The following is a 113523-nucleotide window of genomic DNA, read 5'->3' on the forward strand; positions in this document are numbered from 1 at the left end:
AGTTACGCTTCGTCCACCCCCTTTGTATTGGTGGATCCTTACGGCATGAGTGGCACCTGTCCTGCATCACCTTCGTACAAACCTAGCTTTTGGAATGACGGTGGGCACATACAGGGTACAAACAACTGCTACAGCTATGCTGCGGATAGACCTGAAAACCCGGCTAGCCAATTGCCACGACCTTTTCCCTACCTTCCTCAACCAGGAGAGTGGAGTGGACGACCATTCGAGAGCCTAACTTGCCGTTCAATAATTCGAGCAGCGGTTAGCGACGGCATGACGAAGCCAGACTCCAAGGGCAATTGTCCATCGTGCACACACAAGGTGTACCTTGTCGTTGCTCCTGAAGTTGACTACCACTGGTACAGACAAGATGGAGACGGGACATGGTCACACAAGCCTGGCCTAATGCCGGTGAGCAACCTTGACGCCTCGGGAAAAGTAATCACCAATCCTGCTGCTGCGAACAGCAATTACGCCCCGAATGGCCCCAACTATTCCAAAAAGTGTGGTGTGCTATGCGCTTTGAATCGGTGATTTTCGCCCTGGCGATGGGTGCCTCTATGAATGCATGCGCTGGACAAGGAGCTATCAACTCAAATCTTACTCAGTCAGACATTGATAGCCTGGAGACGCCTACTTTCACAAAGCAAGAACTTTCGTCGGGAAGTGACGAATTCCTTGTTGTCACAAGAAACTACGGGTCTGGCTTAGAGCTTCGAGATGCATATGTTTACCGACGTGGGGCAGGCGGGCAGTGGGACATGATTGCTTTCCGGAGGACGAACTCATCGCGCGTAGAAGGTAGTCTTTCGGCCAATCGATTGACGCTCACGGCGAAATCGGGAAAGGTCGTCCTGGAAGTTCCAATCGAACCTTCCGGATTCAAGTTTGATCCAATGGAACGGTAGTTGGGTTTGAATCATTTCGTCGCCCTTGTGTTGTTTGTTCTGTTGAGCGTCGATATGCCGGATTGGGAGATTGGGCAGTGTGTTCAAAAGCAGCATCTCCAGTCCCAGAAACAATGGGATGTTGCAAGCTCATCGATGCACAGGACTCGCATTCCGTGGCATTGCTTCGGGCCTGGCTGACTTCACAAGCTCATCCCTTCATCCTCACCGGCGCCGGCATCAGCACCGCCTCCGGCATCCCCGACTACCGCGACACTGACGGCCAGTGGAAGCGTACGCCGCCAGTCACGTATCAGGCCTTTGTCGGTGACCCACTGACCAACGCCCGCTACTGGGCGCGCAGTTTCATCGGCTATCCGCGGATGGCGCAGTCGCAGCCCAATGCCGCGCACCATGCGCTCGCGCGCTGGCAGCGGGAGGGCAGGTTATCCACCTTGCTGACGCAGAACGTGGATGGCTTGCACGAGCGTGCCGGCAGTCGCGATGTCATCGACTTGCATGGGCGTATTGATCAGGTGACCTGTCTGCACTGCCAAACCCTGTCTGCCCGAAGCGAGTTGCAGGTCCGCCTGCACGAAGCCAATCCGGAGTGGCATGACCTTGAGGCGGCCACGGCGCCGGATGGTGATGCGGATTTGGAAGGGCAGGACTTCAGTCGCTTCCAGGTGCCGGTGTGCTTGGACTGCGGCGGGATGCTGAAGCCTGATGTGGTGTTCTTTGGGGAGAACGTGCCGCGGGCGCGTTATGAAGCGGCGCGGGAGGCTTTGCTGGCTTCGGACGCGCTGTTGGTGGTTGGGTCTTCGCTGATGGTGTATTCCGGGTATCGGTTTGCGCGGATGGCGCATGAGGCGGGGTTGCCGATTGCGATACTTAATCGGGGGCGGACGCGTGCAGACGAATTGGCAAGCCTGAAAGTGGTAGCTGATTGTGTGGAGGTTTTGGCGGGGATCTGATGGAACTGGGCTTCGTCTGCCCCCATCCCAACCTTCCCCCGCAAGCGGGAGAAGGGGCAGATTGCGGACTTCTTTGCGTTTCGCGCGAGGTATCAGCGCTTCGCCTTGCCCTTGGCTTTCTCCATCCACGGCGGCGACTTCTTCGCCGCCTTCGCATACGCCGGACAACTCTCGCGGTGCGCGCCGGGCAGATAGCCCAGGCTCATCAGGAACTCGCCGGTGATCTCGCCGCCGGTAAACCGGAACGTCTGCTTGAACAGCTTCACCCAGCCGGCCTTGTCGCGCGGATGGTTCGCCTGCAGCCATTCGTGGAATCCACCATGGCTCTTGCGCAGCCCCTGGATCACCTGCGCATTGTGGATGGCGGCATCCACTTTCAGCCGGTTGCGGATGATCCCCTCGTCGGCCAGCAGCCGTGCGCGGTCGTTGTCGCCGTAGGCGGCCACCTGGTCCACGTCGAAGCCGCTGTAGGCGCGGCGGAAGTCCTCGCGCTTGCGCAGCACGGTCTCCCAGCTCAGGCCGGCCTGGTTGATTTCCAGCAGCAGGCGCTCGAACAGCACGGCTTCCTCGCGCTGCGGGAAACCGTATTCGCGGTCATGGTAGGGCCCATGCAAAGGGTGACCGGGGGCAAAGTCGCAATATCCACTCATGTAATCAGGTTAACGCGAGCGGGCTATGATGTGGCCATGTCCCCCGACTCGTTCCTCGCCAACCAGCTGCTGATTGCCGCACCGGCACTGGATGACCCCAACTTCTCCCGCGCCGTGACCCTGGTCTGCCAGCACGACGGTGAGGGCGCGATGGGCGTGGTCATCAACCGCCGCTCCGAATACACGCTGGGCGAGGTGCTGGAGCAGATGCAGCTGAAGACCGGCGACGCCGGCCTGCGCGAACAGATCGTGCTCAGCGGCGGGCCAGTGCATCCGGAACGCGGCTTCGTGCTGCATGACGACGCGCGCGAGTGGGAATCCACCCTGCGCGTGGCCGACGGCCTGTACCTGACCACCTCGCGCGACATCCTGGAAGCCATGGCCGCCGGCATCGGTCCCGAACACGCCATCGTCACCCTGGGCTGTGCAGGCTGGGGCGCGGGACAGCTGGAATACGAACTGGGTGAGAACACCTGGCTGACCGCGCCGTCCGATGCGACGGTGCTGTTTGAATTGCCGCTGGAGCAACGTTGGCAGGCGGCGGCAGGGTTGATTGGGGTCGATATGACGCGCTTGACGGACTACAGCGGACACGCATGAAACGCGGATTCCCCCGTTCCGGCGCCAGGGCGGTTGCCTGGTTCCGGCCGCGTTTCGGGAGCAGAGCATGAAACTGGATGGCACGGTACTGGGCTTCGATGTCGGCGCGCGGCGCATTGGCGTGGCGGTAGGCAGCGCCTTCGGCAGTGGCGCGCGGGCCTTGGCGGTGGTGGATGTGCATGCGCACGGGCCGGACTGGCCGGCCATCGACAAGCTGCATGCGGAATGGAAACCGGACGGCCTGGTGGTCGGGGATCCCATGACCCTGGATGGCGGTGATCAACCCATCCGCAAACGCGCGCAGGCCTTCGCCCGCGAGCTGCATGCGCGCTACCAGCTGCCGGTGGTGCTGATTGACGAGCGCGCCAGTTCCATCGAGGCCGCCCAGCGCTTTGCCCTGGACCGTGCCGAAGGGCGCAAGCGCAAGCGCGATGCGGTCGCGCTGGACGCGGTAGCCGCGGCGGTCATCATCGAGCGCTGGCTGGCCGCGCCGCAGGACGCCACCCAGGTCACCCTCTAGGAGGGGCTTGCGCCCCGACCCTCGGCAAACTGTCCGAAAGCGGGCTCAGGATTTATCCTGTGCAGGCCCAACCCGCCTGTGACGCCATGACCCTGCAAATCGATTCCGACGGACGCCTGCGCCATCTGCTGACTCTCGAGGGCCTGCCCCGCGAAACGATTTGCCGCTTGCTGGACCGGGCCGGGCATATCCGCGATGCCGCGCTGGGGCGCACCACCCAGCGGCGCAGCTCGCTGGTGGGCACCACCGTGTGCACGCTGTTCTTCGAACCCTCCACCCGCACCCGCAGCTCCTTCCAGATTGCGGCGCAGCGCCTCGGCGCAGACGTGCTGAACTTCGATGCCTCCACCTCGTCCACCCGCAAGGGCGAGACCGCGCGCGACACACTCAAGAACCTGGAAGCCATGGGCGTGCGCGGCTTCGTGGTGCGGCATGCCGAAGACGGGGCGGTGGAAGCGCTGGCCGCGGCGGCAGGCGAGGGCACCACTCTGGTCAACGCCGGCGACGGCCGCAGCGCCCATCCCACCCAAGGCCTGCTGGATGCGCTGACCCTGCGCCAGGCCAAGGGTCCGGACTTCTCCAGGTTGAAGGTGTTGATCGTCGGCGACGTCAAGCACTCGCGGGTGGCGCGTTCGGATCTGCATGCACTACGCACGCTGGGCACCGGCGAAATCCGCGTCTGCGGGCCGGCCTCGCTGTTGCCGGATGCGGACACGCTGGCCGGCTGCGAAGTGGGCCAGGATTTCGACGCCATGCTCGAAGGCGTGGACGCGGTGATGATGTTGCGCCTGCAACGCGAGCGGATGGAAGAAGGCTTGATCGCCTCCATCGACGAATACCACAACGACTACGGCCTGACCGCGCAGCGCCTGACCCGCGCCGCGAAGGAAGCGGTGGTGCTGCATCCGGGCCCGATCAACCGCGGCGTGGAAATCACCGACGAAGTGGCCGACGGCCCGCAGTCACTGGTGCTGCGCCAGGTCAGCAACGGCGTGGCCATCCGCATGGCCGTGCTGGAAATGCTGCTGGGCTGAGGCCTTACTCGGCCAGCATCACCCGGCGTTTGCCGGCTTCCTTGGCCTGGTACATCGCGCGGTCCGCACGTTCCAGCAGCGTGTCCAGCGGTTCGCCCGGCAACCAGCGGGCGATGCCGGCGCTGAAGCTCACCGACACGCGCGCGTCGTCGTACATGAAGGGGCGCTGTGCCAGCCGCTGCTGCAGGCGCTCCACCGTGTGCATGGCTTCGTCCAATGGCACTTCCGGCAGCAGCAATACAAATTCTTCGCCGCCAAAGCGCGCGATGGCATCGCTGCCATGTAATCCACCCTTGATGACCGCCACCACATGGCATAACGCGGCGTCGCCACCGAGGTGGCCGTGGCGGGCGTTGATGGTGCGGAAATCGTCCAGGTCCAGCAGCGCCACGCACAGCGGCAGTTGGCCGCGATGGGCGCGGCCGGATTCGCGCTTGAACAGTTCGTCGAAGCCGCGCCGGTTCAGTGCTTCGGTGAGTTGATCCACGCGCACCAGGTTGGAGACCGTGCGCAGTTCGTCTTCCAGGCTCGCCACCCGCTGTTCGGCGGCATGCGCTTCTTCGCGCGCGGTCAGCAGGTCGTCGCGCGCCCGCAGGGTCTGCGCCTGCAGGCGGGCGGTGTCATCGAGGATGTCTTCCAGCCGCTTGCCCAGATCGGCAATGGTGCGGCTCTCGCGGATCGCCTGTGAGTGGTAGCTGATGCGGTCGTGCAGTTCGCCGGTGCTGCTGGCCATGCCGTCCAGGCGATCGACGAAGGTCACCATCATCTCGCGCATCGCGGTCTTGGATTCGTGGATGCCCTGCTTGAGCAGGCCCTGCTTGTAGATCACTTCGCGCAGACCAGTGCGGGTCTGCTCCAGCGCATCGCGATCCAGTGGGCCGGCCAGCAGGTTGCGGGCGGCGGCAATCTGATCCTGCAGCCAGCTGCCGTCTTCCAGCAGCTCACCGACATTTTCCAGCAGCAGATCGAACAGGCTGCGCAGCAGCACCTGTGCGTCGTTGACCTCGTGCGCGCGCAGGCTCACTGCGTGGCAGAGATCCTTGAGCTGGGTATCGAGCGGCTCCAGGGTCTGGCCGCTTTGCCACAGGCGCAGATGATCGGCGATGCGGTGCGACTTCAGCGCCAGCGCGTGGTCTTCGTGCAGCAGCACTTCCAGCCCGGAGACCAGCGCGTGATGCAACAGGTCGCGCAGGCGCTCGGCTTCGCTCAGGCTGCGGCCGCCGTTGAGCAGCGGTTCGTCCTGGATGGTGCGGATGTACTTGTCGATCAGATGGCGCAGGGCGCGGCCGTAGTCCTGCCAGTCGGCGCTGCGCTGGGCAGACTGCAGGCGCTGGCCCATGCCGCGCAGTTCGCCGGTCAGGCCGGCCACGCCATCGGCAAACGCGCCGAGCAGGGCAGGCGGATCTTCGGCGCGGGCAAACAAGGCCTGCAGCTCGGCGGCGCTGATGCTGGCGCCCTGGGCGGCGGCGGCCACGGTGGTGGCCATGGCGGTGCCGGTGGCAGCGGTGGGCGCGCCGGACTTCGGACGCGACCACAGGCGGCGGAAACCGCTGCCTGGACGGGCGGATGCGTCGGAAGTGTCGGCCATGGAGTTCCTTTGCCGCGGCAAAAAAAGTGGGGAGGCGGCTGGGTTATCGGCCGCGGATGGCCGCGGTTGAGGCCGCTCGTCGCCTGCTCAGTCGGAACTCTGACCGAGGTGGCTGCGGGCCTCGTCCAGCAGGGCCAGTTGCTGCCGGGCCTCCGGATGGCCGGCAGCAGCGGCGCTCTGCACCTGCTCCAGAGTGGGGTGGCTGACGATCAGCACCAGGCTGCCGCAGCTGGGGCAGCTGTAGTCGGTGACCTCGGCGTGCAGTTCCATGGCCATGGCGCGGCTGTCGCCCTGCCAGCCACAGGCGCAAGCGAGCACGCGCTCGCGCCAGTTCTCGGTGAAGTAGTCGTGCAGCAGTTCGGCCATGGTCGGGTTCAGAGGTGTTGTTGGAACAGCCAGGTCCACAGTTCGGGCGTGGCGTAGGCCGGGTCCCAGGAAAAGTGGTTGACGTCCGGGAATTCGGTGTAGTGCACGTCGGGTGCGTGCGCGGCTTGCAGGGCGGCGTACATGCGCCGCGACTGCGCCGGCGGCACGGCATCATCCAGTGCGCCGTGGAAAATCCAGGTCGGGATGTCCTTGAGCTTCGCGGCCGCGGCGGCAAATGGATCCGCCGCGCCGGCCACGCTGTGCGCTTGCATGGTGGGTCGCTGATCGGTCCAGTCCACGGTCAGTCCGCCGCAGACCGGCACCAGCGCGGCAAAGCGGGTGGGTTGTTGCAGCGCCAGTTCCCAGGCGCCATAGCCACCCATCGACAGGCCGGTGAGATAGGTGCGCTTGGGGTCACCGTTGAACTCCTTGCTGGCGGCATCCAGCGCGGCCAGCGCGACCGGGCCGGACTCGCCGGTCCACTCGGTGTTTTCCGGCGCCTGCGGAATCACCACGATCGCCGGGAAGTCATCCAGATGCTGGCGCAGATACTTGGGCAGACCCACGGTCGCCTGCACTTCGTTGTCGCGGCCGCGCTCGCCCGAGCCATGCAGGAACAGGATGATCGGCGTGGGCTGCTGATCCTGTCCGGCTTTGCGCGCCGGCACGAACACCTGGTAGCCGTACGACTGGCCCGCCACCACCACCGTGCGCTTGACGAACTCGCCCTGCGAACTTGCGTTCGCCACCGGCGCCGGCGTCGGCGACGTGCTGCAACCACTGGCCGTCATCAAGGCGGCGGCGGGCAGGGCCAGGCAAAGCAGGCGACGCAGGGCATTGGGCATGGCGGCGTTCCAGCGTGGACGTGGACGCGCAGGGTAGCGCGACTCAGCCGCGCCGGAACACCCACCACGTCACGACCGCCGCATGCAGCAGCGTCATCACCCAGAAGGTGACCCGATAGGGCATCTTGCGCGACTTGTGGCGCAGGAACTGTTGCGCTGCGATGGCGCCGGGCCAACCGCCGAGCAACTCCAGCACATGCAGCACCGATTCCTGCGTGCGCCAGCGCCCGGTCCGGGCCGCCTCCTTGTCGAGCGCATAGGCCACCCAGGTCACGGCCGACAACAAGGCAGGGACCGCGACGAATTCCAGCGGCAGCCGCCCCCGGTCGATGGACCATGCGAGCAATGCCGCGTAGCCCGCCACCAGCAGCCACTGCAACGGGGCGGGAACGGAGAACCGTGACGTGCGCGCGGCGCGGGGATGCTTGAGGACGGTCGCGCGCAAAGCAGGTGCCACCGCGCGACGCACCTCGATGGCCTGCCAGCGGCCATCCTGCGCACGATGCGGTCGATACTTCACCCACTCGCCGACTTCAGGGCGCCGCCCGTCCTGCCGGTAAGCGCGCACGTGGAAAAAAACACGCTCATCCGACTCCCGCGGTTGGATGAAGCCGAAGCCGCGATCATCCCGCCATTCGGCGACCTTGCCGAGTTGTTCGTCCATGCGCTGCTCTCGTTCAGTGCAACAGGATGATCGTCGCCAATCCCAGGAAACTCAGGAAGCCCATCACGTCGGTGACGGTGGTGAGGATTACGCCGCCGGCCAGTGCCGGATCAAAGCCCAGCCGCTTGAGGGTGAGCGGCACCAGCACGCCGGCGGTGGCGGCGGTGAGCAGGTTGATGGTCAGCGCGCTGCCGATCACCAGCGACAAACCGACCTGGCGGAACCACAGAAACACGATCACGCCCAGACCCAGGCCCAGCACCAGGCCGTTGATTAGCGCGACCGACAATTCCTTCTTCAACAGGGTCATGGCGTTGGACGCGCCAATCTGGCCCAGCGCCAGACCACGCACCATCAGCGCCAGCACCTGGGTGCCGGCGTTGCCGCCCATGCCGGCGACGATCGGCATCAGCGCGGCCAGCGCCACCAGCTTGGCGATGCTGCCTTCGAACTGGCCGACCACGCTGGCGGCCAGGAAGGCCGTGCACAGGTTGATGCCCAGCCAGATCAAACGGCGACGGAACGCGCGCCGCACCGGCGAGAACAGATCCTCGTCCTCGTCCAGGCCGGCCGCGCTCATGGCCTGGTGTTCGGCCTGGTCGCGGATGATGTCGACCACGTCATCGATGGTGATGCGGCCGAGCAGGATGTTGTTGTCATCCACCACCGGCGCCGACACCCAGTCGTGATCCGAGAAGCCGCGCGCCACGTCCACGGCGCTGTCGCCGACATCGATGGCCGGTTGCTCGTCGTCAATCAGGCGGTTGATCGGCGTGCTGTCTTCGTGGGTGACCAGCGAAGCCAGCGAAACCCGACCGAGGTATTGGTGGCGGCGGCTGACCACGAACAGGTGATCGGTGTGGTCCGGCAGTTCGCCGCGCAGGCGCAGGTAGCGCAGCACCACGTCGACGTTGACGTCGGCACGCACGGTGACCACGTCGGGATTCATCAAGCGGCCGGCGGTGTCCTCCGGATAGGACAGCACCTGCTCCAGTCGTTCGCGGTTCTCGCGGTCCATCGACTTGAGCACTTCATCGATGACCGTGTCTGGCAGGTCTTCGACCAGGTCGGCCAAATCGTCGATGTCCAGATCTTCGACCGCGGCGATGATTTCGTCCGGGTCCATCTCCGCCAGCAGGCTCTCGCGGACTTCGTCGCCGACGTGCACCAGCACTTCACCGTCGTCCTCGGCATCGACCAGGCCCCAGACCACCTCGCGCTTGCCTGGCGGCAACGACTCCAGCAGGTTGCCGATCTCGGCAGGCGCCAAGGTGTTGACCAGGCGACGCACAGGGCCAAGCCGCCCGCTATCCAGGGCATCGGAAAGCAGGCGCAGTTGGCGCGCGGTTTTGTCGTGGCGGACGGCTTCGGCCATTCGGTGCTCCGAAACGGGGCCGATCCGCAGGACGGATGCGACCGTGGCATCAGATGTTCATGGCCAACATTATCGCGTGTCTATGCTGCGCATAGCCACCCCAAAGTTTGCTGCGCAAACTTCGGGCCCCGCTACGTGCTGCCACACCCCTTCGCGCCTGGACGGCGCTCGCCCCCTGACTCAGGGGGCTGGAAAAGCAGGTGCGCGACTACTTGTTTTTTTCGAGCCAGCGTTCGATGCCGGCGCGGTCGCGGGCTTGCAGGAGTTTGCTGCCTTGCGCCTGCAAGGCACTCCAGTCGCTGCCGCGGATGGCTTTGCGCAGTTCGAGCAGGGTGGCGGGGTGCAGGCTGAACTCGCGCAGGCCCAGGGCCAGCAGGAGCTTGGCCAGACGCGGGTCGCCGGCGGCTTCACCGCACATCGCCACCGGCTTGCCGGCGTCGGCGCCGATGGTGATCACGTGGCGCAGCAAGCGCAACACGCCCGGATGCAGCGGTGAGTAGAGCTCGCCCAGTGCCTCGTGGTTGCGGTCGGCAGCCAGCAGGTACTGGACCAGATCGTTGGTGCCGATGGAGACGAAGTCCACTGCGTCGATGAAGCCGGCCATGGCAATGGCCGCGGCGGGCACTTCGATCATCGCGCCCAGCGCCACCTGATCGGCTATTTCATGGCCCTCCGCGCGCAAACGCGTGGCGACTTTCTTGATCCGGCGCTTGACCTGCAGCACTTCCTCGCGGCTGCTGATCATGGGCACCAGGATGCGCACCTTGCCGTAAGCCGAAGCGCGCAGAATGGCGCGCAGCTGGGTGTCGAACACGCCGGTATTGGCCAGCGACAGGCGCACGCCGCGCAGGCCGAGCGCGGGATTGTCCTCATCATCCATCACCAGGCCGGTGCGATCGGCCTTGTCCGCGCCCAAATCCAGGGTGCGGATGGTGACCGGCCGGCCACTCATGCCCAGCACCACGTCGCGATAGGTGCGGAACTGTTCGTCTTCGTCCGGCAACTCGTTGCGCTGCAGGAACAGGAACTCGGTGCGGTACAGGCCCAGGCCTGCCGCGCCCAGTGCGTGCGCGCGGGCGACATCGTCCAGCGATTCGGCATTGGCGAACAGCGAAATGTCCACGCCGTCGCGGGTGCGGCTGGGCTTGGAGCGCAGCTTGCCCAGCTCGCGCTCTTCGCGCGCCAGCTCGCGCAGCCGGGCGCGGTACTCGCGCAGGTCGGCGGCATTGGGCTCGACGACGATCTCGCCGCTGCCGCCGTCCACGATGACCGCATCGCCGTCGTTGATCCGCTGCAGCGCCTGCGCCGCGCCGACCACCAGCGGCAGGTGCAGGCTGCGCGCCAGGATCGCGCTGTGCGAGAGGGCACTGCCGGACAGGGTGATGATGCCGACCACGCCCTGCGATTGCAGTTGCGCCAGTTCGGAAGGGGCGATGTTGTCGCAGACCAAAATGTCGCCGGCCACGCCCTCGGCATCCACGGCGCGCTTCTGCAGGTGCGCATGGATACGCCCAATCACATGGTCCAGATCATCCATGCGGCTCTTGAGGTAGGCGTCGTCCATCTGGTCGAACACCGCCGCCAGCTTGTCGCGTTGCAGGCGCAGGGCATAGTCGGCGCCGTAGCGGCCGACGCGGATCAGCTCATCCAGGCCTTGCAGCAGTTCGGGGTCGTCCAGCAGCAGGGCATGCAGATCGAGGAATTCGCCCACTTCTTTGGCCAGCGCGCCATGCAGGCGCGCGCGCAGGCGCTGCATTTCTTCGCGGGTGGCGTCCACGGCCTGATGCAGGCGGCGCAGTTCCGGCTCGACCTCGCGCGCGCCGATGCGTTGCTCGGCGACTTCCAGCGCATGCGGCAGGCGGACCCGGGCGCGTCCCAGCGCGCTGCCGCGCGATGCGCCATGGCCCGCCAGCGCGTTGCGCATCAGGCGTCCTCGTCGAATCGTCGCTCAAACAGATCGGCGACAGCCTCGAGCGCGGCGGCTTCGTCTTCGCCATCGGCGCGGACGATGACGGGGGTGCCCTGGCCGGCGGCCAGCAGCATCACCCCCATGATGCTCTTGGCATTCACCTCGCGACCCTTGGCGGCCAGCGTCACATTGCACCGGTAACCGGCAAGCGCCTGGACCAGTTTGGCGGTGGCCCGGGCATGCAGGCCCAGGCGGTTGGAAACGGTGAGTTCGCGTTCAAGCATCGTCGTGAAGTACTCCATTGCGTGCACCGGCGGCGGCGGTTGCCGGTAGTTCGTCCAGTCCCTGTTCCGAATAGTTCATCACCCGCAACAGCATCGGCAGGCTCAAGCCGGAAACCCGGCGCACCGGGGTACCCAGGCGCGCCAGTCGCGCGGCGAGATTGCTCGGGCTGGCGCCGTAGAGATCGGTCAGCACCAGCACGCCTTGCCCGCCATCGACCCGTCGCAGCGCGGCCGAAGCCTGCGGCAACAAGGTGTCCAGTTCGGCATCGAAAGGCACTTCGAACGCTTCCGCCTTCAGCGGCAGCTGTCGCAACAGGGTGGTGGCGACCGCCAGGAACGACGCGCCAATGCCGGGGTGGGTGATCAGGAGAATGCCACAAGCCATGTTCGAACGTTAGCAGACCGTAATGACGGCCCGAAAGCAGGATCGATGGGACAACGTGTTCGTCCGGTGGGCAAACCGGCCGGACGGTGACGGCCGGCGCAGAAATCGGTGACCGGTCAGTCCAGCTCGCGGTGGAAGGTGGCCACTTCTTCCCAGCCCTGGTTGCGGGAATGCTGGGCCAGGGTCTCAGCCAGGTACACGGAGCGGTGCTTGCCGCCGGTGCAGCCAAAGGCAATGGTGACGTAGCTGCGGGTCTCGCCGCGCAGGCGCGGCAGCCAGGTGTCCAGGAACTGGCTGACCTGGCCGACGTACTCGTTGACCTCGGCCTGCTGGCGCAGGTACTCGCGTACTTTCGGATCGCGGCCGGAGTAGGGACGCAGTTCCGGATTCCAGTGCGGATTGGGCAGCACGCGCGCATCGAAGACGAAATCGGCGTCGGCCGGCACGCCGCGCTTGTAGGCGAAGGATTCGAACAGCAGCGACAACGCCGCGCCGCGGTTGAGCGCGAACTCGGCGATGATGCGCCGGCGCAGCTGGTGGACATTGAGCTGGGTGGTGTCGATGACCACGTCGGCGGCTTCGCGCAGCGGCGCGACGATTTCGCGCTCGCGGCGGATGCTCTCCTGCAGCGACAGGCCGGTATTGCCCAGCGGATGCCGGCGACGCGTATCCGAATAGCGCCGCAGCAACACATCGTCGTGGGCGTCGAAGAAGATCAGCGTGCCTTCCAGCCCCAGCTGGGCCAGCGCCGCGCGCCATTGCGCCAGCTTGGCCAGGTCGTTGTTGCGGCTGCGCACGTCGATGCCCACCGCGATCTTCTGCGGCAGGGTGTCGTCGCGCATCAGGCTGCGCACGAACGGCGGCAGCAGTTCCACCGGCAGGTTGTCGACGCAGTAGTAGTCCAGGTCTTCAAAGGTCTTCAGCGCCACCGACTTGCCCGAGCCGGAGAGGCCGCTGACGATCACCACGGTGGGCGGCGACGCGCGCACGGCCAGCGGAATTTCCTCCTCCACTCCTGGCGGCTGGCTCATGGCGTGCTGCGTTCCAGCAGGTTGCTGTGGCGGGCGATGAACATGGCGGCCGGGTCGATGCCCTTGGTGCGCAGGATATGCAGGCGGGTGGCGGCCTCGGTCAGCACGGCCAGGTTGCGGCCGGGCATCACCGGCAGGGTGATCAGCGGCACGTCCAGGTCCAGCACGTGGCGGCTGCCAGAGTCACCGGTCAGGCGCTCATAGCCATGCGGATTGGGCTCGGTCATGGGCCGGGTCAGGTGCACGATCAGGCGCAGGTACTTGTTCTTCTTGACCGCGGTGTCGCCAAACATCTCGCGCACGTTGAGCACGCCCAGGCCGCGTACTTCGAGCAGGTCCTGCAGCAGTTCCGGGCAGGTGCCGTCGAGCACGTCGGGGGCAATCTGGGTGAACTCCGGCGCGTCATCGGCGACCAGGCGATGGCCGCGGCTGAGCAGCTCCAGCGCCAGCTCGCTCTTGCCCGAACCCGCCTCGCCGGTGATCAGCACGCCGATAGAGTAGATCTCCATGAACACGCCATGCAGCGTCACCCGCGGCGCCAGCGTGCGGGCCAGGTGGTAAGACAGGTGGTTGAGCAGTTCGTGGCCGCGCTTGGGCGAAATCCACAGCGGGGTGTCGCTTTCATTCGCGGCTTCGCGCAGATCCTCCGGGCAGGACTGGTTCTTGCTGATGACCAGGGCCAGCGGGCGGAAGTGGATGATCTTCTCGATGATTTCCCAGCGCTGGCGCGAATCCAGCGAGTCCAGCCAGGCCAGTTCCTCGCTGCCCAGGATTTGCACCTTGTTCGGGTAAACCGCATTGAGGTAGCCCGCAAGCGAGGGGCGACGGGCGATGGTGTCGCCGGCCTCCAGCACACGGTTCTCGCCTTTCTGCCCGGCGACCCAGCGCAGGGCCAGCCGTTCTTTCTGCTGCTCGAAGAGTTCGCGGGCGGTGATACTGGTATTCATCATGCCCACGAGTGTAATGCGGGTGGGCGACAACCGCGACCGGGCGGGCCATGGGCCGGGCCGGGCATGAAAAAGGCGGGGCATGGCCCCGCCTTTTTTCCTCGCTGGCGGCGGCGCCCTGGCGCGGCCGCGGGTGGCTCAGGTGAATGCTTCGCTGCGAACGCTCACGCGTTGCACGTCGGTGCGCTTTTCCTTGTGCTTGACCAGCAGGCGATCGAGCTTGTCAGCCAGCATGTCGATGGCGGCGTACATGGTCTGCGCGCCGGCATCGGCGTGCAGCGGCTTGCGGCCAGCAACAGAGAGAGTCGCTTCGGCGACGTAGTCGGGTTTGCGGGTACAGAGTTGGGTACGGACCTCGAAGGGTTGGTCGAAATGGCGCTCCAGCCGCTTCAACTTGGTTTCGACGTACTCACGCAGGGCGGGAGTGACTTCGATTTCATGGCCGTAGGTCTCGATACGCATCGCTTGCCTCCTTATGTCGTGGAAATGCAGCGTGAAGGCGCTGCATGGAACGTGTTGCCAGTGTCTGGCAACGGAATCAGCTCTGGGGTTCCGGCGGTCTCCGCGGCACGACGATTTGTCGTGATCCAAACATGGACCCGATTGGCGCAGGGATCAAGCGCGACGGTGCGTATTCAGTCCAGGCGGACGCGTTCGTGCGACGAAAGAATGTGCAGCGCTTCACGGTACTTGGCGACCGTGCGCCGCGCCACGGGAACGCCCGAGGCCTTGAGCAAATCGGCCAGCTTGGCGTCGGACAAGGGTTTGCGTGGATTTTCCTGATCCACCAGGCGTTTGATCATGGCCTGGATGGCCGTGCTGGACGCTTCACCACCACCGTCAGTATCGATGCCGGAGGCGAAAAAGGCCCGCAACGGCAGAGTTCCACGCGGTGTTCGCACGTATTTACGGGCGATGGCGCGTGAAACCGTGGATTCGTGCAGACCCACCTCGGCCGCCACCTCGCGCAGGGTGAGGGGGCGCAGGGCCTGTTCACCGAATTCCAGGAAGGCCGATTGCTGCCGAATCAGGCAACGCGTGACCTTGAGCAGGGTTTCGCCGCGGGCTTCCAGGCTCTTGAGCAGCCAGCGCGCTTCCTGCAGATGGCCCTTCAGATAGCCAGCATCGCTCTCGCCGCATTGCCGGATCATCTGCTCGTAGCCGCGATGGATATTGATGCGCGGCAAGGTGTTGCCGGCCAGCGCCGCGCGCCAGACACCGCGTTGGCGCCAGACCACGCAATCCGGCACCACGTAGGTGTCGCCGCTCAGTTCGCCGATCTGCGCACCGGGTTTGGGATCCAGCGTGCGCAACAGTTGCACCGCGGTTTCCACCTCGGCCAGGGGGCGTTTCAGCTCCGCCGCCACGCCGGCCACACCACTGCGCGGCAACCGGTCCAGCGGACCATCGGCAATGCGGATGGCCAACGCCTTGCCAGGGGTGTCGTCGCTGAGCACCGACAGTTGCAGATGCAAGCACTCGCCCAGCGTGCGCGCGCCGATGCCCACCGGGTCAAAGCGCTGCAACTGGTGCAGCACCACCAGGATTTCGTCTTCGTCGGCCTCGACGTCCGGGCGCAGGGTTTCGGCAATGCCGGCCAGCGTCTCGCGGAGGTAGCCGTCTTCCTCCAGGGCATCGATCAGGGCCGTGCCTATCCGACGGTCACGCGCGGACAGATGCGACAAATGCAATTGCCACAGCAGGTGATCGCGCAGGGTGTCGGCTTCGGCCATGCGCTCGGCGGCGCTGCCGGTGTCGTCGTCATCGTCAAAGGAGCCGCCGCCGCCGGTGCTGGTCCAGGGGCCCTCGTCGGGAGACCAGTCATCATCGGCGCCATCACGTTCGCGTTCGCGCTCGCCATCGGCGCTTTCGCCGGGCGGAGCGTCATCCGCACCCTCACTGGCGCCGGGGCCATCGCCGGGGCCGTCTTCGGCCCAGTCCAGCAGGGGATTGGATTCGACCGCCTGGGTGATCTCCACTTCCAGTTCGGCGGTGGACATCTGCAAGAGACGGATGGCCTGACGCAACTGCGGCGTCATGACCAACTGCTGTCCCAGCGATGTCTGGAGGCGTGTCTTCATCCGTTGTCCGGGCAATGCTGCGGGAGCTGGCCAGGCCCGGACCGGGTGCCGTCCTTACAGACGGAAGGTTTCCCCCAGGTACACGCGGCGCACATCGGGATTGGCCAGCAACGCGTCCGGTGCCCCCTGCGCCAGTACGCTGCCTTCGTTGAGGATATACGCCCGGTCGCAGATTCCCAAGGTCTCGCGCACATTGTGATCGGTGATCAGCACGCCGATGCCGCGATCCTTGAGGTGTTTGACGATGCGCTGGATTTCGCCGACCGAGATGGGGTCGACGCCGGCAAAGGGTTCGTCCAGCAGCATCAGCCGCGGCCGCGCCGCCAGCGCGCGGGCGATCTCGCAGCGCCGGCGCTCGCCGCCGGACAGGCTGGCGCCCAGTTGTTCGGCGACGTGGCTGATCTGCAGCTCATCGAGCAGGGAGGCCAGCTCGCGCTCGATGCCTTGGCTGTCCAGGTCTTCCCGCAGTTCCAGCACCAGGCGGATGTTGTCGGCCACGGTCAGTTTGCGGAACACCGACGGTTCCTGCGGCAGGTAGCCCACGCCCAGCTTGGCGCGCTTGTACATCGGCTCGGCGGTGATATCCATGCCGTCCAGTTCGATCTTGCCGGCATCGGCGGACACCAGGCCGACGATCATGTAGAAGCAGGTGGTCTTGCCGGCGCCATTGGGTCCGAGCAGACCGACCACTTCGCCGGCCTCCAGGGTCAGGCCGAAATCACTGACGACCTTGCGCTGGCGATAGCTCTTGCGGAGTCCTTGGGCAATCAGCATTACTTCTTGCCTTGTGGCTGCGGCTGGGCCGGCGCGGCGTTCTTGGCCTTGATGACCGTGGTGACGCGGCTGCCGTCGCCGCCACTCTCGATGTTGCCGCTCTTGGTGTCGTAGACCATCTTCTGGCCGCGGTTGGAACCGCGTGCGGAGGTCACCGTGTAATTGCCGGTGAAGGTGATGATCTCGGTCTTCATGTCGTACTCGACGCGATCGGCGCTGGCGTCCATCCAGCTGCCATCGTCCATCTGCTGCTTCATCTTGACCTGCTTGCCGGTGAAGATGGCGCGCGTGATCTCGCCGCCGTCGACATAGATGTCAGCGGCCGAGGAGGTGATCTGCAAGGTGCCCTGGGTGACGTTGACGCCCCCTGACAACACTGTCTTGCCATCGCCCTGGAACGAGCCGGACTGCTTGCCCGCGTCGATGGACATGTCCTGGTTGCGATCGGAGGAGCGTGCCCATGCGCCGCCGGCAATCGCCACAAGCAACACGGAACACAGCAGGGCCTTAGCGGGTTTGCGGGGCATAGACGCTCTTTACCTGGGATTGGAATTCGTAGGCCTTGGTCTTCAGATCGGTCTGGAAGCCCACGCCTTTGAGTATAGAACCCGGTTGGGTGATGGTGACAGCAAGGTCGGTGCGCGCCAGATTGCGCGAGGGAAACACATCCAGGCGTTCCGTGCGGAACGTGGTGGCGGCGGTGGCCTGCGAGGGGCTGGTGCCGGTCACCTCGCCGAGCAGGCGCAGTTCGCTGTGATCCGGACTCATCCAGCCCGTCTTCGAACGCATCTGCCAATAGTGGCCTTCGCGATCCGGCAGCAGAAACAACGGGGTGGTGATGTGGAAACTCTCGTCGGCAGGAATGCGATGCATCTCCGGCGCGCGCAGGGTCACCGATTCCTTGCCCTGCTTGTCGAGCGCGACGACTTCGAAATCGTGCATCACGTAATCGGAGCGATCCGCCCCCACCGTTTCGGCCTTGGGCCGCGAACGGTTCTGCCAGGCGGCCCAGCCGCTGATGATGGCCGCAATCAGCAACGCCACGCCCAGACCCAGACGCCAGTTCATCGCGACGGCTCCAGCAGGGCGCTGTCATGGCCCTGCACGCCCAGCAGCAGATCGCAGACTTCGCGGGCCGCACCGGCGCCGGCGCGCGCCTGGGTGCGCCAGTGGGCGTGACGCGCGGTCCATGCGTGTGCGTCGGCCGGCGCGACCGCCAGGCCGACGGCGCGGAACGGCGGCAGGTCGGGCAGGTCATCGCCCATGAAAGACACTTCCTCGCGCTGCAGGCCGAGTTCGGCGCACAAGGCATCGACCTGGGCCAGCTTGTCCTTGACGCCGGTGTGGATGCGCACGCCCAGTTCGCGCGCGCGCCGCTCCGCCGCCGGGCTGTGGCGGGCGGTGATCAGCGCCACTTCCAGCCCCGCCTGGCGCAACAGCACCAGGCCCTGGCCGTCGTGGATGTGGAAGGCCTTGGATTCATGCCCCTGATCGTCGTAGATCAGGCGGCCGTCGGTCAGGGTGCCATCCACGTCGAAGCACGCCAGGCGCACGCGCAGGGCGCGGGCGCGCAGGTCATTGTCGACGTTGGTCAGGTGCGAAAGGGGCATAGGCAAGGGTTAGACCACGCGGGCGCGCAACAAGTCATGAATATTGAGGGCGCCGACCGGGCGCTGTTCGCCGTCGACCACGATGAGACCGCTGATCTTGTGGGTTTCCATCATCCGCGCCGCTTCCACCGCCAACTGGTCGGCGCCGATGGTCTTGGGTTGGCGGGTCATCACCTCGCCGATGCTGGCTTGGCGGATGTCCAGCGCCGGGTTGTCCAGCGTCCGGCGAAGATCGCCGTCGGTGAACAGTCCCACCAGGCGGCCTTGTGCATCGACCACGGCGGTCATGCCCAGCCGCTTGCGGCTCATCTCCACCAGCGCCTGACTCAGCGAGGCGTCCTGCGACACGCGCGGAACATCGTCGCCGCCATGCATGACATCGGTGATGTGCAGCAACAGGCGCCGGCCCAGGCTGCCAGCCGGGTGCGAGCGGGCGAAGTCATCGGCGGTGAAGCCGCGCGCCTCCAGCAGGGCCACGGCCAGCGCATCGCCCATCGCCAGGGTGGCGGTCGTGCTGCTGGTCGGCGCCAGGTCGAGCGGGCAGGCCTCGGCAGGCACCGAGATGTCCAGATGGATGTCGGCCTCACGCGCCAGGGTGGATCCGGGGCGGCCGGTCATGGAGATGAGCGGATTGCCCTGGCGCTTGAGCACCGGCAGCAGCATCAGCACTTCGTCCGATTCGCCGGAATAGGACATGGCCAGCACCACGTCGGCGTCGGTAATCATGCCCAGATCGCCGTGGCCCGCTTCGCCCGGATGGACATAGAAAGCCGGGGTGCCGGTGGAAGCCAGGGTCGCGGCGATCTTGCGCGCGACGTGTCCGGACTTGCCCATGCCGGTGGCCACCACCCGGCCCTGGCAGGCCAGAATCGTGCGGCAGGCGGCGGAGAAACTGCCATCGATGCGCTGGGCCAGGGCGGTCAGCGCCTGTGCCTCGATCTCGATGACACGACGCCCACTGGCGGCCAGCGCGGTGTCCTGTACGAGCGGCGGAGCGGAGAGCGACTGGGGCATGGGTGGGCCGGGCGGTAGAATAGGCGGCCATTTTAGGAGGAAACGCCCGTTGGACGCAGAAACCATCCGCCAGCTGATTCAGCAGGGCCTGCCCGACGCGCGGGTCGAGGTTCAAGGTGACGACGGCGTGCACTTCGAAGCCACCGTGGTTTCGCCGGCCTTTGCCGGCAAGATGCCGCTGGCCCGGCATCGCATGGTCTACGCCACGCTGGGGGATTTGATGGGGGGCGCGATTCACGCGCTGGCCCTGAAGACGGTAACGCCGGACGAGCTGCGCTGATCCCTGCACGTCGCGATCAGGCGATAATTCACAATCCCGCCCACATCCCTTCGCGCCCTTGGACGTCGCCGCCGCCGAGTCACCGCAACACCTTGGCAGCTGTCTGTGCGGCAGCGTGTCCTATTGCGTGCAGGGTCCGCTGGACGAACTGGTGTTGTGCCACTGCTCGCGCTGCCGCAAGGCCACCGGCTCGGCCTTCCAGGCGGTGGCGCCGATTGCCGAGTCTGCGTTCGAGCTGCTGACGGGCCAGGACCTCGTGCGCTCGTACGAGTCCTCGGCCGGCGTGCACCGGCATTTCTGCGGGGCGTGCGGCTCGCCGCTCTACAGCCGGCGCGATTTCATGCCCGGCCTGCTGCGCCTGCGGGTGGGCACGCTGGACACGCCCTTGCAGATCGCACCGACCATGCACATCTTTACGGATTCCAAGGCGCCGTGGTTCACCATCGGCGACGCCGCACCGCAATACCCCACCCGGCCGGGCGAATAAGCCCGCACCTTCCCCTTTTCCTCGGAACTTCCATGCAGAAAATCGTAGTCACCGGCGGCATTCCGCTCAATGGCGAAGTCAACATTTCCGGCGCCAAGAACGCGGTGCTGCCGATCCTTTGCGCGACCTTGCTGGCCGACGGTCCGGTGGAGATCACCAACGTGCCGCACCTGCATGACGTGGTAACCACGGTCAAACTGCTGGGTGAACTGGGCGCCGGCATCAGCATCGACGAAGGCACGCTGTCCCGGGGCAGCGCGATTACCGTCGACCCGCGCAGCGTCAACCAGCACGTGGCGCCGTACGAGCTGGTCAAGACCATGCGCGCTTCGATCCTGGTGCTGGGCCCGCTGCTGGCCAAGTACGGCGCGGCGGAAGTGTCGCTGCCGGGCGGCTGCGCGATTGGCTCGCGTCCGGTCGATCAGCACATCAAGGGGCTGCAGGCGCTGGGTGCGGAAATCAGCGTCGAGAACGGCTATATCAAGGCCAAGGCCAACCGTCTGAAGGGCGGCCGCTTCGTATTCGACATGGTCAGCGTCACCGGCACCGAGAACGTGCTGATGGCCGCGTGCCTGGCCGATGGCACCACCGTGCTCGAGAACGCCGCCGCCGAACCGGAAGTCACCGACCTGGCCGATTGCCTGATCGCCCTGGGTGCGGACATCGAGGGCGCAGGCACGCCACGGATCGTGGTGCGCGGCGTCGAGCGCCTCAATGGCGGTCGCCATGCGGTGCTGCCGGACCGCATCGAAACCGGCACCTTCCTGGTCGCCGCCGCCATGACCGGTGGCCGCGTCATCGCGCGTCGCGCGCGCGGTGACACCCTGGATGCGGTGCTCGACAAGCTCACCGAAGCCGGCGCGCACATCGAGACCACCGAAGACAGCATCACCCTGGACATGCAGGGCCGGCGCCCGCGCGCGATCAGCCTGACCACGGCGCCGTACCCGGCGTTCCCGACCGACATGCAGGCGCAGTTGATGGCGATGAACTGCGTGGCCGAAGGCGTGGGCGTGATCAACGAAACGATCTTCGAAAACCGCTTCATGCACGTCAACGAACTGCTGCGACTGGGCGCCGACATCCGCGTGGAGGGCCACACCGCCATTGTGCGTGGCGTGGAAAAACTCAGTGGTGCGCCGGTGATGGCCACCGATCTGCGTGCGTCTGCCTCGCTGATCCTGGCCGGCCTGGTGGCCGAAGGCGATACCATCATCGATCGCATCTACCACCTGGATCGCGGCTACGAGAACATCGAGGAAAAGCTCGGTGGCCTGGGCGCCAAGATTCGCCGCATCTCGTAAGGACGCATCGATGCCCGCTTTCCTGAGCAAGCGCACTGCTTTCACCCCCCGCCGCAAGGCCCTGCTGGTGTTCATCGCCCTGTTGCTGGCGGTGGTGGCCTGGCTGCATTTCACCGGCGCTGCCGGCACCAGCGGCATCCCCAGCAAGGACATGGACTGGAACGGCGACGGCACGGCCACCGAGGAGGAGATCTTCCAGGCGTTCTATGCCGTGGTGGTGGAGAAGAAAGTGGAAGGGCCGCGCGAGTGCCGCTCCTACTCCTGGCGCAGCGACGGCAAGCCGATACGCGTGGACTGCCGCACGACCATGTCGGCGCCGGCGGAAGCCAGCAAGGAATGAAAAAAAGGCCCGGCATGACCGGGCCTTTTTCATCCAGTGGCGGCCTGGCTCAACGCCAGGACTTGATGGTCAGGTCGATCGAGTCCTGGCCATTTTCTCGCTGCAGGATGCGCGCAGGCACCGGCATGTTGGGCACGATCCACACGATCATCTGCTTGTCGCCATCGGTGCGCGAGACCTTGGTGGCCTCCTGCGACTTGCCGGCCACGGTGATATTTTCCTTGCCCATCACCTGATAGACCATCGCCTTGGCGCGGCCGTTTTCCACCATGCGGTAGCGCAGCGGCTTGCCGGCCGCGACGTCGCGCACGATCGCCAGGTTGACGAGCAGCGCATCCATGTCACCGGCCTGCAACTTCAACGGACCGGCGCGCTCGGGCTTGATGTCGCCGGACCACGTGGCCTGCGACTTGCTCCAGTCGTAGACCGTGTCCACCGACTTCTTCTTGACCAGTACCCGCGAACTGTCACTGCTGGACAGCGGACGCAGGCGACCATTTTGTTCGTCGAACACGGTCTTCTGGCTCAGGTCGACCAGTTGATTGCGCACGGTCAGGCTGTACTGCCAGCGATTGTCGCTCTGCGGCGCGATCACCATCTGTCCTTCGCCCTGCATGCCGAGGGCGCTGGCCTGGTACTGCGCGGTGAAGGCGTCGATGGCCATGGCCGGCAGGCTGGCCAGGGCGAACATGCCCGCCGCCAGGGTGGCAGTGAGGCGATGCGGCTTGCGGTCGTGCAGGTTCATGGTCACGGTACTCCTTGGTATTCAATCAAGCGCAGATCCAGTTTGTCCTGGCCGTCTTCGCGTTGCAGGATGCGTATCGGCGTGGGCACGCCGCGCGCCACCCAGAAAATCATCTCGTCATTGCCGCCATTGGTGCGGCTGACCCGCATGGCGTCGTAACTGAGGTCATCGACCGCCACGATTTCGGTCTCCGCGGCCACCGAATACTCGTAATTGCGGACCTTGCCGAAGTCGACCACGCGGTAATGCAGCTGCTTTCCGGGTTCGGCATCGCGGATGACCGCCAGGTTGAGCAGCAGGGAACTCATGTCGCCCGCCTCCAGCGCAATCGGCGCGCGGCGGTTTTTCTTCAGATCGCCGTTCCATTGCGCCGACAACGCACGCCAATCGTAGAGACCCACCACCTTCTTGCCTGTGAACAGGGCGCTCTGGGTGGTGGCCTGGCTGAGTGGGCGGAACTGATCCCCCGGGGTGTCGAACAGGGTGCTCTGCTGGATATGGATGCCGGAAAGGCGTGCCAGTCCGTGTGTGCCGCGTACGCCCAGGTCCACCTGCCAGCGGTCCTGGTCGGCCAGCTGGGTCACCTTCATGGTGGCGCTGCCGGCCAGCTTGCCTTCGCGATAGGCATCGTAGCTGGCCACGAACGGCTCCAGCGTGGCGGCGCCGGCGACGGAAGACGCCAGCAGCAGCAAGGCAGCCAGGCGGGGCAGGGCGAAACGGGCGGAAATCGAAACCATGGGGACGGAGAACGGAGCTCAGGGCGTGGGGGTCAGTTGTCCGGCGGAATCTAGTGTCAGGGCTTTTAATACGGGCTGACCATCGCAGTAGACCACGTCATCGCGTTCAGCCAGCCGGCCGGCCGTGGCCAAGGCCACCACCGCCACCAGCAACGCGTGCTCACGCGGAATCAGTCGGGCCGCCAGGGTGTCGGGGGTGTCGCCCGCCAGCACCGGGATATGCACCTGCGCGACCACCGCGCCCGCATCCAGCTCGGGCACCACGAAATGCACGCTGGCCCCATGATCGCTGTCGCCCGCGGCCAACGCGCGCGCATGCGTCTTCAGCCCACGGTACTTGGGTAGCAGTGAAGGGTGGATGTTCAGCAGACGGCCACGGAAGCGCTCGATGAAGGCCTCACCCAGGATGCGCATGTAACCGGCGCAGATCACCCAGTCCGGATGGCAGGCCTGCACGGCATCGGCGAGGCGGGCGTCGAACTCCGCGCGATCCGGAAAGGCGCGCGCGTCCTCGCTCCAACGCATCGGCGCCCCCACCCGTTGCAGGGCGGCGGCATCCGGACGATCGGAAAACACGCCGACGACTTCCGCAGCCAACGCTCCGCTGGCCATGGCATCCAGCAGGGCCTGCAAGTTGCTGCCACGACCGGACACCAGCACCGCCAACCTAGGCTGGTTCATGCGCGCACCCGGCGGGTCGTGGTGGTGCGATGCAGCCAGGGCCAGGTGAGGGCCGCGCCGACGGTGGCCAGCAGCATGTCGGCATGCGCGTCCCACATGTCGCCCTGCTGGCCGTTGTAGGACTCGGCAGCTTCCGGCGAAAGACCCAGGGCGATCGCCCATTCCAGCCATTCGTACATCAGGCTGCTGCACATGATCAGCATCAGCATGAGGGCGAAGGCCTGTCGTGCATTCACTGGCCAGCGCAGGCGCAACCAGGCGAACACCGCCGGGGCGAAACACAGGCCGTAGAGAAAGTGGATCAAGCGATCAAAATGATTGCGCTGCCAACCAAACGCGGCGCCCGGCGACCAACCGAACACGGCTTGCGACCACTGCTCGTACGGCACGTTGGAATACAGCCAGCGCGCGCCCACGCAGTGCAGGGCGATGAAGCCACAGATCAAGGCAAAGTCGACACGTGAAATCGGCCAGCGTCGGTCATGCACAAGCAGCCAGATCAGACCGACGACGGTCAGGCTGCTGTGCAAGGCCTGTTCGAAGGGCCAGCGCGGCGCAATCCAACTGAGCGCAAACACCAGCAGTGTCAGCGCCAAGGCCACCCGCTTGCCCGCCTGCATGGCGATCAGGCAATCGCCACGCGTTCCGCGCCACTGGCGGCGAGCACTTCACCAATGCGCCAGTGGGGCAGGGACAAGCGCTGCAGGTCGGTTTCCACCGCCGCCGCGTCTTCCGGCGCCACGACCAGCACGAAGCCGATGCCGCAGTTGAAGGTGCGCCACATTTCTTCCTTCGCCACCGCGCCTTCGCGCTGCAGCCAATCGAACACCGGCGGCAACGTCCAGGCGCTGGCCTCGATGCGCAGGCCCAAGCCCTCGGGAATGACCCGGATGATGTTCTCGGTCAGGCCGCCGCCGGTGATGTGCGCCATCGCGTGCAGGTCGTGGGCCGTGAGCAGTTCCAGGATCGGCTTGACGTACAGGCGGGTCGGCGCCATCAGCGCGTCCACCAGCTTGACCCCGTCCAGGTCGAGGTCGGCCGGGCGACCTGCGCGGTCATAGATGCGCCGCACCAGCGAGTAGCCATTGGAATGCGGACCGCTGGAGGCGATGCCAATCAGCAGGTCACCCTTGCGCACCTTGGCGCCGTCAAGCAGCTTGGATTTCTCCACGGCCGCGACGCAGAAGCCGGCCAGATCGTATTCGCCTGGCGGATACATGTCGGGCATCTCGGCGGTCTCGCCGCCAATCAGCGCGCAGCCGGACAATTCGCAGCCCTTGGCGATGCCGCCCACCACGGCTGCCGCAGTGTCGATGTCGAGCTTGCCGGTGGCGAAGTAGTCCAGGAAGAACAGCGGCTCGGCGCCCTGCACCAGCACGTCGTTCACACACATGCCGACCAGATCGATGCCGATGGTGTCGTGGCGGTTCAACTGCTGGGCCAGCTTGAGCTTGGTGCCCACGCCGTCGGTGCCGGACACCAGCACCGGCTCCTTGTACTTGCCGGAGAGGTCGAACAGGGCGCCAAAGCCGCCCAGCCCGCCCATGACTTCGGGACGGAAGCTGCGCTTGACCAGCGGCTTGATGCGTTCAACCAGCTCGTTGCCCGCGTCGATGTCGACGCCGGCGTCGCGATAGGTCAACGGGGTGGAGGCGGGGGGCGTGGGCTGGGTCACGGGCGTCCAATCGCAAGGGCAAGACCGGTGATTTTAAAGGAAACGGCGGCCTGTTCGGTTCTTTCCGATGCACCGCGTTGGCGTTTCTGAATGGCCCGCGATGGCGCTCGCACGCCATTCGGGCAACAATTCCCGGCAACCGCGAAGTTTAGGGATGCTCGATGCGCTGGAAGAGGGCTTGGGTCACCATCATGGCCGCTGTGCTGGCCATTCCGTTTATCGCCAGCCCCGTGCTGGCGCAGAGCGGATTGCGCACCGAAGGCGATGTGGCCTCCGCGCACGGCACCTACGAGGCCGAAGTGCCGGTCAATGGCCAGGGCGAAACCGAGCGCAATGGCGCCTTCGCGCGCGCGCTGAGCGTGGTGCTGGGCAAGATGTCCGGCGACCGCAGCGTGACCAGCCGCCCCGGCGTGGGCCAGGAACTGCGCAACGCCCGGAATTTCGTCGACAGCTACGACTACCGGCAAGACCAGGGCACGTCGCCCAGCGGCGCACCCACCTTCCGCACCACCCTGGTCGTACGCTTCGATTCCGATGGCGTGGATGGGCTGGCGGCCGCACTGGGCCTGCCGGTCTGGCCGCAACCCCGGCCGAAGCCGGTGGTCTGGATCGCCATCAACGACGGCAGCGGCCCGCGCCTGGTCGGCCTGCAGCAAGCCAACGCCGTGCGACCGCTGCTCAACCGGGCGGTCGAGCGTGGCTACAGCCTGGGCCTGCCCGGCGGCAGTGCTTCCGAACAGGCGCTGGTCGGCGCCATCTGGCGCGGCGACACCGCCGCAGTGGCCCGGGCGTCCGCGCGCTACAGCCCGCCCATGCAATTGGTGGGCAAGCTCTACCGCACCGCCAACGGCTGGACCGCCGACTGGAATTTTGTCGACAGCGGCCGCGTACTCGCGACCTGGTCCAGCAGCGACACCGATGCGCGGCGCGCCATGGCGGCCGGCGCCGACGGTGCGGCCGATGCGCTGGTCAAGCGCTATGCCAAACGCGGCGCGGCTGGCCCCGCCGGTGTTTACCGGGTGGTGTTCAATGGCGTGCGCACCTCCGAAGACTACCTGCGCCTGATGGGGCAACTGCAGAAAATGTCGGTCGTGCGCCGCATTGCCCCGGTACGCGCCACTGGCGACACCCTGGAGCTTGATCTGGAACTGATTTCCGGCCTGTCCGGTTTCCGCCGCATGCTGGGAGATGACAGCGTGTTGATGGGCGGCGAAGGTGAGCCGCCGGTTTACCAGCTCAAGTAGTGTTCGATACATCCCGAAGGACAAGGACAGGCATGGATCTTTCTCCCACCCCGGTCGGCACACTGGCGCGTCGCTGGCAGTGGCTGCTGATCGCGGTCATCGTCGGCTGGCTGATCTATCTGCTGGCGCCGGTGCTGACGCCCTTCGTCTGCGCCGCCCTGCTGGGTTGGCTGGGAGATCCCTGGGTGGATCGCCTGGAACGCACCGGGCGCTCCCGCACCACCTCGGTGGTGCTGGTGTTCACGCTGATGATCCTGCTGCTGGTGCTGGCCCTGATCATCCTGCTGCCGATGCTGGAAGAGCAGGTGGTGGAACTGGCCGCGTCCTTGCCGTCATATCGCGATTGGTTCGTGCAGACGGCGCTGCCCTGGGTCGAACGGCACACCGGCCTGGAACTGGTGGCCTGGCTGGATCCGGATCGCATCACCGAGTGGCTGCGCGGCCATTGGCAGCAGGCAGGGGGGGTAGCCGCAACCTTCTTCGGTTACCTGTCGCGATCCGGCTTTGCCATGATGGCCTGGATCGCCAACCTGGTGCTGCTGCCGATCCTCACCTTCTACTTCCTGCGTGACTGGGACGTGTTGGTGGAACGCGTCGCCGCGCTGGTGCCGCGCGATCACATCGGCACGGTCAACCGTCTGGCCAGGGAATCCAACGATGTCCTGGGCGCATTCCTGCGCGGGCAATTCCTGGTGATGCTGGCGCTGGGCGCGATCTACGCCATTGGCCTGTCGGTGGTGGGGCTCAAGCTGGGCTTGCTGATCGGCATCATCGCCGGCCTGATCAGTTTCGTGCCCTACCTGGGTACGGCCACCGGCATCGTGCTGGGGGTGATTGCCGCGCTGGTGCAATCCGGCGGCGACTGGACGCTGGTGGCCCTGGTGCTGGTGGTGTTCGTGATTGGCCAGATGCTGGAAGGCTATGTGCTGACGCCGCGCATCGTGGGCGATCGCATCGGGTTGCATCCGGTGGCGGTGATTTTCGCGATCATGGCCGGTGGCCAGTTGTTCGGCTTCCTCGGCATGTTGCTGGCCTTGCCGGTGGCGGCCGTGGCCAACGTGCTGCTGCGCTACGCGCACGAACGCTATCGGCAGAGCACCCTGTACGCCGGCGACCATCCGACGATCCTGCTCGATTCCTATATCGACAAGGGCGCCTTGAACGACTCGCCCGGCGAGCGCCCGGAAGACAAGTGAGCCACGCCGCGCCGCCTGCCGGCGGGCTGACGCCGCAGTTGCCTTTGGCGCTGCGCTATTCGCCCGACCAGCGTTTCGACAGCTACATCGGCGCGCCTGCAGGCGCGCTGGAGCAGTTGCGCGCGTTGGCGTTGGGCCAGCAATCCGACTGGTTGTACCTGGCTGGTGGCGCACGCACTGGCAAGACCCATCTGGCCCTGGCGCTGTGCGCCGAGGCGGACCAGGCAGGTCGACGCGCCACCTACCTGCCGCTGGCGGCGGCGGCAGGCCGCATGCATGACGCACTGACGGCCTTGCACGGTCAGGACGTGGTCGCTTTGGATGGCCTGGACGTCATCGCCGGCCAGCGCGAGGACGAAGTGGCGCTGTTTGATTTCCACAATCGCGCGCGTGCGGCCGGGACCACCGTGTTGTACACGGCACGCGAGGTGCCCGCCGAACTAGGCCTGGGCTTGCCGGACCTGCGTTCGCGCCTGTCGCAATGCGCGCAGTTGCTGTTGTCGCCGCTGGATGACGCCGGCCGGCGCGATGTATTACGCGAGCGCGCGCAACGACGTGGCCTGGTGCTGGAGGAAGCTGCCATTGAATGGCTGTTGACCCGCACCGATCGCGATCTCGGAAGCCTGGTGACGCTGCTGGATCAACTGGATCGTGCGTCACTGGCTGCGCAACGGCGCATCACCGTGCCATTCCTGCGCAGCGTGCTGGAAACGCGCGGTTGAGCCGTTGAGGTTTTGGCGCCGCACCGATGGGCGCGCCGCTGCCTGGTCAAATTTTCGCCACACTCCTTGACAGCCCCGCTGCGCCAACGCGCGCGGCACTTATCCACATGCTTGTCACGATTCCATCCACATGACCTGTGGAGAAATCAAAGGCCGGCCTTCAACTCCGCATCCAGGCGCGCCAGACGCTCCGGCGTACCGACATCGGTCCAGCGCCCGGTGTGGAATTCGCCGCTGACCTGGCCGCGCGCCATCGCGGCGCGCAACAGTGGCGACAGCTTGAAGCGCGGCGGCGTCTGCTCCGTCCCTTCGACTGCGCCCACATGCTTGCGCCAGTCCTGCAGCAGGTTGGCGCGGTAGATACCGATGCCGGAATAGGTCTTGCGCTGGACCTCACCCGCAGGTCGCCCACCCTCGACGCCATCACCGAAATGCACCCGTCCACTGGCGGTATCCAGAACAAAGTCACCCTGTGGATGCTGCGGCGGGTTGTCGACCAGCACCAGATGGGCATCGCCTGGAATCATGCGCGGCAGTCGCGCGAACTCGTAGTCGGTCCACACATCGCCATTGACCAGCAGGAACGGCGCCTCGCCCAGCCAAGGCAGCGCCGCCAGCATGCCGCCACCTGTTTCCAGCGGCCGCTCACCTTCGTACGAATAGTGCAGATTCAGACCCCATTGACTGCCGTCGCCCAGGCGCTGCGGAAACTGATCGGCCAGCCAACTGGTGTTGATCACCACCTCGCTGACGCCCGATGCCGCGAGCTTTTCCAGGTGCCAGACAATCAACGGCTTGCCGCCTGCCGTCAGCAAGGGCTTGGGCGTGGCGTCGGTCAGCGGCCGCATGCGCTCGCCCAGGCCCGCGGCGAAAATCAGCGCCTTCATGCGATGTCCTGCGCGCGCATCGCGGGCTTGATGCGGTCATCCAGCAACTGTTGCAGCGCAGACAGTTCGGGATGACGGGGCAGCACTTCATCCAGGTACGCAATGAAACGTGGCGCGTCCGGCAGGTACTTGGTCTTCCCATCGCGATAGTGGAGCCGGGAGAAGATGCCCAGGATCTTGAGATGCCGCTGCACGCCCAGCCAATCGGCATCGCGCAGGAACTGCCGTGGTGAGGCCGGCACCGGAATCCCCGCGGCCAGTGCGCGCGCGTGGTATTGCAGCAGCCAGCCATCGACCCGGGCCAGCGGCCAACTGAGGTAGGCATCCTTGAACAGGCTGACGGCGTCATACGCCACCGGACCCCACACGCAATCCTGGAAATCCAGCACGGCGGGTTGGGGCAGCGTCGGCATCAGATTGCGCGGCATGAAGTCCCGATGGGTCAGCACGCGCGCCTGCGCCAGCGCATTGTCCATCAGGCGCCGTTGGACCAACTGCAAGGCCTCGGATTCGCCGCAGTCCAGGCTCAGGTCCAGATGACGCTGCAGGAACCACTCCTCGAACAGGCCGGCGTCACGCTGCAGCAGTGCCTCACCGAATTCACCGGTGCCGCCTGGTGGAGTGATGGCCTGCAGCTTGAGCAATTCGTCGATGGCCAGGGCGAACCAGTCGTCGGCCGTTTCCGCAGTGATGGTCTGCGCCAGCGTGGGACCGCCCAGGTCTTCCAGCAGCAGGAAGCCGAGATCCACATCGCGTGCCAGCACCTGCGGGACGCGTACACCACCGGTTTCGAGCAGATCGCGCATCTGCAGCCAAGGCCGGACATCCTCCAGCCCCGGCGGGGAATCCATGACGATGCAGCGGGTACCGCTGCCTTGGGTGCGCCAATAGCTACGGAATCCTGCATCCACCGAGGCCCGCTCCAACTCCACCCATGCGTCACCGGTTGCACCGCGCGCCCAATGCAGGCGCTGCTCGCTACGTACATCGCCATTGGCGGCTTGCGAATCAGGGGTAACGCTCATGAATGGGTAGGCAGTGTGGCGGGCTGCCACAGGGTACCCGCCACGCGTCCCGGGTGCGAGCCTGAAGCGGCTCGAAACGCTACTTCGAGAGGTAGAGCGAAATGTCGTCAGGCTCGACTTGTTGGACGGCAGGGATGCAGAAGGTGTTCGCGCCAAAGTCCAGCAGGACTTCATCGAACTTGCTCAGGAAACGCCGGCCCAGGCTGGAGCTGGACTGCACCTCAGTCAGCACCAGGCCGTCGAGGCGGGTGGGGCCAAGCATGATGTTCTGGATCTGGCTGACCTGGAGCGACGATTGCGATTTTCCCGCCAGATCGGTCTGGCTGTTGTTCATGCCGCCGGCGCGAATGGCGCCGAAGTAAGCGAGCGCTTCCCGGTCGTTGGGATGCAGGCCGCCGCTCGCCCCGAGATCGCCGGTATCGAGGGCGAATAGCGCGCGTTCGTCACCGACCTTGAGTGCAACGCCCGGAATGGCGTCCACATCGTAGAGGGGTTCGCAGTGCAAACGCGCGCGCACGGCAGCGACCGTGCTGGAAGCATGCTCATAGCCCAGCAACTTGCGGGAGCGATTGTCCCAATGCCAACTGAGCTTTGCCAGGTAGGGAACGCCCAGCAGACCATCGACCGCGTATTTTTCCGCGGCCTGATTCATGTCCAGCGCAAAAACGTTCTCGTCCGGCTCGAAGCGCCATTGACCCACGGACATGGATCCGGCCTTGAAGTGATGCAAGGCCAAATCGCCATAGATCCCCTTGGCTTGCGCCAGCATCGAGTCGTCCATGGGGACCGCGACGAGATCCCGCCGGGCTACGGGCAGGTGGAAAATCAAGTTGCCTGCGCCAGTATCGACAATCATGCGATAGCGGTGGCTGGACATCATCACCGTGGCGATCACGGGTGCGCCAGGGTCCGCAGGAATGTCGATGACGGTAACCGGCTCCTCAATCGCAGATGCTGCCAAGGCGGAGGAGCCGAGCGACAGTGCTGAGATTGCCAGCAGCGCGGAAACAGAGAGCTTAGTGTGCTGTGAACGAGTCATTTGATTGCAACCGAATGGCCACGAGATTGTGGCGCCAAGGTAAAGAGCAACACTGAAGTCAGGACTGGCCGCGTCGAACTGCTTTGTGGAGATGGACCAGGACCGTGGCCTCACTCCGCCAGGTAGCCGGACAAATCGTCGGGGGCCACCTCTGCCACCGACGGGAAGCAGATCTGGTTGCCGCCAAAATCCATCAGCACTTCGTTGAACTTCTCCAGCAAACCGCGGCCAAGGCGCGAGGTGGATTCGGTTTCGCCGAGGACCAGGCCGTCCAGGCGCGTCGGACCGAGCGAGACGTTCCGCAACTGAGCGAAATGGGTGGGTGATTGCGCCGGCCCTGCCGCGATTGCCGGTGGATTCCTGGTGCCAGTGGCGCGGATGGCGTCATGAGCAGACAGGGCCCTGCGAATCGTGGGATGGATGTTGCCACTGGCAATCACCTGGCTGGTGTCGATGGCGAACAGCGCCTGTTCTTTGCCAACCGTGAGCGCAATACCGGGAACCCCATCCACCTGCAGCAGCTGTTCGCAATGCAGATGCGACCGGAGGTCGGCGATTACCTTGGACTTATAGGGGTATCCGCGCAGCTGCCTGGAGCGGTTGTCCCAATGCCAGCTCAATTGCGCCAGGTAAGGGACACCCAACAGACCGTCAATGCCATATTCGTTCGCCATCGGGCCCAGATCCACGGCGTAAGCCGCGTGCTTCGGCCGTACGGTCCAGCCATCCACCGTGAACTTCTTGACCCTGAAGCTGCGAACACCAGGGTCCGCTTGCAGCTCCTTGGGAATCGCAGAGGAGGTGGTGTCCATGGGCACGGGCGCCAGATCGCGCTCGGCGATGGGAAGGTGGAAGAACAGGTTGCCCGCAGCGGTGTCCACCACCATGCGGTAATCATGACGGCCCACCGTCATCTTGGCGATTACGGGGATGGTGGGATCTGCCGGCAAGTCGATGACGGCCAATGGCTTCTCGTCAGCGCTTCCTGCATGTGCGGAAAAGGTGAGCGATAGCGCGATTGCCGAAACAACGGCGCATGCGAGAGACTTGCCTTGCTCTGAACGATTCATTTGGATGGCTTCCCGAAACTGGCGTCTTTGTGACTCGGAAAGTCTGATAAATCGTCACATTCCGTTGCATAGGAATCATCCGAAAATCTCTTGAGCGGGGTTGCCTCCGGTCCCATACTCATAAGTAAAGGCCCGTCCGCAACTGCGCTAGAACTGGCGTATCGCGGCCCACGGAGCTCGACCCACACCGCCGCAGGAATGTCATGTGACCAGCGATAGTGAGATGCGGCAATGCAGGTTGGATGACATTGATATCGACGTGCAGCGCCAGCGGGTCGAGCGCGACGGCAGAGACCTGGAAGTGACGGGACTGTCCTTCCAGCTCCTGCGCTATCTGCTGGCCCAAGGTAATCGCGTCGTCGGCTTCGACGAACTCATCGAGCACGTCTGGGCGCCGGCCGTCGTCAATGAGGAAACGGTCACCCAGCGCATCAAGTTGCTGCGCCAGGCCTTGGGCGATGACAGTCGCCGGCCGCGCTACATCCGCTCGGTGCGTGGGCAAGGCTACCAACTGTGCGCCGTGCCGCAATGGCATCCACCGTCGCAGGCGACGCGGGACGCATCGGCGGACGTCGAGCACGCGGGTTCGAAGCCGGGCGCAGCTGCAAACCAACGGCAAGGATCGCGTGCTCCTGTCGCGCTGGCGATGGTCCTGCTGCTGACCGCGGTCGTGGGGCTCCTCGCGTACTGGTGGGCCGGCGAGTCTTCCACGCAATCGGCTGATGCCAAGCGTCCTGCGCCCGAAGGGAATCCACTGCTGGAACGCGCGGCGTACTACGCCGGCATCGGACAGCGTGACGACAACGAACGCGCCATCGCGCTCTATCAGCAAGTCTTGAAGGACTCGCCGCACGATGCGCAGGCGCTGTTGGGGTTAAGCCGCGCCTACAGTGCCCGCGTGTGCCTGTTCAACTTCCCGCCTGAGTGGGCAGTACAGGCCGAGGAACTGGCCAGTACCGTCATCCGCGTCCAGCCCGACAACGGCCCCGCGCATGCCGCACGCGGGTATGCCTACGACTGCCGTGGCGGCATCGACCAGGCGCTGCAAGGCTACGAACGCGCGCTGCAACTGGATCCCGCCGACGACAAGAGCCGCGCCTCGGCCGGCTATCTCTACGAGCGCAAGGGCCGCCTGGCCGATGCCCTGAATGCCAACACCGGCCTCCACGGTGATCCGGCGCGCGTCAGGTTCCTGCAGCTGCAACTGGCGAGCAACCTGGACTTGCTGGGCTATCCCCAAGCGGCCGATGCGCGCTATCGACGCAGCTTCGAGCTGTATCCGGACAACGTGTTCTCCAACATCGCCTGGCCGCGCTTCCTGTTCCGGCAGGGGCGTCTGAGCGAGGCGCAAGCGGCGCTGGATGAAGCCATGCAACGCGGCACCGCGCATGTGGAGCTGTTCCTGTTGCAAGCCGAGTTGGCCTTGTCACGCGGCGATCGCCAGGCCGCGCAGGCCGCGTGCCGTGATGCAGTGCAATTGCGTCCGCAGGCCAGTCTTCCCGGCACCTTGCTGGGCCTGGCGGATGATTCGCTAGGCCCCATCCAAGCGCGCTCCAGGGCCGATGCCTTGGCAGTTGATCTGGCTGCCGGCGCAGGCTATCCCTCGGACTGGCTGGAAGTGGCCTTGCTGCACCAGGCCGCTAGCGAACCCGCGCAAGCCCTGGCCGATGTGCAACGGGCCATTGCCGGCGGCTACCGCGACGCCGCCTATCTGCAGGTGTCGCCCTGGTTTGCCGAACTGCGTCGGGATCCCGGCTATGCCGCGGTCATCGACGCCTTGCAACGCGCGCTCGTGGCCGAGCGCGCGCGCGTAGCGCCGGCCACTATTGCGAAGCTGACGGCAACGCCTTGAGCAGGTAGTCGGCAAACATCTGTTGCGACTGCGGATGGACATTGCGCTGGTTGTACGAGGAGCGCGTGATCACCGCCACCAGCCGCTGTTCCGGCACGATGAAGACATAGTTGCCGCCATTGCCCGACATCGCCCAGGCTGAAGTGGTGGTGCCGCCTTCGCCCGGCTTGCCTGTGCTCATCCGGAAGTTCCAGAACTGGTAGCCGTAGTTGGCATCCTCGCGCGCCTGCGCGTGCACGGTGAGCGCCTGATCAATCCAGCTCCTGGTGATGATCTGCTTGCCATTCCAACGTCCTCCATCGGCGACCAGTTGTCCCAGCTTCGCCAGATCACGGCTGCGATAGCGGGTGCCGCCGCCGCCCATGCCCACGCCTTCGGACGAGGTATTCCATTGCACCTGGGTGATGCCGAGCGGGCGCTCCAGCACTTCGGCGGAGAACGCGGCCAGCGGCTTGCCTGCAACTTTCTCCACCAGCGCGCCCAGCAGGAAGCTGCCGGCGGTGCAGTAGGAAAAAGCGCGGCCATGCGGGCTCTGTTCCGGCCGGGTCATCCAGGGGGCGAAGCCGCGCATGGGTAGATCCAAGGCGAAGCGGGTCCAGTCTTCACTGAGGTACATGCGTTCTTCGTTGCCGCTGGAAAACTGGTTTTCGTCATCGCATTCCCAGGCCGAGCTCATGGTCAGCAGATCCTCCACGGTCATGGCGGACTTGCGGGCGCTGGGGTTCTGCCACGGTGCGCGGTCGGCAAAGTAGTCGTAGACCTTGGCCTGGGCCGAAGGCAACAGGTGGCGATCAATCGCCGCCCCGACCAGCAGGCTGGTCACGCTCTTGGTGGCCGAGCGGGTGTCGTTGAGCCGGTCCGGTGCGCCTTCGCCGAAGTAGCGCTCGTAGGCGAGCTTGCCGTCCTTGGCCACCACGATGCTGGTGACGCCCGGAAACTCGTTGGCGGCGATCGCCTTTTCCAGATCCACCAGGCGGGTCAGGTTCCAGTGCAGCTGACGCGCGTCGGCCACGGCCCAGCCATCATGGCCTGCGGTGGGCGTGGAGTAGGGGATGACCTGGCCGGCATCCGCGGCCGGGGCATCGGCCGCGGATGCCGAGACCGGCAAGACCAGCAGGCACAGCAGGGTGGCAACAACAGGGCGCATGGTGGAGCTCCGTAATAAGGGAGTGCCATTGCTGCCGATGGCCGGATGAAGTGCCGGAAAGGCGAGTGAAGAATTCTGAAGGTCCCGCCCAGTGGGCGTCTTCCCAAAAAAAAGCCCCGCCGAAGCGGGGCTTTTCGATTGCACGAGTCAGATCAGGCGACCGCTCTCTTCTTCCGGACCAGGCCATAGAGGAAGAGCAGGACGATGGCGCCGACGACCGAAGCGATGAATCCAGCCGGCTCACCCGGCCCATACCAGCCCACCGCACCGCCGATATACCAGGCCAGCAATGCGCCGGCCACGCCCAGCACGATGGTCCAGAACCAGCTGAGCTTGTCATCGCCGGGCTTGAGCGCCCGGGCGAGCAGGCCCGCGATGAAGCCAATCAGCAAGGTCCACAGAATGCCGCCACCAAAGATCTCTTCCATCTGACCACTCCGGTTGGGATTGCGGGGGATGTGTCAGCCTAACTCAACAACAGCCGTGATCGCCGTGCTGGTCGCCGCCGGCCACGGCGCCCACGCCCTGGGTTTCCCCGCGGACACTGGCGGCATGGTGTTCGGCAATGACCCGCGCCACGCAGGCCGTGACCTTCTTGCCCATCGGGATATGCAGGAACTCGTTGGGGCCATGCGCATTGGAATGCGGGCCCAGCACGCCGGTGATCATAAATTGCGCGCCGGGAAACTTCTCGCCCAGCATGCCCATGAAGGGGATGGTCCCGCCTTCGCCCATGTACATGGCCGGGGCGCCGAAGAATTCCTGGCTGGAGGCGTTGATGGCGTTTTCCAGCCACGGTGACATCGCCGGCGCGTTCCAGCCGGTGCTGGCCTTTTCCAGATCCAGGCTGACCTGGGCGCCATTGGGCGGGTCCTTGACCAGCAGTTCCTTCAGCAGTTCACCGGCGCGCTTGCCATCCAGGGTCGGCGGCAGGCGCAGCGACAACTTGACCGAGGTGAAAGGGCGCAACACGTTGCCGGCCGAGGAAAGCGGCGGCATGCCGTCCATGCCAGTCACCGACAGGGCCGGGCGCCAGGTGCGGTTGAGCACCAGCTCGGCCAGGTCTTCGGCCATCGGGGTCATGCCGGGCAGGAACGGGAACTTGTCGAACACCGCGGTATCCAGCACCCGCGCCGCTTCCTTGGCCTGCGCCTGGCGCTCGGCGGGAATCTGCGCATGCAGGCCTTCGGGCAGGATGCGGCCGGTGTTCTCGTCTTCCAGCCGCGACAGCAGCTGGCGCAGCAGGCGGAAGCTGGACGGCACCACACCCGAGGCATCACCCGAATGCACGCCTTCGTCGAGCACCTTGACGGTGAAATTGCCGCCGGCCAGGCCGCGCAGCGAAGTGGTGCACCACAGCTGGTCGTAGTTGCCGCAACCGGAATCCAGGCACACCACCAGCGAAGGCTTGCCGATCCGCTCGGCCAGATGGTCCACGTAGGCGGGCAGGTCGTAGCTGCCGGATTCCTCGCAAGCCTCGATCAGGATCACGCAGCGCGCATGCGGCACGCCTTGTGCCTGCAGGGCCTGCACGGCGGCCAGCGAACCAAAGATGGCATAGCCATCATCCGCGCCGCCGCGGCCATACAGCTTGTCGCCCTTCAGCACCGGCTTCCACGGGCCCAGATCGGGATCCCAGCCGGTCATTTCCGGTTGCTTGTCCAGGTGGCCGTATAAAAGCACCGTGTCGGCGCCCGTCTCCGGGCCGGTGGCCGGGATTTCCAGGAAGATCAGCGGGGTGCGGCCTTCCAGTCGGATCACTTCCACCTGCAGGCCGGGAATGGCCTGCGCCCGGGCCCAGTTTTCCATGAGCTGCACCGCCGCCTCCATGTAGCCGTTGGCGACCCAATCGCGGTCGAACATCGGCGATTTGTTGGGAATGCGGATGTACTCGACCAGCTGCGGGACGATGTCTTCGTCCCATTTGTCACTCACGTAGCGGTCGACCTTGGCGGTATCCATGGAAACTCCAGTCATGCGTATGCGAGCGCCCATTCTACGCCCCCGGGCCTTGTAGGATTTTTCCTACACGACGATGCGGAGTTTCCCGGCATTTTTTTCAGCTCTCCGGCGATACCTTTGCTGCCAGTGGCGGACGAAACTGTCCGTGCCAGCCAGGGGACCACCCCGGCCGGCAGGGAGGAGGAGGCGGCTAGCGGACCGTTTCCGGCAGGGAATCGTCCATTAGCCACAAGGAGAGTCACCCATGAAATCGCTGGTCACTGTTTTCAAGTCGGTCGTGTTGTCGTTGCTTCTGGTCGCAAGCGCCCTGGCAGCTGACAAGGTCAACATCAACACGGCGGATGCGGCAACCCTGGAGTCGGTGCTGGTAGGAATCGGTCAGTCAAAGGCGGAAGCCATTGTCGAATACCGGAAAACCCACGGTCCCTTCAAGAGCGCCGAGGAGTTGGCGATGGTCAAGGGCATTGGCCTGAAAACCGTCGAGAAGAATCGCGATCGCATCGAGTTGCGAGCCACGGCGGCGGCCCCCGCCCGGCCCACGCAGGCGAGGCAGCAGTCGCCGGTCACCCGGCGCTAGTCGCGGCAGCAGAACCCAAGGCCGGCTCACGCAGGATGCCAGAGCACTGGTTGGAGGGGCAGGACGCCAAGGGGGGCAAGGCAGGGAGGCCGACAAGGAAGTACCTATGGCAGCACCTCCGCACACGCGTGCATGACGCACAAGAACAGGAGCAGGCAGGACGCCTGCGTACGGCACGGAGCCGACAAGGAAGTAACCATCGCCCAGTCGCACAGGAGTGCGTCTGGGCGATGTTGCTTTGGGCGATAGAATCGCCGCCTAACCCTGGCCATCCGTGAGCGCCGTGTCCGCCTACCTCATTCCCGCCAACGAATATCGCCGCGTCCGCTGGAAAAACGGGCTGGGATGGACGCGCGAGATCTTGCGCGAACCCGAACAGGATGACTGGCATTGGCGGCTGTCGATCGCCGAGATCGAACAGGACGCGGATTTTTCCACCTTTCCGGGCATCGAACGCGAACTGGTGCTGCTGCGCGGCAATGGATTGCGGCTGTGCTTTGACGACAGCACCGTCACTCTCGATCCGCCCCATGGCCGCTACCGTTTTGCCGGCGAGCAGCGGGTGCGCGGTGAGCTGGTCGATGGGCTGACCCACGATTTCAACCTGATGTGGCGGCGCGACACGATCACGGCCGAACTGCTGCACCGGCCGCTGGTGGGCTCGATGCTGTTCTTTGTCGACGCGCAGACGCAGTGGGCGATTCATCTGCTGGCCGGGCAGGCCCGGTTCGATTCGAGTGAAGATCTGCCGCCGTTGTTCGCCGGCGATACCGCCGTGCTTCCGGCGCAGCCCCAGCGTGGTCGCTACGCACTGCAAGGGGGCGGCGAACTGCTCGCCATCCGCATCCAGTCCCGCGACGCAGCTCAGTAGACGTCGCGCCGATAGCGTCCGGCCATCCGCAAGGCATCCAGCGCGGCGGCGCCCAACACCTCCTGCAGTGCCGCATCCACCCCGGGCGCCATGCCTTCCAGACTCCCGCAGACATAAATCGCCGCGCCGTCTTCGACCCACGCGCGCAGCTCGCCGGCCGCGGCACGCAAGGCATCCTGCACGTAATAGCGTTGTACTTGATCGCGGGAGAACGCCAGGTCTACCCGGGTCAGCACGCCGGCCTCTTGCCAGGCCTGGATCCCCTGTTCGAACAGGAAGTCGTGCGCGCGCTGCCGCTCGCCGAACAGCAGCCAGTTGCGCGCCTGTCCACGCAGCGCGCGCGCCTTCAGATGCGCACGCAGACCGGCGATGCCGGTGCCATTGCCAATCAGGATCAGGGGCAGGTCCTGATCGGGCAGATGGAATTGGGTGTTGCTGCGGATGCGCAGCGCAATTTCCGAATCCACCGGCGCATGCAGGCACAGCCAGCCGCTGCCCAGGCCCGGCCGTCCATCGGCGCGATGCATCTTGCGCACCACCAGGTCCAGCAGGCCGTCCTGCGCAATCGAGGCGATGGAATATTCGCGGTGTGGCAGCGGCGTCAGCTCGTCCACGCTGTCCACTGGCGCGCGGCCGCACAGGGTATCCAACGCCGGCAGATGCGCCTGCGCCAGTACCGAGGCCAGGGTGTGCGTCGTCGACTGCCATTCCACCTGCTGATCGCCGTCCCAGCCCAGCGTCGCCAACCAGGCCAACACGTCGGCGTCGGGATGGCGCGGCCCGATTTCGGCGATGTCGCCGCTTTGCCAGCTGACGTTGGCATCGGCAGGTGGGCGCAAGCGCAGGTGAAACGCCGCACCGCCGACACTGCCGGGATTCAGCAGGTGCCGTTCGACCAGCGTCCAGCGCTGGTATCGCGGCAGATCCCAATCCGGCAGCTCGGTAGCGCCCACCAGCTGACCGAGATGATGTTGCCAATGGCGCAACGCACTCTCGTCGGCGTTGTCCACTTCCACGCGATCAAACAACGCGCGCGCACCCTGCTGGCGCAGCCACTCGTCCAGTTGCCGACCAAAGTGGCAGAAGTGCTGGTATTCGCGATCACCCAGTGCCAGCACGGCGTACTGCAAGCGGGACAGATCCGGCGATTGCGCCATCACGTCACGGACAAAGCGCAGCGCCATGTCCGGCGGATCGCCTTCGCCGGTGGTGCTGACGACAAACAGCACGCGGCCTTGCTGCAAGTCCTGCAGGCGCAGGCTTTCGATCGGCTGCACGCTCACCGGAAAGCCAGCGGCGCGCAAGCTGTCGGCGCTGCGCGTCGCCAGCAGATCGGCAAAGCCGGTCTGGCTTGCGTGCACGATGCGCACGCCATTTTCGTTGGCCAGGGCGGCGGTGGCGCCAGGCGCATGCCGGCGCAGCATCCAGGCAAAGAAGCCCACATAGGCGAACAGTGAAGCGCCTGCCGTCAGCCAGGCCTCCTGGCGCGGCATGGCCAACCACCACGGGCTGCTCTGCCACGTCGCCATCGTCGCGCCCAGCAGCAACAACGCCAGCAGCACCGCGGCGTTGCCCAGCCAGGAACGCCAGGGCGAGCGTGAATCCGCGCCTGTGCTCACGTCGACCACATCGCCGACAGGGCGCTGCTGCTGCGTTCCTGTAGGCCCTGTGGCGTGCGATCCACGAAGCGCACCGCGAGCGACAGGCGTTCGGCCAGGATCAGGCCCTGTTCCGCACCCAGCACGGTCATCGCCGTGGCCCAGGCATCGGCTTCCATCGCGCTCGCCGCCAGCACCGTGACGCCGGCGCTGCTCTGCGCCACCGGCCGCGCGGAGCGCGGATCCAGCGTGTGCGAGATCCGTTCGCCCTGATGCTCGTACGCATGCCAGCGATCACCGGAAGTGGCCACGGCCTTGCCGTCCAGTTCGACCACGCGCGGCTCCAGCTGCGCGGCCTGTTCCTCTTCCGGCGTGGACTCCATCAACACGCGCCAGGGCGTGCCATCTGGTTTGCGGCCATAGCCGAACAACTCGCCGCCCACTTCGATCAGCGCCGCACCGATGCCGTCACGGCGCAAGGCTTCGGCAACCGCATCGACGGCGTAGCCCTTGGCGATCGCGGACAGATCCAGAATCAATCCGCCGGTCTGCAGGACCCGCGAACCGGGCACGTCCAACTGCACCCGGTCCCAGCCCGCGTTGGCGGCCAGACGACGTTGCTGCAGATCATCGGTGTTGCCGCGCGGCTGCGCCTGCGCACCGAAACCCCACAGGCCCACCAGACCGCCGATGGTCGGATCAAACGCACCGCCGCTGGCTTCGGCAATCCCCAGCGCGGTGCGCAGCACCTGCAGGAACTCGCCGGGAATGGCTTGCCAGTGTCCGGCCTCGGCGCGATTGAAGCGGCTGATGTCGCTGTCGGGTTCCCACGTGCTCATCTGCGCCACGACGCGATCCAGCACCGCTTGCACGCGGTGATGCAGCGCATGCAGATCGCGGTCGCGACCCGCGACCACCTGCACCGACCAGGTAGTGCCCATGGTGTCGCCACCGAGGGCATGGACGGTGTGGGCAGGAGGGAGCATTACGGTCTGGGGCATCGGCAGAGTGAAAGAGGACGCCGCCCGCGGACGGCGTCCGTTGCTGCTTACTGCGGCAGGACTTCCAGTGTGGCCACATAGCTCAAGCGGCGTTGCTTGGCCTGCGGCAAGGAGGTCTTGTCATCGGTGCTGGTGGTTTCCAGCCAGTACATGCCGGCTTCCGGCCAGGTGACGCTGAACTCGCCGTTGGCGTCGGTGGTCACCTTGATTTCGTCCTGCGCATTACGATAGCGTGTGCCGCCGCGGGTGATCTCGAATTCCAGGCCCGCGGCCGGCTTGCCGTCCTTGAGCATCTTGAACTTGGCGGCTTCGCCGGCGAACAGATCATTGGGATGGGTGACTGGCACCAGTTCCAGCCCTTCGCCGCTGGTCTTGAACGCGGTGGTGTTGGGCGAGCCATTGGTCACGAAGGTTTCCACGCGTCCGAGCGATTGCGACACCTGCAGATTCTTGGCGTCCTTGGGCACTTCGGTGGCAAACGTGGCCGGCGTTCCACGCCAGCGCTTGGGCTTGCCGTCCACGTCCCAGCTGCCGGACAGGCCGCTGTTGACCACGGCGATCCGGTACGTGCCCTGCTGCAGCAGTTCGACATCGAACACCGTGCGGAACTTGCCGGTGGCCAGGTTCTGCGGGTCCACCTTGTTGCCGTCCGGCGCGGTGATCACCAGCCCTTCGGTGCGCAGCGGCACGTGGTTGAAATAGAACAGGTCGTTGGAGACCGCCGCATCCACGGTGATCCACGGCTTCTCGCCGGCAATCACCGTCTGCGAGGGTTGCAGCCACGCCTTGTGCGCGAACGCGGAGAACGGCAGTGCGGTGGCCAAGGCCAGGGCGAGGGTGAGGGAACGCTTCATCGTGTGCTCCAGAACAGGGTAGGGGAGTAACGCGGAATCAGGGTTTGACGTTGACGTTCACGGCGCCCAGTTCGCTGCTGCCCTTGGCCGAGGCGGTCTGCGCGCTCGTGGCGGGCCAGGTGAAAGGCACCTTGACCAGTTCGCGGCCACCCACTTCACGCGCGGCTTCCACCACCAGGGTGTACTCGCCGGGCGGCAGCTGTGCCAACTGTGGTTGCTTGTCGGTGAACTTGAGCGCGTGCTGGCCAGCCGGACGGGTGGGGCTGGTCACGCCATCCACCGGCACCTTCAAGGTGCGGCCGGACTTGCGCCACCACTGGCGCAGATCGGGCAGCCACTTGGTGCCATGGCCTTCGCTCGTGCTTTTCTGCTGGTACCAGACCGACAGGTTGGCGGCGACTTTCTGATCCGCACCTTCCAGCCAGATGGCGACATACGGCCGGTGATATTCGGCCACGTTCAACTTCGGCACTTCCACGTTGACCGTCAACTCGGCAGCCATCGCCGGCACGGTCAACAATCCGCTCAGGGCGAAGGTCAGGCTCAGGGACACGGTTGTCTTTTTCATCATCGTGCTCGTTGGGAAATCAGTGGATGAAGATCAGCGCCAGCAGCAAGGGCACGATCAGGCCCAAGCCGACCATCGGCCAGGTCATGCGTCGTTGCCGCGCATGCAGCTGCAGCAGGAACAGGCCGGTGATGCAGAACACCAGGCAGGCCACGGCGAAGATATCGAGGAACCAGCTCCAGGCCGCGCCCGCATTGCGGCCCTTGTGCAGATCATTGAAATAGGAAACCCAGCCGCGGTCGGTGCTTTCGTACTCGACCGCGCCGCTGCCGCGATCGATGCTGATCCAGGCATCTGCGCCGGGGCGTGGCATGGAGACGTAGATCTCTTCCTCCGACCACTCGGCAGGTCGGCGACCGATGGATACATCCAATTGCCCGCTCAACCAGTCGGCCGTTGCGGCGGGCAACGGGGCATCGCCTTCTGCGCGATCACCCAGGCTCGGCAGCAGTGGCGCGGGCAATTGCAGATGACGGGTGACGACCTCCGGCCTGGCTTCAATCTTCGCCGCGTGATTGAGGGTGATGCCGGTGGCCGCAAACAGGATCATGCCGATCAGGCAGATTGCCGAACTGATCCAATGCCATTGATGCAGCGTACGCAGCCAATAGCCACGGCGCTGTTGCTGGCTGGAGACCGAAGGGGCGGGGGCTGGAGTCAAGGCGGCGACGGACCGGGAGAAGGAAAGGGATTAGGCCATGACCGGGCCGGTCACGTCTCGGCCCAGCGGCGCATCAGGTTGTGGTAGACGCCGGTCAGCTGGACGACCGCGTCGGCATCGGCGCCGGTGCGCCGCAGCGTTTCAATCGACGTATCCATTTCGAACAGCAGGCGACGCTGCGCGTCTTCGCGGATCATGCTCTGCACCCAGAAGAACGAGGCCACGCGTGCGCCCCGGATAACCGGACGCACCTGGTGCAGGCTGGACGAGGGGTAGACGATCATGTCGCCGGCCGGCAGCTTGACCTCGTGCTCGCCGTAGGTGTCGCTGATGATCAGCTCACCGCCTTCGTATTCGTCGGGTTCGCACAGGAACAGGGTGCAGGAGACGTCCGAACGCAGATGCTGGCGCACGCCTTCGGGCGTGCTGGTGATCATCACCGAACCGTCGATATGAAAGCCGTAGGTGCCGCCGCCCTGATAGCGGTTGAAGCGCGGCGGCAGGATGCGCAGCGGCAACGCCGCGGCGAAAAACAGGGGATTGCGTTCCAGCGCGGCCAGGATCTGCTGGCCCAGCGCCAGCTTGAGCGGCGAGGCGTCCGGCAGCTGCTCGTTGCGTTTGACCTGCGCGCCCTGCTTGCCGACGGTTTCGCGGCCATCGGCCCAGTCGGCGGCATCCAGTTCGCGGCGGATGCTCGCCACCTGCGCGGGATCAAGGACGGCGGGAATATGCAGCAGCATGTGGAACTCCTGGAAGAGCAAAGGGCGGGGAAGCTGGCTTCCCCGCCCGATTGTTGCTTAGAAACGCAGGTTCAGGCTCAACAGCACCGAGCGCGGTGCGCCGGGGGTGTAGCGATAGCCGCTTTTGTTGATGGCGGCCACGTACTCCTTGTCGAACAGGTTGTAGCCGTTGAGGCGCAGATCCACGTTCTTGTTGAAGGCGTAGCTGACCACGGCATCCCAGACGGTGTACGACTTGACGAAGGTGGGGGTGCCCACCGCGCCGTCCGTACCGCGCTTCATTTCGCCGCTATAGCGCACGCCGCCGCCGAAGGTCAGGCCGAACGGAAGCTCGTAGGTGGTCCAGGCAGTGAAGGCGCTGTCGGGGGTGTAGCCGAGATCCGTGGTGCGGTCCTGTGCCACGGCCGGTCCCTTGGTCACCTTGGCGTCCATGGTGGTGTAGCCGGCCGAGATCGACCACGCATCGGTGATCTTGCCTACCGCGGAAATCTCCACGCCCTTGACGCGCTTGTCGCCGGCTTGCGAGGTCACGCCATTTTCGGTGATGACCTCGTTGGACACGTCGGTCTGGTACAGCGCTACCGCCAGCAACAGGGCGTCGTCGAGCAGGCTGAACTTGCTGCCCACTTCCACCGTCTCGGTCTTCTGCGGGTCGTAGATGGGATTGTTGGCGCTGGTCGCCGTGAGCGCCAGTTCCAGCGATGAACCGCCCGGCGGCTGCTGCGAGATCGCGTAGTTGGCATAGAAGCTGGTGACATCGCCCAGCTTGTAGACCGCGCCCAGCTTCCAGTTGAACAGCGTGTCGGAATCCTTCAGTCGCTGATCCGTGATCGTCCCCACGGGAGCGCCCCGGCACGGTTGCGAGTTGTTCGCCGTGCACGGCAGATGCGAGAAGTAGTCGATCTTGTAGTGGTCAAAGCGAACGCCGCCAGTGAGCAGGAAGGACTCGCTCAAGTGCACCGTATCGAACGCATAGACCGAACTGGTGGTGGCTTCAGCGTGCGTGTAAGCACCAGTGCGAAACCAGTTCAGGCCGGTGGCGGTGGCCGGATCCGGGTTGTAGAGATTGGCGCGCGTCCACGCGCCCGAAGTGCCGTAGCGCCAGCCCTTCAACTCTTCCTTTGCGATCTCGACGCCGGTGCTGAGGTTGTGCTCGACACTACCGGTTTTGAAGTCCGCACGCAGGTTCAGCTGATCGGTGAGGATGGTGTATTCCTGGTCCTTGAACGTCGGCAGGCTGCGCGAGACGGTATACGTGGACAGGTCGGCCGGGTTGGTGAACTGGATCGTGGGCACCGCCGTGGGCGAGGTCTGGCCGGTGATCATGAAAGCGGTGAGCAGGTAGTCCTGCTCGTTCTTGCCCCAGCGCGCCACGTTGGTCAGCTTGAGCTGGTCGGAGAAGTCGTGCTCGAAGCGGAACGTCGCCATTTGCGCGGTGACGTCGTCGTGGTCGAACTTCGTGCCGTAGAAATTCTCGGGATTGACCGGATTGCCGGCCAGGTATTCAAGCGTGGGCTGCGGGCTCCAACCCGGCAGGCCAATGGTCGGCACGCCGCCATCCGGCACGTTGTCCTGTTCCACGTACATCAGGTTGAGGTAATAGCGAGTCTCGGTACCCAGGCCGAACGCCAGCGACGGCGCGATGCCCCAACGCTTGTTATTGACCTCATCGCGACCAATGACGTCGCTGTCCTGGGTCATCACGTTCAGGCGCAGCGCGCTGGTGGTGCCCAGAGTTTGGTTCCAGTCGGCGGTGACGCGGCGCTGGTTGTCGGTGCCGGCGGAAATCGTCGCGCTGGTGGCGTTGCGGGCGAATGCCTGCTTGCTCACCAGGTTGATGGCGCCGGTGGGCGCGCTGCGGCCGTTGTCGGTGCCCGCGGGGCCCTTCTCGACTTCGATCTGCTCGATGTTGAAGACATCACGCGAGACCGAACCCAGATCGCGCACGCCATCGACAAAGATGCTGCTGGAGCTGTCGAAGCCACGCATGTAGAGGGTGTCGCCGGTGGCGGTGTTGCCGTTTTCGCCAACAAAGAAGGTGCCCACGCCCGGGCTGTTGCGCAGGGCTTCGGTCAGGTTGGTGGCGCCCTGCTGGTTGAACAGGTCGCTGGTGATGATCTGGATGGTCTGCGGCGTGTCTTGCAGCGACTGGGTGAACTTCGGCGAGGCCACCTTGTCGGCCTTGTAGCCGTCCACGCGCACGCCTTCGACCTGCAGGCCGGGCAGAGTGGTTGCCGTGGACGAACCGGCTTGCGCGTCCGTGGACTGGGCGGCGGCAGGAACGGCGAATGTCAAACCGGTGAGCAGGGTGGCGGTGACCAGGCCCTGGGTGGAACGCGGATTCGGGGCAGCGTGCTTGCGCGACTTGATAGGGGTCATGGAGGGATGAACACAGTTGGATGAAGGCACTCCCACTGCGGCGGCGAAGGGAGACGATGGTCGAGCTGAAAGAAAGTCGATGCTTCGAAGCGAAGGGCGCGGCGTTCGACCGGCCTAGGGCGGTGAACGGCCTGGCGGCGCACCGGGCGCCAGCAGGCCCGGGCAGCTCGTCCACACGCGGCGCGCTTCCCTGCTGGCCGGCATCCGGGCAGAGGGCGTCACTACGCGCGCAAACAGCGGGGGCAACCGGGACATGCCAGGGATCCGAGCAAGAGTGTGAACTGGTGAATTCATAATTCTAAATGAGAATTGTTCGCTTCTGCAAGCAATACAGTCGCTTGGCCACGGTCGAGCCGAACGACTGTGCATTCGTTTGGTCACATTGCTGGGGGGCCCGGAAGCGGACCTGGCGGCGTGGGCTGGCGCACGAGCGGCGAGCTTCGGACACGCTAACGCCTGCGCCGGCCCGCATGTTCCGCTCGGGTACGCAGTGTGGCTCGTGTCACTTGTCGCGATGACTTATCGCAAGACGGCGGCAGGCGCCGCCGGTTTCAGCCGCGGTCGTCGCGGGTCCAGACGCCGCCGTGTTCGTGCTTGACCGGAAACTTGGGCACGGCCGAATACGCCGGCGCGCACAGCGCACGTCCGTCGCGGATATCGAATCGCGCGCCGTGCAGCACGCATTCGATGCTGGCCTCTTCGGCGTCGAAACTGCCCGAAGACAATTCGAAGTCTTCGTGGCTGCAACGATCTTCGAGCGCGTAGAAATCGCCATCGTAGTTGAGCACCAGGATGGGCGTGCCGGTCACTTCGTCAAAGACGGTGCGCATCTCGCCCGGCAGCATCTCGCCCAGGGCACAGACAAACGTCCAGGCCTCGCTCACAGTGCCTTCTCCAGCACTTCAAAACGCAGGTCGTCACGTTTGGGGATTCCGTAGCGGGCATCCCCGTAAGGGAAGGGCTTCTTGATGCCGGTGCGCTGATAGCCACGCCGCTCATAGAAGGCGATCAATTCATCACGGACATCGATGACGGTCATGCGCATCGCCGGCAGTTGCCATTCGTCGCGGGCGATGCGTTCGGCTTCGTTGATGACCAGCTTCCCCAAGCCGCCGCCCTGTTGATCCGGCTTGACCGAGAACATGCCGAAGTAGCCGGCGCCGTCTTCCACCGCCACGTGGGCGCAGGCCAGCACCGCGCCATCGCGTTCGGCCAGCAGGATGCGGCTGCGTTCGCGCGCGATGTCGCGATTCAGGCCTTCGGCATCGATGCGTTGGCCGTCCAGCAGGTCGGCTTCGGTGGTCCAGCCTTGCTTGCTCACTTCGCCGCGATAGGCGGAGGTCACCAGCTCAATCAGGGTGGGGATGTCGCTCGCGGTCGCGGCGCGGAAGGTCAATGAGTCCATGCGTGGATCCTAAGCAAGATTCGCCGCGCGCGGTACCGGGTCGCGCACCACCGGAACAGGCGTCAGCGGGACAGGCTTCAGCGGGACAGGCTTCAGTGGGGCAGGCCTCACGCCAGCAGGCGCCGCGCCTTGTCCAGGGCCACCACGAACTGCTCGATTTCCTGATGGGTGTTGTAGAAGGCCAGCGAGGCACGGCAGGTGGCCGTCACCCCGAAGTACTGCAGCAGCGGATGCGCACAATGCTGGCCCGAGCGCACCGCCACGCCTTCCAGATCCAGCAAGGTCGCCAGATCGTGCGAATGTGCGCCTTCGATCAGGAAGGAAAGCACGGCCGCCTTCTCCGGCGCCGTGCCGAACAGGCGCAGGCCGGGAATCCGCGACAGTTCTTCGGTGGCGTGTGCCAGCAACTCGGTTTCGCGTTGCTCGATGGCGGCCATGCCGACGCCTTGCAGATAATCCACCGCCGCGCCCAAACCGACGAAGCCGGCGATGTTGGGCGTGCCGGCTTCAAATTTGTGCGGCGCATCGTTGAAGACGGTGCCTTCGAAGCTCACTTCCTTGATCATTTCGCCGCCGCCGATGAAGGGCGGCATCGCCTGCAGGTGCTCGCGGCGCGCCCACAGCGCGCCGGTGCCGGTCGGACCACACATCTTGTGGCCGGTGATGGCGTAGAAGTCGCAGCCGATGGCGGTCACGTCGACCGGGCGATGCGGGGCGGCCTGGGAACCGTCCACGACGGTGATGACCCCGCGCTTGCGCGCTTCCCGACAAATCTCGCGCACCGGATTGACCGTGCCGAGCACGTTGGATACATGAGCGATTGCCAGCAGCTTGACCTCGCCGGTCATTGCCGCATACAGCGCAGGCAGATCGAGGCTGCCATCGGGCAGGATCTCTGCCACCCGCACGCTGGCGCCGGTGCGTTGGGCCACCAATTGCCACGGCACGATGTTGGCGTGGTGCTCCATGCGCGAGACCAGGATGACATCGCCGGCCTTAAGTTGCGGCAGGGCCCAGGAGTACGCCACCAGATTGAGGGCGAAGGTGGTGCCGCTGCACAGCACCAGATCATCGGCGCGCACATTGAGGAAGTTCGCCAGCTTGCGCCGCGAAGCCTCGTACGCATCCGTGGCTTCGGTGCCCAGCGTATGCACGGCGCGACTGACGTTGGCGTTGTGATGGCGGTAGAACGCATCCGTCGCCTCGATGACGCTGGCCGGCTTCTGACCGGTGTTGGCGCTGTCGAAATAGATCAGCGGCTTGCCATGCACCTGCCGCTGGAGCAGCGGGAAGTCGCCGCGAATGGCGGCCCAGTCGGCGTCGGACCCCTGCAATGGCTGCGGCGGCAGGCTGAGGGTCATGGCGTTGCCAGGCGAGCCAGGGCGGCGTCGATACGCGCGGTCAGGGCTTCGCGGATCTCCGCGCTGCCGATCACGGCCAGCGGCTCGCGGAAGAAGGCGGCGGTGAGCAGCAGCTGCGCTTCGGCTTCCGACAGTCCGCGTGAGCGCAGATAGAACAGGGCGTTGGCATCCAGCTTGCCGACGGTGGCGCCATGCGCCGCCTTCACTTCGTCGGCGTGGATTTCCAGCACCGGTTGGGTGTCGATCTCGGCGTGTTCGGACAACAGCAGGTTCTTGTTGGACAACGCGGCATCGGTGCCGTCAGCGCCTTCGCGAATCAGGATCCCGCCATGGAATACCGCGCGTCCACGACCGGCGCCGAGGCCGCGCCAACCCAGCTCGCAGGCGGTGTCGCGGCCGATATGGTCGATGCCCAGCCGGGTGTCGAGATGGCGGCGTCCATCGGCCAGCAGCACGCCGTTGGCCAGCAGGCGCGAGCCGTCGCCCTCGAGGCGGACATTGAGCTCATGCCGCGACAAGGCCGCGCCCAGTTCGAGATCCATGCGGCGGTATTCGGCATCGCGGGCCAGCACGGCTTCGGTACGCAGCAGGCTGCTGCCGCGATCGCCGTCGCGCTGCACGCGCGCATGGCGCAGTTGCGCATCGCGGGCCAGGTGGACGTGGGTCAGGCTGTTGGCCAGGTGGGCGTGATCGTCCACCGCAAAATGATGTTCCAGCACGGTCAGCGAAGCGCCGGCGCGCAGTTCAATCAAGTGACGCAGGTGCCAGGCGCGATCCGCGCCGTCGGCCGCGCCGATGAAGACCAGATGCAGGGGATGGGTGACTACCACCCCTTCATCCAGTCGCAGCAGCACGCCTTCGCTGGCCAGCGCGGCGTTGAGGCGGGCGAAGACTTCCTCGCTGCGCTCGAAGCGGCGACCGAGGAAGCGCACCGATTCCGGACCCTGTGCCAAGGCCTCCGACAGCAACTGCAGGCTCACGCCTTCGGGCAGATCGGTGGTCAGCGACAAGGCCACCGAATAGCGGCCATTGACGAACACCGCGCGCGGACCGGGGATATCGGCCAGCAGCAGCGGGTCGACCGCCGGGGCCTCCTGCACCGGCTGGAAGCTGCGACGCTCCAACTGCCGCAGCGAGGTGTACTTCCACGCTTCATTGCGCGGGCCGGGCAGCCCGGCACGCAGCGCTTCGTCGAGTTCGGCGCGACGACTGGCGTCGCCGGTGAATCCCTGCGCCAGGGAATCGAACAACGCGCTCATCCGGCGGCCTGCGCCGGCGCGACGCGATCCTTCAGCCAGGCATAGCCGTGCTGCTCCAGCTCCAGCGCCAGTTCCGGCCCGCCGGATTCGACGATGCGGCCATCGGCCAGTACATGCACCACGTCCGGCTTGATGTAATCGAGCAGGCGCTGGTAGTGGGTGATGACCAGGAACGCGCGATCCGGCGAACGCAGCGCGTTGACGCCGTCGGCGACGTGCTTGAGCGCGTCGATGTCCAGGCCGCTGTCGGTTTCATCGAGGATCGCCAGCTTGGGTTCGAGCACGGCCAGCTGGAAGATTTCGTTGCGCTTCTTCTCGCCGCCGGAGAATCCTTCGTTGACGCCACGGTGCAGCAGTTCGTCCTTCAGATGCAGCACGGCCAGCTTTTCGCGCACCAGCTTGAGGAACTGCATCGAGTCCAGTTCGGACTCGCCACGCGCCTTGCGCTGTGCGTTGAGCGCGGCACGCAGGAAGTAGGTGTTGTTGACGCCGGGAATCTCGACCGGGTACTGGAAGGCCAGGAACACGCCGGCGGCGGCGCGTTCTTCCGGCGCCAGTTCCAGCAGGGCCTGGTCGTCGAAGCTGACGCTGCCCTGGGTGACTTCGTAACCTTCGCGCCCGGCCAGGATGTTGCCCAGGGTGGACTTGCCGGCGCCGTTGGGACCCATGATGGCGTGCACCTGGCCCGGCTTCACTTCCAGCGAAAGGCCCTTGAGGATTTCCTTGCCGGCGACGCTGGCGTGGAGGTTTTCGATCTTCAGCATGTTCAGTTCCACTTGGTTCTTGGTAGCCCCTCTCCCATCGGCAGAAGGGAATATCGAATCAGCCGACGCTGCCTTCCAGCGAGACTTCCAGCAGTTTCTTGGCTTCCACCGCAAATTCCATGGGAAGTTCGCGGAACACCTGCTTGCAGAAGCCGTCGACGATCAGCGAGACCGCGTCTTCCTGGCTGATGCCGCGCGCGCGGCAATAGAACATCTGATCGTCGGAGATCTTGGAGGTGGTGGCCTCATGTTCCAGCGTCGCGGTCGGATTCTTGACCTCGATGTACGGGAAGGTGTGCGCACCGCACTTCTTGCCGATCAGCAGGCTGTCGCATTGGGTGTAGTTGCGCGCGTTGCTGGCGTTGCGATCGACCTTGACCAGGCCGCGATAGGTGTTCTGGCCACGCCCGGCGCTGATGCCCTTGCTGATGATCTTCGACTTGGTGTTCTTGCCGATGTGGATCATTTTGGTGCCGGTATCGGCCTGCTGGCGGTGATGGGTCAGGGCCACCGAGTGGAACTCGCCCACCGAGTCATCGCCCAGCAGCACGCAGCTGGGGTATTTCCAGGTGATCGCCGACCCGGTTTCCACCTGGGTCCAGGAAATCTTGCTGCGTGCGCCACGGCATTCGCCGCGCTTGGTCACGAAGTTGTAGATGCCGCCGCGACCTTCCTCGTCGCCGGGGTACCAGTTCTGCACGGTGCTGTACTTGATCTCGGCATCTTCCAGCGCCACCAGCTCGACCACCGCCGCATGCAGCTGGTTTTCATCGCGCATGGGCGCGGTGCAGCCTTCCAGGTACGAGACGTAGCTCTTGTCCTCGGCAATGATCAGGGTGCGTTCGAACTGGCCGGTGTGGCCGGCGTTGATGCGGAAGTAGGTGCTCAGTTCCATCGGGCAACGCACGCCCTTGGGAATGAAGACGAAGCTGCCGTCGGAGAACACCGCCGAGTTGAGCGCGGCAAAATAGTTGTCGCCGGTCGGAACCACCGTGCCCAGGTACTGGCGCACCAGATCCGGGTACTCGCGGATGGCCTCGCTCATCGAGCAGAAGATGATGCCCTTCTCGGCCAGTTCCTTGCGGAAGGTGGTGCCTACCGAGACCGAGTCGAACACCGCGTCCACCGCCACGCCGGCCAGCTTGGCGCGCTCATGCAGCGGCACGCCCAGCTTGTCGTAGGTGTCGAGCAGTTCCTGCGGCACTTCGTCCAGCGAGTTGTACTTGGCCTTGGGTGCGCTGTAGTAGCTGACGGCCTGGAAATCGATCGGCGCGATCTTCAGCTTGGCCCAGTGCGGCACCGGCATGGTCAGCCAGTGGCGGTAAGCCGCCAGGCGCCAGTCGGTCATCCACTCCGGCTCGTTCTTCTTGGCCGAGAGGGCGCGCACCACGTCCTCGTCCAGGCCGGGTGGCAGGGAATCGGATTCGATGTCGGTGATGAAGCCGGCGTCGTAGCGACGTCCCAGCTGTTCCAGGATTTCTGCGTTTTCGGTGGCCATCAGGGCTGCCTACGGATTCAACTGTTGGCGACGCGCAGGGCGATGGGGCGCCGCGGCGAGTCGTCGGAAGGGGAGGAGGTGGGCGGATGCAGCATCTGCGCCAGGGTGACGCCGCGCAGGGCGTCGCCGACCACGTCATTGATCAGGCGCCAGTTGGCGCGCGCGCTGCATTGATGGGCGATGCCGCAGTGGCTGTCAGCCGAACTGCACTCGGTCATCGCCAGCGGACCTTCCATGGCCTCGACAATCTCGATGAGGCTGATATCGGCAGCAGCCCGGCTCAGGCGATAGCCGCCGTGGACGCCGCGCAGGCCCTCCACCAGACCGGCCTGGGCCAGCGGCTTGAGGACCTTGCTGACCGTGGGCGATTCCAGGCCGGAGTGGTCGGCCAGGTCGGTCGCACTCAAGACCTCGCCCGGGCGGGCGGCGAGCACGGTGAGGACTACGGTGGCGTAGTCAGTGAGTTTGGTGACACGGAGCATGGCGGGGGAAGGCTCGAAAGCGTACCGAAATTGTACGCTTTGTGGCCTTCCCGTGCCAGTCGAGCCTGAATCAGGGCCCGGGAGCCGACGCCACGGCCTTTTCGGGGGGACTTGCCTCGGTCGGAGGAGGCGGCAGGATCAGGCCGAAGTAGGGCGCGGGCGGGGTCTGGCCGGGCGGCAGATAGGCAGGGGCCTGTTCACCTGCCGGTCCCAGCGACTGCACGAAACGGAAGATGGCGCGGCGATCTTCCTCGGTCATGGCGCGCACCGCGAAGTCCGGCATGATCGGCCGCGTGCGCAGGTTGGCGCTGAATTCCAGCCATTGCACTTCGGTCATCTCGTGCAGACGCAGGCGCAGGTTGGGCGCATACGTCGTACCCCAGGGACCGTTATAGCCAAGGGGCGAACCCTTGAGCCATTGATCCTTGGGCAGGGTGCCCTGGCTTTCGGCATAGCCGACAGTGTGGCAATCGTTGCAGCCGGTGGTGCGGATCAGGTATTCGCCGCGGGCCAGCAGATCGGAATGGCTGGTCGCGACGGCCGCCGCGGCGACTGCGGCAGCTGGTTTGCCGGACTCGGATTGGCAACCGGCCAGCGCGAGCAGGGCGAGCAGGAAAATACTGTAATTCAGCGTTCGGATTGGGCGTGACATGGTTGGGCTCGGCAAGGTGTTCGGGGGAAAACAGGGCTATCAACGCAGCGTTTTCCGGCAACCGGACACGGCTTGTCGCACAGGTTCAGGTGAACAGGCCCAGCCCTGACTTTTGGCCGAGTGCGGTCGGTTTTTTCGTCGCGCCCTTCACGCTGGCCCTCGCCGTGAGCGAGAATCGCGATTCCCGACCGCTTTACGGAATCCGCATGCCCCGCAAGATTGAAGCCCGCCAGTCCGACATCCATGGCAATGGCGTGTTCGCCATCGCCCCGCTCAAGAAGGGCGAACGTGTCGTCGAATACAAGGGCAAGCGGCGCTCGCACGATGACGTGGACGAGGATGACAGCGGCGACGTCGAGTCCGGCCATACCTTCCTGTTCACCCTCAACGATGAATACGTCATCGATGCCAACCACAAGGGCAACAAGGCGCGCTGGATCAACCACAGCTGCGATCCCAACTGCGAAGCCGTGATTGCCGAGCACGACGGCAACAACCGCAAGAAGGACAAGGTGTTCATCGAGGCGATCCGCAGCATCAAGCCCGGCGAAGAACTGACCTACAACTACGGCATCGTCCTGTCCGAGCCGCATACCGCACGACTGAAGAAGGTCTGGGCCTGCCGTTGCGGCAGCCCCAAATGCACGGGCACCATGCTGCAGCCGAAGAAGAAGTCATCGACCTGAAACCGGCCGGCCTCAAGCAGTGGATGCAGCAGCGGGGCAAATGGTTGCCATGACCAACGCCAGTGGGTGAAACCTGCGCAGATGGGTAATTTCGCTCCCCGACAAGGGCAGGAGCCCGGGGGGAAGTGACATGCGACTGGCTGTTCTGAGTGGTGCGGTTCTGTTGGCGCTGGCGGCGCCGGCGATGGCGGTGGATATCGACGGGCGCATTGATCCGGCCGAATGGCAGGGCGCCCGCCACATCACCGACTTCCGCCAGGTGCAGCCGCTGACCAAGGCGGCCGCTTCACAACCCACCGAAGCCTGGGTGCTGGCCACCCCCGATGGTCTTGCCGTGGCCTGGCGCAATGTGCAGCCGGCGTCGGTGCCGCGCACCCGCCAGCGCGTGCAGCGCGATTTCGAGGATCAGGTCGATCGGGTCAACCTGATGATCGACTTCGACGGTGACGGCCGCGCCGCCTACAACTTTACGGTGTCCTCCACCGACGGCGTCGCCGACGCCATCATCACCAACGAGTTCCAGTTCAACGATGACTGGGACGGCAACTGGAAGCACGCCGTCAGCGAGGATGCCGAGGGCTGGTCCGTCGAGGTGCTGATTCCCTGGTACATCGCGCCGATGCACAAAAGCGCCGGTGACACCCGGACCATGAAGCTCTACGTGGATCGCGTGATTGGTTCGACCGGCGAACGTTCGGCCTGGCCGGCCGCCAGCTTCGAACGTCCGCGCTTCGTCTCCGACTTCGCGCCGGTGGAAGTGCAGCAGTACAGCCAGTCGTTGCTGGCGATCACGCCCTATGTGTCAGGCCTGTACGACAACGTCGGCAAGTCCAGCGATTTCGACGGCGGCGTGGATCTGTTCTGGAAGCCCAATGGCCAGTTCCAGATGACGGCGACGATCAATCCGGATTTCGGGCAGGTGGAGAGCGACGACCTGGTGGTGAACTTCAGCGCCACCGAAACCTTCATCAGCGACAAGCGCCCGTTCTTCACCGAGAACCAGGGCTTGTTCGAGTACACCACGCCGTCGGACTACAGCCAGTTGCTGTACACCCGCCGCGTTGGTGGACCGGCGGACGACGGCAACGGCTCCGGCGACATTACCGCCGCGCTCAAGCTCAACGGCAGCTTTGGCCAGACCAAGTACGGCCTGTTCGCCGCCGACGAAGCCGACGAAGTGGGACGCAGCTTCTACGCCCTGCGGCTGGTGCGCGACTTCGAAACCCAGAACCTGGGCATGATGGTGACCAACGTCGAGCGGCCGTACCTGGATCGCGAGGCCACCGTGCTGGGCGTGGACCACAACTGGCGCCCGACCCAGCGCTGGAACATCCGCACGCGCGTGTTCGGCAGCCAGATCGATCAACAAGGGCAGACAACGCGCGACAACGGCGCCACCATCTGGGCTGACTACGAGATGGACAACAACTGGCGGCAGCAATGGATCGCCATGCACTTCGGCGACGAACTGCAGATCAACGATGCCGGTTACCTGTCGCGCAACAACATGAACTACCTGCACTGGGAGTTCAAGAAGCGCTTCCCCGATCAGCCGGCCGAATCCCGTTACTCGTCCAAGGAGTGGCGCTGGCGCGCCAGCACGGTCTACAACGACAACGGCGAACGCTTGAACAACCAGTTCCGCATGAGCCGGCAGAGCTCACTGCGCAACGGCAGTTCCGAGTATGCGCAGATCAACATCAACACCTCGGGCGTGGACGACATGCTCACGCGCGGCAATGGCGTCGTAAACGTGCCGGGTCGCTGGAACGCGCATTGGGAATTCGAGCGTCCGCGCAAGGGACACTGGGCGCACGAGGCCTTCGTCGACGCGTTTACCGGCGGTCTGGCCGGCAATGACAAGGTTGGCTACGCGGCCGAGTACCAGGCCACGTACTTCATCAGCGACGCTTTCAGTTTCTATGGCGGCGTGTATGCCGACATGACCCCGGACTGGTTGCTGTGGCAGTACGACAACCTGATTGGCAGCTACAAGGGCCGCGAATGGCATATCAACGCCGGCGTCAACTGGAACATCAGCGACAAGCAGGAACTGCGGGTCAAGCTGCAGTCCATCACCCTCGATGCCCAGGCCCTGCAGGCGTATCGGGTGGCGCCCAATGGCCAGTCGCTGGCCAGCAATGACGAGATTGACGATTTCAGCCTGAGCAACCTGGCCTTCCAGATCCGCTACCGCTATGAACTGGCGCCGCTGTCGTACCTGTACATCGTCTATGGCCGCGGTGGCCGCGATGACAACGACTATTCGGATACTGCCAGCTCACTGATCAGTGACAGCTTCGGTCTGCGCGATGACGAACAGTTGCTGGTGAAGCTCAGCTATCGGTTCGAGCTGTAACAGTCGGATGCGGGCGCGGTCGGCGCCCGCATCAGGTGGGTGTCACTGCCCCAGACGCAGATGGACCTGACCCTTTTCGATGCGGATCGCGTCTGCGGTCAGGGTGCCGGGAATCTGCGCGACGGTGGCGGCATCGAGCTGGTACACCGGCTGTTGCTTGGCGTAGTCCTGCAGCAGGGCGTTGATCAAGGCGCGGGTCTGCTCATCGACCTGGTTGCTGCCGTCGTTCGCACGCACGCTCTGCACTTCCGGATTGAGCAGATGCAGGCCATGGCTGCCGGGGTTGTAGCGCAGGCCACTGAGCACGCGTAGGCGCCCCTGCTGCTGGCTGCCATCGAGCCTGGACGCTAACTGGTAATCCATGTCCAGCTGGATGCGACTGCCCGGATTGGGAATGGCCACTGCCGGCTTGCTGAAGGTCAGATCGGCCAAGCCGCCGAGCAGCGATTCCGAATGCGGAAACTGCGAGGCCATCGCGGTCTGCAGTTGCTGCGCACCTACCGCGAAGCCTTCGGCGGTCTGCTGGAATGCCGGCTCCTGCGCGGTCACCGCCAGCGGAAAGGGCAGGGTGGCGACGCTGGCGGCCAGCGCCCAGGCAAGCGCGCGACGTGAGCGACGCAGGCGTTTGAGGGTGTACAGATCAGAAGTCATCCAGGCTCACTCGTTCATTTCGGGTGGATCGCACCATAGCCATTCCAAACTGTCCGCCGGCTTAGCGGAGTTCATCGCCCTGCAGCGTGCTGCGCTGCTTCAAGCCCTTGATGAACTCGGCAAGCGCCGGTTGCAGTGGTTCGAACAGATCGGCCTGATCCTTGCGATGGGCCAGCATCAATCCGCTCAGCAGCTTGGTGCCGATGACCAATGCGGCGCGCTCGTCGCCATTGAAGCCACGCAGGCGCTGCACGTTTTCGAGGATGCGCGTCCAGTCGTCGTGGCAGCTGTGCTCGAACTCCAGCGTGCAGCGGTTCTGGCAGGGCAGGCCGTCGGATTCGATCGGCGTGACGGTCAGGCGATAGCGATGGGAGGAATTGGCCATGGGGGAAGGCTCGCAGGGGACACTGCCAAGATAGGCATGCACGCCGTTGCAAACGAGGGCCCCCACCGCGATGGACTGTTCCGCGCTTCGGACATTCAGCGTGCCGGGCCGCGTTGGCCCACGGCTGCATGGACGCGCAACAGCGGCAGGGGGTCGTAGGCGCCTTCGCGCCCGTAGACGCCGAAGTGCAGGTGCGGTGGCGTGCCGCGCGCATTGCCGCTGGTGCCGACGCTGCCCAACGTCGTTCCGACGTCGACCACATCACCCACCGCCAGCGCCGGCGCCCAGTCCTGCAGGTGCGCGTAGTAGTAGCGTTCGCGCGCCGGTCCCAGCACCCATACCTGTCGCCCACCCAGACCGCCGTCGCGCACCGCGACCACCACACCGCGCGTGCTGCTGGTGATCGGCGTGCCGCGGGCGGCAAAAATATCCACGCCGGCATGCGTGCGATCGCGCCCGCGCGGCGCGCCGAAGGTATCGGCGATGGCGCGCGCCCGCACGCCCTCCACCGGCACCGGCAACGTGCTGGCGGGCGGCAGCCGCGACACTTCCCACAACGTGCGCCAGGTCAAGGCAAACGGCTGACGCCAGGCCCACGCCAGCAAGCCCGCCACCAGCACCAGCAGCAACAGGCCCGCCCAACCACGACGGCGAGGCCGTGCTGGCGTGGAGGAGGAAACGGCGCTTTCGCTCATGGCGCCTCAGGCGCCGTCGCGCGTGGCCACCTGGCGTTCGAGTTCGGCCTTCAGACCCGGCTCGATGCGCAATTGACGCGCCAGTTCGTCCAGGTAGCTGCGCTCCATGAAGTTCTGCTTGTCGGCCACCAGCACGCCGGCCAGGTACATCTCAGACGCAATCGCCGGGGTGCTGGCGGCACGCGCCACTTCGCCCGGGTCGAGCGGTTTTTCCAGTTCCGCCTTGAGCCAGCGATCCACTTCATCGCCCTGGCCCAGGCGACGGAATTCGCCTTCAATCAGCGCACGTTCGTTGGCGTCGATATGGCCATCGGCCTTGGCCGCACCAATTAGTGCACTGAAGATGGCCTGGCTGTGCGCTTCAGCCTGCGGCGGCGGCAGGCGATCCACGGTGGCCGGCTCGGGTGCCGCGGTGGCGGCGTTCTGCTGATGATCGCGCCATGCCTGGTAGGCCATCACCCCGATACTGGCCAGGCCGCCGTAAGTCGCCAGTTTGCGGGTCGTGCGGTTCTTGCCGAGCAACAGGCCCAGTGCACCACCGGCGACCGCACCCTTGCCGAAATCGGCATTCAGCAGACTGCCGCCGCTTTGCGACTTGAGCAGTTGATCGAGCAGGCCTTGCAGTTTCATCCGTTGTCCTTGTCGAGAGGGGATACCGGATCGACGTGGGGACGCCGCGACCCCACCGCAAGGCCGGCCTGCGGCGATTACGAAGGACCAAAACACATCGGGACGGCCATGGCCGTCCCGATATGCTGCTGCAAGGGTGTTGCCAGCCTTATCAGGCGGCAGCGTCCTTGAGCTTCTTCAGCGGACGCACCTTGACCTTGACCGAGGCCGGCTTGGCGGCGAACCACTGCTCTTCCTTGGTGAACGGGTTGATGCCCTTGCGCTTCGGCTTGGCCGGCACGTTGACGGCGGTGATCTTCAGCAGGCCAGGCAGGGTGAACGCGCCAGCGCCCTTCTTGCTGATGGAGGCGTGCACGGCGCTTTCCAGAGTAGCCAACACGGCGCGCACGTCCTTCGCGGCCACGGAGGTGGCTTCGGCGATGTGGGCGACCAGGCCGGACTTGCTCAGTGCTTCCTTGATCGGCTTCGGGGCTGCCGGCTTGGCGGCGGCCTTCGGTGCGGCTTTCTTGGCGGCCTTTTTCGGCGCTGCCTTCTTGGTGCTCTTTGCCATATGTGTCCTGTTGTGCAGTAGGTGGGTAATCGGGCCGATCGCATCGGCACGCGAAATGTAGGACAAAGAAATCGCGCCGCCAAGTAGCACGAGGCATAAAAAACGCTTTTTTTTCGGTGTTTCGTCGGAATGCGGTGGCTGCGCGCGGAAAAAACCCTGGAAACACCCTCTGGTCATGCCATGACGCCCTGTCCTGATGCGGACAGGGCATCAGCCCTGTCAGTCGTCTTCAGGCTTGGGACGATAGGCTTCGGCGAGTTTTTGCTGCACCTGCGCAGGCACCGGCTCGTAATGACTGAAATCCAGGTTATAGCGGCCTCGTCCCGCGGTCGCCGATTTCAGCTCCGCCGCATAGCCTTCCAGTTCCGACAACGGCACCTGCGCCTTGACGATGATTTCCCCACGCAGCGTGTCGGTGCCGTTGATGCGCGCCCGCTTGCTGGACAGCCCGCCGGTGATGTCGCCCACCTGGGCCTCGGGCGCCGCCACTTCCAGATCCACCACCGGTTCCAGTATTTGCGGGCGGGCCTTGCCGATGGCGTCCAGGAACGCTTTTTTGCCGGCGGCAACAAAGGCCACTTCCTTGCTGTCCACCGGATGATGCTTGCCGTCGTACACGCTCACACGCAAATCCTGCAAGGGATAACCGGCGACGGCGCCGCTGGCCAGCACCTGGCGCACGCCTTTCTCCACTGCGGGCATGAACTGGCCCGGGATGGTGCCGCCCTTGACCTCGTCGACAAACTCGAAGCCGCCGCCGCGCGGCAGCGGTTCCACCCGCAGGAACACTTCGCCGAATTGACCGGCGCCGCCGGTCTGCTTCTTGTGGCGATGGTGGCCTTCGGCCTTGGCGCCGATGGTTTCGCGATAGGCGATGCGTGGCGGGCGGGTCTTGACCTCCACCCCGTGCCGGTCCTTGAGCCGCTCCAGCATCACCCGCAGGTGCAGATCCGACAGGCCGCGGATCACCGTTTCATTGAGTTCGGCCAGATGTTCCACCACGAAGGCGGGATCTTCCTCGGCCAGTTTCTGCAGCGCCGTGGAAAGTTTCTGTTCCTGGCCCTTGCTGGCGGCTTCGATCGCCAGGCCGAACATCGGTTTGGGAAAGTCGATCGGGGCCAGGTGGATATGGTCTTCGTCATGGCTGTCGTGCAGGACCGCATCGAAATGCAGGTCTTCAATCTTGGGAATGGCGGCGATGTCGCCGGGCACCGCCTGCTCGATCTCGGCGTGGTCCTTGCCCTTGAGCTTGAACAGATGGGCGACCTTGAAGGATTTCTTGCCGTCATCGACAAACAGCGCGGCATCTTTCTTCACCGTGCCCTGGTAGACCCGGAAAATGCCGAGTTTGCCGACGAACGGATCGTTGATGATCTTGAAGACGTCGGCGATGACATGCGCCGAGGCGTCGGGCCGCGCCTGCACGGGTTCGCTGCCGGCGCCATTGCTGCGCTGGAACGGCGGCGCGTTGCCTTCGCCGGGATGCGGGAACAGTCGCTCGGCGACATCGAGCAGTTCCTTGACCCCGACGCCGGTACGCGCGGATGCGAAACACACCGGCACCAGGTGGCCTTCGCGCAGGCATTGCTCGAACGCGTCGTGCAGCTCCTGGCCGCCAAGGCCGGCTTCACCGACATCGAGGAAGTGCTCCATCACGGTCTCGTTGATTTCCACCACCTGATCGATGATGCGCTGATGCCAGTCGGCGACCGGCCCCAGGTCGGAGTCACCCGCCGATTGGCTGAAGCAATCGACCACGCGGCGGCCGCCGTCGGCGGGCAGGTTCAACGGCAGCAGTTCGGCGCCGAATGTCTCGCGCAACTCGTCGAGCACGCGTGCACAGTCGGCGCCTTCGTGGTCAATCTTGTTGATCACCACCGCCCGGCACAGGTTGCGCTGGCGTGCGCGCTCCATCAGCCGGCGCGTGCCGTGCGCCACGCCGGTGTCGGCGTCCACCACGATCAGCGCCGTTTCCACCGCCGACAGCGCCGACAGGGTGGGGCCGCGGAATTCGGGATATCCGGGTGTGTCGATCAGGTTCAGATGCACCCATTCGCCGCTGCTGGCCTGGTGATCGGTGCTGGCGATGGCCGTGTCGATCGAGTGGCCGCGGGTTTTCTCGATCGGATCGTGATCGGACACGGTGCTGCCGCGTTCGATGGTGCCTGCCGTCTGAAGGGCGCCGCCGGCATGCAGCAGGGCTTCGAATAGCGTGGTTTTGCCGGCGCCGGGGTGGCCTGCCAGGGCCACGTTGCGGATCTGCGGTGTGCTGTACGACATGAGGCCGTTCCTCCCGAGGATGGGGTCGAAGGGCCGTCATGGCTGTCCGGGCCGGCGCCTTCCGAATCTGCGCTCGGCGGGCGGTCATGGCGGGGGGCCAGCATCGGCGTGCCGGTGCGCGGGGTCAAGTCGCAACGCGCAACCGGACTGCCACGCCGACGGGTGTAAGCTGCGCTTCCCCCTGGACGAGGAGCGACACCATGGCTTTGAAGCGCTATGCGGATGCGGTGTGGAAGGGTGACCTGCAGGCCGGCAAGGGCAATCTGAGCACGCCGCAAAGCGGCCTGTTCGATGCGCAGAACTATTCGTTCAAGACCCGCTTCGGCGACGAGAAAGGCACCAATCCGGAAGAATTGCTGGCGGTGGCGCATGCCGGTTGCTTCAGCATGGCGCTGTCGGCGGTACTGGGAAAATCCGGCTATACCCCGGACATCATCCAGACCCGCGCCGAAGCCACCATGGAACCGGGCATGGATCCGGGACCCACCATCACCGGCGTCAAGCTGATTGTCTCGGCCAAGGTGCCGGGCATCAGCCCCGAACAATTCGACGAGATTGCGCACCAGGCCAAGGCCGGTTGCGTCATTTCGCGCGCGTTGTCGGTGCCGGTCTCGCTGGAAGCCACGCTGCTTGCCTGAAGAAGCGGCGGCGCTGTTCCTGCATGGTGGAGGTGGTGGCGGCTGGGAATGGCGGCGCTGGAGCGCAGTCTGGCGCGCGCACGGGATCACCGTGCACGCGCCGGATCTGCAGCCGCAGCCGGCCGGACTGGGGTCGACGCGCTGGGAAGACTACGCCGGGCAGGTTCGTGCACACCTGGCCTGCTTGCCGGCTCCGCGCACCGTGGTAGGTGCCAGCCTGGGTGGATTGCTCGCCGCGGAAGCAGCCGCGTCGGCCGATGCCCTCATCCTGATCAATCCCTTGCCGCCGGCGTCGCTGCATCGGCAACTGCCGGCCCGCGAGTGGCCCGAGGTGGTGCCATGGCGGCGACTGGCGCGCTTGCCAGGCACGCGCGCTGCCATGCCGGACGCGGATGCGGCCAGCGCGCTGGCTGCGTTTCGCCACTGGCGTGATGAATCCGGCGCCGTGCTGTGTCACGCGGCCGCAGGCGTGGAGGTCGCGCCACCGGCCTGCCCGACGCTGGTGATCGCCTCGCTGGATGACACCGATGTGCCCGCGGCCTTGTCGCGCTCGCTGGCGCAGGCCTGGCAGGCGGACTGGCTCGAAGTCGACGGCGGGCATGTCGATCCCTTGCTGGGTCGCCAGGCTGCTGCGTTGGCCAGCCAGGCTGTCGACTGGCTAAACCGTCGTCGGCGTCAAATCTGAGTTCAGGTCGGTTTCACCGCCGCGACTCGAGCATGGCCGCACGCCACTCCGGCGCGGGGAATCCAGGCCAGGCCACTGCCGTGAACAAGCTGACCCTTCCAGTGCTGATTGTGTGTCTGTCTGCGGCTGCCGGCGCTTCGGCGCAGAGCTATTCCTCGTATCCGCAGGATCGCTACGAGCAGGCGCAGTACGACTACGCGCGGGTGATCCGCGTCGATCCCATCATCGAGCCGGGCCGCTACGGCAGTCGCACGGTGAGCACCTCGCAACGCTGCTACACCCGCGATGCCGATGACGATTACGTCTACCAGGACGGTCGCTACCCGGATGATCGCCAGGACGACTACTACGGTGACGGTTACCGCGATGATCGCTATCAGCGCGACGATGGCTACGGCACGTCGGGCTACGGCACCGACGGTGGCCGCACGGTCGCCACGGTCATCGGCGGGATCGCCGGCGCCGTACTCGGCAGCAAGGTCGGCGATGGCAGCGGCCGCTATGTGGGCACCGCCGTCGGTTCCATGATCGGTGGCATGGCGGGACGATCGATCTATGACAGCCAGCAGCGCAGTCGGCAGGTGCAACGCAGCGTGCGGGTGTGCGATCCGGTACCGGTGTCCGATCGCTACGGCGACTACGACCGACAGGATGGCTATGACGATGGTCGCGTCAGCGGCTACGACGTCACCTACGAATATGCCGGCCGCACCTACCACACGCGTACTGATCGCCATCCGGGCGACCGCATCCGCGTGCGGGTGGATGTGCGCGCCGAGTAACCCCGTCCTTCGTCGCCTCCGGCCGACGCGCTTGCTTCGGCCCGCCTTCCCCACGCATAGTCAGCGCCGGCTTTTTTCCTGGGGAAGGGATCATGCGTAGCGGAGTGCTGGCCATTGGACTGGCCTTGATTGTGGGGCAGGCGGCGGCAGCGGAGGTCACCGTGCTGGTGGCGGACCGCATCCACACCTCCAACCCGGCCCAGCCGCTGGCGCAGGCGATGGCCTGGGACGAGCAGGGCAATTTGCTGTCGGTCGGTGCGCGCGAAAGCGTGATCGCCGCGCATCCGGGCGCGCGTCGCATCGACGCCGCCGGCAAGACCGTCATCCCCGGCCTGATAGATGCGCACGGGCATGTGATGGGCCTAGGCTTCGCCTTGATGACCGCCGATCTGACCGAGACCACCGACAAGGCGCAGATCCTGCAGCGCCTGCGCGACTACGAAAAACAACTGCCGGCCGGCGCCTGGCTGCTCGGCAGCGGCTGGGATCAGAATGACTGGCCGGAAAAGCAATTCCCCACCGCCGCGGATCTGGATGCGGCGTTTCCGGATCGACCGGTGTGGCTGGATCGCGTTGACGGTCATGCCGGCTGGGCCAACAGCGCTGCACTGCGCGCGGTCGCGGCCAAGTCGGACAAACCGCTGGATGGCGACTGGCAGCCCGAGGGTGGGCGCATCGAGCGCCGTGATGGCAAGGCCACCGGCGTGTTTGTCGATGGCGCCATGGCGCTGGTGGCCGCGGTGATTCCGCCGCCCTCGCAATCGGTGCGCGAGCAGGCGGCCGGCAAGGCGTTTGCGGCAGCCGTCAGTCACGGCTTGACCGGCGTGCATGACATGGGCGTTTCGCAGCAGGACCTGGCGCTGTTCAAGCAGTTTGCCGATGCCGGCACGCTGCCGCTGCGCATCGATGCCTATGCCGACGGCGATGGAAAAGCGCTGTCGGATCTCTGCCGCGAGGGCCTGTACCAGCATGCAGGCGGGCGCCTGGAGATGCGCGGCGTAAAGCTGTACATCGATGGGGCCTTGGGCAGCCGCGGCGCGGCGATGATCAGCGACTACAGCGATGATCACGGCAACCGCGGCTTGCTGGTCACCAACCCGGTGGATTACGAACGCGCAGTGCGCAAGGCGCACGACTGCGGCGTGCAGGTGGCCACCCATGCCATTGGCGATCGCGGTAACCAGATCGTGCTGGACACCTACGCCAAGGTGCTGGGCGACACCGCCGGCAGCAGCGACCATCGCTGGCGGGTGGAGCATGCGCAGGTCGTGCGTTTGCAAGACATTGCCCGCTTCGCGCCGTTGGGCGTGGTGGCCTCCATGCAGCCCACGCACGCCACTTCCGACATGCCCTGGGCGGAAGACCGCGTAGGCCATGAGCGCATCCTCGGCGCCTATGCCTGGCAGCGCTTCCTGAAAAGCGGCGCGCATATCGCGCTGGGTTCGGATTTCCCGGTGGAATCGGTGGATCCTCGCCTGGGCCTGTATGCCGCGGTGACCCGCCAGGATCGCCAGGGCCATCCGCCGGGCGGCTGGTATCCGGATCAGCGCCTGAGCGCCGCCGAAGCCTTGCGCGGTTTCACCGCCGATGCCGCCTGGGCGGGCCGCGACGAGAACAAGGTGGGCCAGCTCAAGCCCGGCCTGCGCGCCGACTTCGTGATCCTGGATGAAGACCTGCTCGGCGTTCCCGCCGCCGAACTGGATGATCTGCATGTGCGCTCGACCTGGGTCGACGGCGCTGCGGTGTATCAGGCCAAGTGAGCGCTAGTCCTTCAGCGCCTGCACCAACTGCCCCAGCCGATAGGGCTTGGGCAGGAAGTGCACGCCCTCCGGCAGCGGCGGCAGTTGCGCCTTGATGTAGCCGGACACCAGCACGAAGCGCGCTTGCGGCTGCAGGCGCGCGGCATGTTCCACCAGGTCGATGCCGGAAATGCCTTCGGGCATGCTGACGTCGCTGATGATGTGATCGAAGCGGACGTCGCCGCGCATCAGCTCCAGCGCTTCCAGCCCGTTGGCGGCGATGAAGACCTGGTAGCCGAAGCCGGACAGCGCGTCGCTGATGATCGCCAGCAGATCGCTCTGGTCTTCCACCATCAGGATCCGCGGCAGGGTCACTGCGCACCCTCGACGGTCGGCAGGCACAGACTGACCGTGGTGCCCTGGTCTCCCACGCTGTGCAGGCTTGCAAAGCCGCCGGATTGGGCGGCGAAGCCAAACACCTGGCTGAGCCCCAGTCCGCTGCCCTTGCCGACTTCCTTGGTCGTAAAGAACGGTTCGAACACCCGTTCCTGCAGCTGATCAGGAATGCCGTGGCCGTTGTCGCGCACGCTGATGCAGACAAAATCGCGCGGCGCCGCCTCGGGTTCGGCGGGCGGCGTGGTCTGCGGCAGCAGTCGGGTGCTGAGCACGATGTCGCCCCCGCGCGGCATGGCGTCGCGGCTGTTGGAAATCAGGTTGAGGACGGCCGCCTCGAATTGCGCCACGTCGATTTCCACCGGTGGCAGGTTGGCGGCCAGGTCGGTTTCGAAATTGATCGTGCCGCCACAGGCGCGGCGATAGAGCTCCATGGAGCGCAGCAGCAGTTCGTTCAAGTCGCTGCGCTCCGGCGCCAGCGTCTGGCCGCGACCAAACGCCAGCAGCTGACGGGTCAGCAGGGCGCCGCGATCGGAGGCGCGCAGCGCGGCTTCCACCAGTTCCTGGGTGCGCGCATCCGCGCCGGGACGCATGCCGATCAGATCCAGGCTGTTGATGATGATCGTCAGCAGGTTGTTGAAATCGTGCGCCAGGCCCAGGGTGAGCTTGCCGATCGCTTCCATCTTCTGCGATTGGGCCAGCGCCTTCTGCGTCACCTGCAGGCGTTGCTGCGCTTCGTAACGCTCGGTGATGTCGCGGGTGATCTTGGCGTAGCCAATCAGTTCGCCGTCTTCCCAGATCGGATCGATCACGATGCTGGCATGGAAGCGACTGCCGTCCTTGCGCACGCGCCAACCCTCGGCTTCGAACTTGCCTTCGCGTCTGGCCACGGCCAGGCCGTGCGCGGGCAGGCCCTGGGCAACGTCCTCGGGCGTGTAGAAGCGCGAGAAATGCTGGCCGATGATGTCTTCGGCGCGATAGCCCTTGATGCGCTCGCCACCGGGATTCCAGCTGCAGATGTATCCCTGCGCGTCCAACATGTAAATCGCGTAGTCGGTGACACTGCGCAGCAGCAAGGCGAACTGGCGCGTTTCATCGTCCAGTGCGATCTGGCTGGGCTGTAACGACATGGTGAGACTCCGAGATACCCCTGCGAGCAACGTAGGCCGAGCGCGGTTAACGAAACGTGTACATCGTCGCGCTGATCACCAGGCGAGCTGACCGATCACGACGCTGCGTACATGCCCACCGGACCAGACATCGTCGGCATCGTCGATGCTCAGTTGCAGTCGTGCATCGTGGCCGACCTCGCGTCCCTGGCTGACCTGATAGCTGCGCCGACCGCCCGGCAGTGCGCCGCGCACGTTGAGCCATGCCGCCAGCGTGGCGTTGGCCGCACCGGAGGCCGCGTCTTCGAACACGGCAGGCGCGCCGACGAAGGCGCGCACGACCAGGTCGTAATCCGCACCCTTGTCCGCGCGCGCGAAGGCGCACACCCCCATGCTCTCGGTGGCCTGGGCCAGCGCGGTAATCGCCGACCAGTCGGGCGTGGCGGCGCGCAGGCGGGCTTCGTCCGCAACCTCCGCCAACCACCAGCGACGCCCGCCGTTGACCAGCGCCGGTGGCAGGTTCGCCAGCGGCAGGCCGGCCAGGGCGCGCGCCAGTTCCACCGGCAAGTCGCCGTCGCATGCCTGCTCGACATGCGCGCGCGGCGTGCGTACGGCAATGCTGCGCGCAGCGCCTTCGCCCTGCACGCGCAGCGGCAACAGGCCGGCGATGCCTTCCTGCACCAGCACGCCATCGCGCGGCGTGGCCACGCCGGCGTCGAGCACGACATGTGCGGTACCGACGCTGGGGTGTCCGGCAAAGGGCACTTCGCGGCGCGGGCTGAAAATGCGCAATCCGTAGCTGGCTTGGGCGTTGCTGGCCGGAAACACGAAGGTGGTTTCCGGCAGGCGCGTCCAGCGTGCGATGGCCTGCATGTCGGCGTCATCCAGGCCTTGCGCGTCGAGCACCACGGCCAGAGGATTGCCGGCGCCGGGGCGATCAGCGAATACGTCCACCTGGACGTAGCGACGTTGGGTCATGGGAATGGTCTTCGCGCGTGTGGGCCGCGCCAGCGGTGGGGGCCGGGCAGCTTACCAAGTTGCGCTGCCGGCGATGACGGCCTGCACCTGGCCGCCAATCCAGACCTCGCCCTGCTCATCGACCCGGATCGCGACGCGGCCATCGCGCCCAAGCTCGCGCCCCTGGCTGGCCACATAGCGGTTGTCCCGGCCGGGCAGTCGCGCGCTGGCGTGCAGAGCGGCGGCGATGCAGGCATTGACGCTGCCGGTGACCGGATCTTCCGGGATGTTGTCGGCCGGGCAGAAGCCACGCACCACCAGATCGAAATCCTCGCCCTGCGCGGCGGCAAACACCGACACGCCCACCGCCGCGGTGGCCCGCGACAACGCGGCCATGGCGGCGAGATCCGGCTGCAGGGCGCGCACGGCAGCGGCGTCGCGCAGTTCCAGCAACCACCACGAGGGTCCGTTGTTCCAGAGCGCGGGCGCGTGCGTGGACAGGGGCAGGCCCTGAATCACCGCGCGCAACTCGGCGCTGTCCGGATCGGCGGGCAGCGGCTGTGCACGCGGCGCGCGCAAGTGGATCAGCCGTTGCGGCCCCTGGCCACTGACCTGCACGGGCAGCAGGCCGGCCGCGCATTCCTGCACCAGCGCCTCGCGCTCCGGCGCGATCCCGGTTTCCAGCGCGGCCCAGGCCGCACCCACGCTGGGGTGGCCGGCAAAGGGCAGTTCCTGGCGCGGGGTGAAGATCCGCACCCGGTAATCGGCTTGTGCGCTGGTCGGCGGCAGGAAGAAGATGGTTTCGGACAGGTTGGTCCAGGCTGCGAAGGCCTGCATCTGCGCCGCGTCCAGGTCGGCCGCATCCAGCAGCACGCCCAGCGGATTGCCGGCGCCGGGGCGGTCGGCGAACACATCGAGTTGCAGATAGCGGCGATTGCGCACGGGGTGGCTCCGGAAAGCTAGAATCGACGGTTCACGCCCGAGGGTATCGGGCATTTCCCCGCTGATTCTATCCATGCCTTCCGTCTCTATCGCGTCTGATCGCTGGCTCGTCCTCAAGTTTGGTGGTACCTCGGTGTCCCGTCGTCATCGCTGGGACACGATTGGCCGACTGGCGAAAAAACGCGCGGACGAACAGCAGGCGCGGGTGCTGGTGGTGGTGTCGGCGCTGTCCGGCGTCACCAACGAGTTGACCGCAATCGCCGACGGTGCGGCCGACAGCGGCGATCGTGTGGCGCGGCTGGAACAGCGCCATCGCGAATTCGTCGCCGAGCTGGAACTGGATGCCGATGCCGTGCTGGGCGCACGCCTGGCGGCGCTGCGCGGATTGCTGGACGATCCGCGCGCAGCCAGCCGCAGCCTGGATTGGCAGGCCGAAGTGCTGGCGCAGGGCGAATTGCTGTCCTCGACGCTGGGCGCGGCCTACCTGGCGGCGCAGGGCCTGGACTTCGGCTGGATGGACGCGCGCCACTGGCTGCAGGCCAGCATCCTGCCCAACCAGTCGGCCTGGTCGCAGCGGTTGTCGGTGTCCTGCACCACCGCGCCGGATCAGGACTGGCGCCGCGCCTTTGCCGCGCAGGAACCGCGAATGCTGCTGACCCAGGGCTTCATCGCCCGCCACGGCGACGGCGGCACGGCGATCCTCGGCCGCGGTGGTTCGGATACCTCGGCCGCTTACTTCGGTGCGCTGCTGGGCGCGCAGCGGGTGGAAATCTGGACCGACGTCCCGGGCATGTTCAGCGCCAACCCGCGCGAAGTGGCCGACGCGCGCCTGCTGACCCGGCTGGACTATTACGAAGCGCAGGAAATCGCCACCACCGGCGCAAAGGTGCTGCATCCGCGTTCGATCAAGCCCTGCCGCAATGCCGGCGTGCCGATGGCGATCCTGGACACCGAACGCCCGGACCTGCCCGGCACCAGCATCGACGACAAGGCGGCCACCGTGCCCGGCGTCAAGGCGGTGAGCCGGCGCAATGGCATCGTGCTGGTGTCGATGGAAGGCATCGGCATGTGGCAGCAGGTGGGCTTCCTGGCCGACGTGTTTGCCCGCTTCAAGAAGCATGGCTTGTCGGTGGACCTGATAGGTTCATCTGAAACCAATGTCACGGTGTCGCTGGATCCCAGCGAGAACCTGGTCAATACCGATGTGCTGGCGGCGCTGTCGGCGGATCTGGCCGAAGTCTGCCGGGTCAAGGTGATTGCACCCTGCACGGCGATCACCCTGGTCGGCCGCGGCATGCGCTCGCTGCTGCACAAGCTGTCGGATGTGTGGGCGATGTTCGGTCGCGAACGCGTGCACCTGATTTCGCAGTCGTCGAACGATCTCAACCTGACCTTCGTGATCGACGAAGCCGCCGCCGATGGCATGTTGCCGGTGCTGCACAGCGCGCTGATCGACAGCGGCGCGATGCCGACCGAAGAGTCGAGCGTGTTTGGCCCGAGCTGGCGTGCGATCAACGGCAGCATCCGTCGCCGCAGCACACCGTGGTGGCATGGCCGGCGCGAGCGCGAGCGCCTGTTGTCGCTGGCGCAGGCCGGCACGCCGCGCTACGTCTATCGCTTGCCGACCGTGCGTGCACGTGCGCGGGCGCTGGCGGCGATCACCGCCATCGACCAGCGCTTCTACGCCATCAAGGCCAACTCGCACCCGGCGATCCTGCGCACGCTGGTGGAGGAGGGCTTCGGCCTGGAGTGCGTCTCGCAGGGCGAACTGCAGCGGGTGATGGCGACGGTGCCGTCGCTGCCGCACACCAAAATCCTGTTCACGCCGAGCTTCGCGCCGCGCAGCGAGTACGCGTTTGCATTGGAGCAGGGTGTGATCGTCACCCTCGACAATGTCGAGGCGCTGCAGAACTGGGGCGACCTCTTCCGCGGCAAGCAGCTGTGGCTGCGCGTGGACCTGGGCCGCGGCGATGGCCACCACGACAAGGTCAAGACCGGCGGCAAGACCTCCAAGTTCGGCCTGCCGCTGGTGCGGCTGGACGAGTTCCTGGCGCTGGCGCGCTCGCTGGACATCACCGTGATCGGCCTGCACGCGCACCTGGGCAGCGGCGTGGAAACGCCGCAGCACTGGAAGCAGGTGAGCGACGAGCTGGGCGGCATCGCGGATCAGATCGGCACCATCGAAAGCATCGACATCGGCGGTGGCCTGCCCATTCCGTATACCGCCGAGGACGAGCCCTTCGATCTCGACGCCTGGGGTGCGGGCCTGGCCGAAATCAAGACCGCGTACCCGGCCTACAAGTTGATCATCGAACCCGGCCGCTACCTGGTGGCCGAGTCGGGCGTGCTGCTCAGCCGGGTCAACCAGGTGGTGGAGAAGCAGGGCGTGCGCCGCGTGGGCGGCGATGCCGGCATGCACACACTGATTCGCCCGGCGTTGTATGACGCCTGGCATGACGTGGCCAACCTGAGCCGGCTGGATGACGTGGCCGAGGAAAACTTCGACGTGGTCGGCCCGATCTGCGAATCCAGCGATGTGTTCGGCAAGCACCGCCGCCTGCCGGCCGCGACACGCGAGGGCGATGTGCTGGTGTTCGCCGATGCCGGCGCTTACGGCTATTCGATGGCCAGCACCTACAACCTGCGCGATCTGCCGGCTGAGGAAATCCTGGAAGAAGGCCTGGACGATGTCGCCGCGCATTGAGTTCATCGTGCTCAGTGCGCTGCTGGCCGCCTTGCTGGCGGTGTCGGCGTACGTGCTGGCCGCGCACGCAGGCGAGGTAGGCCAGTGGGGCGAGGGGGCCTGGCGTGGGCTGGTGTTTGCCGTGCCAGCTGCCATGTCGGCGGCGCTGGCGGGCTGGATTGGCCTGCGCTGGCAGCGGCGCGCACTGGCCAGGCAACGCCGCTGGACGGCGGTGGGCCTGAACTGGCGCATCCTGCTGGTGTCATTTCTGCTGTTTCCACTGGTGGTGACGCTGTGGATGGCGCTCACCACCCTGTTTGATCAGGCCGTGGCACCGGCACCCGGACGGCTGTCCGACAACCTGCTCTGGCTGCCGTTGGCCGCGGTGATCTTCAGCGGCATGGCCATTGCTCTTGGCGCCATACCCGCCTTTGTCATTGAATATTTCATTTGCCGTCGCTACCTGCGTCGCACGGCCGTTACCACAGGTTCCGCATGACCCCTTTCGACAAATCCAGCATCCGCAGCTTCCGCTTCGTCCGTTGTTCGCTCGACACGGACAGCGGCGTGGCGCGGCTGGTCTACGCGTTTGACGATGGCCCGGAGTTGACCGAGACGGTCAGCTTCCCCGGCGCGCCGTTCACTCTGGATGCGCCCCGCGCGGCCGCCGCCGAGCGCGCCTTGCGGCTGCTGCACCTGATCACCGGCGTGAGCTACTACAAGGCCGCCGTGCCGGGCGACATCCGGGTCGACGACTATCCGATCGATGCCGATATCGCGGCCTTGCTGGATCTGATCTACGTCAACGGGCTGGGCGAGTTTGCTTATCGCAACGGCCTGGACCTGCGCGAGCGCGTGCGCTTTCCGGTGACCGCCGCGCAGGCCGATGCGCCGGCGCCGACGCTGGGCCTGCGCCCACATGCGCTGGTGGCGATCGGCGGTGGCAAGGATTCGCTGGTCAGCATCGAGGCATTGCGCAAGGCCGGCGTCGAGCAGACGGTCACCTGGATCGGTGGCTCGCAGTTGATCGGCGCCTGCGCCGCACGCACGGATCTGCCCACCCTCAACATCGGTCGCGCGCTGGCGCCGGAGTTGTTCGAGTACAACCGCCAGGGCGCATGGAACGGCCACATTCCAGTGACCGCGATCAACTCGGCGATCATGGTGCTGGGCGCGATCCTCAACGATGCCGATCAGGTGGTGTTCTCCAATGAGCGCTCGGCCAGCTACGGCAGCCTGATTCCCGGCACCGGCGAAGTGAACCACCAGTGGTCCAAGGGTTGGGCCTGCGAGCAGGCACTGGGCGAGTACGTGCAGAAGCATGTGGCCGCCGATCTGCAGTACTACTCGCTGCTGCGGCCGCTGTCGGAACTGGCGGTGGCGCGTCAGTTCGCCAAGAGCGATCACTACGACGCGCATTTCTCCAGCTGCAACCGCAACTTCCATATTCTCGGCGAGCGGCCGGTGAACCGTTGGTGCGGCGTCTGTCCCAAGTGCCATTTCGTGTTCCTGGCGCTGGCGCCGTTCATGCCGAAGCCGCGGCTGGTGCGCATCTTCGGCCGCAACCTGCTCGATGACGTCAGCCAGACCGGCGGCTTCGACGCCTTGCTGGAATACCAGGATCACAAGCCGTTCGAATGCGTCGGCGAAGGCCGCGAGTCGCGCGCGGCCATGGCGACGCTGGGTGAGCGTCCCGAGTGGCGCGAAGACGCGCTGGTGGCGCGCTTCAACCGCGAGATCCGTCCGCAGCTGGACGCGGGCGAGTTGAGCGTTGCCGCGCTGCTGGAGATCAGCGGCGAACATCGCATCCCCACGGATCTGTGGGAGCGCTTGCGTGCGCATTTCGCAACTTGAGGGACTGCGGGTAGCGCTGTGGGGCTGGGGCCGCGAAGGGCGCGCCGCGCATGAGGCGATCCGCGCACGCCTGCCGGCATTGCCGCTGACCCTGTTCTGCAACGAAGAAGAAGCGCGCTCGGCCGAAGCCTTGAAAGATGCCGGCCTGCGCGTGTTGACCGAACTCTCGGCGCAAGCGCTGTCGGCGTTCGACGTGGTCATCAAATCGCCCGGCATCAGTCCCTACAAGCCCGAAGCGCAGGCGGCGGCCGCGCAGGGAACCCGTTTCATCGGTGGCACGGCGTTGTGGTTCGGCGAGCACGCCGACGCCGACGGCGTGGCGCCGGACACGATCTGCGTGACCGGCACCAAGGGCAAGAGCACCACCACCTCGCTGCTGGCGCACCTGCTGCGCGCGGCGGGCAAGCGCACCGCGCTGGTCGGCAATATCGGCCTGCCGCTGCTGGAAGTGCTGGACCCGCAGCCCGCGCCCGAGGTGTGGGCCATCGAACTGTCCAGTTACCAGACGGTGGATGTGGCCGCCAGCGGCGCGCGTCCGCAGGTGGCGATCGTGTTGAACCTGTTTCCGGAACACCTGGACTGGCACGGCAGCCAGCAGCGCTACATCGAAGACAAGCTGGCGCTGGTGACGCAGGCGCATCCGCGCATCGCCGTGCTCAATGCCGCGGATCCGCAGCTGGCTTCGCTGTCCTTGCCACAGAGCGACGTACGCTGGTTCAACCAGGCCGCGGGCTGGCATCTGCGCGGTGACGATCTGTATCGCGGCGACGCCTTCGTGATGGACACGCGCAGCGTGCCGGTGCCGGGCCGGCACAACCGCAGCAATCTGTGCGCGGTGCTGACCGCGCTGGAAGCCATCGGCGTGGACGCCATCGCGATCGCTGCGGCCGCACGCGATTTCCAGCCGCTGCCCAATCGCCTGCAATGGCTGGGCGAGCGCGACGGCTACGGCTACGTCAACGATTCGATCAGCACCACGCCGCACGCCAGCCTGGCCGCGCTGGAATGCTATGGCGACCGCCCGGTCGCGCTGTTGCTGGGTGGGCATGATCGCGGCCTGGACTGGCAGGAGTTTGCCGTGCACATGCAGCAGCACGCGCCGCCGGTGATCGTGACCATGGGCGCCAACGGACCGCGCATCCACGGCTTGCTGGCGCCGCTGGCCGCGCAGGGGCGGTTCCAGCTCGCCGAGGCGGCGGATTTGCCGCAGGCGATGCAGCGCGCCCGCGCGTTGCTGCCCGCGCCCGGCGTGATCCTGCTCTCGCCCGGCGCGCCGAGCTTTGGCCAGTACCGTGACTATGTGGCGCGCGGGCGGCACTTCGCGGAACTGGCCGGGTTCGACCCGGCCCTGATCACCCAGATCGCGGGTATCGGAATCCAGTAATTGGATCCCGCCGTATTCACACGGCGGGGCTACACTTCGGCGGCATTCAACCCGTCCGGTTCTTCCACTGCGAGGATTTCCCATGCGCCTGTTTTCAATTGTCGCGGCCACTCTGGCCGTTGTGGGCCTGTCGCTGCTGTCCACTTCCGTACTGGCTGCGCCCACGGCCAAGCCGGTGGAATGGAAGGTGGGCGGCAAGACCTTTTCCGGCTTCCTGGTCTATGACTATGCCGAACGCGAACAGCGTCCGGGCTTGCTGATGGTGCCGGACTGGATGGGCGTGACCGATGATGCCGTGGCCAAGGCCAAGCAGGTGGCCGGCGACGACTACGTGGTGCTGGTGGTGGACATGTACGGCAAGGGCGTCCGGCCCAAGGACGCCGACGAGGCCATGGCCCAGGTCAAGCTGCTCTACGCCGATCGCGAGGCGATGCGTGCACGCACGCAGGGCGCGCTGGCCACGCTGAAAAGCCAGGCGGGCAAGGCGCCGCTGGATGCCGCACGCATCGCCGCCTTCGGCTACTGCTTCGGTGGCTCGTCGGTGCTGGAACTGGCGCGCAGCGGCGCGGACTTCAAGGGCGCCATCACCTTCCATGGCGGACTGGATACCACCGCGCCCGCCAAGGCCGGTGGGGTCAAGGCGCCCATTCTGGTGCTCAACGGCGCCGACGATCGCGGCACGGCGCCGCACATCGCCGCGTTCGAGAAGGAAATGAACGAGGCCGACGCGGACTGGCAGTTCGTCAATTTCAGCGGCGCGGTGCATTGCTTCGCGCTGGAGAACGCCAACCGTCCGCCGGGCTGCGTGTACAACGCGCGTGCGGCCAAGCGCGCCTACAAGATGATGGATGACTTCCTGGACGAGGTGTTCGCGCGCTGATGCGCGAGTCGATCGCGGCAAGGCGGTGAATGCGCGGCGACCTCGGGTCGCCGCGCTGCTTCGGGATCAGTGCTTGCGTTCGATGGCGTAGCGGGCCAGGCCGCGCAGCGCCGCCACCGCGTCATTGCCGGGCAGGCCATCGAGCGCACGTTCGGCGGCTTCGGCGTATTCGCGCGCACGCTGCTGGCTGTATTCCAGCCCGCCGGTGGCGCGGATGGCCGCCAGCACTTCCGGCATGGCGGTGGCGTCACCTTCCTGCACGATCACGCGCAGGCGTTCGGCGGTGGCCGGATCCGAATGTTTGATCGCATGGATCAGCGGCAAGGTGGCCTTGCCTTCGGCCAGATCATCGCCGAGGTTCTTGCCCAGGTCCGCCGCTTCGGCGGTGTAGTCCAGCACGTCGTCGGCAATCTGGAAGGCGTAGCCCAATTGCATGCCGTAGTCGTACAGGCGCTGCTGGGTGGCGGCATCCACGCGCGACGCCAGCGCGCCCAGCTGCGTGCCGGCCGCGAACAGCACCGCGGTCTTGCGCTCGATTACGCGCAGGTAGGCGGCTTCGTCGGTATCGGGGTTGTGTACGTGCAGCAGCTGCAGCACTTCGCCTTCGGCGATGCGGTTGGTGGTGTCGGCCAGGATGCGCATCACGTCCATGCGATCCAGTTCCACCATCAGCTGGAAGCTGCGCGAATACAGGAAGTCGCCGACCAGCACGCTTGGCGCGTTGCCCCACAGCGCGTTGGCGGTGCTGCGGCCGCGGCGCAGATCGGACTCGTCGACCACATCGTCGTGCAGCAGGGTCGAGGTATGGATGAACTCGATGATCGCCGCCAGTTGGTGGTGGTCCGCGCCCACGTCACCGGTGGCGCGTCCGGCCAGGGCGACCAGCATCGGCCGCAGTCGCTTGCCGCCGGCCGAGATGATGTGGTCGGCAATCTGGTTGATCAGCACCACGTCCGAGGCCAGGCGCTCGCGGATCAGCGTGTCGATGGCGGCCATGTCCGCAGCGGCAAGGGTCTGGATATGAGGCAGCGCCAGGGCAGGGCGGGGGGATTCGACGACGGACATGGGGGACAGGTCAGGGAAGTGACTGAATTATAAGGTGCGCAACGCGGAGTTTTTCCTACGTCGGGGCGGGTATTTCTCCCACGCCCGAATCAGCCTGATGGCCGGAGGCTGGCCTTGTCCACCCCTGTATACTCGTCCCGGCACATGCTCGCCGCTGGCGGGCCTCACAACTACGGAACCAAAGCGCTATGGCCCGCGGCATCAACAAAGTCATCCTGGTCGGCAACCTCGGCAACGATCCCGACACCAAGTACACCCAAGGTGGCATGGCCATCACCCGGATCAGCCTGGCCACCACCAGCGTCCGCAAGGACAAGGACGGCAACCAGCAGGAACGCACCGAATGGCACCGCGTGGTGTTCTTCGGCAAGTTGGGCGAGATCGCCGGCGAGTATCTGCGCAAGGGCAGCTCGGTGTACGTGGAAGGTTCGCTGCGTTACGACAAGTACACCGGCCAGGACGGCGTGGAGAAGTACACCACCGACATCGTCGCCGATGAAATGCAGATGTTGGGCGGCCGTGGCGAAGGCGGTGGCGGTGGCGGTGGCGGTGGCGGTGAGCGCCCGCAGCGTCCGCAGCGCCAGGAGTATTCGCAGCAGGCCCCGCAGCGTCGCCAGGCCCCGGCCCAGCAGCCGGCGCCGATGGATGACTTTGCCGACGACGATATTCCGTTCTGATCGCAATCCTGCGCTATGCCAAAACGCCCGCTACTCGCGGGCGTTTTGCTTTTTGCTGTCGGCCAGCTTCGCCGTGAGGCCTCCACGCATGGCGAGCACACGCAATCGGAATGCCATCAACGCCGGGCGATGCTCGCTCCGCCATCAATCGGTACCGTGGCGCCGGTAATCCACGCGGCTTCATCCGAACACAGGAACAGCAGCAGCGACGCCACGTCGGCCGGTGTGCCGAGCCGGCCCAGCGGATGTCGCAGGACATTTTTCGCCAACGCCGCCGCGGGATCGGGCAGGCGCGCGAACGAGGCGCGCAGCAATGGCGTGTCGATGGAGGCCGGGGCAATCCCGTTGACGCGAACGCCCTGCGGCGCCAGTTCCAGCGCCAGCGTGCGGGTCAGCGCATCCAGGCCACCTTTTGAACTGGCGTAGGCGGCCAGGCCGGGTGCGCCGAAGTAACCATTGATGGAGGACACCAAGGCGAAGTTGCCGCGACCCGCCGCCACCATCGCCGGGGCAAACGCCTGCACCAGCCGCACCGCGCCACCGACATTGACGTCATACACCCGCGCAAACGCCTGCGGACTGGATTCCAGGGTGGTGGCGAACTCGGTGGTGGCCGCGGCATGCACGACGATGGTCGGCTCGCCCAGTTCCGCACGGATGCGGGCGGCGGCGCTGGCCACCGATGCGTCATCGCCCAGGTCGCAGGCCAAGGCCAGTTCGCCCTCGTCGGGTTGCCGCAGATCCAGCGCGGCAATGCGTGCGCCCGCCGCGGCAAAGCGGCGGCAGGTTTCCGCGCCGATGGCGCCGGCTGCGCCGGTGATGACCACCACTTCATTGTCCAGCCTGGGCATGACCTCTCCTGTTGTGCTGCGCTGCAAGATTGACACGCCCCGGGTGCGCCTCAATACTTAATTTCAGATTTTTGATTTTACCTAAACGCAAGTCGACACGCCAAGCGATCTGGTTGGCCCTGGGAGGGGCCCCGACGTCTTCGAGCCCCTGGCAACGTGTATCCGGCATTCTGCCGGTAGTACGTCAAGGCAGGGTCCGGGGCACGGCTGGACCTTGGCCCCATGAACCCAGCTTCGATCGGCCTGGCGCCGCTACGCAGCGCGCAACAAGGGCGGTCCGACGCGGTCGCCGGGGAGAACGTTCCAGATGATGGGCAAGCGCAATCGAATGTTTCAGGCGGTACACGTGGCATTGGTCGTGGGTGGCCTGGGCTTGGTCCCCGTGGCGGCGGCACTAGCACAGGAGGCGTCGCAGCTCGACACGCCCAGCCAAAGCGCGCCCACCCAGAGTGCACCTGCGCAAGACGCGCCGGCCAATGCCGCGACCAACCTGGAATCCGTGCAGGTGCTGGGTTCGCGCATCAAGCGCACTGACACCGAGACCTCGCAACCCGTGCTGATGATGTCGCGCGAGGAAATCCAGGCGCAGGGCCGCACCACCATCGGCGAGGTGATCCAGCAGATCACCGCCACTGGCGCGGCGATCAACAGCAACATCAACTCTGGCGGCAGCGGCCAGAACCGCGTCAGCCTGCGCAACCTGGGCAGCAACCGCACGCTGATCCTGGTCAATGGCCGGCGCTGGGTGGGTGGCTCGGGCCTGAGTGGCGACGTGGATCTGAACTCGATCCCGAGCGCGGCGGTGGAACGCATCGAAGTGCTGAAGGACGGCGCCTCCGCCATCTATGGTTCCGACGCCATCGGTGGCGTGGTCAACGTGATCCTGCGTGATGAAATGGACGGCGCCGAGGCCAATGCCTACTTCGGCCAGTTCGATGTCGGCGACGGCAAGCGCACCAGTTGGGACGCCACCGTCGGCAAGGTGGGCGAGCGCTTCTCCGCAATCCTCGGCATCGGCCGGGTCGTGCAGGAGGCCGTGGGCGCCGGTGATCGCGCGATCTCTGCGGTGCCTGTCTATGGCGCCACTCCCGGCTTCCGTGGCGTGGCCAACACGCCCGATGGTCGCTTCAGCCTGGCAGCGAATGGCAGCAGCCCGTTCACCAACGACGGGCCCGGCACGCCGTTCCGTCCGTTCCGCTCCAGCGACAACTACAACACCGCGCCGGATCGTTATCTGTCGGTCAACCAGGAAATGAACTCGGTGTTCGGCAACTTCAAGTTCGACGTCACCGACAACTTCCGGATCAAGTTGACCTCGCAATACCTCGAACGGCAGACCGATCAGAAGTTGCCGGTCAATGCCGTGGTCTTCGGTGCGTTGGGCAATGCCTACAGCCGCAGCATCGGCATCAGCGCCGACAGCCTGTACAACCCGCTGGGCCAGAACGTGGTGTGGGGCGGGCGGATGATTTCCGAAGCGGGCGGGCGAATGATCATCCGCGATGTCGACACCACGGCGGTGAACCTGTCGCTGGAAGGCACGTTCACGGTCGGCGAGCGGTTCTGGGATTGGGATGCCGGCTACTTCTACGGACGCACGCGCAGCCATGACACCGGCCTGGGCCAACAGGATTACCGCCGCATCCGCGAGGCGGTGGGGCCGTCGATGCTCGATGCCGGCGGCAGGCCGGTGTGCGTGGGTACGGCCGGCGATCTCTCGACGGTGATCGCCGGTTGCGTGCCGCTGAATCTGTTGGGCGGCTCGGGCACTGTCACGCCGGAGATGCTGGCCTACATCAACTTTGTCGAGAGCAGCCGCCTGGGTTACGAACAGCGCAGCGCCTACGCCAACATCACCGGCGAACTGTTTGCGATGCCGGCCGGTGCGCTGGCGTTCGCGGCCGGCGTGGAGCATCGCGAAGAGAGCGGCTTTGATACCCCGGATGCGCTGATCGCCTCGGGCGTGACCAATGGCTTCACCCGCGATCCCACCAATGGCGCGTACGACGTGGACGAAGCCTACCTGGAATTCGCGGTACCGTTGGCGCAAGGCCGTCCGGGCCTGCAGCTGCTCGACCTCAGCATCGCCACGCGCTATTCCGACTACAGCAATTTCGGCGACACCCTCAACAGCAAGGTGGGGTTCCGCTGGAAGCCGGTTGAAAGCCTGATGGTGCGCGGCAACTGGAGCGAAGGCTTCCGTGCGCCGGCGATTCGCGAGCTGTACCAGGGCCAGAGCAGCGCCACCCAGCAGAACGCGACCGATCCCTGCGCGGCCACCCTGCAGGGCGCGCCACTGCCTGACCCGGTGTCCTGCGCGGGCGTGCCGGCCGATCTGGATCAGCAGCAGTCGGCGCTCAGCGTCACCTCCGGCGGCAATCCCGACGTCGGTCCCGAGACCGCCATCAGCCGCACGCTGGGCGTGGTCTACAGCCCGGGTTGGGCGAGCGGTCTGGACATGTCGCTGGACTGGTGGCAGATCGAGATCGACGACACCATCACCACCATCGGCGCGCAGAACGTCCTCAACCAGTGCTACCGCAATGGCAACCAGGACATGTGTGGCCTGGTCACGCGCAATGAGTTCGGCCAGATCACCGCGGTGCGCAATGTGCGCACCAACCTGGGCAAGGTCGAAGTGGAAGGCTATGACCTGTCGCTCAACTATCGACTGCCCGAATCCGACTGGGGCCGCTTCAACCTGCGCTGGGACAGCACCTACCTGGCGCGCAACGAATCGGATTCCGGCCTGAGCCTGACCGGCAGCGACGTGACCAGCGGAAGCGGCAACACGGTCGGCACCGGCAGCAACTGGCGCGTGCGCTCGAACGTGATGCTGTCCTGGCAACAGGGTGTGTGGGGCGCCAACTGGAACATGCGCTATTACTCGCGACTGGTGGAAAGTTGCACCAGCCTGGGCAATGAAGCGCGCGTGGTCTGTTCGGATCCCGAGCGCTACGTCGACAGCACCAAGGTCGATGCGGATGGCAACCGCGTCACCACGCCGAGCTGGTCGCCGCGCAACCGCATCCCCAGCATCGTCTATCACGACGTCAGCGCGTTCGTGGATTTGCCGTGGGATGCGCGCGTGACCCTGGGCATCAACAACCTGTTCGATAAGGATCCGCCGATCTCGGTGACCTCACCCAACAGTTTCGGTCCGGAGTACGAGATTCCGGGGCAGTTCTGGTACATGCGTTACCACCAGTCGTTCTGATGATGGCTAAACGAACCCTGCAGCACGGAGATCGGCGGTGAACGCCGCCGAGGCTCCGTCCACGATCCGCAGCAAGGCGCGCTGGGGCATCCTGGCGTTCCTGTTCCTGTCGACCGTACTCAATTACGTCGACCGGCAGACGCTGTCGATCCTGGCGCCGATCGTGCAACTGGATCTGGGCATCGACGACCGCGGTTACGCGACGATCGTGCAGCTGTTCCTGATCGCCTACACGCTGGCGCATCTGGGCGCGGGCTGGTTGACCGACAAGGTGGGTCCGAAGATCGGGCTCACCTTGTTCGTGGCCTGGTGGTCGCTGGCCAACATGTTGACCGGTCTGGCGCAGAGCGCGATGCAATTGGGCATGGCGCGGTTCGCGCTGGGCCTGGGCGAAGCAGGCAACTACACGGCGGCGCCGAAAACGGTGTCCGAACGTTTCCCGGCGCATGAGCGTGGATTCGCGGTGGGCGTGTACACCGCCGGCGCCATGGTCGGTGCGACGATCTCGCCGCCGCTGATTGGTTGGTTGGCGTTGACGCACGGCTGGCGCGCGGCGTTCATGGCGACCGGTGCGCTGGGTTTTGTCTGGATCATCGGCTGGTGGTTGGTGCATCGCGGTGCGCCCATCGTCGCCGCCGAGGCGGATGACGCGACGGTGGAGGCAAGTGGAAAGCCGGGCTGGTTGGCATTGTTACGGCAACGACCGGTCTGGGGACTGGCGCTGGCGCGCATGTTCACCGACCCGGTCTGGTACTTCTATCTGTTCTGGTTTCCGAAATACATGATCGACGATCGCGGCATGAATCTGCTGCAGATGGCGCAGGTGGCGTGGATCGTCTATCTCGCTGCGGACATGGGCAGCTTGATCGGCGGCTGGGCGTCGGGCCGGCTGGTCCGGCGCGGCATCGCGCCCGCGCGCAGCCGGCTCTGGCTGATGGCGGGCGCGGCGTTGCTGGCACCGGTGGGCGCATCGATTGCCGGTGGCCCGTCGATTCCCACCACCTTCGTGTTTGCGGCGCTGGTCGCATTCGCCCATCTGGTATTCCTGACCAACCTCACCACGCTGGCGGTGGATACGTTCCCGCGCCGTCACGTCGCCACCATCTTCGGCATCATTGCCGCCGGCAGTGGCCTGGGCGGCATGCTGTCCACCAAGTTGATCGGGGAGCTGGCCAGCACGCAGTCCTACGGCACGGTCTTCCTGGCGATGGCGGTGATGCATCCGCTTGGCTGGCTGCTGGCCTGGTGGGCCGTGCGCCGGCCGCACGGCGCCGCCACCTGATGCGCCGGTTGGCGATCGTCGCGGCCCTGTGTGCCTGCGCGATCGCCGCATCGCCGGGCGCCGCCTGCGCGCGCGAACCCGTGGCGCTTGATTCCGTCCAGACGTTGGCCGATCTGGACTATCAGGTCGTGGGCGAACGCAGCTTGCATGTCGACCTTCATCGTTTGCAGGCGACCACGCCCACGCCCATGTGGGTGTATGTGCATGGCGGCGGCTGGTCGCGTGGCGCGCGGCCGACCAAGCAAGCCTTCGCCGCGGCCTTCGCAATGGGCTACTCGGTGGTGGCGATCGAGTACCGGCTTGCCGCTGAAGCACCCGCACCGGCGGCCGTACAGGACGTGCGTTGCGCGCTGGCCTGGGTTGCACGCCATGGCGCGGCCCATGGCCTGGATACCAGCCACGTCGTGGTGGAAGGTGGCTCGGCCGGCGGCCATCTGGCGCTGCTGGCGATTGCCGCGGCTGACGATCCGGCATTCGACGCCGGCTGCGGCCCACTGCCGCGCATCACCGCGATCGTGGATCGCTTCGGCATCACCGACGTGGCGAACTGGCATCCGCCCTCCGGCGCGGTGGAACGCTGGCTGGGAGCGCGCGCCGGCGATGCGGCCTGGATGCGCCAGCTGTCGCCGCTGGCGCGGCTGCACGCGGGCATGCCGCCGATCTTCATCGTCCATGGCGACGCCGATCCGGTGGTGCCGATCGAACAGTCGCGGCAACTGCTGGCGGCAGCGCAGGCGCTGGGCATTCCGGCGCAGCTGCACGTGGTGCCCGGCGGCAAACACGGCGGATTCGATCCGCGCGAGGAAGCACGAATCATGGTCGCGCTGCGCGCATTCCTGCTGGCGCAAGGCGCACCCGCACGTTGACGGGAGTCCGGCCCGTGTCCCGGACGCATCCAACGGAGAAGCACCATGACCACGTCCGCACGACAGCATGGGCTGAGCATCGCCATCGCCGTCACCCTGGCCGCCAGCGCGGCGACCACCCGCGCGCAGACGCCCGCACCGCCGCAACTGGCCATCACCGGCAGTGTGCAGACCTTCCACGACAGCGCCCTGCAGACCTGCGGGACCACCAAGGTCCATATCGATGGGCCGGTGCGCCTGTTCCGCGATCAGTTCGACCTGGTGCACATGACCATCGGCGATCCGCAGGCGCGCGGCTGGCAGTGGACCGGCAGCGTCGCCGCCTTCAATGCGCAACCATCGACGGCCACGCTCGACTGCACGCCCATCATGATCGGCGACGTCGGCAACAACACCATCGATCGCTTCGACCAGAAGACGTTCCTGCAGGCGCTGCATTTTGATCCGGCCACCGGCTACGTCTACGGCTATGGCCACAACGATTATTTCGGCCGGCGTATTTCCGATCCCGATTGCCAATTCACCGGCGGCACGGTGCCCAAGCCGCAGTGCTGGTACAGCGCCATCGCGATCTGGAAGGCGGATGCGCTGAACACCTCGCCCAGCGGGCACCTGTCGTTCTCCAAGCTCAAGGGCGTGCCCTGGCACATCGCGATCTTTCCGCACGTGGCCTATCCAGGCGACACCAACACGCCCACCGCCGGCTGGATCGGCTACGGCGCACCGTCCAACATCGTCCGCGGCTTCAATGCCGAGGGTGAGCCGGATGGTTACTACTACTTCTTCGCCTACACCAGTTCCGGCTATGGCGACCAGGACAAGGGCGTGTGCCTGTTCCGCAGCGACAATCCGGCGCTGCGCGAAAACTGGCGGGCCTGGACCGGCAGCACCACCGCGCCGGCCTTCACCCAGCGCATGAACAATCCCTACATCAGCGCCACCGCGCCGTGCCCGGTGGTCAATGCGGGCACGTTCCAATCCTACGTGCGCAGCGTTCATTGGCATGCGGCGTCGCGTCACTACGTGGCGGTGTTCCGCGATGGCGCGGGCGTGCGCTATGCCACCTCGCGCGATCTGGTGAACTGGAACCCGTCGGTGGCGCTGTACAGCTCCACCGCCAGCGAAGTGAACTATCCGTCGCTGGTGGATCTGGATGGCGGCACGCCGGCGCTGGCCGGTGACGGTCACAACTTCGACGTGATCCACGACAACGGCAAGATGTATCTGTACTTCCGGACCTCGGTGGTGTCCGGGCATACCCGCATCAACCGCCTCGCCGTGGATATCAGCAACTATCCGTAAGTGTCACGCCGTGGTGGGCTGCAGCAGCCCACCACGGCGGTTGCCGGTTTCAATCAGCGCTTGCGCCTAGCGCGCAAGCACGCTCTTGGCGGATTTCTGGATCGTGCCGTCGGGGCGGGTACCCTCGATGGACCAGGTGAAGCGACGCGCATCATCGGGCAGGGGCACGCTGAATTCCCACGGGAATCCCTTGTCCACCAGCACGCCGGAATCCTTGCCGGTCGACCAGCGCAGCGCCACCTGGGTGTAGTCGCGCTTGCCGTTTTCCAGGAACACGAAGGCGCTGCGCATCGAGGGGCCGTAGTCCAGCACCATGCCGCGGGCGGCAGGGTCGGTGATGCGGGTCATCGGCGTGCGCCAGGCGTCTTTCGCCGACGCGGACATCACCGTGGCCTGCAGGCCGGGACGGATGCCGGCGCCTTCCACCGTGAACGCCACCAGCCCACGCGCGGGTACCTGCAGCGTGGCGACACCCTCGTTGAAGGTCGGCGCCGACGACAGGCCATGCAGGTCCGTCGCGCGCACCTTGCCATTCGCCAACCCCGGCACGCGCGCCACATCGATGCGTACCTCACTGCTGACGGGCGCGTCGGATTCATTCATCAGCGCCACGTACAGGCGGCTGCCGTCGCCACTGCGCGCGCTCACGTAGTTGAGCTCCACGTTGTCGGCCTGGATCAGCTGCGCCGGCATCCACAGCACGGCATCGTCGTGGGCGAAGAAGCGACCGCTGCGCCCGCCGTACGCGCGATTCTGCAGATACGCATAGCCTTCGATGAATTCCGACGGAAAGGTGATCGCCCCGTCCGAGCGCGCCCAGGCATCGGTGACCAGGTAATCGAGCAGCATCGATGCCATCGGCCAGACATGGTTGAAGTGGAACGAGTTGACGCTGAGCGACTTGGGATCGTGCAGGGGATAGTCGGGCTTTTCGTAAATCGTCGTGCGCGCGGTGTTGATGTGGTAACCGGGGAAATTGGTATAGCGGCCAATCACCGCCGAGCGCGCGACATCGTGGAGGAAATCATCCTGGGTGGCATGGGCGATGCGCAGCAGCCACGGCGCCCAGTTGGCCATGAAGATCGCCCGGTGGCCACTGGCGGTGCCGGAGGATTCCGGCGTCAGCCCGATTTCCGACAAGCGCCATGCAGGCGCATCTTCGGGCGCGGCCGGCATCGGCGGATGGCCCTTGCCAGCCAGGTAACCGTAGTGCGGTGCCATGCCGTCCGGATTGACCCGCACGTTGCCGGCGGGAATGGCCGGTGCAAACCAGACGTATTGGGTGAACTCGCGCGCGGCGCGGTGGGCGGCCTGCAGGTAGCGCGAATCGCCGGTGGCCTCGTGCAGTTCCAGCAGCGACGGGAAGTCCGGCACGAACTGGGTCCAGAAGAACGGCTCCTCGCCATGCACGCCGGCGAACTCGCGCGCGGGTTGCGCGATGCGTGCGGCGAGATAGGCATCCGCGCCGCGCACCGCAGCGTCCAGGTAGCGCTGCTCACCGCTGGCCCGGTACAGCGCCAGGCTGTTCTGCCAGGTGTCGCCGCGCTCGTGCACGTCGAGGTTGCGGGTGCGGCTGCCGGCGTATTCCTGCTTCGCCAGCGCCAGGAAGGCCGGCGAAGCGCCGTTGAAGATGCGATGCAGGGCAGCCAGTTCCGACACCGGCGCCGCCGGTCCTTCCAAGGTGTAGGACGGATGCTGGATCTTCTGCGTCTCGTCGATGGTGAACAGGTACTTCTCGCGGGAGACCATGTATTCGATGTAGGGCGCGACCCGATGACGCCAGATCGCGGCATCGTCGGTCACCAGCGCCAGGTCGAGCGGGTTCAGCGAGGACACGTTCTTGACCGTGCCGGGCGCATCGGTTTCGTAACTGGAGCCCTTGTCGTCCTCGCGGAACTGCGACCAGTGGCTCATGCCGTAGTCGACAATCCGTTCCAGCGTGCGGTTGAGCGAAGACAGCGCATTGCGACGATAGTCGTGGAAGCCGTACAGCGTGCGCGCGGCATGTTCATAGCCGACGGTCAGCGAACCGCGATGGACATACGGCCGCAGCGAAAAGGCGAAGCGCTCGCCGGCCTTCAACCGTGATCCGGCGCCACCCAGCACCGGCGCGAACACCATCGGTTGCGCCTGGCCCGTCGGGTTGCGCAGAGCGATGCCGAAGCGGGAGTTGGTGAACACCGGCAGCGGTTCGAACGGAAACTCGCCGGCATCGACGACTACGCCTTCCACCTGGCCGTTGTGCTCGACCAGGGTCGAAGGCAGCGTGGCCTGGAACGCCAGGGTCAGGTAGCTGCGATCCGGAAAGCGCTTCTCGGTCCACACCAGTGGTTGGAAGATCGCCTGGGTCTGCTCCGGCGCATGCGCCGGAGCGCCCATGTAAGCCACCGAGTAGTAGCCCGCGCGCTTGGCGTCGAGCGTGTAGCGCAGGGTGGGGGGGCCGTCCTTGCCGGGCAGCAGTTCGGCGGACAGGGTAAAGCCCGGGCGTTTCGGGAACCGCCAGCGATACCCACCCGAGGCCAGGCGCTGTGCGTGATCGGCCTTGACGCAGTCGCGCGGTGCGGCGGCAAAGGCGTCGGCCGTGCGGCCGCTGGCGTCGCCCTGCAGGATCGCGGAATCGAAGCCATCGCCGACTTCGCTGGCATCGCGACGCGTCTGCGCCACCTCGGCATCGGCCGCCACCGCCGCCGGCCAGGTGACCACGTTGTAGCGCGTGCGCAGGCTGTCGGCGGGCAACAGTTTCGGTGCGGGTTCGTCTGCGCGGTACAACACGCAGAACGCGATGTCGAAGCGGGCACGCGCGCCGTCGGGTGCGGTGAGGGTGACCGCGCCGTCATCCACGTCCAGCAGATGGGCCGGTGGAGCCGCGCCAGCGGCCAAAGGAGTGGCAAGCGCCAGCGCGAACGCCAGCGTCCGGATTGCTACGTGCATCGATGTCCTCCGTCATTGCAGGCGGCGGCCCGATGCCGCCGTGGGATCAGGCCCAGCCAAGCTCCGCCAGCGGCAGCTCGGCGCGCAGCTCGGCGATTTCGCGCAAGCCGGCTGCATCCAGGCTGCGGGTGGGATGACGCACGCGCGCGCAGTCGATCACGCCGGCGGCCACCAGGTTGTGCTTCATCACCGACACGCCCAGGCCCGGTTGCAGTTCGTAACGGATCAAGGGCAGGTAGCGGGCAAACTCGCGCCGCGCGCCGGCACGGTCACCGGCTTCCCACAGATTCCACATGCTGACGAAGGCGGCCGTCAGATCGCTGCCCGGCATGGTGCCCACCGCGCCGCGATCCAGTTCCTCGATCAGGAACTGACCATTGAGACCGCCGAACAGCACGGGAGGTGCATCGTTGCCATCGAGGATCGCGCTGATCTTGGGCGCGGTCGGCGGTGCTTCCACCTTGACGTAGCGCACCTGCTCCAGTTCGCGCGCCATGCGTGCGATCAGCGGAGCACCAATGGTCACGCCGCTCATCAACGGGGCGTCCTGGACCATCACCGGAATGCTCACGGCGTCGCTGATGGCGCGGAAATAATGGAACACGCCGTCGGCGTCCGGCTTCATGAAATGCGGCGGCAGCACCATCAGGCCATCCGCCCCGCCAGCTTCGGCTTCGCGACTGAGCGCCACGGCGAGGTCGGTGCCGGTATGGCCGGAGCTCACGATCACCGGCACGCGGCCGTCGACCTCGCGCACGATCATCTCCAGGATCCTGCGGCGCTCTTCGCCCGACAGGGTGTAGCCCTCGCTGGCGTTGCCGAACAGTCCCAGTCCGTGCGCGCCTGCATCGAGCAGGAAACGCACCAGCCGGCGCTGGCTGTCGATATCGATGCTGCCGTCGTCCTTGAAGGTGGTATTGACGATCGGATAGACGCCGCGGAAGGGCGTGACAGAAGTATTGGGCATATCGACGCTCCTCGCGTCAGAGGACAAAGGGGGCGATCGCGGCTTCGTCGATCTCGACGCCAAGGCCGGGTGCATCCGGCGGCGACAAGTAGGCGGCGCCCGTGGGCAGCGGCGTGCGCAGGAAACGGTTGGCGATGATCTGCACGCGTGGATTGCATTCCAGGCGCAGGAAATTCGGCGTGGCTGCCGCCAGGTGCAGCGCGGCGGCCAGCTGCGGACCCAGGCCGATGCTGACATGCGGCGCGATCGGCACGTGGAAGCTCTGCGCCAGCGCCGCCAGTTTGCGGCTTTCGGTCAGGCCGGAACGGCCCAGGTCCGGCTGCAGCACGGCGGCGGCCTGTTGTTCGAGGAACGGCAGCATCTCGTAGCGGGTGCGATAGCTCTCGCCGATCGCCAGCGGGATGCGCGTGCGTCGTGCAAGCTCGGCATGGCCGGCGACGTCTTCGGGCATCAGCGGTGCTTCCAGCCAGCCGGCGTTGCGCGCTTCCAACTCGGCGGCAAAGCGTGCGGCGTTGCTGCGGTCAAGGCGCCACAACGCATCGACGTAAAGTTCAACGCGATCGCCAAATGCGGCCCGCAGCGCATCGAGTTCGGCGAGGCAGGCCGCGGGATCTTCGGCCATGAACAGCTTGAATGCCGTGACGCCTTCGGCCACCAGGCGCTGTGCTTCTTCCACCCTTTGCGCGACATTGGCGCCCGCCAATCCGGAGACATAGCAGGGCAGTTCGGTCCGGCATGGCCCACCGAGCAGACGATAGACCGGTTGAGCAAACGCCTTGCCGCACAGATCCCAGATCGCCAGGTCGATGCCGGCCATCGCGTCCACCAGGAAGCTGCCGGTATGGCCGCGCACGCGCATGGCGGCATAGAGGCGATCCCAGATGGCTTCCGGCGCCAACGCGTCTTCGCCCACCAGTAAAGGTGCGAACAGTGTGCGCACGATTTCGCAGGTGACTTCCGGCGCCACCGGCGCCTGTGCCTCACCCCAACCGATCAAACCGGCGTCGGTATGCACCGAGATCAACACGGTTTCCAGGTGATCGGCCGCATACAGGGTGCGGTAGTGGGTGGCCCAGCGGTAGCGTTGTGCAGCGTCGCCCGTGAGCGCGGCAGGGGTGCCGGCGGTGCCCATCGACTCACTGACGTCGCGGGGAATCCTGACCGCACGCGCGGTCACACGAGTAATCCGCTGGGTCATCTCAGTTCCGGTCCGCGGACTGCGCCAGGGTCACGTCCTCGACCAGATCCTTGCCGGCGCGGCGGATGTGGTCACCCAGTACCTGCACCAGGCGTGGCGTGTCACCGGCCTGGATGGCTTCAAGCAAGGCGCTGTGTTCGTGCAGCTCGGCCTCCATGCGGGTGGCGTCCGGACGCTGGCGCGAATGGATGCGTGCGATGGTCAAGTGCGCATTGAGGCTGCGATACATCTCCACCAGGCGCTGGTTGCCCGAGGATTCGACAAACAGCATGTGCAGGGCGACGTTGGCGCGCTCATGTTCGGCGCGTTCGGTCTCGTTGGTCACCGGTGCTTCGAGCTGCCGGGTGAGCGCGGTGAACATGCGCAGCAGCGCCGGGGTCATGTGCGCCATGGTCAGTTCGGCCGCCAGACATTCCAGACCACGACGGACCTCGAAGATCTCTTCGACCATCTTGGGCGTGATGTCGGTGACGAACGTGCCGCTGCGGGGGCGGATGTCGATCAGGCCCTCGGCGGCGAGCCGGTTGATGGCGTCCTTGACCGGCGTCGGGCTGACGCCGAGCTGGTCGGCCAGGGATTTGACGTCCAGGCGCTGGCCGGGGCGGAAGGTCGAGCCCAGGATGCTGGCGCGGAGCATGTCCGCCACTGAATCACTGGCTCGGGCGCGGGTAAGGCGAGGCAAGGTGTCCATGGCGAAAATCCTGACAGAGTCCGACTGAATTGTAAAATGCTAAATCTGAAATTTTCTACTTTACAAGTTTGAGGGGCGCCGATAGGGTGGCCGTCCTCCCCAAAAAGGACGTCATGTGAACCTTTCGCCCTGTTCTTCCCCGGCAGCCATTGGCGGGCAGTGCCGATGAGTCCGCTGGTTTTCCAGCAGGAACGCAACTCCGGTTGCCGCTTGCGCCAGTTCGTCTACCGCGGCCATCGCTGCGTCTCCCTCGAAAACGCGACTGTGCGCGTGGTGATCGCCGCCGACAAGGGCGCGGACATCATCGAGTTCCTTTACAAGCCCAAGGACGTGGAATGCCTGTGGCATTCCCGGCACGGGCTGCGCGATGACGCCCACCTGCGCCTGAGCAGCCCGCTGCAAGGGGGGCATTTCCGCGAGTACTTCCCGGGTGGCTGGTACGAAATGCTGCCCAATGGACCGCAGCCCTGCGAGCACCGTGGCGCCGCCTTCGGCCATCACGGCGAGGCCACCCTGTTGCCCTGGGACTACCGGATCGTGCGCGATGACGCCGACGGCGTCGGCGTCGTCTTCAGCGTCCGCCTCGGCCGGATTCCGCTGCGGCTGGAACGGGCCATGTTCCTGGAAGGCGAGGGCGGCACCGTCCGCCTTGAAGAGCAGGTCACCAACGAGTCCGGGCAGACCGTGGAATTCCTGTGGGGCCACCATCCCACCTTCGGCGCGCCACTGGTGGAACCAGGCGCGCGGATCTTCCTGCCGTCCGGCACCACCGCATCAACCAGTGACAGCGTGCCCGACGGATCGCGCGTGGCCGCACAGGCGCGCGGCACGTGGCCGCACCTGACGGCACAGGCAGGCGCGGGCGACGTGGATCTTTCCACGATTCCTCATGCGGACGCCGGCAGCCATGAATTCGTGCGCCTGGATGATCTGATCGAGGGCTGGTTCGCCATCGTCAATCCGCAGCGCGAGGTCGGCTTCGCCCTGCGCTGGGACGTGGCGACCTTTCCCATGGTCGGCTTGTGGCAGATCTGGGGCGGTGGCCAGGACTATCCGTGGTACGGCATGCCGCATCTGCTGGCGTTGGAGCCGGCGTCCGATTTGCCGTCGTTGGCCGAGTCGGTGCGCCGTGGCACCGCCATCACGCTGGCAGGCGGGCAGAGCCGCCGCACTGTGCTGGAGGCCACGGCTTTCAGCAGTCGCTCGACGGTCACGCATGTGGGCGCAGGTGGAGCGATCACCGATGACGCTGCTGCAGGAGAATACGCATGAAGGCTAATCCCGATGCAACTCTCGAATTGATCGGCGCCGGCCGCGTGGTGGCGATCCTGCGCGGTGACTTCGGCCCGCACGATGACGCCATCGCCGATGCGTTGCTGGCGGGCGGCGTCACGTCGCTGGAATTGACCGTCGATTCACCGGACGCACTGGCGCGCATTGCGCGCCTGGCCGACAGGCTGTCCGGTCGCATGGCGATTGGCGCGGGCACCGTGCTGACACCTGCGCAGGTGCAGGCTGCGGCGAGTGCCGGAGCGAGCTTCATCGTGTCGCCCAATCGTGATCGCGCGGTGATTCAAGCCACCGTGGCCGCCCACATGGTGGCGCTGCCGGGTTGCCAGACACCCTCGGAAATCGTCGAAGCCGTGGCGGCCGGTGCGCAGGCAGTCAAGCTGTTTCCCGCCGAGGTGCTTGGGCCGGCCTTTGTGCGTGCCGTGCGCGGCCCGCTGCCGCATCTGCGCCTGGTCCCGACCGGCGGCGTGACGCCTGCCATTGCAGCCCAGTATCGCGCCGCTGGCGCATGGGCCGTGGGCGTGGGATCGGAACTGGTGGGAAGGGGATCCACCGACCGGGTGGATGCCGACGGCATCGGTCAACGGGCAGTCGCCTTTGTGGAGGCAATGGCATGAGCAAGCAACAACACGTGGACGCAACGACAGTGGATCGCTTGATCATCGACGGCGGCACCACCACCACGCGCGTATGGGCGGTGCGAGGCACCGAGGTGCTGGCCGAAACGCGTGCCACCGTCGGGGCACGCGACACGGCACGCGATGGTTCTCCCCAGGCCTTGCATCGCGCCGTCGAAGGCCTGCTGGAACAAGCGTCGTCCACGGCACGACTCATCCATGCCGACTGGCGGGCGGAAGGCATCGTCGCAGCCGGCATGATCACCTCGCCATTGGGCCTGGCCGAGGTGCCGCATGTGCCCGCACCCGCGGATCTGCGTGCCTTGGCAAACGGCGCCCGCGAGTTGACGATCGCGCAGGTCTCGCCATTGCCCATCCTGCTGCTGCCAGGTGTGCGCTGCGGACCCGCGGTGCCGACGCTGGACGACATCGCAGACTTCGACGTGATGCGCGGCGAAGAAGCGGTTTGCCTGGGCATGCTGGAGGTCGGCGCCTTGAGCGGATCCGGCATCGCCTTGAGTCTGGGGTCGCACTGGAAGCTGGTCGAGATTCTCGACGGGACGATCACGGCGTGTTCGACCACCATGGGCGGCGAAGTGCTGCACGTGCTGCGTACCCAGACCGTGCTGAGCGCGAGCGTGGATTCCGAGCTCCCGGACACGCTCTCGCCACAGGACATCCGGATGCTGCAGCGCGGCCTGCTCGCCTGCGAAAACTTCGGCGTGCTGCGCGCCGCTTTCATGACCCGGCTGATGGAACGTGTGCCCGGCAGCAATGGCCGTGAGCGGCTGCTGTTCCTGCTGGGCGTGGTCATCGGCAGCACGATTACGCCATGGACGAAGCAACTGGCGGGCAGTCGCGTTCTCCTGCTGGGCGCGCGTCCCATCTGCCAGGCCTGGCATTTCGCCCTCACCGCGATGGGGGCGGCGCCGGTGTCGATCGAGCCGGAAACGGTCACCGCGGCCTACGTGGGTGCGTTGGTCCAGGCGGCCAACCTGGCTGCCCAGGAATGAGGAAGCCGCCGCCGGACTCTGTGCCGGCGGCGCCCCTGCGGCAGTCGTCAACGACAATTCCTGCAAATTCGTTCGACAAGAGGCGCACTGAGTCCTCAGGCGGCGCTGCTAGTCTTTTGCGCTGGAACTTTGAACCGCGCACCGCGATACCGATGGTCAGCGCAGCCGCCGTCGAATGCCGGCCATGCGAACGTCAAGCCGGCAATCCAGCCGGTTGCCATGGGTGCTCTTGCCATGACCCCACAGATACCACTGCCGAGCCCTGGCGCTTCCCGTGCCGCGAACGGTGCGCGACCGAATCGCTTGGACGAAATGCGCCGAGCGATCGCGATCGCCGGTGCATTGACCTTGCTGGCTTGCCAGCATCAAGGCAGTGGCGTGGACACGCTTTCGACCGCTACTCCGTTGAAAGACCAGCGTGTGCTTGGCGAAGAGTCGATCGCGCAACGCGCGGATGCAGATTCCCAATCACCGACGGATGAAAGGCAAAGCTGCGAAGACGGCAACGCCGTATGCTCCGGCACTCCCGTCCCAGCAGGGGCCGAGGCCATGGGTTCCGCTGCCTCCAAACCAAGCAGCGTCGTTCCGGCAACTAAGGGAGCCGAGGTGGCGAGTGTGCCAACTCGTGACGACACGGTGGCCCGGCAACCAGTCAATGCTCTCTCGTCGTCGCTTTATTCCCAGCATGAATTGCCAGCGCCGACGGCACGAGCCAATGCCGCGCGCAACGGTATTGCCGCAGTTGGCTTGAGCAGCACCGCCTCGGACACCAGCACGTGGTACGCGTGGCTTGCCTTGTTGGCGTTGTTGCTGCTGGTGGGATGGTGGTCGCGCCGTCGCGCGCATGCCCATACAGCTGCGGCAAGCCGCATGCGTGTTGCGGAAGTGGCCCCCGCACAGGTACCACTTTCGTCGCGGGAGCCGCTGACAGGCACTCCGTCCATTCCGCTGCAACGGCTCACCTTTGCTGCCGTCGGTAGCACGAACGATCCGATCGACCGGGCGATTGCATTGCCGGGAAGTGCGCGTGCTTCGCGCGCGCCGGAGACGGTGCAGTTGGCCTTGCCCAGCGACTACGGTAACGACTCAGCCTTGGCCGAGGCCAAGCGTCTGCTGGCAGCGGCGCGACCCGAGGACGCCTTGAGAACGCTGGAACCTTTGTTGTGCGAGGCTCCGCCCCATCTCGAGGCATGGATGGTCGCGGGCTGGGCGTGGTGGCGATTGGCTCAGGACAACGAGGGACACACTGCCTTCGTACAAGCCGGTTCAGCAGCGCAGGCTTTTGCGTGCGTACTGGAGTACGAACCGGATCGAGCTGATGTGATGACCCGGATTGCCCGCAGTCACCTGTTGCGTTCGCGCCACGCGCCCGGTGACCAGATGCGCAGGGAGTGTCTTGAGCAGGCCCTGGCTTGCCTGGCGCAGCGTAGCCAGGCACGCGCGGACGCACCGGCCGATCTCCTTGAACTGGCGCAAGCCTCCCTGCTGCGTGCCGACGCCAGCGAAAGCGGGGCGATCGCCGAACGAGAGCACTGGCTGCTGAAGGCGCAGCAGCACCTTGCCGCCATACCCGCGACGCATCCGGTGACGGAAGACGGCTCGACCAGGGCTTTGACTATCGATGTGCAACTGGGCCTGGCGGCCGCCGCGAAAGGTGGAAAGTCGGCTCGCCTCTACGTCGAGGCAATCGAGCAGCTGCGCCTTGCATTGGCAACGGCAGGCGAGGGAGACAAAGACGCCTGGCTGGCCAGGATGATCGATGCCACGCGGCATCTGATTCAACATCAATCGGGCGGCAGCCGACTCCTCACGCTGCAGGCCCTTCAGGCCGAGGCAGCGCCTCGCCTGCAGCGCACGGAAGCAGTCGCACCGCTGCTGGCGTGGATCAAGCTGCTCGACGATTGGTCGCGCCTGTTGCCTGCCCGAGCCGCGCAGGCAAAGCTCGCCGAGGCGGATCGGCTGTTTGAACGCGCCAGCCAGCTGTCGCCACAGGCGGTCAGCGGCATCCAGTTTGCGCGTGCGTACTACTTGCGCACCCGCTCGCGGCTTGAACAGGGCGCCATTCGCTTGCGGACCCTGCAGCAGGCACGCGAGATCCTGGACGGACTGCCTGCAGACGCGCTGCCAGCGTCTATTACCCGGACCGAACAGGCCGAGGTCGAGCTTGCCCTGGCCAAACAAGCGGACCCGGATTCGGCCTCCGTGCACTTTCTCAATGCGGCTGCCGCGGCGGCGGAGGCAACCTCCAGCGATACCCACTCCACCATGGCGTGGCATTGCGCTGCGCGGGCATTGCTGGGTCTTTCGTCCTTGCGTCCGCTCGATGTGAAGCAGCGCCTATGGGTCGAGACCCTGGCAAGCCAACTTGAGGAGTTTGCATCAGGCCAGCCGGAGCCTTTATGCACCGCGGCACGTATCCGCCTCAGTACAGGCGACTACGCCAGCAGCAGCCGCCTGTGCGAGGCCGCCTGGAACGCCGGCGCTTTGCGCCCGGAAGTACTTCCGCTTTGGCAGGAAGCGGATGCGCGCTGGGCACGCACCCTCGATCACGCCCATCAGCACACCCATTGGCAGCGCTCGCACCAGCGCCTGCGCCTGGCCGGCACTTCTTACTGAACCACAGACCACGAGACTTTTTACATGGACACTCAACTACTCCCGCAGGATTCCAGCAAGCGCCTTTGGAAGACCCGCTACGGCGTCATGGCATCACGGCGGGCAGACGTGATGGCGGCCCGTTCGCTGCAGCTCTATGGCGAATGGATGGAACACGAACTCGACCTGTTGAGCAGCCTGCTCGAGCAGGGCAACACGGTGCTCGAGTTTGGCGGCGAGTTCGGCGCACATTCGATCTGGCTTGCACAGGCCGTTGGCGAAAGCGGGCAGGTCCATGTCGTGGAGCCGCGGCGCCTGGAATTCCAGCAGCTTTGCGCCAACATTGCCTTGAACCAGTTGCTCAACGTCTACACCCATCTGGCGTGGTTGGGCCGCGTTGACGAAGGCATGCTGGTATCCGAGACGTTGAACGATTCCGGAGCCGGCGATACATCGCGCATCCGCAGCATCAGTGTCGACAGCCTGGCCTTGCCCAGCCTGCAACTGCTCAAGGTCAATGTTCCCGGCACACTCAGCGGCATCCTGCAGGATGCGGAGGAGACCCTGCGCCGCTGCCGTCCCGCCATTTACGCGCGCCTTGGGCAACCCGAGCAGGCAATTGCGGAAGTGCGGGCCCTCAAGCAGGCGGGCTACCGCTGCTGGTCGCACCTGCCATACAGGTATAACCGTGACAACTTCAATGGCTCCGATGACAACCAGTTCCCCGGTTGCGTGAGTCAGAACGTCATCGCCGTACCTGTCGAGTCACGCACCGATTTTGAACGGCTGCAGGAAATTTAAGCGCTGCACTTGGCACGCAAGACAAGACAGGCACATTCCTCAAGCCATCGAGGCAAAAATCAGGTTCCTGTGGGCACGTAACGTTCGAGTCACTTAACTCGTTCGTAACGTCTGTCCACAGGAGCACTCGATGAAACAAGAGAAATTTCGCAACCTTCTGCGTCGTGGCATGTTGCCGATGGCCATTGCCGCCGTGCTTGCCTCACCCATAGCCGTGGCGCAGGAGAGCCAAGAGGTAACCACGCTGGACCGCATGCAGATTACCGGTTCGCGTATCCGCAGCGTGGATATGGAAACCCAGCAGCCGGTGATTGCCGTCACCCGGGCGGATATCGAGCGCCAGGGCTTCACCTCCGTGTCGGACATCGTGCAGAACATCAGCACGGCCGGCACGCCCGCCATCAGCCGTGCCGATGCACTGGCTTCCGGCGAGGAAGTGGGTGGCCAGTATGTGGACCTGCGCAACCTGGGGCCGCAGCGCACCTTGGTGTTGATTGATGGCAAGCGCATGGGCATCAGTTCGGCCGGTTACTCCGACCTGGCATCGATCCCGACTTCGGTGGTTGAGCGCATCGAAGTACTGACCGATGGCGCGTCGGCCATCTATGGCTCGGACGCCATTGCCGGCGTGGTCAACATCATCACCCGCAAGAACGTCGAAGGCCTGGAAGCCGGCGCCTACATCGGACAGTACAGCCGCGATGGCGGCAAGAAGCAGATCTACCACGCCGTGTTTGGCAGTACCGGCGAGCGTGGCGCTTTCACCATGGGGGCCGAATACAGCAAGGAAGACATGGTCATGGCCAGGGACTATGCCTTCAGTGCAGCATCGAATGGCCCGCGCCACCCTGTTCCCGACATGTACAACGGCAAGGTCCGCGCCAACGGCTGGAGTGCGACCACCGAGAAGGGCCGTCTGATTGATTCGGCAGGCAAGAGCTGGACCCTCAACCCCGGTGGGGATTCCAGGAACATGGCGGACTACCATCCGACCAATCCGCTCACCGACTACAGCAATCCCAACGCGCAGATGGCATTGCAGACCGGCATGGAGCGACGTTCGTTCTTTGCCAACGGCAGCTACGACATCAACGACAAGGTCAAGTTCGTCGCCGACGCGTTGTACACGCAGCGCGAGACCTTGCAGCAGATTGCCGGCTATCCGTATCAGTCGGGCCCCAACGGCACACCCCTGTCGGCCAACAGCTACTTCAACCCGCTGGGTACCCAGGCCGACTTCCTGCGCCGCACCTGGGAAGTACCGCGGCAGACGCGTTCGGAACTGACCACGTTCCGTTTCAGCGCCGGCCTGCAGGGCTCGTTCGAAGTCGGGGAGCGCATCTGGGACTGGGATGCCAGCTACATGCGCAACGAGAACACCGGTACCAAGACCGGCACGGGCAACCTGCTGAAGTCCCATGTGGCGAGCGCCGTGGGCCCATCCTTCAGGGACACTGACGGCGTGGTCCGCTGCGGTGAAGCGGGCAAGGTGATTGCCGGCTGCACGCCGTGGAATCCGATGCTGCCCTACGGCCAGGCTGGCGCCGGCTCGCTGACTTCCGACGCGGCGCTCCGCGCCTACCTGTTCCCGGTCAGTCACGACACCTCCAAGACCATCACGGATGTGTACTCCGCCAACATCACCGGCACCCTGGGTTCATGGCAAGCAGGCGACATCCGCATGGCGGCCGGACTGGAGCACCGCAAGGAATCGGCGAGCTTCAATCCGGACGCCATGAATCAGGCAGGCTTGACCACCGATCTGGCCGGCGCCAGCACATCAGGTAGCTATTCGTTGAACGAAGCCTACCTGGAGTTCGACGTGCCGCTGATTACCGACAAGACGTTTGCGAAGGAATTGGCCATCGACGTTGCCGGCCGCTACTCCGACTACAGCACGTTCGGCAACACGTTCAACAGCAAGTTCGGCGTGCGCTGGAAGCCGGTGGACGATGTCCTGATCCGCGGTACCTACGCCACGGGTTTCCGTGCGCCGACGGTCAGCGATCTGTACGGCGGGACCACGGATACGTTCGACAACCTCACCGACCCTTGCGACAGCAGCTTTGGTGCGGCGCGTCTTAATCCGGCCGTGGCCACGCGTTGCGCCGCCGCCGGCATCCCGAGTGATTTCCGCCAGGAGGCGTCTGGCGGTGTGGCGGCCACGGGTCCGGGCCAGCAGACCAACTACACGTTCCAGTCCGGCTCCAATCCGAACCTGACGCCGGAAGAATCCAAGAGCCATAACCTGGGCGTGGTGTGGAGCCCCAGCTTCGTGGAAGGTCTGAACGTCAGCCTGGACTACTGGAAGATCCGCATCGACAACGTGATCACCAACGAGTCGGTGACCTCGATCCTCAACCAGTGCTATGTGCTGGGTGTCGGTTCGGCCTGCGGTCGCTTCACTCGTGCTCCGGCGAATGCCAAGGTTCCGCTGAAGGGCTACCAGGTCACCAGCGCCACGCGTACGTTGAGCAACGCAGGCTACAAGGAAACCGCGGGCTACGACCTGGCCGTGGGCTATCGCCTGCCGGAAATGTCCTGGGGCAAGGTCGCCGTCGACTGGAAGACCACTTATGTCGATTACCTGGAGTTGAAGCGCGACAACGAAGCGCAGACGCCGGTGGAGCAGGAGAATGGCTGGGCTGACACCGACGGCATGAATTCGCGCATCCGCTCGAACATGAAGATCACCTGGAATCTCCGCGAGTTTGGTGCGTCCTGGACCATGCGCTACTACTCCGGCGCCAAGGAATTCTGCACCTACACGGAAGAATGCAGCAATCCGAACTTTGTGTCGTCGTACACGCGTGCGCAGCCGGTCAACGAGATCGGTTCCAATACCTTCCACGACATGCAGGCTTACGTGAACCTGCCGTGGTCGGCCCGTGTGTCGCTGGGCGCCAACAACGTCTTCAACCACCAGGGGCCCGTCATGTACAGCAAGCCCGACAGCAGCTTCACCTACAACGGTGGGTTTGATATCGGACGCTTCTGGTACATGAAGTACGAACAGAAGTTCTAAGCGCCTTTACCTTGTTGCAAACAAAACGGCCCCCGCAAGGGGGCCGTTCTCGTATCCGTGGAGCGGAGTGCTCAGCTCATGCCTTCAGCTTTCAACGCGGCCTGCACGCCGGGGTCGGCGTCCATGCGCTGCTTGAACGCAACCAGATGGGGCAGATCGCTGAAGTCGATGCCAAGTTTGTCGGCCCAACGCAGGGTGATGTAGAAATACGGGTCGGCAAAGCTGCGGAAACCCGCCAGCCATTGGCGACCATCGAGTTGCTTGTTGGCCAGTTCGAACACGCCGCGCACTCGCTTGCGTGCCGCCACCTTGATCGCATCGAACTGCGCTTCATCGCCGATGAACTTGGACGGCCCGAACAGCGGCGAGAACGCGGGATGCACGTCCGAGTTGACGAAGGACAACCAGCGAGCGGCGGTGGCGCGCTGCTGCGGCGAACCATCGCCGGCCAGCCCTGCCTGCGGAAAGCTGTCCGCGATATAGCCCATGATGGCCGCGTTCTGGGTCAGCACGAAGTCGCCATCCTCGATCGCCGGCACCGCACCCGTAGGATTGATGGCCAGGTAGGCGGGCGCCTTCATTTCATCGGCCGTCATCACCTTGACCTCGAACGGCTGACCCGTCCATTGCAGGGCGATGTGATCAGCGGTCGAGCAGGCACCGGGCTTGGTGTAGAGCTTCATCGAGGTTCTCCAGTGGAGCAGATAAGGAAAAAGCGGGTGGGGCAATGTCCCAGACCCGCTTTCCATGCTCAACCTCGCTGGCGTAACGGACCGTCACGAACGGTCCGCTTGCCGAGCTGCAATTCCTCGCTTACGAACGCGGCTTGAGCTTCTGCACGCGCAGGAAAGTGTGATCGCCAATCGTGGCCACCCGGTAGGCGTTGCGCCAGCTGGGATTGGCGGTCTGGTGGGCCATGAAGTGGCTGGCGCCAGGCACGATTTCCTTGCGCTGGCCGGGCGGCAGGGCCCAGTTGCGCTCGGCGCCCAGGGCGACATTGACCGACTTGGCCCAGGCATCGGCATTGCGAAGCCGGGTGCCGGGGGCGACCAGGGTGGGGGCGAACTGCTTGCGGGCCGTGACGACCTCGCAGACCGAGTCTCCCCACAGGCCGCTGTCACGGCGGCGCAGGGCGACTTCGGCAACGGCTTGTTGTCCGCGCAGGGTCTGGTCGCGTGCTTCCAGATATACGGTGGTGCTGAGACACAATGAGTCTGCGGCCGGCTGCGGCAACATCTGCGACAGCCATAGAATCCAGGCCAGTTTCATGGGAACTCCTTGCTCCGTCTTTCCCGCGTCCCACCACTTCCCCCAACACATGCGGGAAGGGATTACAGGCGACGCAGCAGGGCGTTATGGGGAGGCAGCCGTCACACGGGCTGCCCGTTTCCGGCCGAAGTCGAATCGTGGCCGGGGTGACCCGCCTGAACTGGGCGGCGGGCCGGAAAGTGCGCGCAAGGTAAGGTCGCAAACTGGAACCCACCCTGAATATCGCGGGTTGACACTTGCGCTAAGTATTTGATTGGAAATGATTAGGTTGGCGTGAAGGTTGAGGTCGCCGCCGTCACGCCGCATCACGCCGGCAACCGGGAAATGCCCTGAATCAAGCCGTTTCAGCGACGCCGGAGCGTGATGACGGGCACGCTCTGTGCTGCCCGGCACCGCACAAGCCAAGGTGGTTTCGGCGGGAAAAGCCGCCGGACAAGGCGACCGGCTTGTTCAGCTTGGGCGCTAGAACGCTGCCGCCAGACGACTGCCCTGGGCGATGGCGCGCTTGGCGTCGAGTTCGGCAGCCACGTCGGCGCCGCCAATCACATGGACCGGTTTGCCACTGGCCAGCAGACCCTCCAGCAGGTCGCGTCGCGGCTCCTGGCCGGCGCATACCACCACGTGGTCGACCGGCAGCAGCTGGTCGGCGCCATCCACTCTTATATGGAGGCCGGCATCGTCCACACCCAGATACTCGACCCCGCCCAGCATCTTCACCTGTTTGGCCTTGAGCGTGGCCCGATGCACCCAGCCACTGGTCTTGCCCAGGCGCGCGCCCGGCTTGCCGGCGCTGCGCTGGAGCAGCCAGACCTCACGCGCCGGCGGCTCGGGCTGTGGCCTGGCCAGGCTGCCGCGCGATTCGAAGCGGGTATCGACGCCCCATTCGGCCATCCAGCGCTGCGGATCCAGGCTGGGCGACGGGCCTTCCTGGACCAGGAACTCGGCCACGTCGAAGCCGATGCCGCCCGCGCCGATCAGCGCGGCGCGCGCACCGACGGTCACCCGGCCCGACAGCACGTCGCAGTAGCCGATGACCTTGGGATGGTCGGCGCCGGCAAAATCGACCTGCCGGGGCGTGATGCCCGTCGCCAGCACGATTTCGTCGAAGTCGGCCAAGTCGGTGGGCGTCACCGTCCGGCCGAGCTTGAGTTCGACGCGGGTGTCCTCGATCCGATGGCGGAAGTAGCGCAGCGTTTCGTGGAATTCTTCCTTGCCGGGAATGCGCTTGGCGAAATTGAACTGGCCGCCGATCTCTTCGGCCGCATCGAACAGGGTGACCCGGTGGCCGCGTTCGGCCGCCACCGTGGCGCAGGCCAGACCGGCCGGCCCCGCGCCGACCACCGCGATGCGTTTGGGCTGCAGGCTGGGCTTGTAGATCAGTTCGGTCTCGGCGCAGGCGCGCGGATTGACCAGGCAGCTGGCGTTCTTGTTCTCGAACACGTGATCCAGGCAGGCCTGGTTGCAGGCGATGCACGTATTGATACGGTGCGCCTGGCCCAGCCGGGATTTTTCGGCCCATTGCGGGTCCGCCAGGAGCGGCCGCGCCAGCGAGACCATGTCGGCCTTGCCCGCCGCCAGGATCGATTCGGCCACGTCCGGCATGTTGATGCGGTTGGTGGCGATCACTGGCACGCTGACGTGGGGTTTGAGCTTGGCGGTCACCTCCACGAAGGCGGCGCGCGGCACCGAAGTGACGATGGTGGGAACCCGCGCCTCGTGCCAGCCAATGCCGGAATTGATGATGGTGGCGCCGGCGGCTTCCACCGCGCGCGCCTGCGCCACGATTTCATCCCAGGCGTTGCCGTCTTCCACCAGGTCCAGCAGCGACAGGCGATAGATGATGATGAAGTCCGGCCCGCAGGCTTCGCGGATGCGGCGGACAATCTCCACCGCAAAGCGCATGCGCTTTTCCGCGCTGCCACCCCAGGCGTCATTGCGACGGTTGGTGCGCGGCGCGGTGAATTCGTTGATCAGATAGCCTTCCGAACCCATCACTTCGACGCCGTCGTAGCCGGCATCACGGGCGCGCTTCGCGGCCGCGGCATAGGCCGAAATCTGCGACGCCACGGCGCGCGCACCCAGGGCGCGCGGAGTGAAGGGATTAATCGGGGCCTTCAGCTTCGATGGCGCCACCGACAACGGATGGTAGGCGTAGCGCCCGGCGTGCAGCAGCTGCAGGCAGATCTTGGCCTCGTGCGCGTGCACGGCTGCGGTGACGAACTTGTGCGGCCTGACTTCCCAAGGCCAGGACAACTTGCCGCCAAAGGGTTTGAGCCAACCCACCAGGTTGGGCGAGAAACCGCCGGTGACAATCAGGCCCACGCCGCCCGCCGCCCGTTCGGCGAAGTAAGCCGCCAAGCGCGGAAAGTCGCGCGCCCGATCTTCCAGGCCGGTGTGCATCGAGCCCATCAGGATGCGATTGCGGATCCGGGTAAAGCCCAGATCCAGCGGCGCGAACAGGTGGGGATAGGGCGATTCGGACTGGGCGTTGGGCAGCATGCGGGCTTGGCGGGCGATGGATACGCTGGCGTACGGGACCGTCACGATGCCCGCTCCGGGCAGCGTCACGCAAGTTTCTCGCGCCAGAGGGGCCCGCGCCAGCGCCGGACCGGGGAGGCACAGACCGGCCGGCCGCGCAAGAGTTGTCGCGCTCCCCGGGCTCATGGACCATAGGGTTCCGACGCTGTTTGAACGCCATGGAAGCCGCAACACCGCCCCTGCACGACTACCTGCGCGACGGCATCGCCGCCGCCGACCTGCCGGACCTCCACCCTTTGCTTGCTGCCCGCGACCTGTTGCGGGCGTTCTCGACCCTGTTCCATGGCGCCGAGGAAAACGTGATGGTGCGGCTGCTGGTCCTGCGCGCCATCGGCGAGCGCGGCCAGGCGCCGGACTGGACCCCGCAGGAACTGCGCGATCAATTTGCCTACCTGGATGCAGTGAAGTTCGACACGGTGCTGGCGCGCCTGCGCGAGAACGGCCTGCTGGGCTGGGAGGCGCAGAGCCAGCGCTATCGCATCAGCCCGGTCGGCCGGCAGGCGTTGGCGGCCATCGGCATGTTGCTGCAGTTCAATCGCGAGGGCGACGAACTGGCTTACGTCACAGCGCAGCTGGCGGCCGGCCAGTCGATGGGCCGGGTGGGCGCCGACGATCTGCAGCATCTGCTGTCGCGCTTGAACGAACTGCGCGAAGACTTTGACCAGGCCGTGCTCAGTGGATCGGAACATCGCATCCAGCGCGCGGCCGACACCCTGCAATCGGTGTGGCAATGGGTGGAGAAGGGCACCGCACTGATCCGCGACATTGCCGCCGAAGCCGATCTGGACGCCGCCACCCATCGCGTGGCCCAGCAGATTGGCCGCGCGCAAAGCGCCTTGTTGCGCCAGGCGTCGGTGTTCCAGCGTGCGCTCAACCAACTCGATCGCCACCGCGTGCACCTGGGCGCCACCGGCCTGTCTTCCTCCGACGTCACCCGCTTCCTGCGCACGCAAGACATCGATGCGCTCGCCGCGCTGGCCGACGACGTGCTGGCACGCACGCTGATGCCGGCCTTGGTGCTGGCGCCCATCGCGCTGGACGTGGCCGAGTACGAACTGGTCGAACGTGAGCGCGAAGAGTCCGAACACATCGGTTTGCCACCCGCACAGGCGGCGCCGCACGACGTGGTCGCCCCCAGCGTGCAGAACGAATATGCGCACGCGGAGCACTGGCTGCAGCAGCTGTCTGCATTGCAGGAAGACGCGCCTTTGGCCGACTGGGTGCCGCAGGACAGCTTTGCCCTCAGCGCTTATCGGTTGTCGCTGCTTGGACTGATTGGCGATGCCGGCGCCGAGAACCGCAATGGCGTCAGCGCATCGCTGGCGCAGCTGTCATTGCACTGGCAGGTGGAGACCGAACTGGAAAGCGTGCAGCGCGCCGGCGTGGCGGCGATGAGCCGCGGCCGGCTGCAACCGCTTGCCGCCGACAAGTCGTCCGATACGAAGACGTCCGTCAAGACAGGGTCCGGCAAGCCCACTGTCGCCAAACCCATGCCTCGCAAGACCAAAACCCGCAAGAGCAGCCAAGCATGAACGACCCCATCGCTTCCCTGATTGCCCGGCTGTTGGCCGAACGCTGGTTGCCACGCGATGACCGCGCGGTGCGGCAGATGCTGGTCGACGCCGAACTGCGCGACGATCTGGATCGCCGGCTGGCCGCGGCCGGCCTGCGCCTGCTCGAACACCCATATTCCGGCTACGTCGCGGTAGGCGTGGCGCGCGCCCAGGAGAACGACGTCTTTGGCCACGCGGAAGCGTGGGCGGCCAGCAACCTGTCGCTCGGCCGCGATGCGCTGGCCTTGCTGGTGGTGCTGTGGGCCTTGCTGGTGTTGCCCAAGCGCCAGCGCCAGATCGCTCGTCAGGAGGGCGAGCGCGCCCAGGATCAGGAGCAGATGTTCGCCGAACTCAAGCCGGTACCGGTGGGCAGTGAAGTGGTGGAGCCGATCAACGAACGCACACTGCTGGCCGACTTTGCCGACAAGCTCGGCGGCAAGGGGCGCTTGCAGATGACCTTGGGCACCTTGCAGCGGCAGGGCTTCATCGTCCGCCGCAAGGAACGCATCCACGAAGGCCCGCTGCTGGATCTGGCGTTCGACTACGAACGCATCGCCAGCCGGGTCATGGACGGCGCACTGGCCCAGGTGATCGAGGAAGCCCGCCTTTCGCAGGCCGCAGCAGCGCCGCTGGACGACGTCGTCGACACCGCCGACGACAACCCCGGCGAAGAAGATCAGATCGAGGAGATCGCAGCCGATGTTTGAGTTCCGCCAACTGGAAGTGGTGCACTGGGACTATTGGCAGCGTTACAGCCTGCCGCTGGACGCCTCCATCATCACCGTGGTCGGGCCCAACGGGTCCGGCAAGACCACCTTGCTCGACGCCTTGCGCACCTTGCTGGCGATCGATGATCGCGACATGGCGCGCGACTACAAGACCTACCTGCGCCATAACGGCAAACCCTATGCCTGGCTGCGTGCGGTGGTCAGCAATCCCGCCGATCGGCGCGGCAAGCGGGCGTTCTTCCCCTTGATGGACGAGCAGGTGACCATCGCCTGCCGCGTGCGCAAGCGCGGCGGTGACTGGTCGCGTGATTACCAGATTGTCGCCGGCGATGTGCCAGTGGAAACGCTGGAACAAGGCGGTGAATGGTTGGGCGTGCGCGATTACCGGGTTCGCCTGGCCGGCGCCGGCCTGAGCCGCGCGATTTGCCGCGTGCTGACCCTGGAGCAGGGTGCCACTGACAAGCTCTGCCAACTGTCGCCGCGCGAACTCCTGCAGCTGGTCTTTGACGTGTTTGAAGACAAGGCCGTGCTGGACGACTACCAGCGCGCCCGCAACGAGCAGTTCGATGTTGAGAAGGAAATCGGCCAGCTCCAGCAGGGCCTGGCGGAGCTGCACCTGAAGCTGGAATCCACCCGCGCCGACGTCCGTTCCTACGAGGATGGCCAGGCGCTGCGCAACCAGCGCAACCGGCTGCAGTCGGAAATCATGCCCAAGGTGGAGCTGGCGGATCAGCGCGCCACCATCGAAGGCGCGCGGCCCCGCCTGACCGGGCTGCGTCGCGCGCTGCGTGAGCGCCAGCGTGGCCATGCACTGCTGGAAGTGCAGGAGAGCCAAGCGAGCGAGCGCCGCGCGCAGTTGCACGATGCCTTGCAGGAAGTGCGTGCTCGCCAGGGCACGGCCGAATCCACTTTCACCCAGGCACGCGACCATGCGCGTGATGCCGAGGTGCTGGTCAAGCGTCGCGATGATCTGGCGCGCCTGACCGGCGGCAAGTCAGGTGACGTCGAAGCATTGAGCCGAGAAGTCGAGGGCGCGCGCCGGCGGCAGGCCGAGCTCAAGCTGGACCATGAGCGTGACCGCCAACGCAGCAATGAAGTTGCCGCGCGCGTGGCCGCGCTCAGTGGCGGTGGCCGCGTCGTGGAAAGTTTCGAGCGCGAGTTCCGGGCGGCGCTGGATCACCAGGGGATCGATCACCAGGTGCTGCCGGAGATTGTCGAGGTCATCGACCCGCAATGGGCCAACGCGGTGGAAGCCGTGCTGGCGCCGTATCGCCATCTGCTGTTGCTGGCGTCACCCGGTGACGCACGCGCGGCGTGGGAGTTGGGCGAACGGATGCAATACCGCCACTTCGTGGTCGCCGATCGCGCACCGGCGGACAAGCCCGGCAAGGGATCGCTGCTGGAGGTCGTGCGCTTCCTGGCCAATCCGCCGGCGTGGCTGCCGCGCCAGCTGGATCGCATCCAACGCGTGAACGATGTACAGGCGGGCCATCGCCTGGCCAAGGGACAGGACTGGATCACCGCCAAGGGATACCTGCGCGAGCAACGCGGCGCCCGCCAGATTGGCGGCGGCGCCCATCATTTCGGCACGGGCGCACGCCAGGCGCAGTTGATCGAGCTGCGCGCCGAAGCCACCCGGATTCAACAGCGCGCCCATGCACGCGAAGATGAACTGGCCGCCCTGGGCAAGCAACTCGATGCCAGCCAGGCGCAACTGCTCGGCCTGGGTGCGGACAGCGAACTGGTGACGCGCGCCGCGGAGTTCGCCGACGCCGCAGCGCGCCTGCCGGACCTGGCCGATGCCGCACAACACGCTGCCCACGCGCTGATGGAAGTGCGAGCCGAGCTTGACCGGCTGGGCGCGGACGACAAGGCCGAGAGTATCGCCGCCGCCAGTCGCGCCGGCGAGCTCAAGGCCGTGGGCAACGAACTGCGCGAGCGCCAGCAACAGATCCGCCAGGAACGCGCGCTGCTGGTGCAGCGCATCGTCGAGTTCCGTCGTCGCCGCGCGCAGATGCCGGTCGCCTGGCGCTCGGCGGACGCGCTGGATGTCGCGCGTTCGGAATACGAAAGCGCCCATGCCGCACGTCGCGAACTGGAACGCCTGGATGAGCGCCTGGCGCGCGGCGGCTATGTGGAAGACGCGGCCTGCCTGAACCTGCGCGACAAGTTCGCCACCGATCACAACGCCCTGGAAACCAGCATCGGCAAGCGTGAAGCGCACCTGCACCGCGCCCGCAAGCTCACCGAAGAGGCGCGTGGCGCCTACATCAATGTGCTGCGCGCCACCGTGCGCCGCTACCGCAAGAACCTGGCGGCCCTGGGCGAGCTGGCCGGCATCGGCGTGGACGCGGAGCTGCCCGAGCTGGTGAATGAGGACATCGCGCTGGCGCAAGCCGGCCTGACCGTGCGCTTCGACTTTGATCGCAAGGGCTGGATTGGCCTGGACGATGGCGAAGCCTCCGGCGGCCAGCAGGTGATGAAATCGCTGCTGCTGCTGGTGGCTTTGCTGCGCGACGAGGACCAGCCGGGCGGCTTTGTCTTCATCGACGAACCGTTTGCGCACCTGGACGTGGCCAACATCGAAAAGGTCGGCCGCTTCCTGCGCTCCACCGATGCGCAGTACATCCTGACCACGCCCATCACGCACAACGTCAACGTGTTCGAGCCCTCGGACCTGGTGCTGGCGACCAGCAAGCGCCGGCCCAACAGCAGTTGGGCCGAACCGGTGGCCGTGCTCAAGCGCGATCGCAGCTCAGAAACGCAGGCCGCCTGATCGCGCCACACGACCCCCGACCCTTCGTTCATCGATAACTCGGTTGTCGCTCCCTTCCCCCGCCTGCGGGGGAAGGTGCCCGAAGGGCGGATGGGGGCAAGCCGACTAGTGCGGCGGTCGCATTACCAGCCCGCCAGCACCAGCTTGCCGATGGTGGCGCCGCTCTCCAGCTGGTGATGCGCCTCGCGCAGATTCGCGGCGTTGATCACCCCCAGCGTCGTCGCCTGCGTGCTGCGCAGCTCGCCGGCGTCGATCAGGCTGGCCGCGCGATTGAGCAGGCGATGCTGTTCAATCATGTCGGGCGTGCGGAAGCGTGGCCGCGCGAACATCATTTCCCAATGGATGCCTACGCTCTTGGCCTTGTACGGGTCGCCGATGCGCAAGGGTTCGGCTGGCTCCACGATCAGACCCACATGTCCCAGCGGCGCGATGATCTCGCCCACCTGCTCCCAGTAGCGATCGGTGCTGGCGAAATTCAGCACCACATCCACCTGCTCGAAACCGATGGTCTTCAGCTGCGGCGCCAGCGGTTGCCGATGATCGATCACCTGCTGCGCGCCCATCTGCCTGCACCAGGCGATCGTCTCGGCGCGCGAGGCGGTGGCGATCACCTGGAAGCCGGCACGACGCGCCAACTGGATGGCAATCGAGCCAACGCCGCCGGCGCCGGCGATCACCAACAGGCTGCGGCCGTTGCATTCGGTGTCGATGGAGAACGGCATGCGATGGAACAGCAGCTCCCAGGCGGTAATGGTGGTCAGCGGCATGGCGGCAGCCTGGGCGAAGTCCAGCGTCGCCGGCTTGCGGCCGACGATGCGCTCGTCCGCGAGTTGAAACTGCGCATTGCTGCCACTGCGGGTGATGTCGCCGGCGTAGTACACCTCGTCGCCGGGCTTGAACAAGGTGACCTGGTCACCAACGGCTTCCACCACGCCGGCCGCGTCGTAGCCGAGGATTTTCGGCTGCGCTTCCACGTTCGCCTTGGGCGAACGCACCTTGGTGTCGACCGGATTGACCGACACCGCTTCGACACGCACCAGCAGATCGTGGCCGGTGGGTTCCGGCTTGGCCAGTTCGATGTCCTGCAACGAATCAGGATCATCGATGGGCAGGTAACGGGTGAGACCAACGGCTTTCATGGGGGCTCCTTCAGACGGGCAGCGGGCTGCGTTCGGAAAATTGGCCGCGCCAGTACGGATAGTACGGGTACGGTGTTTGGATGGCGCTCACGGCGTCGAGTCGGGCGACCTGTTCGGCGGACAGACTCCAGCCGATGGCGCCCAGGTTCTGCTGCAGTTGTTCCTCGTTGCGCGCACCAATCAACACGGTGGCGACGGTTGGCCGCTGCAGCAGCCAGTTGATCGCAACCTGCGGAATGGCCTTGCCGGTTTCACCGGCGATGTCTTCCAGCACATCAATGATCCGGTACAGGCGCTCCTGCTCAACGGGCGGACCGATGTCGGCAGTGTCGTGCAGGCGGCTGTTTTCCGGCAGTGGCGCGCCCCGGCGAATCCTGCCGGTCAGGCGACCCCAGCCCAGCGGGCTCCAGACCACCGCACCGACGCCTTGATCCAGGCCCAGCGGCATCAGCTCCCACTCGTAGTCGCGTCCCACCAGCGAGTAGTACGTCTGGTTGGCTACATAGCGTGACCAGCCGTGGCGATCGGCGATGCCCAATGACTTCATCAGCTGCCAGCCGGAGAAATTGGACACGCCCAGGTAGCGCAGCTTGCCGGCGCGCACCAGGTCATCAAGGGTGGACAGCGTTTCCTCGATGGGCGTCATCGCATCAAAGGCATGCAACTGCAGCAGGTCCAGGTAGTCGGTGCCGAGCCGTTGCAGGGATGCCTCCACCGCCTTGATCAAGCGCAGGCGCGAGGTGCCGGTGTCGTTGGCGCCGTCGCCCAGGCGCAGGCCGGTCTTGCTCGACAGGATCACCTGGTCGCGACGGCCGCGCAGGGCCTGGCCCAGCACGGATTCGGAAGCGCCGTCCGAGTACACGTCCGCCGTGTCGAAAAAGGTGAGTCCGGCATCCAGGCAGAGATCGATCATGCGCCGGGCCTGCGTCACGTCGGTGTTGCCCCAGGCGCCAAACAACGGTCCCTTGCCGCCAAAGGTGCCGGCGCCAAAACCGAGGGCGGAGACTTTCAGGCCGGAGCGGCCGAGGAAGCGGGTTTCCATGGAGTGTCCTTGGAGGAGGGAAACAGGAGCGGGGTTTCAGGCGCAGTCGCGTGCCACCCGCACGGGTGCGTGCTGGCGAGCAGTCGAAGTCCGGCCTTGTACGCGAACGGCGATCAACGCCACCACGAACGCCGACAGCGGCACCAGCGCGCCTACCCACGTCAAACGGGTCAGGCCGGCGCCGTGGGCGATCACCACACCACCGAGCCAGGCGCCGAGTGCATTGCCCAGGTTGAACGCGCCGATGTTCAAGCTCGACGCGAGGCTCTGCGCCGCGCCGGCCTGCTTCAGCACCCACAGTTGCAGCGGCGACACGGTGGCAAAGGCGGCTGCGCCCAGCAGGCCGGTGAAGACGATCATCGCCACCCGGCTGTGCAGGGCAAAACTCATCAGCCCCATCACCAGCGCCAGCCCCAGCAAGGTGCTCAACAGCGCCGCGGACAAGCGCCGATCCGCAAAGCGGCCCCCGAGCAGGTTGCCGACGATCATGCCAACGCCGAACACCAGCAGGATGGGCGAGACCGCCGCATCGGCAAAGCCGGTCACCTGGGTCAGCAGCGGCTGGATGTAGGTGTACACAGTGAACATGCCGCCAAAACCCAGCACGGTCATCAGCAGGCCCAGCAACACTTGCGGCCGTGCAATGGCGCGCAGTTCCGCAGCGAAGGCGGGCGGGTTGGCATCGCGCTTTTCGCTGGGCACCAGCCAGGCGATCACCAGCGTGGCGACCACGCCCATCGCGGCCACGGCCCAGAACGTCGCGCGCCAGCCATGATGCAGGCCCAGCCATGCGCCGGCCGGCACGCCGAGCAGGGTGGCCACGGTCAGGCCGGTGAACATGATCGAGATGGCCGAGGCCTTGCGGTCTTCACTGACCAGATGCGTGGCGACCACGGCGCCGACCCCAAAGAACGTGCCATGCGCCAGCGAGGTCACCACCCGCGCGATCATCAACACGGTGTAGTTGGGCGCCAGGGCACAGGCCAGGTTGCCGACGGTGAACAGGATCATCAGCGCCACCAGCACCGCCTTGCGCGGCAGGCGGCTGGTCGCGGCGGTAAGCAGCGGGGCGCCGACAAACACGCCCAAGGCATAGCCGGAGATCAGCAGGCCGGCCGCGGCCAGGGAGACCTGCAGATCTGCGGACACCTGCATCAGCAGGCCCATGATCACGAATTCGGTGGTGCCGATGCCAAAGGCGCCG

107 protein-coding genes (2 of these 107 only partly in view) are annotated in these 113523 nt (G+C 65.7%); 40 read left to right on the forward strand and 67 right to left on the reverse strand.

Annotation, left to right across the window (positions count from 1 at the left end):
• Window positions 1–537 carry the end of an RHS repeat-associated core domain-containing protein gene (locus B5X78_RS13185; protein ID WP_229730726.1) on the forward strand. It extends 4134 nt beyond the left edge of the window, so the window shows 537 of its 4671 coding nt (coding positions 4135–4671); its start codon lies off the left edge, out of view; its stop codon occupies window positions 535–537.
• A gap of 487 nt (window positions 538–1024) precedes the next feature.
• A complete protein-coding gene (locus B5X78_RS13195) occupies window positions 1025–1864 on the forward strand; it encodes an NAD-dependent protein deacetylase (RefSeq protein WP_079724981.1) in 840 nt (279 codons plus the stop codon).
• Between the two features lie 92 nt (window positions 1865–1956).
• On the opposite strand, the gene B5X78_RS13200 is transcribed toward B5X78_RS13195, so the two are convergent.
• Window positions 1957–2514, reverse strand: coding sequence for a DNA-3-methyladenine glycosylase I (locus B5X78_RS13200; RefSeq protein ID WP_079724982.1), 558 nt, complete (start codon window positions 2512–2514; stop codon window positions 1957–1959).
• Window positions 2515–2550: 36 nt separating this feature from the next.
• On the opposite strand from B5X78_RS13200, the gene B5X78_RS13205 reads away from it, so the two are divergent.
• The 3 genes from B5X78_RS13205 (at window position 2551) to B5X78_RS13215 (ending at window position 4668) form a co-directional block, all read left to right on the forward strand.
• Window positions 2551–3114, forward strand: a complete 564-nt coding sequence (locus B5X78_RS13205) for a YqgE/AlgH family protein (protein ID WP_079724983.1) — start codon at window positions 2551–2553, stop codon at window positions 3112–3114.
• Window positions 3115–3181: 67 nt separating this feature from the next.
• Window positions 3182–3634, forward strand: coding sequence for a Holliday junction resolvase RuvX (gene ruvX, locus B5X78_RS13210; RefSeq protein WP_079724984.1), 453 nt, complete (start codon window positions 3182–3184; stop codon window positions 3632–3634).
• Between the two features lie 86 nt (window positions 3635–3720).
• The gene (locus tag B5X78_RS13215; protein ID WP_079724985.1) at window positions 3721–4668 is read left to right on the forward strand and encodes an aspartate carbamoyltransferase catalytic subunit; all 948 of its coding nucleotides are present in this window, start codon (window positions 3721–3723) and stop codon (window positions 4666–4668) included.
• A 4-nt stretch (window positions 4669–4672) separates the two neighbouring features.
• Here B5X78_RS13215 and B5X78_RS13220 read toward each other — a convergent pair whose 3' ends face one another.
• The 17 genes from B5X78_RS13220 to B5X78_RS13300 all read right to left on the reverse strand — a co-directional run bounded on the left by B5X78_RS13220 (window position 4673) and on the right by B5X78_RS13300 (window position 19541).
• On the reverse strand, window positions 4673–6256 hold the full coding sequence (locus B5X78_RS13220; RefSeq protein WP_079724986.1) for a GGDEF domain-containing protein: 1584 nt from the start codon (window positions 6254–6256) through the stop codon (window positions 4673–4675).
• A gap of 87 nt (window positions 6257–6343) precedes the next feature.
• Window positions 6344–6622 (reverse strand): hypothetical protein, encoded by a 279-nt coding sequence (locus B5X78_RS13225; protein ID WP_079724987.1) that lies wholly within the window; start codon window positions 6620–6622, stop codon window positions 6344–6346.
• Window positions 6623–6630: 8 nt separating this feature from the next.
• The gene (locus B5X78_RS13230) at window positions 6631–7467 is read right to left on the reverse strand and encodes a carboxylesterase family protein (RefSeq protein WP_079724988.1); all 837 of its coding nucleotides are present in this window, start codon (window positions 7465–7467) and stop codon (window positions 6631–6633) included.
• Window positions 7468–7510: 43 nt separating this feature from the next.
• On the reverse strand, window positions 7511–8131 hold the full coding sequence (locus B5X78_RS13235; RefSeq protein WP_079724989.1) for a DUF1294 domain-containing protein: 621 nt from the start codon (window positions 8129–8131) through the stop codon (window positions 7511–7513).
• Window positions 8132–8144: 13 nt separating this feature from the next.
• Window positions 8145–9506, reverse strand: coding sequence for a magnesium transporter (gene mgtE / locus B5X78_RS13240; protein WP_079724990.1), 1362 nt, complete (start codon window positions 9504–9506; stop codon window positions 8145–8147).
• 208 nt (window positions 9507–9714) lie between these two features.
• Entirely contained in the window at window positions 9715–11430 is a 1716-nt protein-coding gene (gene ptsP / locus B5X78_RS13245; RefSeq protein WP_079724991.1) for a phosphoenolpyruvate--protein phosphotransferase, read from the reverse strand.
• The gene (locus tag B5X78_RS13250) at window positions 11430–11699 is read right to left on the reverse strand and encodes an HPr family phosphocarrier protein (protein ID WP_079724992.1); all 270 of its coding nucleotides are present in this window, start codon (window positions 11697–11699) and stop codon (window positions 11430–11432) included. The genes ptsP and B5X78_RS13250 overlap by 1 nt, the downstream gene beginning before the upstream one ends.
• Window positions 11692–12084, reverse strand: coding sequence for a PTS sugar transporter subunit IIA (locus B5X78_RS13255; protein WP_079724993.1), 393 nt, complete (start codon window positions 12082–12084; stop codon window positions 11692–11694). Before B5X78_RS13255 ends, B5X78_RS13250 begins: the two co-directional genes overlap by 8 nt.
• 116 nt (window positions 12085–12200) lie before the next feature.
• Window positions 12201–13073 carry an RNase adapter RapZ gene (gene rapZ / locus B5X78_RS13260; RefSeq protein WP_139381636.1) on the reverse strand — a complete coding sequence of 291 codons (873 nt, stop codon included), beginning with the start codon at window positions 13071–13073 and terminating at the stop codon, window positions 12201–12203.
• A gap of 38 nt (window positions 13074–13111) precedes the next feature.
• Window positions 13112–14062, reverse strand: coding sequence for an HPr(Ser) kinase/phosphatase (gene hprK / locus B5X78_RS13265; RefSeq protein ID WP_079724995.1), 951 nt, complete (start codon window positions 14060–14062; stop codon window positions 13112–13114).
• 138 nt (window positions 14063–14200) lie between these two features.
• Window positions 14201–14524 carry a ribosome hibernation-promoting factor, HPF/YfiA family gene (gene hpf, locus B5X78_RS13270; RefSeq protein WP_079724996.1) on the reverse strand — a complete coding sequence of 108 codons (324 nt, stop codon included), beginning with the start codon at window positions 14522–14524 and terminating at the stop codon, window positions 14201–14203.
• Window positions 14525–14697: 173 nt separating this feature from the next.
• Window positions 14698–16143: an RNA polymerase factor sigma-54 gene (locus B5X78_RS13275; RefSeq protein WP_079724997.1), complete on the reverse strand. Its 1446-nt coding sequence runs from the start codon at window positions 16141–16143 to the stop codon at window positions 14698–14700.
• Window positions 16144–16197: 54 nt separating this feature from the next.
• Entirely contained in the window at window positions 16198–16917 is a 720-nt protein-coding gene (lptB, locus tag B5X78_RS13280) for an LPS export ABC transporter ATP-binding protein (RefSeq protein WP_079724998.1), read from the reverse strand.
• Window positions 16917–17444 carry a lipopolysaccharide transport periplasmic protein LptA gene (gene lptA / locus B5X78_RS13285; protein ID WP_079724999.1) on the reverse strand — a complete coding sequence of 176 codons (528 nt, stop codon included), beginning with the start codon at window positions 17442–17444 and terminating at the stop codon, window positions 16917–16919. Before lptA ends, lptB begins: the two co-directional genes overlap by 1 nt.
• Window positions 17425–17985, reverse strand: coding sequence for an LPS export ABC transporter periplasmic protein LptC (lptC, locus tag B5X78_RS13290; RefSeq protein ID WP_079725000.1), 561 nt, complete (start codon window positions 17983–17985; stop codon window positions 17425–17427). The genes lptA and lptC overlap by 20 nt, the downstream gene beginning before the upstream one ends.
• On the reverse strand, window positions 17982–18527 hold the full coding sequence (locus B5X78_RS13295; RefSeq protein ID WP_079725001.1) for a KdsC family phosphatase: 546 nt from the start codon (window positions 18525–18527) through the stop codon (window positions 17982–17984). Before B5X78_RS13295 ends, lptC begins: the two co-directional genes overlap by 4 nt.
• Window positions 18528–18536: 9 nt before the next feature.
• A complete protein-coding gene (locus tag B5X78_RS13300; protein WP_079725002.1) occupies window positions 18537–19541 on the reverse strand; it encodes a KpsF/GutQ family sugar-phosphate isomerase in 1005 nt (334 codons plus the stop codon).
• 49 nt (window positions 19542–19590) lie between these two features.
• Here B5X78_RS13300 and B5X78_RS13305 point away from each other — a divergent pair, with 49 nt between their 5' ends.
• The 4 genes from B5X78_RS13305 to B5X78_RS13320 are packed head-to-tail and all read left to right on the forward strand — an operon-like array spanning window position 19591 to window position 21952.
• Window positions 19591–19821 (forward strand): BolA family protein, encoded by a 231-nt coding sequence (locus tag B5X78_RS13305; RefSeq protein ID WP_079725003.1) that lies wholly within the window; start codon window positions 19591–19593, stop codon window positions 19819–19821.
• A gap of 58 nt (window positions 19822–19879) precedes the next feature.
• Window positions 19880–20308, forward strand: a complete 429-nt coding sequence (locus B5X78_RS13310) for a GFA family protein (protein ID WP_079725004.1) — start codon at window positions 19880–19882, stop codon at window positions 20306–20308.
• A gap of 32 nt (window positions 20309–20340) precedes the next feature.
• Complete coding sequence (gene murA, locus B5X78_RS13315) at window positions 20341–21612, forward strand: UDP-N-acetylglucosamine 1-carboxyvinyltransferase (protein WP_079725005.1); 1272 nt, start codon at window positions 20341–20343, stop codon at window positions 21610–21612.
• Window positions 21613–21634: 22 nt separating this feature from the next.
• Entirely contained in the window at window positions 21635–21952 is a 318-nt protein-coding gene (locus B5X78_RS13320; RefSeq protein WP_425478745.1) for an EF-hand domain-containing protein, read from the forward strand.
• A gap of 49 nt (window positions 21953–22001) precedes the next feature.
• Here the strand turns inward: B5X78_RS13320 and B5X78_RS13325 are convergent, their stop codons facing one another.
• Genes B5X78_RS13325 through purM form a run of 5 tightly spaced genes read right to left on the reverse strand, consistent with a single transcriptional unit; the run spans window position 22002 to window position 25757 of the window.
• Window positions 22002–22697: a DUF3108 domain-containing protein gene (locus tag B5X78_RS13325; protein WP_079725007.1), complete on the reverse strand. Its 696-nt coding sequence runs from the start codon at window positions 22695–22697 to the stop codon at window positions 22002–22004.
• 2 nt (window positions 22698–22699) lie between these two features.
• The gene (locus B5X78_RS13330) at window positions 22700–23434 is read right to left on the reverse strand and encodes a DUF3108 domain-containing protein (RefSeq protein ID WP_139381560.1); all 735 of its coding nucleotides are present in this window, start codon (window positions 23432–23434) and stop codon (window positions 22700–22702) included.
• An 18-nt stretch (window positions 23435–23452) separates the two neighbouring features.
• Window positions 23453–24115 (reverse strand): phosphoribosylglycinamide formyltransferase, encoded by a 663-nt coding sequence (purN, locus tag B5X78_RS13335; RefSeq protein WP_079725008.1) that lies wholly within the window; start codon window positions 24113–24115, stop codon window positions 23453–23455.
• Complete coding sequence (locus tag B5X78_RS13340) at window positions 24112–24735, reverse strand: DUF2238 domain-containing protein (RefSeq protein WP_079725009.1); 624 nt, start codon at window positions 24733–24735, stop codon at window positions 24112–24114. Before B5X78_RS13340 ends, purN begins: the two co-directional genes overlap by 4 nt.
• Window positions 24736–24740: 5 nt before the next feature.
• Entirely contained in the window at window positions 24741–25757 is a 1017-nt protein-coding gene (purM, locus tag B5X78_RS13345; protein WP_176140915.1) for a phosphoribosylformylglycinamidine cyclo-ligase, read from the reverse strand.
• A 194-nt stretch (window positions 25758–25951) separates the two neighbouring features.
• Here purM and B5X78_RS13350 point away from each other — a divergent pair, with 194 nt between their 5' ends.
• From B5X78_RS13350 to hda, 3 genes are read left to right on the forward strand one after another with little or no spacing between them, the layout of a single operon-like run.
• The gene (locus B5X78_RS13350) at window positions 25952–27034 is read left to right on the forward strand and encodes a DUF2066 domain-containing protein (RefSeq protein ID WP_079725011.1); all 1083 of its coding nucleotides are present in this window, start codon (window positions 25952–25954) and stop codon (window positions 27032–27034) included.
• Between the two features lie 32 nt (window positions 27035–27066).
• Window positions 27067–28230, forward strand: a complete 1164-nt coding sequence (locus B5X78_RS13355) for an AI-2E family transporter (protein WP_079725012.1) — start codon at window positions 27067–27069, stop codon at window positions 28228–28230.
• 26 nt (window positions 28231–28256) lie between these two features.
• On the forward strand, window positions 28257–28952 hold the full coding sequence (gene hda / locus B5X78_RS13360) for a DnaA regulatory inactivator Hda (RefSeq protein WP_079726187.1): 696 nt from the start codon (window positions 28257–28259) through the stop codon (window positions 28950–28952).
• A 146-nt stretch (window positions 28953–29098) separates the two neighbouring features.
• Here the strand turns inward: hda and murU are convergent, their stop codons facing one another.
• The 4 genes from murU to B5X78_RS13380 all read right to left on the reverse strand — a co-directional run bounded on the left by murU (window position 29099) and on the right by B5X78_RS13380 (window position 32973).
• Window positions 29099–29839: an N-acetylmuramate alpha-1-phosphate uridylyltransferase MurU gene (gene murU / locus B5X78_RS13365; protein WP_079725013.1), complete on the reverse strand. Its 741-nt coding sequence runs from the start codon at window positions 29837–29839 to the stop codon at window positions 29099–29101.
• The gene (locus tag B5X78_RS13370; RefSeq protein WP_079725014.1) at window positions 29836–30864 is read right to left on the reverse strand and encodes an aminoglycoside phosphotransferase family protein; all 1029 of its coding nucleotides are present in this window, start codon (window positions 30862–30864) and stop codon (window positions 29836–29838) included. The genes murU and B5X78_RS13370 overlap by 4 nt, the downstream gene beginning before the upstream one ends.
• Window positions 30865–30943: 79 nt before the next feature.
• On the reverse strand, window positions 30944–31903 hold the full coding sequence (locus B5X78_RS13375) for a pepsin/retropepsin-like aspartic protease family protein (RefSeq protein ID WP_139381561.1): 960 nt from the start codon (window positions 31901–31903) through the stop codon (window positions 30944–30946).
• A 110-nt stretch (window positions 31904–32013) separates the two neighbouring features.
• Complete coding sequence (locus tag B5X78_RS13380; RefSeq protein WP_139381562.1) at window positions 32014–32973, reverse strand: pepsin/retropepsin-like aspartic protease family protein; 960 nt, start codon at window positions 32971–32973, stop codon at window positions 32014–32016.
• Between the two features lie 205 nt (window positions 32974–33178).
• On the opposite strand from B5X78_RS13380, the gene B5X78_RS13385 reads away from it, so the two are divergent.
• Window positions 33179–34825 (forward strand): winged helix-turn-helix domain-containing protein, encoded by a 1647-nt coding sequence (locus tag B5X78_RS13385; RefSeq protein ID WP_229730729.1) that lies wholly within the window; start codon window positions 33179–33181, stop codon window positions 34823–34825.
• Here B5X78_RS13385 and B5X78_RS13390 read toward each other — a convergent pair.
• From B5X78_RS13390 to B5X78_RS13400, 3 genes are all read right to left on the reverse strand, one after another.
• Window positions 34797–35972, reverse strand: coding sequence for a serine hydrolase domain-containing protein (locus tag B5X78_RS13390; protein ID WP_079725018.1), 1176 nt, complete (start codon window positions 35970–35972; stop codon window positions 34797–34799). The two genes, B5X78_RS13385 and B5X78_RS13390, sit on opposite strands and share 29 nt — an antisense overlap.
• 152 nt (window positions 35973–36124) lie before the next feature.
• Window positions 36125–36400 (reverse strand): GlsB/YeaQ/YmgE family stress response membrane protein, encoded by a 276-nt coding sequence (locus B5X78_RS13395; protein ID WP_079725019.1) that lies wholly within the window; start codon window positions 36398–36400, stop codon window positions 36125–36127.
• Window positions 36401–36443: 43 nt separating this feature from the next.
• Window positions 36444–37934 carry a M20 family metallopeptidase gene (locus B5X78_RS13400; protein ID WP_079725020.1) on the reverse strand — a complete coding sequence of 497 codons (1491 nt, stop codon included), beginning with the start codon at window positions 37932–37934 and terminating at the stop codon, window positions 36444–36446.
• A gap of 244 nt (window positions 37935–38178) precedes the next feature.
• On the opposite strand from B5X78_RS13400, the gene B5X78_RS13405 reads away from it, so the two are divergent.
• Window positions 38179–38511, forward strand: coding sequence for a ComEA family DNA-binding protein (locus B5X78_RS13405; protein WP_079725021.1), 333 nt, complete (start codon window positions 38179–38181; stop codon window positions 38509–38511).
• Window positions 38512–38794: 283 nt separating this feature from the next.
• Complete coding sequence (locus tag B5X78_RS13410) at window positions 38795–39382, forward strand: HutD/Ves family protein (RefSeq protein WP_079726188.1); 588 nt, start codon at window positions 38795–38797, stop codon at window positions 39380–39382.
• Here the strand turns inward: B5X78_RS13410 and B5X78_RS13415 are convergent.
• The 15 genes from B5X78_RS13415 to B5X78_RS13485 form a co-directional block, all read right to left on the reverse strand.
• Window positions 39376–41001: a sulfite reductase subunit alpha gene (locus B5X78_RS13415; RefSeq protein ID WP_229730730.1), complete on the reverse strand. Its 1626-nt coding sequence runs from the start codon at window positions 40999–41001 to the stop codon at window positions 39376–39378. The two genes, B5X78_RS13410 and B5X78_RS13415, sit on opposite strands and share 7 nt — an antisense overlap.
• On the reverse strand, window positions 40998–41981 hold the full coding sequence (locus tag B5X78_RS13420) for an FAD:protein FMN transferase (protein WP_079725022.1): 984 nt from the start codon (window positions 41979–41981) through the stop codon (window positions 40998–41000). The genes B5X78_RS13415 and B5X78_RS13420 overlap by 4 nt, the downstream gene beginning before the upstream one ends.
• A 47-nt stretch (window positions 41982–42028) precedes the next feature.
• Window positions 42029–42835: a DUF4198 domain-containing protein gene (locus B5X78_RS13425; protein ID WP_079725023.1), complete on the reverse strand. Its 807-nt coding sequence runs from the start codon at window positions 42833–42835 to the stop codon at window positions 42029–42031.
• A gap of 37 nt (window positions 42836–42872) precedes the next feature.
• Complete coding sequence (locus tag B5X78_RS13430) at window positions 42873–43403, reverse strand: DUF2271 domain-containing protein (RefSeq protein ID WP_425478729.1); 531 nt, start codon at window positions 43401–43403, stop codon at window positions 42873–42875.
• A gap of 19 nt (window positions 43404–43422) precedes the next feature.
• The gene (locus B5X78_RS13435; protein ID WP_079725024.1) at window positions 43423–44064 is read right to left on the reverse strand and encodes a PepSY-associated TM helix domain-containing protein; all 642 of its coding nucleotides are present in this window, start codon (window positions 44062–44064) and stop codon (window positions 43423–43425) included.
• A 50-nt stretch (window positions 44065–44114) separates the two neighbouring features.
• On the reverse strand, window positions 44115–44804 hold the full coding sequence (locus B5X78_RS13440; protein ID WP_079725025.1) for a Fe2+-dependent dioxygenase: 690 nt from the start codon (window positions 44802–44804) through the stop codon (window positions 44115–44117).
• Window positions 44805–44861: 57 nt separating this feature from the next.
• Window positions 44862–47183: a catecholate siderophore receptor Fiu gene (locus tag B5X78_RS13445; protein ID WP_079725026.1), complete on the reverse strand. Its 2322-nt coding sequence runs from the start codon at window positions 47181–47183 to the stop codon at window positions 44862–44864.
• 551 nt (window positions 47184–47734) lie between these two features.
• Complete coding sequence (locus B5X78_RS13450) at window positions 47735–48067, reverse strand: non-heme iron oxygenase ferredoxin subunit (protein ID WP_079725027.1); 333 nt, start codon at window positions 48065–48067, stop codon at window positions 47735–47737.
• Window positions 48064–48588, reverse strand: a complete 525-nt coding sequence (locus B5X78_RS13455; protein ID WP_079725028.1) for a GNAT family N-acetyltransferase — start codon at window positions 48586–48588, stop codon at window positions 48064–48066. The genes B5X78_RS13450 and B5X78_RS13455 overlap by 4 nt, the downstream gene beginning before the upstream one ends.
• Window positions 48589–48695: 107 nt before the next feature.
• Window positions 48696–49949 carry a cysteine desulfurase gene (locus B5X78_RS13460; RefSeq protein WP_079725029.1) on the reverse strand — a complete coding sequence of 418 codons (1254 nt, stop codon included), beginning with the start codon at window positions 49947–49949 and terminating at the stop codon, window positions 48696–48698.
• The gene (gene sufD / locus B5X78_RS13465) at window positions 49946–51208 is read right to left on the reverse strand and encodes a Fe-S cluster assembly protein SufD (RefSeq protein ID WP_079725030.1); all 1263 of its coding nucleotides are present in this window, start codon (window positions 51206–51208) and stop codon (window positions 49946–49948) included. The genes B5X78_RS13460 and sufD overlap by 4 nt, the downstream gene beginning before the upstream one ends.
• A complete protein-coding gene (sufC, locus tag B5X78_RS13470) occupies window positions 51205–51972 on the reverse strand; it encodes a Fe-S cluster assembly ATPase SufC (RefSeq protein ID WP_079726191.1) in 768 nt (255 codons plus the stop codon). Before sufC ends, sufD begins: the two co-directional genes overlap by 4 nt.
• Before the next feature lie 58 nt (window positions 51973–52030).
• Entirely contained in the window at window positions 52031–53470 is a 1440-nt protein-coding gene (gene sufB, locus B5X78_RS13475) for a Fe-S cluster assembly protein SufB (RefSeq protein ID WP_079725031.1), read from the reverse strand.
• A 17-nt stretch (window positions 53471–53487) separates the two neighbouring features.
• Window positions 53488–53952, reverse strand: a complete 465-nt coding sequence (locus tag B5X78_RS13480; protein ID WP_079725032.1) for an SUF system Fe-S cluster assembly regulator — start codon at window positions 53950–53952, stop codon at window positions 53488–53490.
• Between the two features lie 70 nt (window positions 53953–54022).
• Window positions 54023–54604, reverse strand: a complete 582-nt coding sequence (locus tag B5X78_RS13485) for a c-type cytochrome (RefSeq protein WP_176140864.1) — start codon at window positions 54602–54604, stop codon at window positions 54023–54025.
• 206 nt (window positions 54605–54810) lie between these two features.
• Between B5X78_RS13485 and B5X78_RS13490 the strand changes: the two genes are divergently transcribed.
• Both B5X78_RS13490 and B5X78_RS13495 read left to right on the forward strand, forming a co-directional pair.
• Window positions 54811–55290, forward strand: a complete 480-nt coding sequence (locus B5X78_RS13490; protein ID WP_079725033.1) for an SET domain-containing protein — start codon at window positions 54811–54813, stop codon at window positions 55288–55290.
• Window positions 55291–55420: 130 nt separating this feature from the next.
• Window positions 55421–57649, forward strand: a complete 2229-nt coding sequence (locus B5X78_RS13495; RefSeq protein WP_079725034.1) for a DUF5916 domain-containing protein — start codon at window positions 55421–55423, stop codon at window positions 57647–57649.
• A 42-nt stretch (window positions 57650–57691) separates the two neighbouring features.
• Here B5X78_RS13495 and B5X78_RS13500 read toward each other — a convergent pair whose 3' ends face one another.
• The 6 genes from B5X78_RS13500 to fusA all read right to left on the reverse strand — a co-directional run bounded on the left by B5X78_RS13500 (window position 57692) and on the right by fusA (window position 62840).
• On the reverse strand, window positions 57692–58300 hold the full coding sequence (locus B5X78_RS13500; RefSeq protein WP_079725035.1) for a DUF1439 domain-containing protein: 609 nt from the start codon (window positions 58298–58300) through the stop codon (window positions 57692–57694).
• 61 nt (window positions 58301–58361) lie between these two features.
• On the reverse strand, window positions 58362–58685 hold the full coding sequence (locus tag B5X78_RS13505; RefSeq protein ID WP_079725036.1) for a DUF3861 domain-containing protein: 324 nt from the start codon (window positions 58683–58685) through the stop codon (window positions 58362–58364).
• A 95-nt stretch (window positions 58686–58780) separates the two neighbouring features.
• Window positions 58781–59380 carry a M23 family metallopeptidase gene (locus B5X78_RS13510; RefSeq protein WP_079725037.1) on the reverse strand — a complete coding sequence of 200 codons (600 nt, stop codon included), beginning with the start codon at window positions 59378–59380 and terminating at the stop codon, window positions 58781–58783.
• Window positions 59381–59386: 6 nt separating this feature from the next.
• A complete protein-coding gene (locus B5X78_RS13515) occupies window positions 59387–60010 on the reverse strand; it encodes a tellurite resistance TerB family protein (RefSeq protein WP_079725038.1) in 624 nt (207 codons plus the stop codon).
• A 151-nt stretch (window positions 60011–60161) separates the two neighbouring features.
• Window positions 60162–60560, reverse strand: coding sequence for an HU family DNA-binding protein (locus B5X78_RS13520; RefSeq protein WP_079725039.1), 399 nt, complete (start codon window positions 60558–60560; stop codon window positions 60162–60164).
• Window positions 60561–60779: 219 nt separating this feature from the next.
• Window positions 60780–62840 carry an elongation factor G gene (gene fusA / locus B5X78_RS13525; protein WP_079725040.1) on the reverse strand — a complete coding sequence of 687 codons (2061 nt, stop codon included), beginning with the start codon at window positions 62838–62840 and terminating at the stop codon, window positions 60780–60782.
• A gap of 200 nt (window positions 62841–63040) precedes the next feature.
• Between fusA and B5X78_RS13530 the strand changes: the two genes are divergently transcribed.
• The 4 genes from B5X78_RS13530 to B5X78_RS13545 all read left to right on the forward strand — a co-directional run bounded on the left by B5X78_RS13530 (window position 63041) and on the right by B5X78_RS13545 (window position 66705).
• Window positions 63041–63478, forward strand: coding sequence for an OsmC family protein (locus B5X78_RS13530; protein WP_079725041.1), 438 nt, complete (start codon window positions 63041–63043; stop codon window positions 63476–63478).
• Window positions 63471–64163, forward strand: coding sequence for an alpha/beta fold hydrolase (locus tag B5X78_RS13535; protein ID WP_176140865.1), 693 nt, complete (start codon window positions 63471–63473; stop codon window positions 64161–64163). The genes B5X78_RS13530 and B5X78_RS13535 overlap by 8 nt, the downstream gene beginning before the upstream one ends.
• Window positions 64164–64243: 80 nt before the next feature.
• Window positions 64244–64945 (forward strand): glycine zipper 2TM domain-containing protein, encoded by a 702-nt coding sequence (locus B5X78_RS13540; protein ID WP_229730731.1) that lies wholly within the window; start codon window positions 64244–64246, stop codon window positions 64943–64945.
• 92 nt (window positions 64946–65037) lie between these two features.
• Window positions 65038–66705: an amidohydrolase gene (locus B5X78_RS13545; protein ID WP_079725044.1), complete on the forward strand. Its 1668-nt coding sequence runs from the start codon at window positions 65038–65040 to the stop codon at window positions 66703–66705.
• Window positions 66706–66708: 3 nt separating this feature from the next.
• Here B5X78_RS13545 and B5X78_RS13550 read toward each other — a convergent pair whose 3' ends face one another.
• The 4 genes from B5X78_RS13550 to B5X78_RS13565 all read right to left on the reverse strand — a co-directional run bounded on the left by B5X78_RS13550 (window position 66709) and on the right by B5X78_RS13565 (window position 70085).
• On the reverse strand, window positions 66709–67059 hold the full coding sequence (locus tag B5X78_RS13550) for a response regulator (RefSeq protein ID WP_425478732.1): 351 nt from the start codon (window positions 67057–67059) through the stop codon (window positions 66709–66711).
• Entirely contained in the window at window positions 67056–68207 is a 1152-nt protein-coding gene (locus B5X78_RS13555) for a two-component system sensor histidine kinase NtrB (RefSeq protein WP_079725045.1), read from the reverse strand. The genes B5X78_RS13550 and B5X78_RS13555 overlap by 4 nt, the downstream gene beginning before the upstream one ends.
• A gap of 75 nt (window positions 68208–68282) precedes the next feature.
• Complete coding sequence (locus B5X78_RS13560) at window positions 68283–69164, reverse strand: PhzF family phenazine biosynthesis protein (RefSeq protein ID WP_079725046.1); 882 nt, start codon at window positions 69162–69164, stop codon at window positions 68283–68285.
• Between the two features lie 51 nt (window positions 69165–69215).
• On the reverse strand, window positions 69216–70085 hold the full coding sequence (locus B5X78_RS13565; RefSeq protein ID WP_079725047.1) for a PhzF family phenazine biosynthesis protein: 870 nt from the start codon (window positions 70083–70085) through the stop codon (window positions 69216–69218).
• A 73-nt stretch (window positions 70086–70158) separates the two neighbouring features.
• Between B5X78_RS13565 and B5X78_RS13570 the strand changes: the two genes are divergently transcribed.
• The 5 genes from B5X78_RS13570 (at window position 70159) to B5X78_RS13590 (ending at window position 76886) form a co-directional block, all read left to right on the forward strand.
• Window positions 70159–72789 (forward strand): bifunctional aspartate kinase/diaminopimelate decarboxylase, encoded by a 2631-nt coding sequence (locus B5X78_RS13570; RefSeq protein ID WP_079725048.1) that lies wholly within the window; start codon window positions 70159–70161, stop codon window positions 72787–72789.
• Window positions 72773–73267, forward strand: a complete 495-nt coding sequence (locus tag B5X78_RS18480; protein WP_139381564.1) for a hypothetical protein — start codon at window positions 72773–72775, stop codon at window positions 73265–73267. The genes B5X78_RS13570 and B5X78_RS18480 overlap by 17 nt, the downstream gene beginning before the upstream one ends.
• Window positions 73264–74622 (forward strand): UDP-N-acetyl-alpha-D-muramoyl-L-alanyl-L-glutamate epimerase, encoded by a 1359-nt coding sequence (murL, locus tag B5X78_RS13580; RefSeq protein ID WP_079725050.1) that lies wholly within the window; start codon window positions 73264–73266, stop codon window positions 74620–74622. The genes B5X78_RS18480 and murL overlap by 4 nt, the downstream gene beginning before the upstream one ends.
• Window positions 74603–76006, forward strand: a complete 1404-nt coding sequence (gene murD / locus B5X78_RS13585; protein ID WP_079725051.1) for a UDP-N-acetylmuramoyl-L-alanine--D-glutamate ligase — start codon at window positions 74603–74605, stop codon at window positions 76004–76006. The genes murL and murD overlap by 20 nt, the downstream gene beginning before the upstream one ends.
• A gap of 82 nt (window positions 76007–76088) precedes the next feature.
• Window positions 76089–76886: a dienelactone hydrolase family protein gene (locus B5X78_RS13590; RefSeq protein ID WP_079725052.1), complete on the forward strand. Its 798-nt coding sequence runs from the start codon at window positions 76089–76091 to the stop codon at window positions 76884–76886.
• Window positions 76887–76952: 66 nt separating this feature from the next.
• On the opposite strand, the gene B5X78_RS13595 is transcribed toward B5X78_RS13590, so the two are convergent.
• Window positions 76953–77951 carry a polyprenyl synthetase family protein gene (locus B5X78_RS13595; RefSeq protein ID WP_079725053.1) on the reverse strand — a complete coding sequence of 333 codons (999 nt, stop codon included), beginning with the start codon at window positions 77949–77951 and terminating at the stop codon, window positions 76953–76955.
• Window positions 77952–78139: 188 nt separating this feature from the next.
• On the opposite strand from B5X78_RS13595, the gene B5X78_RS13600 reads away from it, so the two are divergent.
• Window positions 78140–78628: a single-stranded DNA-binding protein gene (locus tag B5X78_RS13600; protein ID WP_079725054.1), complete on the forward strand. Its 489-nt coding sequence runs from the start codon at window positions 78140–78142 to the stop codon at window positions 78626–78628.
• 116 nt (window positions 78629–78744) lie between these two features.
• Here the strand turns inward: B5X78_RS13600 and B5X78_RS13605 are convergent, their stop codons facing one another.
• Entirely contained in the window at window positions 78745–79479 is a 735-nt protein-coding gene (locus B5X78_RS13605) for an SDR family NAD(P)-dependent oxidoreductase (protein ID WP_079725055.1), read from the reverse strand.
• A 307-nt stretch (window positions 79480–79786) separates the two neighbouring features.
• Here B5X78_RS13605 and B5X78_RS13610 point away from each other — a divergent pair, with 307 nt between their 5' ends.
• The 4 genes from B5X78_RS13610 to B5X78_RS13625 are packed head-to-tail and all read left to right on the forward strand — an operon-like array spanning window position 79787 to window position 86146.
• Complete coding sequence (locus B5X78_RS13610) at window positions 79787–82696, forward strand: TonB-dependent receptor (RefSeq protein WP_079725056.1); 2910 nt, start codon at window positions 79787–79789, stop codon at window positions 82694–82696.
• Between the two features lie 37 nt (window positions 82697–82733).
• Entirely contained in the window at window positions 82734–83978 is a 1245-nt protein-coding gene (locus B5X78_RS13615; RefSeq protein ID WP_217698677.1) for an MFS transporter, read from the forward strand.
• Window positions 83978–84844 carry an alpha/beta hydrolase gene (locus tag B5X78_RS13620; protein ID WP_139381565.1) on the forward strand — a complete coding sequence of 289 codons (867 nt, stop codon included), beginning with the start codon at window positions 83978–83980 and terminating at the stop codon, window positions 84842–84844. Before B5X78_RS13615 ends, B5X78_RS13620 begins: the two co-directional genes overlap by 1 nt.
• A gap of 45 nt (window positions 84845–84889) precedes the next feature.
• Window positions 84890–86146, forward strand: coding sequence for a hypothetical protein (locus tag B5X78_RS13625; protein WP_079725058.1), 1257 nt, complete (start codon window positions 84890–84892; stop codon window positions 86144–86146).
• A 66-nt stretch (window positions 86147–86212) separates the two neighbouring features.
• Here B5X78_RS13625 and B5X78_RS13630 read toward each other — a convergent pair whose 3' ends face one another.
• The 4 genes from B5X78_RS13630 to B5X78_RS13645 are packed head-to-tail and all read right to left on the reverse strand — an operon-like array spanning window position 86213 to window position 91933.
• Window positions 86213–89077, reverse strand: coding sequence for a hypothetical protein (locus B5X78_RS13630; protein ID WP_079725059.1), 2865 nt, complete (start codon window positions 89075–89077; stop codon window positions 86213–86215).
• Between the two features lie 46 nt (window positions 89078–89123).
• On the reverse strand, window positions 89124–90044 hold the full coding sequence (locus B5X78_RS13635) for a dihydrodipicolinate synthase family protein (RefSeq protein ID WP_176140867.1): 921 nt from the start codon (window positions 90042–90044) through the stop codon (window positions 89124–89126).
• Window positions 90045–90060: 16 nt separating this feature from the next.
• Window positions 90061–91242 carry a mandelate racemase/muconate lactonizing enzyme family protein gene (locus B5X78_RS13640; protein WP_079725061.1) on the reverse strand — a complete coding sequence of 394 codons (1182 nt, stop codon included), beginning with the start codon at window positions 91240–91242 and terminating at the stop codon, window positions 90061–90063.
• Between the two features lies 1 nt (window position 91243).
• Window positions 91244–91933, reverse strand: coding sequence for a GntR family transcriptional regulator (locus B5X78_RS13645; protein WP_079725062.1), 690 nt, complete (start codon window positions 91931–91933; stop codon window positions 91244–91246).
• 165 nt (window positions 91934–92098) lie between these two features.
• Here B5X78_RS13645 and B5X78_RS13650 point away from each other — a divergent pair, with 165 nt between their 5' ends.
• The 6 genes from B5X78_RS13650 to B5X78_RS13675 all read left to right on the forward strand — a co-directional run bounded on the left by B5X78_RS13650 (window position 92099) and on the right by B5X78_RS13675 (window position 101274).
• On the forward strand, window positions 92099–93205 hold the full coding sequence (locus B5X78_RS13650) for a DUF4432 family protein (RefSeq protein ID WP_079725063.1): 1107 nt from the start codon (window positions 92099–92101) through the stop codon (window positions 93203–93205).
• Window positions 93202–93840: a bifunctional 4-hydroxy-2-oxoglutarate aldolase/2-dehydro-3-deoxy-phosphogluconate aldolase gene (locus B5X78_RS13655; RefSeq protein ID WP_079725064.1), complete on the forward strand. Its 639-nt coding sequence runs from the start codon at window positions 93202–93204 to the stop codon at window positions 93838–93840. The genes B5X78_RS13650 and B5X78_RS13655 overlap by 4 nt, the downstream gene beginning before the upstream one ends.
• Window positions 93837–94853, forward strand: coding sequence for a 2-dehydro-3-deoxygalactonokinase (locus tag B5X78_RS13660; RefSeq protein ID WP_176140868.1), 1017 nt, complete (start codon window positions 93837–93839; stop codon window positions 94851–94853). The genes B5X78_RS13655 and B5X78_RS13660 overlap by 4 nt, the downstream gene beginning before the upstream one ends.
• Window positions 94854–95156: 303 nt before the next feature.
• Complete coding sequence (locus tag B5X78_RS13665; protein WP_139381566.1) at window positions 95157–97469, forward strand: tetratricopeptide repeat protein; 2313 nt, start codon at window positions 95157–95159, stop codon at window positions 97467–97469.
• A gap of 24 nt (window positions 97470–97493) precedes the next feature.
• Window positions 97494–98249, forward strand: coding sequence for an FkbM family methyltransferase (locus B5X78_RS13670; RefSeq protein WP_079725067.1), 756 nt, complete (start codon window positions 97494–97496; stop codon window positions 98247–98249).
• A 130-nt stretch (window positions 98250–98379) separates the two neighbouring features.
• Window positions 98380–101274, forward strand: coding sequence for a TonB-dependent receptor plug domain-containing protein (locus tag B5X78_RS13675; RefSeq protein ID WP_229730732.1), 2895 nt, complete (start codon window positions 98380–98382; stop codon window positions 101272–101274).
• Between the two features lie 71 nt (window positions 101275–101345).
• Here the strand turns inward: B5X78_RS13675 and B5X78_RS13680 are convergent, their stop codons facing one another.
• The 3 genes from B5X78_RS13680 to B5X78_RS13690 all read right to left on the reverse strand — a co-directional run bounded on the left by B5X78_RS13680 (window position 101346) and on the right by B5X78_RS13690 (window position 105042).
• Complete coding sequence (locus B5X78_RS13680; protein ID WP_079725068.1) at window positions 101346–101957, reverse strand: glutathione S-transferase family protein; 612 nt, start codon at window positions 101955–101957, stop codon at window positions 101346–101348.
• Between the two features lie 130 nt (window positions 101958–102087).
• The gene (locus B5X78_RS13685; protein ID WP_079725069.1) at window positions 102088–102543 is read right to left on the reverse strand and encodes a cell wall hydrolase; all 456 of its coding nucleotides are present in this window, start codon (window positions 102541–102543) and stop codon (window positions 102088–102090) included.
• 462 nt (window positions 102544–103005) lie between these two features.
• Window positions 103006–105042 carry an NADPH-dependent 2,4-dienoyl-CoA reductase gene (locus tag B5X78_RS13690; protein ID WP_079725070.1) on the reverse strand — a complete coding sequence of 679 codons (2037 nt, stop codon included), beginning with the start codon at window positions 105040–105042 and terminating at the stop codon, window positions 103006–103008.
• Between the two features lie 197 nt (window positions 105043–105239).
• On the opposite strand from B5X78_RS13690, the gene B5X78_RS13695 reads away from it, so the two are divergent.
• The 3 genes from B5X78_RS13695 to B5X78_RS13705 are packed head-to-tail and all read left to right on the forward strand — an operon-like array spanning window position 105240 to window position 110138.
• The gene (locus B5X78_RS13695; protein WP_176140869.1) at window positions 105240–106613 is read left to right on the forward strand and encodes a hypothetical protein; all 1374 of its coding nucleotides are present in this window, start codon (window positions 105240–105242) and stop codon (window positions 106611–106613) included.
• Window positions 106610–107341, forward strand: coding sequence for a hypothetical protein (locus tag B5X78_RS13700; RefSeq protein ID WP_079725071.1), 732 nt, complete (start codon window positions 106610–106612; stop codon window positions 107339–107341). The genes B5X78_RS13695 and B5X78_RS13700 overlap by 4 nt, the downstream gene beginning before the upstream one ends.
• Window positions 107334–110138, forward strand: a complete 2805-nt coding sequence (locus B5X78_RS13705) for an AAA family ATPase (RefSeq protein ID WP_079725072.1) — start codon at window positions 107334–107336, stop codon at window positions 110136–110138. The genes B5X78_RS13700 and B5X78_RS13705 overlap by 8 nt, the downstream gene beginning before the upstream one ends.
• A 122-nt stretch (window positions 110139–110260) precedes the next feature.
• Here B5X78_RS13705 and B5X78_RS13710 read toward each other — a convergent pair whose 3' ends face one another.
• The 3 genes in view from B5X78_RS13710 to B5X78_RS13720 are tightly spaced (at most 36 nt apart) and all read right to left on the reverse strand, a layout consistent with a single transcriptional unit that may run on beyond the window.
• Window positions 110261–111277 carry a zinc-binding alcohol dehydrogenase family protein gene (locus B5X78_RS13710; RefSeq protein ID WP_079725073.1) on the reverse strand — a complete coding sequence of 339 codons (1017 nt, stop codon included), beginning with the start codon at window positions 111275–111277 and terminating at the stop codon, window positions 110261–110263.
• A 10-nt stretch (window positions 111278–111287) separates the two neighbouring features.
• Window positions 111288–112319 carry an aldo/keto reductase gene (locus B5X78_RS13715; RefSeq protein WP_079725074.1) on the reverse strand — a complete coding sequence of 344 codons (1032 nt, stop codon included), beginning with the start codon at window positions 112317–112319 and terminating at the stop codon, window positions 111288–111290.
• Window positions 112320–112355: 36 nt separating this feature from the next.
• On the reverse strand, window positions 112356–113523 hold the 3' portion of the coding sequence (locus tag B5X78_RS13720) for an MFS transporter (RefSeq protein WP_268234330.1). It continues 56 nt past the right edge of the window; 1168 of the gene's 1224 nt are visible here — the last part of the coding sequence; its start codon lies beyond the right edge, outside the window; the stop codon is at window positions 112356–112358.

It is taken from the genome of Pseudoxanthomonas indica (assembly GCF_900167565.1).
Classification (GTDB): Bacteria; Pseudomonadota; Gammaproteobacteria; order Xanthomonadales; family Xanthomonadaceae; genus Pseudoxanthomonas_A; species Pseudoxanthomonas_A indica.

Bases quoted from the DNA above. Each gene is read 5' to 3' on its own strand.
- B5X78_RS13520 (WP_079725039.1), bottom strand. From the start codon at position 60,560: ATGGCAAAGAGCACCAAGAAGGCAGCGCCGAAAAAGGCCGCCAAGAAA.
- B5X78_RS13250 (WP_079724992.1), bottom strand. From the start codon at position 11,699: ATGCTTGAACGCGAACTCACCGTTTCCAACCGCCTGGGCCTGCATGCC.
- B5X78_RS13660 (WP_176140868.1), top strand. From the start codon at position 93,837: ATGAGCAAGCAACAACACGTGGACGCAACGACAGTGGATCGCTTGATC.
- sufB (WP_079725031.1), bottom strand. From the start codon at position 53,470: ATGGCCACCGAAAACGCAGAAATCCTGGAACAGCTGGGACGTCGCTAC.
- B5X78_RS13500 (WP_079725035.1), bottom strand. From the start codon at position 58,300: ATGACTTCTGATCTGTACACCCTCAAACGCCTGCGTCGCTCACGTCGC.
- hprK (WP_079724995.1), bottom strand. From the start codon at position 14,062: ATGAATACCAGTATCACCGCCCGCGAACTCTTCGAGCAGCAGAAAGAA.
- B5X78_RS13595 (WP_079725053.1), bottom strand. From the start codon at position 77,951: ATGTCCGTCGTCGAATCCCCCCGCCCTGCCCTGGCGCTGCCTCATATC.
- B5X78_RS13395 (WP_079725019.1), bottom strand. From the start codon at position 36,400: ATGGAAGAGATCTTTGGTGGCGGCATTCTGTGGACCTTGCTGATTGGC.
- B5X78_RS13645 (WP_079725062.1), bottom strand. From the start codon at position 91,933: ATGGACACCTTGCCTCGCCTTACCCGCGCCCGAGCCAGTGATTCAGTG.
- B5X78_RS13405 (WP_079725021.1), top strand. From the start codon at position 38,179: ATGAAATCGCTGGTCACTGTTTTCAAGTCGGTCGTGTTGTCGTTGCTT.
- B5X78_RS13610 (WP_079725056.1), top strand. From the start codon at position 79,787: ATGATGGGCAAGCGCAATCGAATGTTTCAGGCGGTACACGTGGCATTG.
- sufD (WP_079725030.1), bottom strand. From the start codon at position 51,208: ATGAGCGCGTTGTTCGATTCCCTGGCGCAGGGATTCACCGGCGACGCC.
- B5X78_RS13440 (WP_079725025.1), bottom strand. From the start codon at position 44,804: ATGCTGCTGCATATTCCCGCCGTCCTTGATCCCGCGCAGGTGGCGAGC.
- B5X78_RS13200 (WP_079724982.1), bottom strand. From the start codon at position 2,514: ATGAGTGGATATTGCGACTTTGCCCCCGGTCACCCTTTGCATGGGCCC.
- B5X78_RS13425 (WP_079725023.1), bottom strand. From the start codon at position 42,835: ATGAAGCGTTCCCTCACCCTCGCCCTGGCCTTGGCCACCGCACTGCCG.
- B5X78_RS13325 (WP_079725007.1), bottom strand. From the start codon at position 22,697: ATGAACCTGCACGACCGCAAGCCGCATCGCCTCACTGCCACCCTGGCG.
- B5X78_RS13700 (WP_079725071.1), top strand. From the start codon at position 106,610: ATGAACGACCCCATCGCTTCCCTGATTGCCCGGCTGTTGGCCGAACGC.
- B5X78_RS18480 (WP_139381564.1), top strand. From the start codon at position 72,773: ATGTCGCCGCGCATTGAGTTCATCGTGCTCAGTGCGCTGCTGGCCGCC.
- ruvX (WP_079724984.1), top strand. From the start codon at position 3,182: ATGAAACTGGATGGCACGGTACTGGGCTTCGATGTCGGCGCGCGGCGC.
- B5X78_RS13555 (WP_079725045.1), bottom strand. From the start codon at position 68,207: ATGTCGTTACAGCCCAGCCAGATCGCACTGGACGATGAAACGCGCCAG.
- B5X78_RS13715 (WP_079725074.1), bottom strand. From the start codon at position 112,319: ATGGAAACCCGCTTCCTCGGCCGCTCCGGCCTGAAAGTCTCCGCCCTC.
- murA (WP_079725005.1), top strand. From the start codon at position 20,341: ATGCAGAAAATCGTAGTCACCGGCGGCATTCCGCTCAATGGCGAAGTC.
- B5X78_RS13695 (WP_176140869.1), top strand. From the start codon at position 105,240: ATGGAAGCCGCAACACCGCCCCTGCACGACTACCTGCGCGACGGCATC.
- lptC (WP_079725000.1), bottom strand. From the start codon at position 17,985: ATGAACTGGCGTCTGGGTCTGGGCGTGGCGTTGCTGATTGCGGCCATC.
- B5X78_RS13205 (WP_079724983.1), top strand. From the start codon at position 2,551: ATGTCCCCCGACTCGTTCCTCGCCAACCAGCTGCTGATTGCCGCACCG.
- murU (WP_079725013.1), bottom strand. From the start codon at position 29,839: ATGAAGGCGCTGATTTTCGCCGCGGGCCTGGGCGAGCGCATGCGGCCG.
- B5X78_RS13275 (WP_079724997.1), bottom strand. From the start codon at position 16,143: ATGAAGACACGCCTCCAGACATCGCTGGGACAGCAGTTGGTCATGACG.
- B5X78_RS13380 (WP_139381562.1), bottom strand. From the start codon at position 32,973: ATGAATCGTTCAGAGCAAGGCAAGTCTCTCGCATGCGCCGTTGTTTCG.
- B5X78_RS13655 (WP_079725064.1), top strand. From the start codon at position 93,202: ATGAAGGCTAATCCCGATGCAACTCTCGAATTGATCGGCGCCGGCCGC.
- B5X78_RS13560 (WP_079725046.1), bottom strand. From the start codon at position 69,164: ATGACCCAACGTCGCTACGTCCAGGTGGACGTATTCGCTGATCGCCCC.
- B5X78_RS13225 (WP_079724987.1), bottom strand. From the start codon at position 6,622: ATGGCCGAACTGCTGCACGACTACTTCACCGAGAACTGGCGCGAGCGC.
- B5X78_RS13390 (WP_079725018.1), bottom strand. From the start codon at position 35,972: ATGCGCCCTGTTGTTGCCACCCTGCTGTGCCTGCTGGTCTTGCCGGTC.
- B5X78_RS13685 (WP_079725069.1), bottom strand. From the start codon at position 102,543: ATGAAACTGGCCTGGATTCTATGGCTGTCGCAGATGTTGCCGCAGCCG.
- B5X78_RS13510 (WP_079725037.1), bottom strand. From the start codon at position 59,380: ATGAGCGAAAGCGCCGTTTCCTCCTCCACGCCAGCACGGCCTCGCCGT.
- B5X78_RS13515 (WP_079725038.1), bottom strand. From the start codon at position 60,010: ATGAAACTGCAAGGCCTGCTCGATCAACTGCTCAAGTCGCAAAGCGGC.
- B5X78_RS13505 (WP_079725036.1), bottom strand. From the start codon at position 58,685: ATGGCCAATTCCTCCCATCGCTATCGCCTGACCGTCACGCCGATCGAA.
- hpf (WP_079724996.1), bottom strand. From the start codon at position 14,524: ATGCGTATCGAGACCTACGGCCATGAAATCGAAGTCACTCCCGCCCTG.
- B5X78_RS13480 (WP_079725032.1), bottom strand. From the start codon at position 53,952: ATGCTCCGTGTCACCAAACTCACTGACTACGCCACCGTAGTCCTCACC.
- B5X78_RS13625 (WP_079725058.1), top strand. From the start codon at position 84,890: ATGACCACGTCCGCACGACAGCATGGGCTGAGCATCGCCATCGCCGTC.
- B5X78_RS13485 (WP_176140864.1), bottom strand. From the start codon at position 54,604: ATGTCACGCCCAATCCGAACGCTGAATTACAGTATTTTCCTGCTCGCC.
- B5X78_RS13600 (WP_079725054.1), top strand. From the start codon at position 78,140: ATGGCCCGCGGCATCAACAAAGTCATCCTGGTCGGCAACCTCGGCAAC.
- lptB (WP_079724998.1), bottom strand. From the start codon at position 16,917: ATGCTGATTGCCCAAGGACTCCGCAAGAGCTATCGCCAGCGCAAGGTC.
- B5X78_RS13300 (WP_079725002.1), bottom strand. From the start codon at position 19,541: ATGCCCCAGTCGCTCTCCGCTCCGCCGCTCGTACAGGACACCGCGCTG.
- B5X78_RS13570 (WP_079725048.1), top strand. From the start codon at position 70,159: ATGCCTTCCGTCTCTATCGCGTCTGATCGCTGGCTCGTCCTCAAGTTT.
- B5X78_RS13690 (WP_079725070.1), bottom strand. From the start codon at position 105,042: ATGCTGCCCAACGCCCAGTCCGAATCGCCCTATCCCCACCTGTTCGCG.
- B5X78_RS13605 (WP_079725055.1), bottom strand. From the start codon at position 79,479: ATGCCCAGGCTGGACAATGAAGTGGTGGTCATCACCGGCGCAGCCGGC.
- mgtE (WP_079724990.1), bottom strand. From the start codon at position 9,506: ATGGCCGAAGCCGTCCGCCACGACAAAACCGCGCGCCAACTGCGCCTG.
- B5X78_RS13495 (WP_079725034.1), top strand. From the start codon at position 55,421: ATGCGACTGGCTGTTCTGAGTGGTGCGGTTCTGTTGGCGCTGGCGGCG.
- B5X78_RS13545 (WP_079725044.1), top strand. From the start codon at position 65,038: ATGCGTAGCGGAGTGCTGGCCATTGGACTGGCCTTGATTGTGGGGCAG.
- B5X78_RS13455 (WP_079725028.1), bottom strand. From the start codon at position 48,588: ATGGACTCATTGACCTTCCGCGCCGCGACCGCGAGCGACATCCCCACC.
- B5X78_RS13370 (WP_079725014.1), bottom strand. From the start codon at position 30,864: ATGAGCGTTACCCCTGATTCGCAAGCCGCCAATGGCGATGTACGTAGC.
- B5X78_RS13675 (WP_229730732.1), top strand. From the start codon at position 98,380: ATGAAACAAGAGAAATTTCGCAACCTTCTGCGTCGTGGCATGTTGCCG.
- lptA (WP_079724999.1), bottom strand. From the start codon at position 17,444: ATGCCCCGCAAACCCGCTAAGGCCCTGCTGTGTTCCGTGTTGCTTGTG.
- B5X78_RS13640 (WP_079725061.1), bottom strand. From the start codon at position 91,242: ATGACCCAGCGGATTACTCGTGTGACCGCGCGTGCGGTCAGGATTCCC.
- B5X78_RS13215 (WP_079724985.1), top strand. From the start codon at position 3,721: ATGACCCTGCAAATCGATTCCGACGGACGCCTGCGCCATCTGCTGACT.
- B5X78_RS13430 (WP_425478729.1), bottom strand. From the start codon at position 43,403: ATGAAAAAGACAACCGTGTCCCTGAGCCTGACCTTCGCCCTGAGCGGA.
- B5X78_RS13330 (WP_139381560.1), bottom strand. From the start codon at position 23,434: ATGGTTTCGATTTCCGCCCGTTTCGCCCTGCCCCGCCTGGCTGCCTTG.
- B5X78_RS13710 (WP_079725073.1), bottom strand. From the start codon at position 111,277: ATGAAAGCCGTTGGTCTCACCCGTTACCTGCCCATCGATGATCCTGAT.
- B5X78_RS13620 (WP_139381565.1), top strand. From the start codon at position 83,978: ATGCGCCGGTTGGCGATCGTCGCGGCCCTGTGTGCCTGCGCGATCGCC.
- B5X78_RS13460 (WP_079725029.1), bottom strand. From the start codon at position 49,949: ATGACCCTCAGCCTGCCGCCGCAGCCATTGCAGGGGTCCGACGCCGAC.
- B5X78_RS13705 (WP_079725072.1), top strand. From the start codon at position 107,334: ATGTTTGAGTTCCGCCAACTGGAAGTGGTGCACTGGGACTATTGGCAG.
- B5X78_RS13375 (WP_139381561.1), bottom strand. From the start codon at position 31,903: ATGACTCGTTCACAGCACACTAAGCTCTCTGTTTCCGCGCTGCTGGCA.
- B5X78_RS13340 (WP_079725009.1), bottom strand. From the start codon at position 24,735: ATGCAGGCGGGCAAGCGGGTGGCCTTGGCGCTGACACTGCTGGTGTTT.
- murL (WP_079725050.1), top strand. From the start codon at position 73,264: ATGACCCCTTTCGACAAATCCAGCATCCGCAGCTTCCGCTTCGTCCGT.
- B5X78_RS13650 (WP_079725063.1), top strand. From the start codon at position 92,099: ATGAGTCCGCTGGTTTTCCAGCAGGAACGCAACTCCGGTTGCCGCTTG.
- B5X78_RS13355 (WP_079725012.1), top strand. From the start codon at position 27,067: ATGGATCTTTCTCCCACCCCGGTCGGCACACTGGCGCGTCGCTGGCAG.
- B5X78_RS13220 (WP_079724986.1), bottom strand. From the start codon at position 6,256: ATGGCCGACACTTCCGACGCATCCGCCCGTCCAGGCAGCGGTTTCCGC.
- B5X78_RS13445 (WP_079725026.1), bottom strand. From the start codon at position 47,183: ATGACCCCTATCAAGTCGCGCAAGCACGCTGCCCCGAATCCGCGTTCC.
- B5X78_RS13420 (WP_079725022.1), bottom strand. From the start codon at position 41,981: ATGCCCCAGACCGTAATGCTCCCTCCTGCCCACACCGTCCATGCCCTC.
- B5X78_RS13670 (WP_079725067.1), top strand. From the start codon at position 97,494: ATGGACACTCAACTACTCCCGCAGGATTCCAGCAAGCGCCTTTGGAAG.
- B5X78_RS13195 (WP_079724981.1), top strand. From the start codon at position 1,025: ATGGGATGTTGCAAGCTCATCGATGCACAGGACTCGCATTCCGTGGCA.
- B5X78_RS13680 (WP_079725068.1), bottom strand. From the start codon at position 101,957: ATGAAGCTCTACACCAAGCCCGGTGCCTGCTCGACCGCTGATCACATC.
- B5X78_RS13635 (WP_176140867.1), bottom strand. From the start codon at position 90,044: ATGCCCAATACTTCTGTCACGCCCTTCCGCGGCGTCTATCCGATCGTC.
- B5X78_RS13630 (WP_079725059.1), bottom strand. From the start codon at position 89,077: ATGCACGTAGCAATCCGGACGCTGGCGTTCGCGCTGGCGCTTGCCACT.
- sufC (WP_079726191.1), bottom strand. From the start codon at position 51,972: ATGCTGAAGATCGAAAACCTCCACGCCAGCGTCGCCGGCAAGGAAATC.
- B5X78_RS13490 (WP_079725033.1), top strand. From the start codon at position 54,811: ATGCCCCGCAAGATTGAAGCCCGCCAGTCCGACATCCATGGCAATGGC.
- B5X78_RS13400 (WP_079725020.1), bottom strand. From the start codon at position 37,934: ATGGATACCGCCAAGGTCGACCGCTACGTGAGTGACAAATGGGACGAA.
- B5X78_RS13350 (WP_079725011.1), top strand. From the start codon at position 25,952: ATGCGCTGGAAGAGGGCTTGGGTCACCATCATGGCCGCTGTGCTGGCC.
- B5X78_RS13590 (WP_079725052.1), top strand. From the start codon at position 76,089: ATGCGCCTGTTTTCAATTGTCGCGGCCACTCTGGCCGTTGTGGGCCTG.
- ptsP (WP_079724991.1), bottom strand. From the start codon at position 11,430: ATGCGCAACGCGCTGGCGGGCCATGGCGCATCGCGCGGCAGCGCGCTG.
- B5X78_RS13530 (WP_079725041.1), top strand. From the start codon at position 63,041: ATGGCTTTGAAGCGCTATGCGGATGCGGTGTGGAAGGGTGACCTGCAG.
- B5X78_RS13255 (WP_079724993.1), bottom strand. From the start codon at position 12,084: ATGGCTTGTGGCATTCTCCTGATCACCCACCCCGGCATTGGCGCGTCG.
- B5X78_RS13295 (WP_079725001.1), bottom strand. From the start codon at position 18,527: ATGCCCCTTTCGCACCTGACCAACGTCGACAATGACCTGCGCGCCCGC.
- B5X78_RS13235 (WP_079724989.1), bottom strand. From the start codon at position 8,131: ATGGACGAACAACTCGGCAAGGTCGCCGAATGGCGGGATGATCGCGGC.
- B5X78_RS13230 (WP_079724988.1), bottom strand. From the start codon at position 7,467: ATGCCCAATGCCCTGCGTCGCCTGCTTTGCCTGGCCCTGCCCGCCGCC.
- purN (WP_079725008.1), bottom strand. From the start codon at position 24,115: ATGAACCAGCCTAGGTTGGCGGTGCTGGTGTCCGGTCGTGGCAGCAAC.
- fusA (WP_079725040.1), bottom strand. From the start codon at position 62,840: ATGTCGTACAGCACACCGCAGATCCGCAACGTGGCCCTGGCAGGCCAC.